The organism is Sphingopyxis granuli NBRC 100800 (genome assembly GCF_001591045.1).
Taxonomy (GTDB): domain Bacteria; phylum Pseudomonadota; class Alphaproteobacteria; order Sphingomonadales; family Sphingomonadaceae; genus Sphingopyxis; species Sphingopyxis granuli.
On sequence record NZ_BCUA01000007.1, the window covers coordinates 1 to 81,443 of the forward strand.

The 81,443-nt window shown below is 66.8% G+C and carries 74 protein-coding genes; 22 read left to right on the top strand and 52 right to left on the bottom strand.

Annotated features, from left to right (window positions below; all coding sequences use genetic code 11):
- Positions 1 to 101 precede the first annotated feature (101 nt).
- From murB to SGR02S_RS03165, 15 genes are all read right to left on the bottom strand, one after another.
- A complete protein-coding gene (gene murB, locus SGR02S_RS03095; RefSeq protein WP_082796922.1) occupies positions 102 to 1,094 on the bottom strand; it encodes a UDP-N-acetylmuramate dehydrogenase in 993 nt (330 codons plus the stop codon).
- Positions 1,091 to 2,524, bottom strand: a complete 1,434-nt coding sequence (gene murC, locus SGR02S_RS03100) for a UDP-N-acetylmuramate--L-alanine ligase (protein ID WP_067105562.1) — start codon at positions 2,522 to 2,524, stop codon at positions 1,091 to 1,093. The genes murB and murC overlap by 4 nt, the downstream gene beginning before the upstream one ends.
- Entirely contained in the window at positions 2,524 to 3,702 is a 1,179-nt protein-coding gene (murG, locus tag SGR02S_RS03105; RefSeq protein ID WP_067105564.1) for an undecaprenyldiphospho-muramoylpentapeptide beta-N-acetylglucosaminyltransferase, read from the bottom strand. Before murG ends, murC begins: the two co-directional genes overlap by 1 nt.
- 10 nt (positions 3,703 to 3,712) lie before the next feature.
- A complete protein-coding gene (locus SGR02S_RS03110) occupies positions 3,713 to 4,930 on the bottom strand; it encodes an FtsW/RodA/SpoVE family cell cycle protein (protein WP_156482950.1) in 1,218 nt (405 codons plus the stop codon).
- Between the two features lie 148 nt (positions 4,931 to 5,078).
- Positions 5,079 to 6,395: a UDP-N-acetylmuramoyl-L-alanine--D-glutamate ligase gene (gene murD / locus SGR02S_RS03115; protein ID WP_067105565.1), complete on the bottom strand. Its 1,317-nt coding sequence runs from the start codon at positions 6,393 to 6,395 to the stop codon at positions 5,079 to 5,081.
- Positions 6,392 to 7,462 (bottom strand): phospho-N-acetylmuramoyl-pentapeptide-transferase, encoded by a 1,071-nt coding sequence (gene mraY, locus SGR02S_RS03120; protein WP_067105567.1) that lies wholly within the window; start codon positions 7,460 to 7,462, stop codon positions 6,392 to 6,394. The genes murD and mraY overlap by 4 nt, the downstream gene beginning before the upstream one ends.
- Entirely contained in the window at positions 7,462 to 8,838 is a 1,377-nt protein-coding gene (locus SGR02S_RS03125) for a UDP-N-acetylmuramoyl-tripeptide--D-alanyl-D-alanine ligase (RefSeq protein WP_067105569.1), read from the bottom strand. The genes mraY and SGR02S_RS03125 overlap by 1 nt, the downstream gene beginning before the upstream one ends.
- Positions 8,835 to 10,274 (bottom strand): UDP-N-acetylmuramoyl-L-alanyl-D-glutamate--2,6-diaminopimelate ligase, encoded by a 1,440-nt coding sequence (locus tag SGR02S_RS03130; protein ID WP_067105571.1) that lies wholly within the window; start codon positions 10,272 to 10,274, stop codon positions 8,835 to 8,837. The genes SGR02S_RS03125 and SGR02S_RS03130 overlap by 4 nt, the downstream gene beginning before the upstream one ends.
- Positions 10,274 to 11,968 (bottom strand): peptidoglycan D,D-transpeptidase FtsI family protein, encoded by a 1,695-nt coding sequence (locus SGR02S_RS03135; protein ID WP_067105573.1) that lies wholly within the window; start codon positions 11,966 to 11,968, stop codon positions 10,274 to 10,276. Before SGR02S_RS03135 ends, SGR02S_RS03130 begins: the two co-directional genes overlap by 1 nt.
- The gene (locus SGR02S_RS03140) at positions 11,965 to 12,558 is read right to left on the bottom strand and encodes a hypothetical protein (RefSeq protein WP_067105575.1); all 594 of its coding nucleotides are present in this window, start codon (positions 12,556 to 12,558) and stop codon (positions 11,965 to 11,967) included. Before SGR02S_RS03140 ends, SGR02S_RS03135 begins: the two co-directional genes overlap by 4 nt.
- Positions 12,552 to 13,529, bottom strand: a complete 978-nt coding sequence (gene rsmH / locus SGR02S_RS03145; protein ID WP_067105578.1) for a 16S rRNA (cytosine(1402)-N(4))-methyltransferase RsmH — start codon at positions 13,527 to 13,529, stop codon at positions 12,552 to 12,554. The genes SGR02S_RS03140 and rsmH overlap by 7 nt, the downstream gene beginning before the upstream one ends.
- Positions 13,526 to 14,026 carry a division/cell wall cluster transcriptional repressor MraZ gene (locus tag SGR02S_RS03150; protein WP_067105580.1) on the bottom strand — a complete coding sequence of 167 codons (501 nt, stop codon included), beginning with the start codon at positions 14,024 to 14,026 and terminating at the stop codon, positions 13,526 to 13,528. Before SGR02S_RS03150 ends, rsmH begins: the two co-directional genes overlap by 4 nt.
- Before the next feature lie 382 nt (positions 14,027 to 14,408).
- Complete coding sequence (locus SGR02S_RS03155; protein WP_255211375.1) at positions 14,409 to 15,566, bottom strand: Gldg family protein; 1,158 nt, start codon at positions 15,564 to 15,566, stop codon at positions 14,409 to 14,411.
- Positions 15,563 to 15,955 (bottom strand): hypothetical protein, encoded by a 393-nt coding sequence (locus tag SGR02S_RS03160; RefSeq protein ID WP_067105583.1) that lies wholly within the window; start codon positions 15,953 to 15,955, stop codon positions 15,563 to 15,565. The genes SGR02S_RS03155 and SGR02S_RS03160 overlap by 4 nt, the downstream gene beginning before the upstream one ends.
- On the bottom strand, positions 15,952 to 16,932 hold the full coding sequence (locus SGR02S_RS03165; RefSeq protein WP_067105585.1) for a cysteine synthase A: 981 nt from the start codon (positions 16,930 to 16,932) through the stop codon (positions 15,952 to 15,954). The genes SGR02S_RS03160 and SGR02S_RS03165 overlap by 4 nt, the downstream gene beginning before the upstream one ends.
- A gap of 193 nt (positions 16,933 to 17,125) precedes the next feature.
- On the opposite strand from SGR02S_RS03165, the gene SGR02S_RS03170 reads away from it, so the two are divergent.
- Entirely contained in the window at positions 17,126 to 19,264 is a 2,139-nt protein-coding gene (locus SGR02S_RS03170; protein WP_067105587.1) for a TonB-dependent receptor, read from the top strand.
- 42 nt (positions 19,265 to 19,306) lie between these two features.
- Here the strand turns inward: SGR02S_RS03170 and SGR02S_RS03175 are convergent, their stop codons facing one another.
- Positions 19,307 to 20,725 carry an MFS transporter gene (locus SGR02S_RS03175; RefSeq protein ID WP_067105589.1) on the bottom strand — a complete coding sequence of 473 codons (1,419 nt, stop codon included), beginning with the start codon at positions 20,723 to 20,725 and terminating at the stop codon, positions 19,307 to 19,309.
- Between the two features lie 285 nt (positions 20,726 to 21,010).
- Here SGR02S_RS03175 and SGR02S_RS03180 point away from each other — a divergent pair, with 285 nt between their 5' ends.
- Entirely contained in the window at positions 21,011 to 22,486 is a 1,476-nt protein-coding gene (locus SGR02S_RS03180; protein WP_067105591.1) for a M81 family metallopeptidase, read from the top strand.
- A 58-nt stretch (positions 22,487 to 22,544) separates the two neighbouring features.
- Here SGR02S_RS03180 and SGR02S_RS03185 read toward each other — a convergent pair whose 3' ends face one another.
- The 3 genes from SGR02S_RS03185 to SGR02S_RS03195 are packed head-to-tail and all read right to left on the bottom strand — an operon-like array spanning position 22,545 to position 24,818.
- Entirely contained in the window at positions 22,545 to 23,063 is a 519-nt protein-coding gene (locus SGR02S_RS03185) for a MaoC family dehydratase (RefSeq protein ID WP_067105593.1), read from the bottom strand.
- A 13-nt stretch (positions 23,064 to 23,076) separates the two neighbouring features.
- Positions 23,077 to 23,619: a hotdog family protein gene (locus SGR02S_RS03190; protein ID WP_067105595.1), complete on the bottom strand. Its 543-nt coding sequence runs from the start codon at positions 23,617 to 23,619 to the stop codon at positions 23,077 to 23,079.
- A complete protein-coding gene (locus SGR02S_RS03195; protein WP_067105597.1) occupies positions 23,619 to 24,818 on the bottom strand; it encodes a CaiB/BaiF CoA transferase family protein in 1,200 nt (399 codons plus the stop codon). The genes SGR02S_RS03190 and SGR02S_RS03195 overlap by 1 nt, the downstream gene beginning before the upstream one ends.
- A 433-nt stretch (positions 24,819 to 25,251) precedes the next feature.
- On the opposite strand from SGR02S_RS03195, the gene SGR02S_RS03200 reads away from it, so the two are divergent.
- Positions 25,252 to 26,040: a GntR family transcriptional regulator gene (locus SGR02S_RS03200; RefSeq protein WP_067105599.1), complete on the top strand. Its 789-nt coding sequence runs from the start codon at positions 25,252 to 25,254 to the stop codon at positions 26,038 to 26,040.
- Here SGR02S_RS03200 and SGR02S_RS03205 read toward each other — a convergent pair.
- On the bottom strand, positions 26,023 to 26,895 hold the full coding sequence (locus SGR02S_RS03205) for an HpcH/HpaI aldolase/citrate lyase family protein (protein ID WP_337180328.1): 873 nt from the start codon (positions 26,893 to 26,895) through the stop codon (positions 26,023 to 26,025). The genes SGR02S_RS03200 and SGR02S_RS03205 overlap by 18 nt on opposite strands.
- Positions 26,892 to 28,349 (bottom strand): amidohydrolase, encoded by a 1,458-nt coding sequence (locus tag SGR02S_RS03210; RefSeq protein WP_067105696.1) that lies wholly within the window; start codon positions 28,347 to 28,349, stop codon positions 26,892 to 26,894. Before SGR02S_RS03210 ends, SGR02S_RS03205 begins: the two co-directional genes overlap by 4 nt.
- On the opposite strand from SGR02S_RS03210, the gene SGR02S_RS03215 reads away from it, so the two are divergent.
- Positions 28,318 to 30,822, top strand: coding sequence for a TonB-dependent receptor (locus tag SGR02S_RS03215; protein WP_082796925.1), 2,505 nt, complete (start codon positions 28,318 to 28,320; stop codon positions 30,820 to 30,822). The two genes, SGR02S_RS03210 and SGR02S_RS03215, sit on opposite strands and share 32 nt — an antisense overlap.
- A 103-nt stretch (positions 30,823 to 30,925) precedes the next feature.
- On the opposite strand, the gene fabG is transcribed toward SGR02S_RS03215, so the two are convergent.
- Genes fabG through SGR02S_RS03235 form a run of 4 tightly spaced genes read right to left on the bottom strand, consistent with a single transcriptional unit; the run spans position 30,926 to position 33,990 of the window.
- On the bottom strand, positions 30,926 to 31,669 hold the full coding sequence (gene fabG / locus SGR02S_RS03220; RefSeq protein ID WP_067105605.1) for a 3-oxoacyl-[acyl-carrier-protein] reductase: 744 nt from the start codon (positions 31,667 to 31,669) through the stop codon (positions 30,926 to 30,928).
- An 11-nt stretch (positions 31,670 to 31,680) separates the two neighbouring features.
- Complete coding sequence (locus tag SGR02S_RS03225; protein WP_067105607.1) at positions 31,681 to 32,133, bottom strand: GxxExxY protein; 453 nt, start codon at positions 32,131 to 32,133, stop codon at positions 31,681 to 31,683.
- Positions 32,134 to 32,167: 34 nt separating this feature from the next.
- A complete protein-coding gene (gene fabD / locus SGR02S_RS03230) occupies positions 32,168 to 33,118 on the bottom strand; it encodes an ACP S-malonyltransferase (RefSeq protein ID WP_067105609.1) in 951 nt (316 codons plus the stop codon).
- A 44-nt stretch (positions 33,119 to 33,162) separates the two neighbouring features.
- Complete coding sequence (locus SGR02S_RS03235) at positions 33,163 to 33,990, bottom strand: LD-carboxypeptidase (RefSeq protein WP_067105611.1); 828 nt, start codon at positions 33,988 to 33,990, stop codon at positions 33,163 to 33,165.
- 157 nt (positions 33,991 to 34,147) lie between these two features.
- Between SGR02S_RS03235 and SGR02S_RS03240 the strand changes: the two genes are divergently transcribed.
- The 4 genes from SGR02S_RS03240 (at position 34,148) to rplI (ending at position 37,249) form a co-directional block, all read left to right on the top strand.
- Positions 34,148 to 35,527, top strand: a complete 1,380-nt coding sequence (locus tag SGR02S_RS03240) for a Mur ligase family protein (protein ID WP_067105613.1) — start codon at positions 34,148 to 34,150, stop codon at positions 35,525 to 35,527.
- Between the two features lie 477 nt (positions 35,528 to 36,004).
- Positions 36,005 to 36,370, top strand: a complete 366-nt coding sequence (gene rpsF / locus SGR02S_RS03245; protein ID WP_067105615.1) for a 30S ribosomal protein S6 — start codon at positions 36,005 to 36,007, stop codon at positions 36,368 to 36,370.
- Positions 36,371 to 36,381: 11 nt separating this feature from the next.
- Positions 36,382 to 36,606 (top strand): 30S ribosomal protein S18, encoded by a 225-nt coding sequence (gene rpsR, locus SGR02S_RS03250; RefSeq protein ID WP_033073748.1) that lies wholly within the window; start codon positions 36,382 to 36,384, stop codon positions 36,604 to 36,606.
- Positions 36,607 to 36,619: 13 nt separating this feature from the next.
- On the top strand, positions 36,620 to 37,249 hold the full coding sequence (gene rplI / locus SGR02S_RS03255) for a 50S ribosomal protein L9 (protein WP_067105617.1): 630 nt from the start codon (positions 36,620 to 36,622) through the stop codon (positions 37,247 to 37,249).
- A gap of 141 nt (positions 37,250 to 37,390) precedes the next feature.
- Here the strand turns inward: rplI and folE are convergent, their stop codons facing one another.
- Positions 37,391 to 37,987 carry a GTP cyclohydrolase I FolE gene (folE, locus tag SGR02S_RS03260; protein ID WP_067105618.1) on the bottom strand — a complete coding sequence of 199 codons (597 nt, stop codon included), beginning with the start codon at positions 37,985 to 37,987 and terminating at the stop codon, positions 37,391 to 37,393.
- A gap of 434 nt (positions 37,988 to 38,421) precedes the next feature.
- Between folE and SGR02S_RS03265 the strand changes: the two genes are divergently transcribed.
- Positions 38,422 to 41,508, top strand: coding sequence for a TonB-dependent receptor (locus SGR02S_RS03265; RefSeq protein WP_156482952.1), 3,087 nt, complete (start codon positions 38,422 to 38,424; stop codon positions 41,506 to 41,508).
- 99 nt (positions 41,509 to 41,607) lie between these two features.
- Here SGR02S_RS03265 and SGR02S_RS03270 read toward each other — a convergent pair whose 3' ends face one another.
- The 6 genes from SGR02S_RS03270 to SGR02S_RS03295 all read right to left on the bottom strand — a co-directional run bounded on the left by SGR02S_RS03270 (position 41,608) and on the right by SGR02S_RS03295 (position 49,448).
- Complete coding sequence (locus SGR02S_RS03270; protein ID WP_067105620.1) at positions 41,608 to 44,121, bottom strand: TonB-dependent receptor; 2,514 nt, start codon at positions 44,119 to 44,121, stop codon at positions 41,608 to 41,610.
- A 170-nt stretch (positions 44,122 to 44,291) separates the two neighbouring features.
- Positions 44,292 to 44,894, bottom strand: coding sequence for a Yip1 family protein (locus SGR02S_RS03275; RefSeq protein ID WP_067105622.1), 603 nt, complete (start codon positions 44,892 to 44,894; stop codon positions 44,292 to 44,294).
- A gap of 111 nt (positions 44,895 to 45,005) precedes the next feature.
- The gene (locus tag SGR02S_RS03280; RefSeq protein WP_067105624.1) at positions 45,006 to 45,764 is read right to left on the bottom strand and encodes a crotonase/enoyl-CoA hydratase family protein; all 759 of its coding nucleotides are present in this window, start codon (positions 45,762 to 45,764) and stop codon (positions 45,006 to 45,008) included.
- On the bottom strand, positions 45,761 to 47,383 hold the full coding sequence (locus SGR02S_RS03285) for an acyl-CoA dehydrogenase family protein (protein ID WP_067105626.1): 1,623 nt from the start codon (positions 47,381 to 47,383) through the stop codon (positions 45,761 to 45,763). The genes SGR02S_RS03280 and SGR02S_RS03285 overlap by 4 nt, the downstream gene beginning before the upstream one ends.
- An 11-nt stretch (positions 47,384 to 47,394) precedes the next feature.
- Positions 47,395 to 48,261, bottom strand: a complete 867-nt coding sequence (locus SGR02S_RS03290; RefSeq protein ID WP_067105628.1) for a crotonase/enoyl-CoA hydratase family protein — start codon at positions 48,259 to 48,261, stop codon at positions 47,395 to 47,397.
- A gap of 2 nt (positions 48,262 to 48,263) precedes the next feature.
- On the bottom strand, positions 48,264 to 49,448 hold the full coding sequence (locus tag SGR02S_RS03295; protein ID WP_067105630.1) for a CaiB/BaiF CoA transferase family protein: 1,185 nt from the start codon (positions 49,446 to 49,448) through the stop codon (positions 48,264 to 48,266).
- 39 nt (positions 49,449 to 49,487) lie between these two features.
- Here SGR02S_RS03295 and SGR02S_RS03300 point away from each other — a divergent pair, with 39 nt between their 5' ends.
- Entirely contained in the window at positions 49,488 to 50,303 is an 816-nt protein-coding gene (locus tag SGR02S_RS03300) for a hypothetical protein (RefSeq protein ID WP_234002592.1), read from the top strand.
- 229 nt (positions 50,304 to 50,532) lie between these two features.
- On the opposite strand, the gene dmpG is transcribed toward SGR02S_RS03300, so the two are convergent.
- Genes dmpG through SGR02S_RS03315 form a run of 3 tightly spaced genes read right to left on the bottom strand, consistent with a single transcriptional unit; the run spans position 50,533 to position 53,280 of the window.
- On the bottom strand, positions 50,533 to 51,570 hold the full coding sequence (gene dmpG, locus SGR02S_RS03305) for a 4-hydroxy-2-oxovalerate aldolase (RefSeq protein ID WP_067105634.1): 1,038 nt from the start codon (positions 51,568 to 51,570) through the stop codon (positions 50,533 to 50,535).
- Positions 51,567 to 52,496, bottom strand: coding sequence for an acetaldehyde dehydrogenase (acetylating) (locus SGR02S_RS03310; protein WP_067105700.1), 930 nt, complete (start codon positions 52,494 to 52,496; stop codon positions 51,567 to 51,569). Before SGR02S_RS03310 ends, dmpG begins: the two co-directional genes overlap by 4 nt.
- A 4-nt stretch (positions 52,497 to 52,500) precedes the next feature.
- A complete protein-coding gene (locus tag SGR02S_RS03315) occupies positions 52,501 to 53,280 on the bottom strand; it encodes a 2-keto-4-pentenoate hydratase (protein ID WP_067105637.1) in 780 nt (259 codons plus the stop codon).
- 101 nt (positions 53,281 to 53,381) lie between these two features.
- Between SGR02S_RS03315 and SGR02S_RS03320 the strand changes: the two genes are divergently transcribed.
- Positions 53,382 to 54,176, top strand: coding sequence for an IclR family transcriptional regulator (locus SGR02S_RS03320; protein WP_067105639.1), 795 nt, complete (start codon positions 53,382 to 53,384; stop codon positions 54,174 to 54,176).
- Here the strand turns inward: SGR02S_RS03320 and SGR02S_RS03325 are convergent.
- From SGR02S_RS03325 to SGR02S_RS03335, 3 genes are all read right to left on the bottom strand, one after another.
- Positions 54,143 to 55,120 carry an acyl-CoA dehydrogenase family protein gene (locus SGR02S_RS03325; RefSeq protein ID WP_255211376.1) on the bottom strand — a complete coding sequence of 326 codons (978 nt, stop codon included), beginning with the start codon at positions 55,118 to 55,120 and terminating at the stop codon, positions 54,143 to 54,145. The genes SGR02S_RS03320 and SGR02S_RS03325 overlap by 34 nt on opposite strands.
- A complete protein-coding gene (locus SGR02S_RS03330) occupies positions 55,117 to 56,268 on the bottom strand; it encodes an acyl-CoA dehydrogenase family protein (RefSeq protein ID WP_067105643.1) in 1,152 nt (383 codons plus the stop codon). Before SGR02S_RS03330 ends, SGR02S_RS03325 begins: the two co-directional genes overlap by 4 nt.
- 106 nt (positions 56,269 to 56,374) lie before the next feature.
- On the bottom strand, positions 56,375 to 56,701 hold the full coding sequence (locus SGR02S_RS03335) for a DUF423 domain-containing protein (RefSeq protein WP_067105645.1): 327 nt from the start codon (positions 56,699 to 56,701) through the stop codon (positions 56,375 to 56,377).
- Between the two features lie 83 nt (positions 56,702 to 56,784).
- Between SGR02S_RS03335 and rimO the strand changes: the two genes are divergently transcribed.
- Positions 56,785 to 58,155 carry a 30S ribosomal protein S12 methylthiotransferase RimO gene (gene rimO / locus SGR02S_RS03340; protein WP_067105647.1) on the top strand — a complete coding sequence of 457 codons (1,371 nt, stop codon included), beginning with the start codon at positions 56,785 to 56,787 and terminating at the stop codon, positions 58,153 to 58,155.
- A gap of 74 nt (positions 58,156 to 58,229) precedes the next feature.
- A complete protein-coding gene (locus SGR02S_RS03345; RefSeq protein WP_067105649.1) occupies positions 58,230 to 59,711 on the top strand; it encodes a DUF4403 family protein in 1,482 nt (493 codons plus the stop codon).
- On the opposite strand, the gene SGR02S_RS03350 is transcribed toward SGR02S_RS03345, so the two are convergent.
- From SGR02S_RS03350 to SGR02S_RS03375, 6 genes are all read right to left on the bottom strand, one after another.
- Positions 59,712 to 59,993 carry a hypothetical protein gene (locus SGR02S_RS03350; protein WP_156482953.1) on the bottom strand — a complete coding sequence of 94 codons (282 nt, stop codon included), beginning with the start codon at positions 59,991 to 59,993 and terminating at the stop codon, positions 59,712 to 59,714.
- A gap of 83 nt (positions 59,994 to 60,076) precedes the next feature.
- A complete protein-coding gene (locus SGR02S_RS03355) occupies positions 60,077 to 60,547 on the bottom strand; it encodes a hypothetical protein (protein ID WP_067105653.1) in 471 nt (156 codons plus the stop codon).
- Entirely contained in the window at positions 60,544 to 61,167 is a 624-nt protein-coding gene (locus SGR02S_RS03360) for a hypothetical protein (protein WP_067105656.1), read from the bottom strand. The genes SGR02S_RS03355 and SGR02S_RS03360 overlap by 4 nt, the downstream gene beginning before the upstream one ends.
- 64 nt (positions 61,168 to 61,231) lie before the next feature.
- Positions 61,232 to 62,647: a hypothetical protein gene (locus SGR02S_RS03365; RefSeq protein ID WP_067105659.1), complete on the bottom strand. Its 1,416-nt coding sequence runs from the start codon at positions 62,645 to 62,647 to the stop codon at positions 61,232 to 61,234.
- A 313-nt stretch (positions 62,648 to 62,960) separates the two neighbouring features.
- Complete coding sequence (locus tag SGR02S_RS03370) at positions 62,961 to 64,070, bottom strand: CsgG/HfaB family protein (RefSeq protein WP_082796927.1); 1,110 nt, start codon at positions 64,068 to 64,070, stop codon at positions 62,961 to 62,963.
- A complete protein-coding gene (locus tag SGR02S_RS03375) occupies positions 64,067 to 64,528 on the bottom strand; it encodes a curli assembly protein CsgF (RefSeq protein ID WP_067105661.1) in 462 nt (153 codons plus the stop codon). Before SGR02S_RS03375 ends, SGR02S_RS03370 begins: the two co-directional genes overlap by 4 nt.
- A gap of 321 nt (positions 64,529 to 64,849) precedes the next feature.
- Here SGR02S_RS03375 and SGR02S_RS03380 point away from each other — a divergent pair, with 321 nt between their 5' ends.
- Positions 64,850 to 65,485, top strand: coding sequence for a response regulator transcription factor (locus tag SGR02S_RS03380; protein WP_067105663.1), 636 nt, complete (start codon positions 64,850 to 64,852; stop codon positions 65,483 to 65,485).
- 46 nt (positions 65,486 to 65,531) lie between these two features.
- Here SGR02S_RS03380 and SGR02S_RS03385 read toward each other — a convergent pair whose 3' ends face one another.
- Both SGR02S_RS03385 and SGR02S_RS03390 read right to left on the bottom strand, forming a co-directional pair.
- Positions 65,532 to 66,545, bottom strand: a complete 1,014-nt coding sequence (locus SGR02S_RS03385) for an inorganic phosphate transporter (protein ID WP_067105665.1) — start codon at positions 66,543 to 66,545, stop codon at positions 65,532 to 65,534.
- Positions 66,546 to 66,722: 177 nt separating this feature from the next.
- Positions 66,723 to 67,847 carry a DUF47 family protein gene (locus SGR02S_RS03390; protein WP_169799626.1) on the bottom strand — a complete coding sequence of 375 codons (1,125 nt, stop codon included), beginning with the start codon at positions 67,845 to 67,847 and terminating at the stop codon, positions 66,723 to 66,725.
- Between the two features lie 191 nt (positions 67,848 to 68,038).
- On the opposite strand from SGR02S_RS03390, the gene SGR02S_RS03395 reads away from it, so the two are divergent.
- On the top strand, positions 68,039 to 69,595 hold the full coding sequence (locus tag SGR02S_RS03395; protein ID WP_067105704.1) for a flavin-containing monooxygenase: 1,557 nt from the start codon (positions 68,039 to 68,041) through the stop codon (positions 69,593 to 69,595).
- Positions 69,596 to 69,608: 13 nt separating this feature from the next.
- Here SGR02S_RS03395 and SGR02S_RS03400 read toward each other — a convergent pair whose 3' ends face one another.
- Genes SGR02S_RS03400 through SGR02S_RS03410 form a run of 3 tightly spaced genes read right to left on the bottom strand, consistent with a single transcriptional unit; the run spans position 69,609 to position 71,615 of the window.
- Positions 69,609 to 69,791: a DUF3008 family protein gene (locus tag SGR02S_RS03400; protein ID WP_067105667.1), complete on the bottom strand. Its 183-nt coding sequence runs from the start codon at positions 69,789 to 69,791 to the stop codon at positions 69,609 to 69,611.
- A gap of 40 nt (positions 69,792 to 69,831) precedes the next feature.
- Complete coding sequence (locus tag SGR02S_RS03405) at positions 69,832 to 70,767, bottom strand: glucose 1-dehydrogenase (protein ID WP_082796928.1); 936 nt, start codon at positions 70,765 to 70,767, stop codon at positions 69,832 to 69,834.
- 5 nt (positions 70,768 to 70,772) lie between these two features.
- Complete coding sequence (locus SGR02S_RS03410) at positions 70,773 to 71,615, bottom strand: DUF4163 domain-containing protein (RefSeq protein ID WP_067105669.1); 843 nt, start codon at positions 71,613 to 71,615, stop codon at positions 70,773 to 70,775.
- 54 nt (positions 71,616 to 71,669) lie between these two features.
- On the opposite strand from SGR02S_RS03410, the gene SGR02S_RS03415 reads away from it, so the two are divergent.
- From SGR02S_RS03415 to argC, 3 genes are all read left to right on the top strand, one after another.
- Complete coding sequence (locus tag SGR02S_RS03415; protein ID WP_067105671.1) at positions 71,670 to 73,073, top strand: leucyl aminopeptidase family protein; 1,404 nt, start codon at positions 71,670 to 71,672, stop codon at positions 73,071 to 73,073.
- Positions 73,074 to 73,157: 84 nt separating this feature from the next.
- Positions 73,158 to 74,108, top strand: coding sequence for a C40 family peptidase (locus SGR02S_RS03420; RefSeq protein ID WP_255211377.1), 951 nt, complete (start codon positions 73,158 to 73,160; stop codon positions 74,106 to 74,108).
- A complete protein-coding gene (argC, locus tag SGR02S_RS03425; RefSeq protein ID WP_067105675.1) occupies positions 74,105 to 75,031 on the top strand; it encodes an N-acetyl-gamma-glutamyl-phosphate reductase in 927 nt (308 codons plus the stop codon). The genes SGR02S_RS03420 and argC overlap by 4 nt, the downstream gene beginning before the upstream one ends.
- Positions 75,032 to 75,044: 13 nt before the next feature.
- Here the strand turns inward: argC and SGR02S_RS03430 are convergent, their stop codons facing one another.
- Positions 75,045 to 75,260: a hypothetical protein gene (locus tag SGR02S_RS03430; protein WP_082796929.1), complete on the bottom strand. Its 216-nt coding sequence runs from the start codon at positions 75,258 to 75,260 to the stop codon at positions 75,045 to 75,047.
- Between the two features lie 159 nt (positions 75,261 to 75,419).
- Between SGR02S_RS03430 and SGR02S_RS03435 the strand changes: the two genes are divergently transcribed.
- Positions 75,420 to 76,760, top strand: a complete 1,341-nt coding sequence (locus tag SGR02S_RS03435; RefSeq protein ID WP_067105677.1) for a PQQ-dependent sugar dehydrogenase — start codon at positions 75,420 to 75,422, stop codon at positions 76,758 to 76,760.
- 267 nt (positions 76,761 to 77,027) lie between these two features.
- Here SGR02S_RS03435 and dnaN read toward each other — a convergent pair whose 3' ends face one another.
- The gene (dnaN, locus tag SGR02S_RS03440; RefSeq protein WP_067105679.1) at positions 77,028 to 78,143 is read right to left on the bottom strand and encodes a DNA polymerase III subunit beta; all 1,116 of its coding nucleotides are present in this window, start codon (positions 78,141 to 78,143) and stop codon (positions 77,028 to 77,030) included.
- Positions 78,144 to 78,305: 162 nt separating this feature from the next.
- Between dnaN and SGR02S_RS03445 the strand changes: the two genes are divergently transcribed.
- Positions 78,306 to 78,800 carry a hypothetical protein gene (locus SGR02S_RS03445; protein ID WP_067105681.1) on the top strand — a complete coding sequence of 165 codons (495 nt, stop codon included), beginning with the start codon at positions 78,306 to 78,308 and terminating at the stop codon, positions 78,798 to 78,800.
- Positions 78,801 to 78,819: 19 nt separating this feature from the next.
- Here the strand turns inward: SGR02S_RS03445 and SGR02S_RS03450 are convergent, their stop codons facing one another.
- Positions 78,820 to 79,503: a hypothetical protein gene (locus SGR02S_RS03450; RefSeq protein ID WP_067105683.1), complete on the bottom strand. Its 684-nt coding sequence runs from the start codon at positions 79,501 to 79,503 to the stop codon at positions 78,820 to 78,822.
- Between the two features lie 278 nt (positions 79,504 to 79,781).
- On the opposite strand from SGR02S_RS03450, the gene SGR02S_RS03455 reads away from it, so the two are divergent.
- Together SGR02S_RS03455 and rlmN are read left to right on the top strand one after the other, a co-directional pair.
- Positions 79,782 to 80,126 (top strand): hypothetical protein, encoded by a 345-nt coding sequence (locus SGR02S_RS03455; RefSeq protein ID WP_067105685.1) that lies wholly within the window; start codon positions 79,782 to 79,784, stop codon positions 80,124 to 80,126.
- Positions 80,127 to 80,187: 61 nt separating this feature from the next.
- Positions 80,188 to 81,420, top strand: a complete 1,233-nt coding sequence (rlmN, locus tag SGR02S_RS03460) for a dual-specificity RNA methyltransferase RlmN (RefSeq protein WP_174521636.1) — start codon at positions 80,188 to 80,190, stop codon at positions 81,418 to 81,420.
- The last annotated feature ends 23 nt before the right edge of the window (positions 81,421 to 81,443 follow it).

Below are 81,443 nucleotides of genomic sequence, written 5' to 3' on the forward strand. Positions count from 1 at the left end.
GGGGGCGATCGCGGCCCGCCGACGCTGTTTGAGGACGCCAGCCCCCTCCACCGCTTCGCGGTCCCCCTCCCCGCAAGCGGGGAGGATTTTGATTGCCACGCTCACGTCTCCACTCCCACGCGCTGAATCTCCCATTGCAGGTCTATGCCGCTGTTCGTCTTCACCCGGCGGCGCACCTCTTCGCCCAGCGCCTCGATGTCGGCGCTGGTCGCGGTGCCGGTGTTGATGAGGAAATTGGTGTGCTTCTCGCTGACCTGCGCGCCGCCGACCGTGAGCCCGCGGCAGCCGGCCGCGTCGACGAGCTGCCACGCCTTGTGCCCCTCGGGATTCTTGAAGGTCGAGCCGCCGGTGCGCGAACGCAGCGGCTGCGACGCCTCGCGGCTCGCCGATATGCGGTCCATCTCGGCCTGGATCGCCCGCGGGTCGCCGGGGCGGCCGCGAAAGATCGCGCCGATCACCACCGCGCCCGCGGGCAAGGCGCTGTGGCGATAGCTGTAGCCGAGGTCGGCAAGCGGCAGCGTGCGGCGCTCGCCCGAGCGCAGCACGACCTCGGCCTCGACCAATATGTCCTTGACCTCGCTGCCGTATGCGCCGCCGTTCATGCGCACGAAGCCGCCGACGGTGCCGGGGATCGAGCGCAGGAATTCGAGCCCCGCGATGCCGGCGTCGCGCGCGGTCGAGGAGACGAGGATGCCCGACGCGCCGCCGCCGCAGCGCAGCGTCGTCGCCTCGATGGCCGCGACCGTCGCGAACGCCTTGCCCAGCCGCACGACGACGCCGGGGAAGCCGCCGTCGCGGACGATCAGGTTCGAGCCGAGACCGAGCGCCATGACGGGGATCGCGGGGTCGAGATCCCGCAGGAAGGCGGACAGGTCGTCGGCATCCTTCGGCTCGAACAGCCAGCCGGCGGGACCGCCCGCCTTGAACCAGACGAGCGGCGCCAGCGGGGCATCGGGGGTGAGCTTGCCGCGGACATTCCCAAATGCCGTTTGCCCTGAGCCTGTCGAAGGGCCGATCTTCCCTTTTTCCTCCGCACGAGAAAAGGACTGTCCTTCGACAGGCTCAGGACGAACGGCTTTGGGATCGGACGTCATGCCTGCCCCTCCACCGCCGCCGCCAGTCCTGCCGCGATCTTCGTGATGTCGCCCGCGCCGAGGCAGATGATCCGGTCGCCGGCGCCGATCTGCCCCGCCGCGATCGCCCCGGCGACCGTCGCGGCGAGCGCCGCGGCGTCGGGGACGAAGGCGACGTCGCGGTGGCCGCGGTCGCGCAGCCCCTCGACGAGCGCCGCCGACGTCACCCCCTCGATCGGCGCTTCGCCCGCCGCGTAGACCGGCAGCGCATAGACGATGTCGGCGTCGTTGAACGCCTGCTGGAACTCGTCCATATGGTCGCGAAGACGTGTAAATCGGTGCGGCTGGACCACCGCGACGACGCGCCCCATCCCCACGCCCTCGCGCGCGGCGGCGAGCACGGCGCGGATCTCGACCGGGTGGTGGCCGTAATCGTCGATGACCGTCACGACACCTTCAGCCGCCGCGATCTCGCCGACCTTGGTGAAGCGGCGCTTGACCCCCGCGAACCCCTCGAAGCCCGACACGATGCGCGCGTCGGGCACGCCCATGTGCAGCGCCACCGCGACCGCCGCGAGCGCGTTCTGGACATTGTGGCGGCCCGCCATCGGCAGGTGGATGCCCTCGATCGTCCGGCTGCTCCCGTCGGCCAAGCGCACCACGACGTCGAAGCGGTTGCCGTCGGGTCCCGGCGTCACATTGGTGCCGCGCACGTCGGCCTGCGCGGAGAAGCCGTAGGTGACGATGCGCCGGTCGCGGATGCGCGGGATGATCGCCTGCACCTCCGGATGGTCGAGGCAGAGCATTGCGGCGCCGTAGAAGGGCACATTCTCGATGAACTCGACGAAGGCGGCCTTGATCGCGTCGAAGCTGCCGTAATGGTCGAGATGTTCGGGATCGATGTTGGTGACGACCGCGATCGTCCCGTCGAGGCGCAGGAAGCTGCCGTCGCTCTCGTCGGCCTCGACCACCATCCAGTCGGACGCGCCGAGCCGCGCGTTCGAACCATAGCTGTTGATGATGCCGCCGTTGATGACCGTCGGGTCGATCCCGCCCGCATCGAGCAGCGCGGCGACGAGGCTGGTCGTCGTCGTCTTGCCGTGCGTCCCGGCGATGGCGACGGTCGACTTGAGCCGCATCAGCTCGGCGAGCATTTCGGCGCGGCGGACGATCGGCACGCGCTGCGCGAGCGCCGCCTCGACCTCCGGATTGCCGCGCTGGACCGCGGTCGAGGTGACGACGACCGCGACGCCCTCGACATTTTCGGGGGCGTGGCCGATCGCCACCTTGATCCCGCGCCGACGCAATCCCTCGACGACATAGGATTCGGCGATGTCGCTGCCCTGCACCTGATAGCCGAGGTTGTGCATCACCTCGGCGATCCCCGACATGCCGATGCCGCCGATGCCGATGAAGTGGATGATGCCGATATCGGTCGCGACGCCGCGCATCAGTTCGCCTCCCGCGCCGCGGCGACGCCGCTTGCCGGCGCGCGCTGGGCGCTGGCGCCGACGCGGATCACATCCATCAGCGGCGGCGGCGCGAAGGATTCGACGAGGTCGGCCAGATCGCGCGTCGCTTGCGGTAGGCCGCAGCCCGCCGCATGCCCGGCCGCCGCCTCGAGCGCGCCGGGTTCGAGCGCCATGCGCTGGATATGCTTGGCGACCGCGGCGGGGGTGAAATCCGCCTGCGCGAAGGCGATGGCGCCCCCCGCCTCGACCAGGTCGACGACGTTCCAGCGCTGGTGATCGTCCATCGCGTGCGGATAGGGGACGAAGATCGCCGGGCGGCCCGCGCAGGCCAGTTCGGCGACGGTCGAGGCGCCGGCGCGGCCGATGAACAGATGCGCCCAGCGCAGCCGTTCGGGCAGGTCGGCGATATAGGGCGCGCATTCGGCCGCGACGCCGAGTTCGGCATAGCGGGCGCGCACGCCCTCGATATCCGCCTCGCGCGCCTGCTGCACGACCTGGAGCCGTTCGAGCAACGCGGGGGGCAGCATCGCGATCGCGGCGGGCACGACCTCGCTCAGCACCGTGGCGCCGAGGCTGCCGCCGACGACGAGCAGGCGGACGATGCCGTCCTCGGGCAGCGGCGGGAAGCCTTCCTCGCGGATCGCGACGATCTCCTCGCGTACCGGATTGCCGGTGAGGTGGCGCTTCATCGCCTGCTTTTCGGGGAAGCGGTGGATGTTGCGGTAGGCGACGGCCACCGCGTCGACGCGCGGCGCCATCAGCCGGTTGACGCGGCCGAGCACCGCATTCTGTTCGTGGATCACGCGCGGCCGCCGCGTCGCCCCCGCGGCGAGCAGGCTGGGCAGCGAGGGATAGCCGCCGAAGCCGACGACGACGGCCGGGTCGAATTCGCCGATCAGTTCGATCGCCTGCCGGCGCCCCTTGCGGATCGCCAGCGCCGCCTTGACCCAGCCGACGGGGCCGCCGTGGACGCGGCCGGCGGGCAGCACATGCGTTTCGAGTTCGGCGGGCGCGCCCGGAATCCTGAGGCCGCGGTCGTCGCTGACCAGCGCCACGCGGTGCCCGCGCGCGATCAGTTCGCCCGCCAGCGCATAGGCGGGCAGCATATGGCCGCCGGTGCCGCCGGCGGCGAGGAGGAAGTGGCGGGTCGCGGTCATCGGCGGGCGATCATTTCTTGTTCCAGTTGCGGGTCAGGGACACCCGCGCGGCATAGGGGTTCCGCCGGGTCAGCGACAAGAGCAAACCCATGCCGATCGACAGCGCGATGAAGGAGGAACCGCCATAGCTGATGAAGGGCAGCGTCATCCCCTTCGACGGGAAAAGCTGGGTGTTCACCGCCATGTTGATCGTCGCCTGCCCCCCGAACTGCGCGATCAGGCCGGCGACGGCGAGGATCAGGAAGCTGTCCTCTTCGTCGAGCAGGCGGACGAGGACGCGGACGATGATCGCGAGATAGAGGACGACGATGGCAAGGCACGCGATCAGCCCGAATTCCTCGCCGATCACCGAGAAGATATAGTCGGTGTGCGCCTCTGGCAGCTTGAACTTGGCGAGCCCGGCGCCGGGGCCGGTGCCGATCAGCCCGCCGGCGGTGATCGTCGCATGCGCCTTGTCCTCCTGAAAGCTGTCGCCTTCGCCGAACAGCCAGCTGTTGATGCGCTGGGTCGCGACCGAATAGGTGAAATAGGCGACGACCAGCCCTGCGAGCCCGCCGGTGGCGAGCAGCACGATGATCCGCATCGAAAGCCCCGCGACCATCACCAGCACCAGCCAGGTACCGATGAAGATGATCGTCTGCCCCAGGTCGGGCTGTCCCATCAGCAGCACCCCGATGATGCCGGTCAGGACGAAGGAGAGCGGCACGACCGGCAGGCTTTGGTCGTGGAGCCGCAGCGACAGGATCCACGCGAGCGACACCGCGAAGAAGGGCTTGAGGAATTCCGATGGTTGCAGCCGGAACATGCCGCTGCCGAGCCAGCGCTGCGCCCCGTTCACCGAGGCGCCGATCAGAGGCACCAGGAACAGCAGGATCAGGAAGGTCAGCGTGCCGTAGATGGCGAAGCGCCGCGCCTGCGGCTTGGGCAGCATCGACACCGCGAGCATCACCGGCACGCCGACGATCACCCACATCAGCTGGCGGTAGAAATAATAGAGCGGATCGAGGCTGGCGGTCGTCGTCGACAGTTTCTGCGCCGCGACCGGCGAAGCGGCGGCGACGGCGACCAGCCCGACCGCGACCAGCATCGAGACGAGGAGCAGCAGCACCCGGTCGATTTCCCAGAACCACAGGCCGAGCGGCGTGCGGTCGGCGCGGCTGAGCCGCGGCCCGCGGCGCTTCGCCGTCCGGGTCGTCGCCGCGATGATGGGTCGTTCGGTGGCGTTCATGCTGTCCGGCTCCCCACTCATGCCCTGGCCAACACCGGGCGGGCACCTGCCCCGTCCGTTCGCGTCGAGCGAAGTCGAGACGTCCATCGGCCGTGCACGACTTCGCGGCGTCTCGACTTCGCTCGACACGAACGGAGATGAAAGGCCGTCATTCGCCAAGCGCCAAAACGGCCGCGCGGAACGCGTCGCCGCGCTGCTCATAATCCCCGAACTGGTCGAAGGAGGCGCAGGCGGGCGACAGCAGCACGACGTCGCCCGGCCGGACGGCGGCGGCGGCCTGCGCGACGGCGGTCGCGAGGTCGCCCGACCGTTCGACCGCGATGGCGTCGCCGATCTCGACCGCGAACGGGTCCATCGCCTCACCGATCAGATAGGCGCGCCTGACGTTGCCAAACCACGGGCGGCAGGCGGCGAGCCCGTCGCCCTTCGCCCGCCCCCCGGCAATCCAGTGCAGACGCTGGTCCGGCGCCGGCGGAAAGGCCGCCAGCGCCGGTGCAGCGGAAGCCGCGTTGGTCGCCTTGCTGTCGTTGTACCAGCGGGCGCCACGGGCTTCGCCGACCCATTCCATGCGATGCGGGAGCGCGGTGTAGGTCGCGAGCCCACGCTCGATCTGTTCGTCGTTCAGCCCCAGCACGCGGCACACCGCGATCGCGCAGACGGCGTTCTGTGCGTTGTGCGGTCCCTGCAGCGCGGGCCAGCGCGCCTGGTCGGCGGGGTCGATATCCTTTGCCGACACGCGGTGGAGCCGATGCGCGACGCGCCCCGCGATCATCCGCGACGGATCGTCGTCGACCGCGATCACCGCGACCTGATCGGGGGTCTGGAGCGCGAAGAGGCGCGCCTTCGAGGCGGCATAGCTTTCGAAACCGTCGTAGCGGTCGAGATGGTCGGGCGTGATGTTGGACAGCACGGCCACGTCGCAGGCGAGGCTGCTCGTCAGGTCGATCTGATAGCTCGACAGTTCCAGCACATAGACGCCGACGCCGTTTTCATTTGGCGACAACGGATCGCGCGTCAGGATCGGCAGGCCGATGTTGCCGCCCATCAGCGCCGGGATCGCCGCCGTCTGGAGCATATGGGTAATCAGCGCGGTGACGGTCGACTTGCCGTTGGTGCCGGTGATGCCGACGACCTTGTGCGGGGGCAGATCGGCGCGCGCCTCCGCGAACAGTTCGACGTCGCCGATGACCGGCACGTGCGCCGCGCGCGCATGGTCGGCGATCGGATGGCGGTTGAGCGGCACCCCCGGCGAGACCACGACGCCCGCGAAACCGGCGAGGTCGATCGCCAGCGGATCGCCGATGTCGGCGCCGAGCGCCATCGCCGCGTCGCGCGCGTCGGCGCGGTCGTCCCACGCGGTGACGCCCGCGCCGCCGGCGATCAGCGCCTCGACCGTGGCGAGGCCCGAGCGCGCCAGCCCGAGCACCGCATAACGGCGGCCGGCGAAGGCGCGCGCGGCGATCATCGCAGCTTGAGCGTCGCGAGCCCCGCGAGCGCGAGGACGATCGAGACGATCCAGAAGCGGATGACCACGGTCGATTCGGGCCATCCCAATTGCTCGAAATGATGGTGAATCGGCGCCATGCGGAAGACGCGCCGCCCGGTGCGTTTGTACCAGAAGACCTGGATGATCACCGACAGCGCCTCGGCCACGAACAGCCCGCCGACGAGGACCAGCACCAGTTCGTGCTGCGCGGTGACGGCCATCGTCGCGAGCGCCCCGCCCAGCGCGAGGCTGCCGGTGTCACCCATAAACACCGCCGCCGGCGGCGCATTGAACCACAGGAAAGCCAGGCAAGCGCCGATGATGGCCGCGGCGAAGATCGCGAGCTCGCCCGCCCCCGGCACGTGCGGTATGCCGAGGTAGCCCGCGAACTTCGCATTGCCCGACAGATAGACGATGACGAGGAAGGTCAGGCTGGCGATCATCACCGGAAAGGTCGCGAGCCCATCGAGCCCGTCGGTCAGGTTCACCGCATTGCCGAAGCCGACGATCAGCACCATCGCGAAGACATAGAAGAAGGGCCCGAGCGGGATGGTGACGTCGCTGAAGAAGGGCAGATAGAGGTCGGTGCCGGTGCGCGACACGATCAGCAGCACCGCGACCGCGGCGATGCCGAATTCGATTGCCAGGCGCACACGCCCCGGAATGCCGCGATGGCTGGCCTTGGTCACCTTGTCGAGATCGTCGAGGAAGCCGACGAGCGCGAAGCCGCCGGTGACGAACAGGCAGGCCCAGACGAAGCGGTTCGACAGGTCCATCCACAGCAGCGCCGAAACCATCAGCGAAATCAGGATCATCAGCCCGCCCATCGTCGGCGTGCCGCGTTTCGCCAGATGGCTTTGCGGGCCGTCGTCGCGGATCGGCTGCCCCTTCCCCTGCCGCATGCGCAGCATCAGGATGAAGCGCGGCCCGATCCACAGCCCGATGATCAGCGCGGTCGCGACGGCGGCGCCCGAGCGGAAGCTCAGGTAGCGGATGAGGTTGAGAGCCCCGGGAAAGCCAAGCCATTCCGCCAGCCAGTATAACATCAATAGTCCCCGTTGGTCAGCGCCGTGACGACATGCGACAGGCCGACGCTGTTCGATCCCTTGACCAGCACGACGTCGCCGGCGCGGATCACGTCCTTCAGCCGCGCGGTCGCGTCCACGTGGGCGGGCACATGCTCGAAATCGACGCGCCCCTCAAGCGCTTTGGCGAGCGGCGCCATCTCTTCGCCGACGAGCAGGGCGAACTGCACTCCCGCCGCGACGAGCGGAGCGGCCAACCCTTCGTGGTAGGCGGCGCCATCGGGGCCGAGTTCCTTCATGCTCCCCAATATCGCCACCTTGCGCCCGGCGGATTCGTCGCCGAGCAGGCCGATGGTCGCCGCCATCGAAGTGGGGTTGGCGTTATAGCTTTCGTCGATGACCCGAATCTCGCCGCCGGGCACCGCGACGCGGTGGCGCGCGCCGCGTCCCGCGAGCCCGCCCATCTCGGCAAAGGCGAGCCCCGCCGCGGGCAGGTCGCCGCCGACCGCCTTGACCGCCGCGAGCACCGCCAGCGCGTTCGACACCCAATGCGCCCCCGCCTGCGCGATGGTGAAGCAGAGCAGCGCATCCTGCACCTGCGCCGTGACCAGCGAGCCGCCCTGTCCGTCGGGCAGCCAGTCGACCGCGCGCACGTCCGCGCCCTCGCCGAAACCGAAGCTGACGATGTGCGCGGCATGCTGCTCCGCCTTCGCGCGCAGCCGCGCATGATGCGGGCTGTCGAAGGGGATGATCGCGGTGCCGCCGGGTTCGAGCCCCTCGAAAATCTCGCCCTTGGCGTCGGCGATCGCCGCTTCGCTGCCGAAATATTCCATATGCGCCGGGGCGATGGTGGTGACGATCGCGACGTGCGGGCGGACCATGCGGGTCAGCGCCGCAAGTTCGCCTTCATGGTTCATGCCCATCTCGAAGATGCCGAAGTCGGCGGCCCCCGGCATGCGCGCGAGGCTGAGCGGCACGCCGACATGGTTGTTGTAGCTCTTGACCGAGCGATGCGCCTTGCCGGGGCGGAAGCGGTCGAGCGCCGCGAACAGCGCCTCCTTCGTCCCCGTCTTGCCCGCCGATCCGGTGACGCCGACGATCCGGGCATGGCTGCGCGCACGCGCCGCGATGCCCAGCGCATTCAGTGACGCCGCGCTGTCGGCGACGCGGACGTGCGGGTAATCGACGGAGGTTTCGCAGACGATACCCGCGGCGCCGGCGGCGATCGCCTTGTCGATGAACTTGTGGCCGTCGGTCGCCTCGCCCTTCATCGCGATGAACAGGTCGCCCTTCGCCACCTCGCGCGAATCGAAGGCGACGCCCTGCACGGTGAAGTCGGCGCTGGCGGTGCCGCCGGTGGCTGCGGCGATGGCGCGCGCGGTCCACAGCGGAGTCATGCCGCCGCCTCCCGCGCGACGGCGACGTCGTCGAAGGGGATGACGCGCGCCGCGGCGCCGCTGCCGACGATCTGCCCCTGCTCGTGCCCCTTGCCTGCGATGCAGACGATGTCGTCGGCGCGCGCCTCGGCGATCGCGGCGGCGATCGCGGCGCGGCGGTCGCCGATCACCCGCGCATCGGGCGCGCCCCCGGCAATCGCGGCGCGGATGGCGGCGGGGTCCTCGCCGCGCGGATTGTCGTCGGTGACGATCAGCACGTCGGCCCCGGCGGCCGCCACCCGGCCCATCTCGGGCCGCTTGTCGCGGTCGCGGTCGCCGCCGGCGCCGAAAACGAGGATCAGCCGCCCGCTCGCATGCGGGCGCAGCGCGTCGAGCGCCGCCGCGATCGCGTCGGGCGTGTGGGCATAATCGACATAGACCGGTGCGCCCGCGCGAGTGATCGCCGCGCGTTCGAGGCGGCCGCGCACCGGCTGGAGACGGGCGAGATTGGCCAGCGTCTGTTGGACGTCGCCGCCGGTCGCGATGACGAGCCCCGCCGCGACCAGCGCATTGGCGGCCTGATAGGCGCCGATCAGCGGCAGCGTGACCTTCTGCGCGAGCGGCCCCGCGGCGATCGTCAGCGACTGGCCGAGCTGGGTCGGCTCGCGCGCGACGAGCCGCAGCGTCTCGCCCTCGCGCCCGACCGTCAGAATCCGCAGGCCGCGCTGCTTCGCTTCATATTCGGCGGCCGCCGACCACAGATCGTCGGCCCAGATCACCGCGACGCCGTCCGGATCGACCACTTCGCGGAACAGCCGCATCTTCGCCGCCAGATAGGCGTCCATGTCGCCATGATAGTCGAGATGGTCGTGGCTGAGGTTGGTGAAGGCGGCCGCCTTCACCGGCACCCCTTCGGTGCGATACTGGTCGAGGCCGTGGCTCGACGCTTCGAATGCGGCGTGCGTCACGCCTTCCGCGGCGAGCCCCGCCATGTTCGACAGGAAGGTCACGATGTCGGGCGTCGTCAGCCCGGTCGACGCGCTGTCGTTCGAGGTGGTGATGCCCAGCGTGCCGATCGAGGCGGCGTGGAAGCCCGCCATGCGCCAGAGCTGGCGCGTCATCTCGACCGTCGAGGTCTTGCCGTTGGTGCCGGTGACCGCGACGCAGGTCGCCGGAAAGCGGTGGAAGAAGCGCGCCGCGATGTGCGCGAAGGCGCGCCTTGGGTTGGGGTCGGCGATGTGCACCGCGCCCGCCACCGTCGCCCCCGGCCGCGCGACCACGGCGATCGCGCCGGCCGCGATGGCGGCGGGGATGAAATCCTCACCGTTGAACCGTTCGCCGGCGAAGGCGCCGAAGATCGTGCCCGGCGCGACCTTGCGGTGGTCGATGGCGAGCCCGGTGACGACCGGGTCGGCACCCGAGGGGCCCGGCGGGTCGAGGAGCGCCAAGAGACGCATCAGTCCGCCTTCCCGCCCTTCCAGAGCAGCGGCGTCAGTTCGGACACGTCGACGTCGCGGCTTTCGTCGGGGAAGACGCCGAGCATCGGCCCCGCGCGCATCACCACTTTCCGGACCACCGGCGCGGCGGTCCAGCCGGCGGTGCGCTGCCCCGAGCTGAAGGCGTTGCCCTTCGGCTCGTCGATCATCGCGAGGACGACGTAGCGCGGATTGTCCATCGGGAAGGCGGCGGCGAAGGTCGAGACGAGCGAATGGCGGCGATACCCGCCCGCGCCCGGCTTTTCGGCGCTGCCCGTCTTGCCGCCGACGCGGAAGCCGGGCGCGTCGGCCTGGCGCCCGGTGCCGTCGGACACGATCAGGCGGAGAAGCTGGCGCATCCGTGCGCTGGTCGACGCCTTGAACACGCGGCGCCCCTGCGGCGGCGCCTTGTCGCCCAGCTTGAGGATTGTCGCCGGGCGCCAGATGCCACCGTTGACGAGCGCCGCATAGGCGCTGGCGAGGTGCAGCGGAGTCACCGCGATGCCGTGGCCGTAGCTGGTCGTCATCGTCGTCAGCCGGCCCCAGTCGCGCGGCCACAGCGGAAACGCCCGTTCCTTGATGTCGATCCCCGGCCGCTTGTCGAACTCGAGATTGCGGAACAGTTCCTCCATCTTCTCGCGGCCGAGCTGGTCGGCGATCTGCGCGGTGACGACGTTCGAGCTGTGGATCAGCGTTTCGGGCACGTTGAGCCAGCGGCCCATGCTGTGCGAATCGCGGATGCGGAATCCGGCGATCGCGAGCGGCCGGGTCGCGTCGTAGCGCTTCGCCATGCTGGTCACCACGCCATTGTCGATCGCCGCCCCGATCGACAGCGGCTTGAAGGTGGAACCGAGCTCGTAGAGGTTATAGGTCACCGCGTTGCGCCGCGCGCCGCCGTTGTCGGGCGCCAGCTTGTTCGGATTATAGGTGGGCAGCGAGGTCATGGCCAGCACTTCGCCCGTGTGGACGTCGAGGATCAGCCCGGCGCCGCCGATCGCCTCCAGATTGGCGACGGCGTTCGACAGCTCGCTTTCGAGTACGCCCTGCACGCGCGCGTCGATCGACAGCGCGAGCGGATCGCCGCGCGTCGCCTTGTCGGTCAGCCGTTCCTCGAACGCGCCCTCGACCCCGGTGACGCCCTGCCCGTCGGCGTTGGTGAAGCCCAGCACGTGCGCGGCGAGCGAAAGCTGCGGATAGAGCCGCTCCTTCTCGCGCGGGAAGTCGAACCCGACATCGCCGATCGCGTTGACCGCGGCGACCTGATCGGGCAGCGCGCGGCGGCGGATATAGGTGGGACGCGGCCCGTTCAGCTTTGCGAGCAGGTCCTCGCGCGGCATGTCTGGAAAGATCCGGTGCAGCTCGTCGGCCAGATAGGGCCGGCTGTTGAGCAGCTTCGACGGCACGACACGGATTGAATAGCCGTCGATCGTCCGCGCCAGCGGCACGCCGTTGCGGTCGACGATGTCGGCGCGCGCGGGCACGAAGGTCGCCGATCCGTTGCGGTGCCCGGCGGAAGTGTCGAACAGCGCGAAATAGACGAGCCGCACCGACACAAGGAAAAAGGCCGCCATGAACAGCAGCATCAGCATCATCAGACGCTGCTGCGCGGTCAGCAATATCTGCTGCCGCACCCCCGCGGTCCGTACCCGGGTCGGTCGGACGACCAGCGTGTTCATTGCGGCGTCTTGCCTCCCGCCGCTTCGCGGGCCGCCTGACGCTTGAGGTCGGCGAGCGTCGATTCGGTGAGGAGCTGGTCCTCGATCATCTTGAGCTGTTCACGCCGCCGCGTCGGCGCCATGTGTGGCAGCGCGTCGCTGCGCACCGCGCTGTCCGCCTGCGCGAGCACGACGGGCTTTTCGGCGGCGGGCCGCGCGGCGGCCGGCGGGGCGGGCGCGGCTTCGGGCGTGCCGACCGGGCTGACCATCGCCATCAGCACCGGCGCGACCTCGTTCGCGCCGCGCGCGCGCGGCAGGCGGTCGATCGAGGCGAGCTGCGTCTCGCTCGACAGATATTGCGACGCCGAGGGCGCCGAATAGCCGAAGGTGTCGGCGTTCCACTGTTCGAGCTGGCGCATCGACGCGCGCACCGCCAGTTCGGATTCGAGATAGCGGATATTGTCGCGCGTCCGGTCGATCTGCTTTTCGATGCGCGACAGTTCGCTGCGCGTCGCCGCGACCTTGAGCGACACGGGGTAGAGCATCATCGCGAAGACCAGCACCAGCAGGACCAGGCCGATCCCCTGAAGCTTGCGGGCCGCCATCAGCATGACATCGCCTCCTTCGTCATCGTCGCGGGCCAGGCGGGCGCCGCCGTCCGCACCGCGCTGCGCAGCGTCGCCGAACGCGCGCGCGGATTGCGCGCCTCTTCGGCCTTGCCCGGGCGCAGCTTGCGCGCGGGCGGGTGGAAAGTGGCGGCCCGCGCCGAAGGAAGAAGCGCGGGCCGGTGGCGCGAACCGCCGGCGTCGCCGCCGCTGCGTTCGCGCAGGAAATTCTTCACGATGCGATCCTCGGTGCTGTGAAAGCTGACCACCGCAAGACGGCCGCCGGGGCGCAGCACGCGTTCCGCCGCCTCCAGCCCCGCGACCAGTTCGTCGAGTTCGCCGTTGATGTGGATGCGGATCGCCTGAAAGCTTTTCGTCGCCGGGTCCTTCGGCGCGCCCGGCGGATGCCGCAGCGCCTTGCGGATCACCGCCGCGAGTTCGCCGGTGCGCGACAGCGGCCGCGCGGCGACGATCGCGCGCGCGACGCGGCGCGACTGGCGCTCGTCGCCATAATGATAGAGGACGTCGGCGATCTCGCTCTCGTCGGCGCGGTTCAGCCACTCGGCGGCGCTTTCGCCCTCCTGCGCCATGCGCATGTCGAGCGGGCCGTCGGCCTGAAAGGAAAAGCCGCGCGTTTCGCGGTCGAGCTGCATCGACGACACGCCGATGTCGAAGGCGATGCCGTCGATCGCATCGATCCCGCGCGCCGCGAGCAGGCGGTCGATCTCGCCGAAACGGCCGTGAATCAGCGTCAGCCGGCCGCCGGCCTCGTCGACCAGCGCCTGCCCCTCCGCGATCGCATCGGGGTCGCGGTCGCAGGCGATCACCTCCGCCCCCGCCGCGAGCATCGCGCGGGTATAGCCGCCGGCGCCGAAGGTCGCATCGACGTGCCGCTCGCCCGGACCGATGGCGAGCGCGGCGACGACCTCGTCGCGCAGCACCGGATCGTGGCGAGGATCGCGGGGAAGCCCGGTCACTTGCGCGCCCTCCCCTTCGTTTCGGCCCAGGCGGCCGCGAGCCGCTTGAGCACCGGATCGGCCTCGGCGCATTCGGCAAGCGTCGGCAGCCACCAGATTTCGAAGCGGCGACCCGATCCGACGAAGGCGGTCGCCCCCGCCTCTCCGACGCGGTCGCGCGCGGTGAAGTTGGGGAGGAAGCGCCCGCTGTCGTCGAGCGTATAGGCCTCGGTATAGCTGAAGCGCTTCTTGAACGCCTCGTCCTCGTCGAAGTCGAGATTGCGGGCGAGCGCGGTGTCGCGATCGCGCTCGATCTCGTCGGAGAGGCGGTCGTACTGGTCCTGCCCATAGGCGACCAGGCAGGGCAGCTTTTCATGGAAGCCGACCCAGAGCACGCGCTGACCGTCCGCATTGAGGGGCACATTGTTGCGGAACTGCGAAGGGACGGCGATCCGCCCCTTGCCATCGATCGCGGCGAAGTTGGTGCCCGAGTATCGTCCGGGCGTTACAACCGCCATCGCTGCAGCCCCTATTTCTCGCGCCTCCGGGCAAAACTTCCCTGATCCCGAAATCGCAAGGATTCCGGGTCGAATGACTCAGGCGGAGATTGCCCCTCTCCGATTCCTGCCTATCAAGAGTCGTTCGGGGTGGAAAGGGGTATTTTAGGGTGAAACCGGGTATTCACGCCCCAAATTGGCGATTCTGAGGTAAATCGAGCGCCAAAACGGGCGCGCGGACGCCCGAAAGCGCTTCCGGCGACAGATCATGGATCGAAACGGATTGGCCATTATCCCTGTTCGGCAGCCAATTGATCCCCGGCGAAAGCCCGGCCCACGCGGGGCAGCGCTTCGCAATCTGGACCCCGGCTTTCGCCGGGGAACCGTATCGGGATTCAACGCCCTAACCGGCCGCCGGCCGTATCCACAGCGGGCGGAGCCAGCCTTGCGCGTCGTCCCGTCCGGCAAGCCGCGCCGCGATCCATTCGATCGTGTCGGCCTTGCGCAGATGCGCGGCCCAGCGCGGGACCGGCTGCCACAGCGGCGCGAACAGCAGGTCGGCGTCGCCGACCAGCCATGCCTGCCCCCGTCCGATCGGACAGGCGGCGACGCGCGCGTCCGCAAAGCTGCGGCATCCGGGCGGCAGACGCGCGAAGCGCCCGGCGCTGAACAGGCGCAGTCGCGCGCCGTCGACATCGACCGGCCGCGCCGCGCGGTCGCCCGGCGGCGCAGCATCCAGCGTCACGCCCCAATGATCGAGCAGCGGCGTGAGCAGGCTCGTGACCGGCGGATTGCGCGGGTCGCCGAGCGGATGCGCGGGCGGCCATCCCGACAGCGCGTCGGCGAGCACGACCGCCCGGCCCCCGCCGCGCACGAAGGCGTCGATCGCCACCAGCTCGCGCGGCGCGAGCGCGCGCGGGTGCGCGAGCAGCAGCGCGCCGCCCGGCGGCGGCGGATGGTCGACAAGGCTGTCGACGAGGCGGACCGGCAGCGCCGCCTCGATCGCACGGAGCGCCGGATCGTCCTGCGACCCGTCGGCGATCATCGCCGCGATGCCGCCGCCACCGGCCCAGCGCAACGGCAGCCCGGTCAGCATCGTCGCGGGCGCTGCGGCGCGGAAGGCCGGGCGATAGAGCAGCGCAAGCGCGGCGTGGCCGGCGGCAAACCAGCCGACAGCGAGCAGGAGCAGCGCGGCGACCCGAAGGGCGGCACGCCGGCGCCAGCGAACGATTGCGTCGCACAGCCACGCGGTGGCGGCGCCCGCGACGGCGACCAGCGCGACCCCTCCCCCATCGAGCGCGTGCGCCAGCAGAAGGGTGAGCAGACACTGGATCGCCGCAAGCGACAGCAGCGCGATCAGAAAGGCTCGCCATCGCGCGGGGGCCGCATCGTCACGGCGCCACCAAGCCAGCAGCGCCAGCGGCGGCACGAGCAGCGGCAGGGCAAGCGCGGGGTCGATCCGGCCGAGCATGGCCTGCCCGCCGGCGAACCAGGCGAGCGCCGCGGCAAGCGCCGCGACCGCGAGCGCCGGCCACAGCGACCCGCGGGCCGATGCCGTCACCGCTTCGACTGGCGGGCGCGGGCGAGTTCGGGATCGGGTTCGAGGTCGGGCACGGTCGCCACCGACGGCGGTGCCTGCGGCACCTTGATCGCGGCCCCCGCATTATCCTCCTTCGACACCGGCTGGACCCCCAGGTCCTCGAGCGGCGCACTGCCGCTGCCAGCCTCCGCGCCGGGCAGGCGGACCGCGGTGGCGGTCGCGACGTCCTTGGCCGCATTCTCGCGTGCCCGGTCGCCGATCACGCCCGCCAGCCCGACGAGCAGCAGCACGGTGACGACCCCCGCGATCCCGATCTGCAGCCGGCGCATCGTGTCATGGACCGGCACCGCGTCGGCGGGCGCCGACGCCTGTCCGCCAACGGTCGAGGACCGGATTTCGGGCCGGGTCACGCCGCCGCCTCCGCGAGCCCTTTGCTCGCGAGCCATTCGGGGTTGTAGAGCGTCGAGAGATAGCGAAAGCCGCTGTCGCACAGGATCGTCGCGATCCGCTTGCCGGGGCCCAGTTCGCGCGCCAGCGCCATCGCGCCCGCGACGTTGATCCCCGACGAAAGGCCGAGGCACAGCCCCTCTTCGGCGAGCAGGCGGCGCACCACCGCCAGCCCCTCCGCATCGGAAATGCGGAACTGCGTGTCGATCGGCGCGCCGTCGAGGTTGCCGGTGATGCGGTTCTGGCCGATCCCTTCGGCGACGCTCGACCCCTCGGGCTTCAGTTCGCCGCACTTGTAGTAATTATAGAGTCCGGCGCCGTGCGGATCGGTCAGCGCGATGGTGATCGCCGCGTCCTTGGCCTTCAGTCCCAACCCCGTTCCGGCGATCGTCCCGCCGGTCCCCGCGGCGCAGGTGAAGCCGTCGACGCGGCCGTCCATCTGCCGCCAGATCTCCTCCGCCGTGCCGAAGATATGCGCCTTGCGGTTGGCGATATTGTCGAACTGGTTGGCCCAGATCGCATTGTCGGTCTCTTCGGCGATGCGGCGCGAGGTGTGGACGAAATGGCCGGGATTGGCGAAGGGCGCGGGCGGCACGAGCACCAGTTCGGCGCCGAGCGCGCGGATCGTCGCCATCTTCTCGGCGCTCTGGTTGTCGGGCATGACGATGATCGTCTTGTAGCCGAGCGCGTTGCCGACGAGCGCGAGGCCGATGCCGGTGTTGCCCGCGGTTCCCTCGACGATCGTGCCGCCGGGCTTCAGGCTGCCGTTCGCCTCGGCGTCGCGGATGATATAGAGCGCCGCGCGGTCCTTCACCGATCCGCCGGGGTTCGCATATTCGCACTTGCCCCAGATTTCGCAGCCCGTTTCCTCGCTGGGCCCCTTCAGCAGCACCAGCGGGGTGTTGCCGATCAGGTCCAGGCTATTTTCAGCGATGGTCATGTCCCCGATCTAGGACGACGGCCCATGCGCCGCAAGACAGCTTCGCTTGGCCGGCCCATCGGCTGGCTTTGTCGACCAACGGGGCATCGGGTCCGACCAACGACAGTGCGCAGCCGTCCGAAGACTTGCCTTGGTGATATTATATCATTACTGCGACGACGCTATCGCTTCGAAACAGCAACGGGAATCCTCCATGCGTCTGTCATCCTCCGCCGCCGGCCTCACCCTCGCGCTCGTCCTTTCGGCTCCGGCCTTCGCGCAGGACCGCACCGCGAGAGGCGTTGGCGACGACCTGCACACCGACCAGCCGATCGTCGTGACCGCCCCCTATGTCCGCAGCCTCGACATCCTCGGCAACGTCTCGGTGCTCGAAGGCGACGAGCTGGCCCGCGACATCCGCGGGCAGATCGGCGACAGCCTGACCCGCCAGCCCGGGGTGTCGGCCACCAGCTTCTCCCCCGGCGCCTCGCGGCCGGTGCTGCGCGGCTTTTCGGGCGAGCGCGTGCGCGTGCTGACCGACGGCATCGGCTCGATCGACGTGTCGAACACCTCGGCCGACCATGCGGTGACGATCGACCCGCTGACCGTCGAGCGCATCGAGATATTGCGCGGCCCCGCGGTGCTGCTGTTCGGCAGCCAGGCGATCGGCGGTGCGGTCAACCTGTTCGACCGCCGCATCCCGCGCAAGGTTCCGGCGGACCATGTCCATATCGACGCGATCGGCGGCTATGCGACCGCGGCCGACGACCGCAACCTCGGCGGCTCAATCGACGTCGCGCTGAGCCCGCAGGTCGTCGCGCACTTCGACGGAAGCTGGCGCAAGACCGACGACATGCGCGTCGGCGGCTATGTCAACGCGCCCGGGCTGCGCGGCCAGCTGCTCCACCTCGCCGAGCATGCGGTCGAGGACGGCCACGCCGACGAGGCGGCGGAGCTGACCGCACAGGCGAACCGGCGCGGACGGATCGCCAACACCGCGAGCGAGACGTGGACGGCGGCGGGCGGCCTGTCGCTGATCAACGACGGCGGGCAGCTCGGCATCTCGGTCAGCTATTTCGACACCGGCTATGGCGTCCCCGAACGGCCCGATACCGCGCACGACCACGGGAACCACGACGACCACGATCATGACGACGACGATCACGGGCACGAACATGGCGAAGGCCCGGTGACGATCGGCATGAAGCAATGGCGCGCCGACCTGCGCGGCGAGGTCGAGCTGGGCGACGGCTTCTTCGACAAGCTGCGCCTGCGCGGCGGCTATGCCGATTACCAGCATACCGAATATGAAGGCGACGAGGTCGGCACGGTCTTTTACAACAAGGGGGTCGAGGGACGGCTCGAACTGGCGCAGAACGACCGCGGCGGATGGCGCGGAGCGAGCGGGGTGCAGTTCAGCCACCGCGATTTCGACGCGGTGGGCGCCGAAGCCTTCGTCCCGCGCAACCTGACCGACCAATATGCGCTGTTCACGCTTCAGGAATGGACGGCGGGGCCGCTCGGCCTCGAGGCCGCAGCGCGCTTCGAAAGCACCAGCGTCCGCGCGCCGGCGCTGGGCATCACGCGCGCCTTCGACACCTTCTCGGGCGCGCTCGGCGCCAATTACGACCTGACCGAGGCGGTGAAGCTGGGCGTGTCGGTGGCCCGCGCGGTGCGCGCGCCGTCGGCGGAAGAGCTGTTCTCGAACGGTCCGCACATCGCCACCCAGTCGTTCGAGCTCGGCGACGTCAACCTCAAGCGCGAGGCGAGCTGGGGCGCCGAAGCCTCGCTCAAGCTGCGCAGCGACCCGGTGAATTTCAGCCTTTCGGTCTATTCGAACTGGTTCGACGATTTCATCTATTCGGATGCGACCGGCGCCGAGGAGGATGGCCTTCCCGTTTTCCGCTATTTCCAGCGCGACGCGCGCGTCTGGGGTTTCGAGGCGGAGGCGAGCGCGCGACTGGCGCAGATCAGCGGCTTCGCCATCGTCGGCGACGTCACCGCCGACATGACGCGCGCGAAGATCAAGGGCGGCCCATATGTGCCGCGCATCCCGCCGCTGCGCATCCTGGGCGGGATCGAGGCGCAGGGCGACCGCGTCGATGCGCGCGCCGAGGTCGAATGGACCGACGACCAGACCCGCATCGCGGCCTTCGAGACGCCGACCAAGGGCTTCACGCTGGTCAACGCGTCGATCAGCTGGCGCCCGCTCCCCGAGGCGCGGCATCTGACGCTGTCGTTGGCGGCGAACAATATCTTCGACGTCGACGCGCGGCGCCACGCGAGCTTCACCAAGGATTTCGTGCCCCTCGCCGGCCGCGACATCCGCCTCACCGCACGGGCGAGTTTCTAGGGCTCGCTTCGATCCCATCGAAACGGAGCCCGGGAACGGAGCCTAGGAGGAAATATCCTCGATCGACCGGTCCTGCGTTTCCGGCCCGAACCACCAGACGAGCAGGGCCGCGGCGGAGAAGCACAGGGCGCAAGCGATGAAAGCGCCGGTATAGTCCCATTTCAGGATCAGGGCCGAGATGAGCAAGGGGCCCGAAACGGCCGCGATGCGCCCCACGGTCGAGGCGGTTCCCAGCCCGGTGGAGCGCGCGCGGGTCGGAAACAGTTCGGGCGTATAGGCGTAGATCGCCGTGGCGACCGAAACGAGGAAGAAGTGCATCGCCGCTCCGGCCGCGACGACGAGGACATATGTGGACGCCTGTCCATAGAGGAACGCGGCCACCGCGACGCACAACAGCGCGATGATGATGACGATCTTGCGCCCGAACCGCTCCATCGCCTGTCCCGTTATCCAGCCCGCCGGTATGCCCGCCATCGTGATGAGAACTCCTGTCCCGATGGATGCGGTAATGCTCATCCCGCGGTCGACGAGGAATTTTCCGACCCAGACGCTGATCCCATAATAGGCCAGCAGGAACAGGAACCAGAGCGACCAGGCAAACAAGGTTCGTTGCGCATAGCCGGGCGCGAACAGGGTGCGGAATCCGCCGTGTCCGGTTGTGGCACTCGCGACTTTTCCGTCCGATTTCGGCGATGGAAGCGGCTTTCCATATGCATCCGCAACGGCAGCTTCGAAGCGCCGCATGGCGTGCTCCGCCTCGTCGTGGCGGCCCGAAGCCTCGTACCAGCGCGGGGATTCCGGCAGGTTCCGGCGGATATACAGCGCGGCCAGCGCGACGACGAACATGACGACGAACATCGCCCGCCACCCCAGCGAAGTGCCGATGAGCGAAATCACGCCAAATGATGCCAGCGTGAAGAGAACGACCGAACTTTGCGACGCGACGTGCATCCATCCGCTGATGCTGGCGCGACGATTGGCGGGCATGATCTCGGCGACCAGCGCGAACACCGCGGGCAGTTCGGCGCCGAGCCCCAGACCCGTGACGAACCGGAAAAAGCTGAAGGACCAGATATCCCAGGAAAAGGCTGTCAGCAGGCTCGCCGTCCCCCAGATCAACATGCTGTGGATCAGGATTTTCCTGCGCCCGAAACGGTCGGACAGATATCCGGCGGCCGTGGCGCCGACGCCGACGCCTGCGAAAACCGACCCGCCGGCAATGCCCGCCTGCTGGACCGTCAGACCAAGATCGAGCGTGATAGCCGAGAGCAGGTAGGACAGCATGACGAGATCGACGGCGTCGGCGGCAAAGCATGTCGCGAGAATGACCGCGAGCCACCGTTGATAGCCGGTAAATGGCAGGCGCTCGAAACGCTCCGACAGCGAATATGCAGTCGGCCGGTCGGGCCGGGCAAGATGGCCGACGCCATGATGATCGGGGTTCTCATGCTTGTTTTTCATATGGCTGCCACTCCCATGTGGGCCGCGATCCTGAGGGCGTACCCGTTTGATTTGCTTGTTCGAGGCGTCGAATTGACGAAAATCCCGGGTTCATCCGGACACGGCGAGCCGCTTCGCTGCGCCGCAAGGCCGCGCGGACCGGGTTTGCAGCCGTTCGGTATCAGTGCGGGATTCGACCGGCTTCGCTCCCCTTTGGTTGAAGCATGAAAATTTTATAGATACGGTTTTATTTCTGTCAAGTTCGGTTTATCCGGACAGCATCGACAATCTGGACGGGGACGGCGCATGCCACGAATCGCCATCGGAGGCTTTGGTCACGAAACGAACAGCTTCGTTTCGCATCGCGCGGACTATGCGTATTTCGCGGACCATCGCGACCGTCCCCCGCTGGTCCGGGGCAGCGCCATCTTCGACTGGCTGCGCGATGGCGTGTTCCCCATCACCGCCTTCATCGAGGCCATGCGCGACGAGCATGTCCTGATACCGCTCGCATGGGCGCATGGCGGCGCGGGGGGACCGGTCACCGATGACGCGTTCGAACGCATCGCCGGCGAACTGGTCGGGCGCCTCTCCGAAGCCATGCCGATCGATGCCGTCTATCTCGACCTCCATGGCGCCATGGCATCCATTCCCTTCGAGGATGCCGAAGGGGAATTATTGCGGCGCGTTCGGACCGTCGTCGGCGACAGACCGATCGTCGTCAGCCTCGACTACCACGCCAATATCACGCCGGAGATGGTCGAGCATTGCGACGGCATGGTCGTGTTCCTGACCTATCCGCACGTCGATCGCCGGGAAACGGGGGAGCGCGCGGCAAAACTGCTTTCGAGCCTGCTGGGCAAGCCGCGTCCGGCGGGGCGCGCCGTCCGGCATATACCGTTTCTCATTCCAACGACCTCGCAATGCACGCTGGTCGAACCCTCGCGCAGTATTGTCGCGGAATCGCGATTGCTCGACGGCGATGTGCTGAGCCTTTGCTATGCCGCCGGATTTCCGCCTTCGGACCTGTTCTGGTGCGGCCCGACCGTGGTGGCCTATGCTGACAGCCAGACCGAAGCCGATCGCGTTGCCGACGCCCTGACGGAACTGATCGTGTCGCGCGAGGCGGATTTCGATGCGACATTGCTGACGCCCGCCGAAGGCGTGGCGCGTGCGATCGCGATATCCCGGACGGCCTCCCGACCCGTTGTACTGGCCGACGTGCAGGACAATCCGGGAGGCGGAGGCAGCGCCGACACGACGGGAATTCTTCGTGCGCTGCTAGAGGCCGGGGCGAGCAACGCGGTGGTCGGAATCCTCTGTGACGCCGACGCCGCAGCGGCGGCGCATGCGGCCGGAGAGGGATGCGAGATCGAAACAGGGCTTGGCGGGTGTGTCACGGTAGACGACGTGGAACCGGTTTACGCCCGCTACAAGGTGAAAACCTTGGGCACCGGCCGGTTTCGCACCAGTGGTGCCGTGGCTGGCGGGCTCGATGTCGATCTGGGACCGATGGCCCTGCTGACGGTCGGCGGTACGGAGATCGTAGTCTCGTCGAAGCGGATGCAGGCGATGGACCTCGAACCGTTTCGCCATCTGGGGGTCGAGCCGGCCGAACGGGATATCGTCGTGGTGAAGAGCGCGGTCCATTTCCGGGCGGAGTTCGGCCCGATCGCCGAACAGGTGCTCCTCATCAAGGCACCGGGCGCCTTTGCCGACGATCCTGAAGATTATCCCTACGAACGCCTGCGCAAGACGGTGCGCCTGCGTCCGTGCGGGTGACGTCGAACGCTATCAGTGCCTGCGGCCAAGCTGATGAAAGGCGATGCGGCCTGGCTGGTCAGTATCCCGCCGCGCGATAGGGGCCGTGGCCCTTGCGATAGACCAGAAACTTGCGCTCGAAGCGGCAGACCTCGTCGCCGTGCTGGTTGTGGGCGCGGGTCCGGACATGCAGGATTCCCTGGTCCGGGCGCGATGCCGATTCGCGCTTGCCCAGAATTTCGGATTCCAGAAGGATCGTATCCCCGGCATAGACCGGCTGGAGTACGACATCGGTCAGGCTCAGATTGGCGACGACCTTGCCGAAGGTCTTGGTCGTCATCGCCATCATGCTCAGCAGGTAGGTTTCGGCGACCTGCATTTTTTCCCCGCGCACCGCGCGGGCATAGTTGCGATCGACGAGGTGCGGGGTAAGGTCCAGCGATTGCAGCGCATGCTTGTGGCAATCGCCCTCTTCGAATGTCCGGCCCGGCCGATGTTCGAAAACCTGGCCGACATCGAAATCCTCGAAGTCAACGCCGTAGCATTCAATATATGTATCCTCGGCCTGTCGGCGCAGGAAATTGAATGATTCCTTCATCCTGTCCAACTTTCTAATAGTTGTTTTCCGAAAACGGGAGAGATTCCTTCCTGTATATCAGGCTATCATATTGCATTTCACAGAAGACAATGTCCTTCTGATTGATCCCATATGTCATGATGGTGACTTTTCCGCATTGGGCATCGTCACATTGCGAAGTGTCCATGATCCGACTTTCGCTGTACAAGGTATCACCGGCGAAGATCGGCGCTTTCATCGTGATATGGTCCCAGCGGATGATCGCCTTGCGCCTGTTGAAAGTTTTCCACGTCATCCCGATCAACCGCTGGATCATGGCCGTCGTGACCATCAGCGGCGAAGAAAACTCGGTTTGCGCGGCATATCGCGCGTCATAATGCAGCATGGCCTGGTTCAACGTATCCATGCAGTCGTCGATATTGTCCTGCTGGGTAATCGTATAACCCGGACGATGCCGAAAATGCTGGCCTGCCCGGAAGTCTTCGAAATCAAGGCCGAAGCGTTCCCGGTACCGATCTTTTCCGACAGGAACATAGGCCGGGAACATCATGTCCCCCGTCTCGCTTTCTCTCGTCATCAGATCACCCCCGACAGTTCGAGGTCGCGTATGGCGTTCTCGTCAAAGCCGATGTCGCGAAGAAGGCTGCTGGTATGCTCTCCCAGCGCCGGCGACATTTTCAGGTCGAGGCGGTCGGCCCCGAAATTCATCGGGCTGTCCAGGACCTTGAAATCCCTCCCCCCGTCTCGAGCTATGGTCCGTATCCGGCCGGTTTCGGTGACGAAGGGATTCTCCATCGCCTGCCTTACGTCGTAAACGGGTGCGACCGGGACCTTTCCATCAAAAACGGATATCCATTCGAATGTCGTTTTCCGGCTGAAGACGTCGTCCAGAACAGCAGTCAGCTCGTCCCGAACGTCATATCGTTTCGAGAATGTCTCGTAACGCGGATCGTCCGCAAGATCGCCTCGCCCGATCTTCTCGCACAATATCCTCCAGAATTTCTCCTTGTTGCACATGACATAGATCCATCCGTCCTTCGTCCTGTACAATTGGCAGGGCGTCAGCGAGGCATGGGCCGACCGCGGCAATCGCTGTTGATTGTGGCCGGAATTCAATTGCCAATGCGCGATGTAGTTGAGGTTGTAGAGCGCCACGTCGAACAGGTTGATGTCGACGTCGCGGCCCCTTCCCGTCTGCCTGGCTTCCAGCAGGGCGGCCACCGTGGCGCAGGCGAGTGCCAGTCCCGACATGAAATCGACGATCGAGAGCCCGAACCGCGTCGGCGGCGTATCCGGCTCTCCCGTCAGCGAGAAGAAGCCGGCCTCGGCCTGCATCATATAGTCGTATCCGGGCCAGCCCGCCCGCTCGCCGGTGCGGCCGTAGGCGCTGATATGCCCGCAGACCAGCTTGGGATTGAAAGCCTTCAGATGATCGTAGGTAAGGCCGAGTTTCTCCGGAACGTCGCCGCGCAGATTGCCGACGATCGCGTCCGCATTCTCGACCAGGCGGTGCAGAATCTGCCTGCCGCGATCCTGCGTCAGGTCGATGGTCATGCTCTTCTTGTTGTGATTGAGACCCTGATAGAAAATGCTTGCCGAGCATTCCGGCATGTCGTCCAGAAAGAAGGGGCCGACCGAGCGCGAAATATCTCCGCCATCGCGCGGATTCTCGATCTTGATGACTTCCGCGCCCATGTCGACGAGATACTGGGTGCCGATCGGCCCGGCGCCATATTGCTCTACGGCCAGAATGCGGACGCCGTTTAACGGAAGCATGATGAGATTCTCCAGGAATGAGCGTGAGATACCGGGGGCCTCATGGGGCGGGCAGACGGGACGATGGCGCCCGCGTCATGAACCGGGAGGACGACGAGCGACGCTTTCATGAGCAGACGCGGCGATCATCCGCTTCCCGTTGCAACAAGGCCGAATGGAACCACGCATAAACCCTCGCCAAAGCATCCTGACACACCGCGCGCAGAGGCGATCTTCTTTGGCTTGTGATGGGTAAGCCTTTGAAAATCACCGGGGTTGGGCCCTTTACCATGCCGACCCCTTATCATGTTTTCAATTAAATCCGGTTCTATTAATTGTCAAGCACCAAGAGCAGCGTCCATAGGCCGCCGCATAGGCGCTCAACTTCGGGTAAATCCTGTGATATGGGGCGGTCGCAACGGGGCGGAAGCGCCCCTCAAAACCTTGGAAAATCATGGCTCAGAAACCGAACCAGCGAATTGCACAGAAGGGCGTGCCACTTTACCAGCAGATCGCATCATGGCTGCGCGAAGATATCGACAGCGAGCTGTATCCGGTCGGGTCGCTCCTGCCGCCGGTTCCCGAACTCGCGAAAGCGTTCGGCGTCGGCAAGCATACCGTCGGCAAGGCATTGGAGCAGTTGAAGAACGGAGGCGTGATATCGATCCGCCGCCGTGGCGGCACGCGAGTGGAAGCGACCCTGGCGACGACCAGTCCCTATGTCGTCCAGGCGTTCGATTCCATCACGCAATACTCCAACATGGCAAAGCTGAAGATCACCGACAAGAATCTGATCGTGGCGCGAAAGGATGTGGCGGAGATGCTGCAGTGTCCATCCGCGCAGGAGTGGCTGCATATCGAAGGATATCGGTCGAGCAACACGTCGGAAGAAGTCGTCGGCTATACCCAGGTTTTCATCAACCGCGCCTTTCCCAAGATTTACGAGCGCGTTAATAAAAACACGCTCATCATCTTCAAAATGTTTCAGGAAATATACGACGAGAGCATCGTCGAAGTTCGTCAGGAGATGCGCGCCATCGTCATTCGCGATAAGGCGGCGAAGGTTCTGAAGGTTCCCGAAGGCACGATCGGCATGCGCTACATAACGCGCTTCTACAGCGCAAAGGGCGAGCAGCTGGAAGTGACGGTCAACATCCACCCGCTGGATAAGCTGAACTTCGCGCAGCATATCGTCTATCCGCGCCCCATCAACGACGCTTCCGGATCACCCGACGCCGGGTGATGCGCGCGCCAACAAGCGTCGGGCCCATGCGATGACCGGGCGGTCGACCATGTGGCCATCGACGCTGACGGCCGCCCCGCCCTGACCTTCCGCGGCAAGGACGATTTTCCTCGCGCGTTCGACATCGCGGTCGTCGGGGCGGAAGGCTTCGTGAACGGCAGCGACCTGAGATGGGTGGATGACGACCCTGCCGTCGAACCCCATCCCCGGGAGCCGGCGGCTTTCCTCGGCGAGGCCGTCCATGTCCGCGATGGCGAGCCACGCGCCATCGAGTGCGAGGATGCCTGCGCGCGCGGCGGCCTGAACGATCCGGCCGCGGGCATAATGCAGGGCGTCCCAGTGCATTCCGCTGCCCGTTTCGGCGGAATAGTCGGCCGATCCGAAGCAGATCGCAGCAACATGCGGCGCCATGGCGATTTCGGATGCGTTTTCCAGGCCTTCCGCCGTCTCGACAATCGCGATGATCGGACAGTGCAGGTCGATCTCGTCCATCACTGCGGCGAGTGCGCGGATGTCGCCGGAACAGCATGCCTTGGGCAACAGGATGGCATCGGGCCGGATGGCGCAGGTTTCGAGGTGGAGCAGGTCCTTCAGTCCATCGAGGGTCGAAAGGCTGTTGATCCGCAAGGCGCGACGGACCTCCGGCTTGGCGGCGATGGTGAAAAACCCTGCGACTGCGTCGCGCGCCGCCGCCTTGTTCACGCATGCGACGGCGTCTTCCAGATCCACGCAAACGATGTCGGCACCGCTGCCGAGGGCTTTTGCATAGCGATCCGGGCGATCGGCGGGCACGAACAGCGTCGTTCGCGCGACCGGAAGGGTCGGGCTTTCCACGGACCGATTCCCTTCGTTCACTTCATATAGTCGAGCGGCGGATTGCGATCCCCGACAAGCGAGACATATCGATATCCGGCCCCACGGCGTTCGACGAACTCGGCCTTCACTTCGGCCACAAGTTCGGGGGACAGCATCAGGTCGACCATCGTCAGCGCCATAGCCTTGGCGGCGACATGCATGCCCTTCAACCCAATCGACATGTTGCTGGCGGCCGTGGCCTGCCACGAATGACCCGACGTGCCGGGCACATAAGTCGCGGTCCTGATCCAGTTGGTCGGCACCGTCCACGAGACATCGCCGACATCCGACGATCCCGTCCAGATGTCGGTGGGATTCAACTCGACGGGCTGGATCTCCCGCGCCCGATCGATCTTCGGTATAGGCTGCTGGAAACTCTGGATCAGCGTTTGGGCAAAAGCCATTTCCTGCGCATCATAGATCACACCGCCCACCCGTTTCAGATTGTCATGAGAAATCTGCGACAGCCTGGTGTTGGGCAGATAGCCGTAATGACCCGTCAGCACTTCGTGGTCTACGGTCGTGCCGGTGCCGAGGGCGGCGCCCTCCGACGCCTTGACGATGCGATCCCAAAGCCTTTGGGCTTCCTGCGCGTCGGGGTCGCGCACGAAATAATAGACCTCTGCGAAATCGGGCACGATATTCGGGGCCGGGTTCGTCCCGGTTATCGCATAGTGGATGCGCGACTTTTCACCGATATGTTCGCGCATCATATTGGCCATCACATTCATCACCTCGACCCCATCGAGCGCCGACCGCCCCTTGTCCGGCGCGGCAGAGGCGTGCGTGGCGTAACCGTGGAAGCGGAATTTGCCGGTGATCATCGCGAGGTTCGATTTGGTGACGGCGGCATTGTAGCTGTCGGGATGCCAGTTCATCATCACATCCACGTCGTCCAGCAGACCATCGCGAACCAGATATGTCTTGCCGCCGCCGCCCTCTTCGGCAGGCGTCCCGTAAACGCGGATCGTACCCCGCCCCTTGTGCGCCGCCAGCCAGTTCCGAACGGCGACAGCGGCCAGGACCGAGCCGGCCCCCAGTAGATTGTGTCCACAACCATGGCCGGCGTCGTGCCCGTCCATTGCCTGTTTGACGGGAACACCCGCCTGGGACAGTCCGGGCAAGGCATCGAATTCGGCGAGAATGCCGATGACGGGCTTACCTTCACCATATGAAGCCACAAAGGCCGTCGGCATCCCCGCGATCGGCGTGGTGACCTTGAAGCCGGCCTTCGCCAAGCGCTCCTGAAGAAGCGCGGAGCTTTTGTGCTCCTGATATCCAAGCTCTGCCCAGCGCCCGATCTGCAAAGCGTTCGCGTCGTCGACGGATTGCATATTCTCGATGTCGGCTAACAGAGCACCGTGCCAATCGGAGCGCTCCTGAGCGGCGGTGGGCGCATGACCGCCCAACAAGGCGATCGCTATGAAGCCTGCTTGCCATCCCCGCCATTGCATCATTCGCTCCCCCAAAAACTTCGGCTTCTGCAATTTGATATTATATCCGGAAATATTAGTCAATTACGATTGCCAAGCACCGAACCACCCCATCGGCGTATCGGGAAAGAGGTTAGCGCGATACCGCATCAAAGCAGCCATATCCGGCGAATTATTCGTACAATCGAACATGCACCCGCTTCTACCATATGGAATAAATCCGGTATTAATTGTTGACGGAGAAAGCGGCTGTCACTATCCACGGCGTGGAAGAGGCCGTGGAATGGCCTCCAAAAGGGAGGAAGCGATGCGGTTGAATTATAAGGTGGGACTGTCGGCCCTGGCCCTGCAGGCGACTCTGTTGGCCGCATCCGGCGCGCAGGCGGCGGAGCAGGAAGCCGCGAGGGATGGCGGGATCGACGATATCGTCGTCACCGCGCAGAAGCGCAGCGAAAACCTGCAGAGCGTCCCGATTTCCATCTATGCGCTGAGCGGCGATTCCATCGCCAAGGCCGGCCTGAACGACGTCTATGACCTGGCGTCCTATGCCCCCAGTTTCAAAAGCGACAATGTGGGTCCGGCGGATCCGACGTTCACGATGCGCGGCATCGGGTCGAACGAGCGCGGGGCGGGGAGCGACCGGTCGGTGGTCGTGTTCCTCGACGACATCTATATCGGCCGCAGCTCAGGCACCGTTTTCGAACTGTACGATATCGAGCGCATCGAAATGCTGCGCGGACCGCAAGGCACGCTGAGCGGCCGCAACGTCGTCGGCGGCGCGATCAACATCGTCACCAAGAAACCGACCGAGCGATTCTCGGCAGCGGCCGAGGTGACCCTCGGCAACTATGATCTGCGACAGGCGAAAGCCCGCGTGAACGGAAAGCTTGCCGAAGGCGTCGCTGCCAGCCTCTCCTTCACGACACGCTCGCGCGACGGATTCTACACCTATGCTCCGACCGGCAAGGATACCGACGGGATAAATTCCACCAACCTGCGCTCCAAGATCGCGATCACGGCCAGCGACAATCTGGAAATCCTGCTGTCGGGCGATGTCTCACGCTTTCGTCAGGACGGCGTTTCGGCGAAACCGTTCGGAGTCGGGAACTACACCAGGAATACACTCGGCTACACACCGCTTCCCGATCCGTGGACAATCGAAACGTCGCGCCGGGGCTATGCGGAGGTTGATCTGTGGGGCCTGTCGGCACGCGCCGATTTGACGACGGACGTGGGCATTCTGACGTCGATCACCGGCTATCGCCACGTGCTGTCGGACAGCGCGCAGGATTCGATCGGTCTGCCGGCGGGCTATTTCCTTTCCTATCTGTCGGCGCGGGAAAAATCGGATTTCTTCTCGCAGGAACTCCGCATGGCCTCGCTTCCCGACAGCGGGCCCCTGACGTGGGTCGTGGGCCTCTATTTCCTCAGGGACGATGTCCACCGGCTCGAAGGCTATGATCGCGATTTCAAGGGGCAGACATCGCGGCCGCTATGGAATCAGGATGCAAGGACCACGAGCATTTCCGGCTTTGCGCAAGGCACGTACAAGCTCACCGACCGGTTGAACCTGACGGCGGGCGTTCGCTACACGCACGACGACAAGCGGCTGCACAATATCCTGACCGACGAGTCGGGCGGGACCGCGACCAACGGCCTCACGCCCGGAATTTCGGCGTTCGACGTTTCGGTGCAGAAGAACTTCAATGCCTTTACGCCGAAGGTCACGATCGATTTCTCGCCAAGCGAGGACGCCCTGATCTACGCAACCGTGTCGAAGGGGTTCAAGTCGGGGGGCTTCCAAGGGCTGGCCCCCACCGCGGCCGCGGCCACGCGCGCTTTTTTTCCGGAAATCGCCTGGAACTATGAAATCGGCACCAAGACGCGATGGTTCGACAACCGCCTGCAGATCAATCTTGCGGGCTTCTATATGGACTATCAGGATCTCCAGGTCAGCAATCGCATCCTGACCATTCCCGGCGACCAGTCTTCGGCGCTTCGTATCCTGACCAATGCTTCGGACGCCGTCGTCAAGGGCATCGAACTCGAGGTGCTGGCCAAGCCGGTCCCTGGGCTGACGCTGTCAGGGAATTACGCGTATCTCGATACGGAGGTGAAGAAATTCATCATCGGAACCGACGGGACGGACCTGTCCGGAAACCGGCTCGGCAAGGCGCCGAAGAACGCATTCACGATCTCCGGTTCCTATGTCAAAAGCGTCGGCGAGAATTCGGAAATCTCCTTCAACGCCGACTATGTTTATCAAAGCTCGATGTTCTTCTTCATCGAGAACACCCCGACCGCGGAAGAGCCAGCCTACGGCATCTTGAACGGGCGCATCACCTATACGCTCAACAACTGGTCCTTTACGCTGTTCGGCCGCAATATCACCGACAAGCTCTACAGGACGAAGACCGTTCCCGTCGGGGACGGGGCATTCTCGGGCTTCGGGGATCCGGCCACCTATGGCGTAACCGTCGGCTATAAATTCTAGGGCCGCGATTCATCGACTGAAGGACCGAACGACGAGGGCGACGAGAGCGATCGCCAACATGCCGTGACATGCCGCCCCTGCAAAGGCAGGGGCGGCAAATGCATCAGGACAGCATCGCCATGCCGCCGTTGACGTGGATCGTCTGGCCGGTGACGTAGCCGGCCTCGCGCGACGCGAGGTAGACGACTGCAGCGGCGATGTCGCTTCCTTCCCCCATCCGGCCCGCCGGGATGCGCTGGTTGAGCGCTTCCTTCTGCGCATCGGGCAGGCCGTCGGTCATCGCGGTGGCGATGAAGCCCGGCGCGACGCAGTTCACGGTGACGCCGCGGCTCGCCAGTTCCTGCGCCAGCGCCTTGGTCATGCCGGTGACGCCCGCCTTCGACGCGGCATAATTGGCCTGCCCCGGATTGCCGGTCGCGCCGACGACGCTGGTGATCGAGACGATGCGGCCGAAACGCGCCTTCATCATCGGCTTGGCGGCGGCGCGGCACAGGCGGAAATTCGCCTCGAGGTTGATGCGGATGACGTCCGACCATTCCTCGTCCTTCATGCGCAGGATCAGATTGTCGCGCGTGACGCCGGCATTGTTGACGAGAATATCGAGCGTCCCGCCCAGCGCCTCGACCGCCGAAGGCACGAGCGCGTCCACCGCGGCGGCATCGCCGAGATTGCACGGCAAGGCGACCGCATCGCCGCCAAGGCTGTCGCGGAAGCCATTCAGCTTGTCGGCATTGGAACCCGAAACCGCAAGCCGCGCGCCCTGCGCGGCAAGCGCCTGCGCGATCGCGGAGCCGATGCCCCCCGAAGCGCCGGTAACGAGAGCGGTCATGCCGGTGAGATTGAACATCGTGTCATTCCTTATGTTTGAGTCCGGTCGTCGGACATTGGTCCATGGTAATTTTCGCGCAGAGGCGCAGAGTGCGCAGAGTCCTTATGGTCATTGACGAGGCGGCGGATACCTTCCTTCAAGGTAGGCTGACCGAAATTGATCAGCAGTCCCACAGGCAGATGGAGCAGCTTCAAATAAGTGAGAACCTGCTTTGAATGGACGGGATGCGCGCCATCGGTCGACTTGACCTCGACCACTAATCGCTCATCAATCAGCAGATCGACACGCGCGACTTCGGTAAACTCCATGCCATCGAAAATGATGTTGATCGGCCATTGCCGATCAACCTTATATCCCATCGCGCCAAGACGCCCGACCAGAAGCTTCTCATAGACGCTTTCCAGAAAACCCGGCCCGATTTCGCGATGCAGACGCATCGCGACGCCGATCACATCATGCGAAATCTGATCGATGGACACCATGTCTCTGCGATCTCTGCGCCTCTGCGCGAATCTTTCAAAGAGCTTTGAGCAAAGCCTCGATATCGTCCATCGACATCACGCTCACCGTCTCGACCTCGCCGCCGGCGCTTCGCTTGACCATCGGCGACAGCACTTTGCCGCCGATTTCGACGAAGCGGTCGACGCCGATGTCCTCCATCGCGCGGACGCTCTCGCGCCAGCGGACGCGGCCCGTCACCTGGCTGACGAGAAGGTCGCGGATCGTGTCGGCATCGCTGACCGGCGCCGCGGTGACGTTGGCGACCACCGGGACCAGCGGCGCGGCGGGCGGATTCGCGCCGAGCGCCTCGGCCATCGCATCGGCCGCGGGCTGCATCAGCGGGCAGTGAAAGGGAGCCGAGACGGGCAGCAGCACGCCGCGTTTGATGCCCCAGGATTGTCCGGCTTCCTTGACCAGCGCGACCGCGCGCTCGACCGCACCCTTATGGCCCGAGATCACGACCTGCGACGGGTCGTTGTCGTTGGCGACGGTGCAGACCTCGCCCTCGGCCGCCGCGTCGGCGAGCTTCTGCGCGGTGTCGATGTCGGCGCCGAGCAGCGCCGCCATCGCGCCGACGCCGACCGGTACCGCCGCCTGCATCGCCTGCCCGCGCGTCTTCAGCAGCCGCGCCGCGGTCGCGAGGTCGAACGCTCCCGCCGCGCACAGCGCCGTATATTCGCCGAGACTGTGGCCCGCAACATAGTCCGCGATCGCCGTCAGCGTCACGCCGCCTTCCTTTTCAAGCACGCGCAGCGTCGCGATCGCGTTCGCCATGATCGCCGGCTGCGCGTTTTCGGTCAGCGTCAGCTCGTCTTCCGGTCCCTCGCTCATCAGCTGGAACAGATGCTGGCCGAGCGCCTCGTCCACCTCCTGAAACACCTCGCGCGCGTGGCTCGATGCATCGGCGAGCGCCCTGCCCATGCCGACCGACTGGCTGCCCTGACCCGGAAAGATGAATGCGCGCATCTGGCGTCCCCTTGGTGTGATGTGTCGCACCCGCGCCTATTGCCTCACCCGGCGCGATGCAAGCCGAAGGGAACGACCTTGTTCGCCGCGTCGTGCCCGATGTCGGCGCGGCCGAGCCAGGCGATGCCGGTGCGCGCACACCAGTCCCGCGCGATCGCCTCCGCCTCCATCCCGAACGGCCGGTCGTTCACGGGCACGTCGCTGACGCGGCCGAGGCGCAGCCCGGCCAGCTCGCGCGGCGCCAGGCAACTTGCGACATGGAAGAAGGCGCGGTCGAAGGCATAGAGATATTCGCTCACCTCCTCGACGAGCAGCACATGACCGCCGAGATCGGGTTCAAGCGGGGTTCCGAGCAGCATCGACAGCGTCATCAGGTTGAAGGCGGCATGGCGCGCACCGTGGGCGAGGCCCGGCTCGCATGCGGCGGGATCGCGCGCGACCAGCCAGTCGAGCGCACGCGCCACCGCCGCCTCGCCGTCCGCGCGGCGGACATCGGCGACCATCGGGCCGTGCGCGACATGGTCGAACCCCTCGCGATAGAGGCAGGCGAGCAGATTGCCCTGATCCGAATAGCCGAGGAACGCCTTGTGCCGCGCGCCCTCCCCCATCGCGGCGACGGCGTCCCCGGCGATCCGGCATGCGCCATAGCCGCCACGCGCGAACCAGATCGCGTCGATGTCGGGCCGGTTCGCCATCGCGACCAGCGCCTCGCGCCGCACCGCGTCGGCGCCCGCGAAATGACCATGGCTGACGAAGCATTGCGGGTCGAAGACCAGCTCGACCTCGGGATAGCCGAGCGCCGCGATCGCGCGCACCGCCTCTGCATCGTCGGGCAATATGGGGGTCGAGGGGGCGACGATTCCGATGCGCATGACTAGAAGCACCTCCCAAATCCGTTCGCATCGAGCGAAGTCGAGATGCCCCTCGGCTCTGCGCTGTCCCGATGGGTGTCTCGACTTCGCTCGACACGAACGGATTTCGCGCTGAGTGCCGGTTGCAAAGCCTTCGCCAAGGCCATAACGCGCGGGCATGGCCGAAAACAAATCCTATTTCTTCTGCGGCATCGGCGGATCGGGGATGCTGCCGCTGGCGATGATCGTCGCGGCGCGCGGAGCCGCGGTTTCGGGGTCGGACCGCAGCCGCGACCAGGGGCGCACGCCCGACAAGTTCGAGTGGATCGCCGGCCGCGGCGTCGCGCTGTTTCCGCAGGACGGCAGCGGCGTCGCGGCGGGCCAGACGCTCGTCGCCTCCGCCGCGATAGAGGACGGCGTGCCCGACGTCGCGGCCGCGCGCGCGCTCGGCCTGCCGCGGCTGACGCGCGCCGACCTCAACGCCGCGCTGTTCAACGCCGCCGACACGGCGGTCGGCGTCGGCGGGACGAGCGGCAAATCGACCGTCACCGGGATGATCGGCTGGATCCTGGAGCGCGCGGGGCGCCGCCCGACCGTGATGAATGGCGCGGTGATGCGCAATTTCGCCGGCGCCGACACCCCCTTCGCCAGCGCGCTGGTCGGCGATCCGGCGACCTATGTCAGCGAGGTCGACGAAAGCGACGGGTCGATCGCGCTCTATCGCCCCGACGTCGCGGTCGTCACCAACATCAGCCTCGACCACAAGAGCCTCGACGAACTGCACCGGCTGTTCGGTGATTTCGCCGCGAAGGCGCGCGTCGCGGTGATCAACGCCGACGACGCCGAATCGGCGCCGCTGCTCGCCGGCGGCAACGTCCTGCGCTTCGGCTTTTCCGACGCGGCGGCGGTGCGCGGCAGCGATTTCGAGCCGCTGCCCGACGGATGCCGCTTCACCGTGCATTTCGCGGGCGACAGTCACGCCGCCCGCCTGCGGATGCCGGGACGCCACAATGCCGCCAACGCCCTCGCTGCGATCGCGGCGGCGCGCGCGCTCAATATCCCGGTGGCGCAGTCAGTCGCGGCGTTGGCCGATTTCGTGGGCCTCGCGCGCCGCTACGAGGTGCTGGGCCAGGCGGGCGGCGTCACCGTCATCGACGATTTCGCGCACAATCCGGACAAGGTGGCCGCGACGCTGGCGGCGGTCGCCGAATTGCCGGGCCGCGCGCTGCTCTTCTTCCAGCCGCACGGCTATGGTCCGCTCCGCCAGATGGGCCAGGAGCTGGCGGCGAGCTTTGCGGGCGGGATGCGCGACGGCGACCGGCTGTTCGTCTGCGATCCGGTCTATTTCGGCGGCACCGTCGACCGCAGCATCGGCAGCGAGGCGCTGGTCGCCGACATCGTCGCCGGCGGCAGCGACGCGGTCCACCTGACGACGCGCGCGGCGTGCGGCGCGGCGATGCTCGACGCGGCGAAGCCCGGCGACCGCATCCTGATCCTCGGCGCGCGCGACGACACGCTGACCGAATTCGGGTACGAAATACTTGCGAAGTTGACCTGACCTCCGCGCAAATGGGCAAGGGACAAAGGCCGACCTCGGCTTGAATTTTGGCGCTGCAGCCTTTATGTCAACCTTGTATACCGGGCGGCAAAGCAGCAGATGTGGCTATGACGGGTGCATGGATCGCGATAATCATCGGCGTCATTACGGCATTGGTCCTTGCATTTTCCTCTCGCTCGCAAGAACCCGACGCCTGATCCATAAGACGCTCCGCATGCCCGCCACGACTGGCGCGTGCCCCCGGAACGCATGATCCCTGCAAGAAGCGGGGCGGGGGGACATTCGAACCGATGCGCTACCGGACAATGCGATCCCTTGCTTATCCCGCCGAAATCTGTATAGGCGCCCGCATTCGGGGCGAGGCCTTGTGCCTGTCGCCCCGTTTGCTTTGCACGAACAGGCAAAGCCGGACGACAGCCGGAGGGGTTTCGCGATCGGCGCGAAATCAGCGATCGGCCAAATGAAGGAAGCGCAACCATGCCGTTCTACGAGCATGTATTCATCGCGCGTCAGGACCTGAGCCAGGCTCAGGTCGACGCGCTGGCGGAAAATGTCGCCACGATCGTCACCGACCACAAGGGCACGATCCACAAGACCGAAACCTGGGGCCTGAAGCAGCTCGCCTACAAGATCGCGAAGAACCGCAAGGGTCACTACGCGATGGTGTCGGTCGAAGCGCCGGGCGAAGCCGTCGCCGAGATCGAGCGCCAGGCGGCGATCAACGAAGATATCATCCGCTGGATGACGATTCGCGTCGACGAGCTCGAAAAGGGTCCGTCGGTGATGATGCGCAAGCAGGAACGCCGCGGCGGCCGTGGCCGTGACCGCGACGGCGAAGAATAAGGAGAAGCATCATGGCACGACCCTTTTTCCGTCGCCGCAAGACCTGCCCCTTCAGCCAGAAGGACGCACCGGTCATCGATTACAAGGACGTCCGCCTGCTCCAGGGTTACCTGTCGGAGCGCGGCAAGATCGTCCCGTCGCGGATCACCGCGGTGTCCACCAAGAAGCAGCGTGAGTTGGCCCGCGCGATCAAGCGCGCCCGCCACATCGGCCTGCTTCCCTACATCGTGAAGTAAGGAGGGCGGACCGATGGAAATCATCCTGCTCGAACGTATCGAGAAACTGGGCGGTATCGGCGACGTCGTCACCGTCAAGAACGGCTTTGCGCGCAACTATCTGCTGCCCAACCACAAGGCGCTGCGCGCGAACGACGCCAACCGCAAGCTGTTCGAAGCGAACCGCTCGAAGATCGAGGCCGACAACGCCGAACGCCGCAGCGCCGCCGAAGGCCGCGCCAAGGATGTCGACGGCAAGCAGGTCGTGCTGATCCGCCAGGCGTCGAACACCGGCCAGCTCTACGGCTCGGTGTCGGTGCGCGACATCGTCGACGCGCTGGTCGAGGACGGCGTGACCAACATCACCAAGGCGATGGTCGAGCTCGAACGCCCGATCAAGTCGCTCGGCCTGTTCGACGTCAAGGTCCGGCTGCACCCCGAGGTGAGCGTTACCGTCGGCGTCAACGTCGCCCGCTCGCCCGACGAGGCCGAAATGCAGAGCCAGGGCATCGACGTGATCGCGGCCATGTTCGAGGAAGAACATGCCGAAGCGGTCGCCGCGGCGCTGGAACCCGACAGCGAGGACGAGTTCGAGGACGCGACCCCGCCGTCGGAAGCGGTTGCGGAAGACGCACCTGCGGCCGACGAGGGCGAAGAGGCGTAAGCCTTTCTTCCTCTCGCAAGAGGCAAAAAGGCTCCGAAACCGCATGGTTTCGGAGCCTTTTTGTCATCGTCTCGCCAGGGCTTCCATATCGCCGCCCTATCCCCTGCCGTCGCCCCGACGAAAGCTGGGGCGAGGTTTCGATCAATACCCCATCAGGCTCAGCACTTCCTTGCGGCTGCGTTCGTCGTCGAGGAAGCAGCCGAGCAGGCGGCTTGTCACCATGCCCACGCCCGGCGTGCGCACGCCGCGGCCGGTCATGCAGCCGTGCTGCGCATCGATGACCACCGCGACGCCGTGCGGCTGGAGATGGTCCCAGATGCACCGCGCGACCTCGGCCGTCAGCCGCTCCTGCACCTGGAGCCGGCGGGCATAGCCGTTCAGGACCCGCGCCAGTTTCGAGATGCCGACGACGCGATCCTTCGGCAGATAGGCGATCGACGCCTTGCCGGTGATCGGCGCCATATGATGCTCGCAGTGCGACTGAAACGGAATGTCGCGCAGCAGCACGATCTCGTCATAGCCGCCGACCTCTTCGAAAGTGCGCGACAGGTGGAGGCCCGGGTCCTCGGCATAGCCCTGGCAATATTCCTTCCACGCGCGCGCGACGCGCTTCGGCGTGTCGAGCAAACCCTCGCGCGACGGGTCGTCGCCCGCCCATTCGATCAGCGTGCGGATCGCGTCCTGCACGGGACCGGGCACGAGAATCTTGCCGTCCGGCCCCAGTTCCACCTCGGTCATCGCCCCTCTTTCACTGTTGCTATCATGTCGCACATGTCGCCCCCCAAATGGCTTTGCGCAAGCCCATGGCGCGAAGAAATTCCCACCCCGGGACAAGTTTACGTTGGGGAATCGTGGCTTTTCGGAAGGAGCCGAGGAGCGCGCTTTCCCGCGATTTTTTCTCCGGCACAAGTGGCTTGACGCTTTCGTCAACTAAGCGCACCTTTGGACCATTACAGAGTTCGCTTGAGCGGACCGTAATCCGGAGAGGCCGGCGTTTTCCCCGACGCCGGTGGGAGAGGACGATGACCAGCATCGCTGGCGAGCAGCAACTGCTCTGGCGTCGGATCGGACGGGTCCGGTGCCCGTTCGTATGCCTGATCGGCGTCCCTTCCCCAACCACAAATCAGATTTGGGCGACCCGCAACCGCGGGATCGAAAATGGGAGGATATAAATGAAGTTCAACGCACTGATCGGAACGTCCATCCTGGCCATGACGGTGGCGACACCGGCCTATGCGCAGAGCGGTTCCACGACCGACGCGTTCGGCGGCGAGATCGTCGTCACCGCGCAGCGCCAGTCCGAACGCCTGCAGGACGTGCCGATCGCGGTCAGCGCCTTCTCGTCGGAAGCGCTCGAGGCGCAGCAGATCAAGACGCCGTCGGACCTTCAACTCACGCTGCCGAACGTCACCTTCACCAAGACAAACTTCACCGGCGCAAGCTTCACCATCCGCGGCATCGGCGACCTGTGCGTCGGCACGACCTGCGACAGCGCGACCGCGATCCATTTGAACGGCGACCCGCTGTTTTCGACCCGCCTGTTCGAAACCGAATTCTTCGACCTCGAACGCGTCGAGGTGCTGCGCGGGCCGCAGGGCACGCTGTTCGGCCGCAACGCGACCTCGGGCGTGGTCAACGTGATCACCGCCAAGCCGAAGCTCGGCGTGTTCCAGGCGTCGGCCGAAGCCGAATATGGCAATTATGACTCGATCAAGGGCAAGGCGATGGTCAACATCCCCCTTGGCGACACCGCGGGCATCCGCGTCGCGGGCATCTACCTCAACCGCGACGGCTACACCAAGAACACCTTCCTCAATACCCGCATCGACGACCGCGACCTCTACTCGGTCCGCGGCTCGCTGCGCTGGGAGCCGTCGTCCGACACCACGATCGACCTGATGGGGTCGTATTTCCACGAACGCGACCAGCGCACGCGCATCCAGAAACAGCTTTGCCAATATGACCCGACAGGCATCCTCGGCTGTCTGAACAACCGGCTCGACGCGTCGCCGTTCAACGGCAATGCGACCTTCACCGCCGCACTGACGTCAAAGGAATTCCTGGCAACGCAGGGCATTCCGGCCGCCTTCGCGCTTGGCAGCATTTACGGCCCCAACGTCTATGGCAATACGTCGATTTCGAGCGACCCGCGCGAGGTAAAGACGGCCTTCACGCCGTCCTATTTCACCAGCGAACTGATCCTCCAGGGCCAGATCGAACATAATTTCGGCCCGGTCGCCTTGCAGGTGTCCGGCCAGTATCAGAAGGTCAAGCTCGAGGCGCAGCAGGATTACAACAGCAATATCGGCGACCGCTCACTCTATGCGGGGGCCTTGAACACGTTGGCTTTCTTTGCCGCCAACGGTATTCCGACCGGCCTGCCGGCGCCTGCTCCGGCGTTTGTTCCTGGCTCTGCAGCCTATTTCGCGCCCGTAGCCGCAGCCCTGATTCCGAACGGTCCAAACGGCGTTCTTTGCACTTCGCAGTCCGACGATACGGGACGCGGCGTGTTTGGCGGCAACGGCATCTGCAGCGATCAGTCGCTGCAATTCGATCGATCGAACCAGTATAACAGCAGTTGGTCGGGGGAAGCCATCCTGTCCAGCGACCTTGATGGTCCGTTCAACTTCCTGCTCGGCGGCATCTATGCCGATTATCACCTGACCGAGAACAGCTATTATGTGAACGCCTTCCCGATCGATTATCTCGCGGGTGTGCTGGGAGCGTTCTCGTCCTTTAAGGCGGGATTGCCGCCGTCGGTGCTGGGTCAGCCCTTCTTCCGCAACAACACGGATGATTTGAAGATCAAATCCTACGGTCTTTTCGGGGAAGCCTATGTCGAGTTCAGCGATCGGCTGAAACTGACCCTCGGCCTGCGCTACAACAACGACAAGAAGAGCGTCCGCACACGGTCGCTGCTCGCCAGTTCGAACGGCAATATCTTCGCACCCCACAGCTTTGCCGGCGATCTGTTCGACACACCCTATGGCGCCCTTTTCGATGGCGACAGCGCGACGCCCTGTACCCAGACGTTGCCCGATGGCAGCACGGCTTTCATGGATGGCACCCCCGCTACTCCGGTGGGCGCGGTCGGATCGAAACCGGGATGCGAAGCCTATCAGAGCCGCAGCGTCTCCTATAACAAGCTGACTGGCCGCGCGGTGATCGACTTCAAGATCACCGAGGACAATCTGATCTATGCCTCCTATTCGCGGGGCTATAAATCGGGCGGCATCAACCCGCCGCTGCAGCCGGTCTTCGCGGTGCCCGAATCGTTCAAGCCCGAACAGGTCGACGCGTTCGAAATCGGGTCGAAGAACAGCTTCGGCAACGGCGCACTGCAGCTCAACGCGACGGCCTTCTACTACAAGTACAAGGATCTCCAGCTCAGCAAGATCGTCGCCCGTACCGCGGTCAACGACAACGTCAGCGCCGACATCTACGGCTTCGAAATCGAAGGCATGGTGCGGCCCGACCCGAACTGGCTGATCAACCTCGGCTTCAGCTACCTGCATACGAAGGTGACCGAAGACAAGCTCACCAGCAACCCGCGCGATTTCGGCGGCGGCCGAGCCGATGCCGTCATCATCAAGGACATCACCAACGGTGCGAACTGCGCGGTTTCGTCGACTTCGGGCAACGTCACCGGTGTCAACGCCTTCGTCAACACGGTGAACAACGTCATCAACGCCGGCCTCGTCCCCGGCCTCGCCGCCGGCGCTGGCTTGCAGGGAACGACGACCTTCCCGGCAGACGGAGGCATCGCTTCGACCGGTGCTTTCGGCATTTGCGGCGTGCTTGGCGCCGCTGCCAGCGGCGCCTTCGCGGGGGCCGGTCTCGACCCGGCGGCGTTCGGCGGGATCGAATATCATTCGGCCGGCGTCAATGTGAACCTGAAGGGCAACAAGCTGCCGCAGGCGCCGAACTATAAGTTCAGCGCTGGCGTGCAATATACCGCGCACCTCGGCGACAGCGACATGACGCTCGTCCCGCGCTTCGACCTCGCCTACACCGGCGACAGCTATGGCAGCATCTTCAACGGCAACGTCAACAAGATCAAAGGCTATGCCCAGGTCAACGCGCAGCTTCAGCTGAACGGAGCCGAGGACAAATGGTTCGTGAAGGGGTTCATCCAGAACGTCTTCGACGTGAATAGCGTCACCGGTCTCTACATCACCGACCAGTCGTCGGGTAACTACACCAACATCTTCACCCTCGAACCGCGGCGCTACGGCATCGCGGCGGGCGTGCGGTTCTAACCAGCCCAAATAGGCAAAAAAAGCCCCGGCCTCTCGAACGAGAGGCCGGGGTTTCTTTTGTCCATCGTCGAAGGACGGGCGCGGACGCCCGCCTTCCGATCAGAATTTGAAGCGCGCGGTCACACCGTAGGTCCGCGGCTGGCTGGGATAGCCCGAGACGCTGCCCGACTGCGCGACGGCGTTGAAGATCGTCGTCAGATAGCGCGCATTGGTCAGATTGCGGCCCCACACGCCGAGTTCGAGGCCGTTGGTCAGCGCGACGGTGAAGGACGCGTTGAGCTGGTTGACCTCGCGCTTCAGATTCTGCGCGACGCTCGCCGGCAGGGCGGCGAGGCCGTCGACGATCTGCGTCGGGCTTTCATACTGATAGTCGACATGCGCGATCGCCCGCGTCCCGCCCGCGAATTCGTGGGTGTAGGTGCCGCCCGCCGACACCGACAGGTCGGGGATGCCCGCGGGCTTCATGCCCGACAGGTCGCCGAACGCCGAGGCGACGAAGCTGTCGTATTTGGCGTCGAGATAGGTGACGGCGAGGTTCAGGTTGAGTCCGCGAACCGGCCGCACCGATCCGTCGAACTCGATCCCGAAGGTCGACTGCTTGCCGGCGTTGGCGAGCGCGAAGCCGGTGCCGGTGAAGACGTTCGACTGGAACCCCTTGATCGACTGCTTGAACACCGCGAGGTTCAGCGCCGCGACCGACCAGTTGGCCTTCAGCCCCGCCTCATAGACTTCCGATTCCTCGGGCGCCGCGAAGCGCGTGCCCGCCACCAGGTTCGGTGTCGCGAGGCCGCCCGCGACGATCGCGGGCAGGTCCGCCGCCAGTGGGCGGCTGTCGCGCGACAGGTTGACCGAGGCGGCCTTGAAGCCGGTCGCATAGGTCGCATAGACGTTGACCGTGTCGGTCAGTTCATAGGACAGACGCGCGCTCCACGAAAAATCACCATCGCTGACCCGGCCCGGCTCGACGCTGTTCGGAACGTCGAGGAAAGGCGGCAGGAACTGAAAATCCTTGAGGCCGGCGAGGGGGTTCGCGCTACTGCCATCGGGCAGGATCAGCGTCGGATTCGCCGCGAGGAAAGCGGCGGTCGCCGGATCCACCCCACTGCTGACAAGCACGAATTCACGGAACGGCGTATAGGCGGCCGCGTCGAGGTCGATCCCCGAAAAGACGTCGGTGCTGGTGACGTTGGTCGTGAAGCGCTTCTTGTCCTTCGTATAGTTGCCGCCGAGCGTCAGCGTCAGCCGGTCGCTGATCCCGAAATCGAGCGTGCCGAAGATCGACCAGGCGGTGTTCTTCATCCGGTAACGTTCATCCATGCCGTCGCCGGCGTGGAAGAAGGAATCGTTCGGCGCACCCAGCGCGGCCTCGAGCGTCGGAACGTCCAGCAGCCCGCCGCTGGCCGCCTGGATCAGCGCGTTGCCATAGGGACGGAAGTCGTCGCCGAAATAGATCTGACTGTGCTGCCGAATCTTCTCGTGGAAATAATAGCCGCCGATCAGAAAGTTGACCGGCCCGTCGAAGTCCGACGTCAGCCGCAGTTCCTGAGTGAACGTGTTGATCGCGGTATCGTCCGATTTCTGCCCGATCAGGTCGGCGCCCGAGAAATCCGAATCCTGATTGGTGTCGGCGCGCACCTCGCGATAGGCGGTGATCGAGGTCAGCGCGAGCGCGCCGAGATCATAGTCGATCTGCGCCGATCCGCCGTAATTCTCGATCTCGTTCGACGACAGGAAATTATTGTAGACGTGATAGGAAAAGGGATTGGCGGCATCGACGCTCGTCCCGCCCGCCAGCAGGTCGGTGATCGCGACCGTCGGCCCGGCGATGACGTTCGCCGCAATGCAGCAATTCTCGTCGATCTTGTCGTAATCGCCGATCAGGCGGATCGACAGCGCTTCGGTCGGTTCGAACAGCAACTGCCCGCGCACACCCCAGCGGTTGCGGTCGTTGACGTCCTTGCCCAGCCGCAAATCCTGCGCATAGCCGTCGCGGCGGTTGAAATTGCCGCCGAGCGAGAAAGCGACATTTTCACCGATCGGGCCGGTGACATTGCCCTTCACCGTGATCGCGTCGTAATTGCCGTAGGTCGCCTCGACCGAGCCGCCGAAATCATATTGCGGCTTTTGCGTGACGATGCTGATGACGCCCGCCGAGGCGTTCTTGCCGAACAGCGTCGATTGCGGACCGCGCAGCACCTCAACGCGTTCGAGGTTGGGCAGGTCGCCGATCTGCGCCGCCGAACGCGAGCGATAGACACCGTCGATGAAGACGCCGACCGACGGCTCGATGCCGGGGTTGTTGGCACCGTTGCCGAAACCGCGGATGATGAAATTGGTATTGGCGCTCGACTGAAGCTGCGCCACGCGCAGGCTGGGCACCGCCGATTGCAGGTCGATGAGGTCGCGGATCTGCGAATTTTCGATGTCGGCCGCCGAGGCCACCGACACGGCGATCGGCGTATCCTGCAGCGTCTGCGACCGCTTGCTCGCGGTGACGATGATCTCGTTGCCGTAATCATTATCGCCGGCACCCGTGTTCTGGGCAGCGGCGATGGCGGGGGTCGCGGCGGCGCACAGCATCGTGGCGCCCAGCAGCATGTTGCGCAAGGTCATGATTCTCTCTCCGACCCGCGAAGCGCAGCCCACAGGGGCCTGAGGAGGGGATGCTCCGGGGGTGCCAGTGGCCCTAGCGCGCCGCCGGACACCGTCAACGCGGAGAAAGAAAAACCTTGGCTTTTCCGTCCGATAGTGGCCGAAAAGCAACAGTCCCCGTGCGAGACCCCCTACAGCCGTCCGCTGAACAGGCCGGAAACCGGCGCCATGATGAGGCTGAGCAGCAGCGCGACCACGATCGCGGCGATGATGACGACGGCGGTATAGCCCAGCGCCTTCGCTTCCGGCGCCCGCATCAGCTTTGGCAGCCCGAGGTAGAGCAGATACAGGCTGTAGAGGCCGAGCAGCATCAGCACGGCGAGCGCCGGGACGAGGCCGAAGATTCCGGCCACCCAACTCGCGGTTGCCGAATAGGCGGCGACCTTGAACGCCTGCACGCGATTGGGCGTCGCGTCGAAGGTCGGCGCGAGGGCGTCGATGATCAGCGCCAGCACAAACACGCCGACCAGCGCCGCGCCATATTGGACGAGCGCGGTGCCGAGCGCCGCGCCGACTGACGGCCGAAATGTGAAGCCCATCGCCGAATAGCCGAAGACGGTCGACCCGATGAAGTGGGCGACGGCGGGAATCGCCGCGAGCGGCAAGACATGGCGGCGATAGATGTCGCCGATCGTGTCCGCCTCCGTATCGATCTTCGCCCATTCCTCCGCCGGACGCAGAAGAATGCCCCTCACGCGCGCGACGAGCGCCGGCTTGCCATCATTCGCTGTCATCTTCCTCTCCCCATTTCGCGGCTTTCGACGGAGCCATATGCGGGATTCCGGCCCGTCGCCGCTGTGCTCCATAGCACAGGGACGGCGGAAACGGGAAAGACGCGTCCGGGGCTACTCGAACCGGCCGCCGCGCCCGGCACCATCGGCGAAGCGGCCGGCGCCGGCCTTCGCCTCGGCGCGCAGCGGCTTTTCGCCCTCGCGTCCCTCGAACCGCAGCGCCTCGGCCAGGTCGAAGTCCCATTGGCGATAGGCCGACGCCCGGTCGGTGCGCATGCACAGCGCCGGAAAGCGCGCGATCTCCGCCGCCAGCGCCTGCGCGGCCGACAGCGCGGCACCGTCCGGCACGACGCGGCTGGCCAGTCCCATCGCCAATGCCTCGTCCGCCGCGACCGACCGCCCGGTCAGGATCATGTCGAGCGCCCGCCCCTGACCGACGACGCGCGGCAGGCGCACCGTGCCGCCGTCGATCAGCGGCACGCCCCAGCGGCGGCAGAAGACGCCGAAGGTCGCGCTTTCGGCGGCGACGCGCAGATCGCACCACAGCGCGAGTTCGAGCCCGCCCGCGACCGCATAGCCCTCGACCGCGGCAATCACCGGCTTCGACAGCAGCATCCGCGTCGGCCCCATCGGCCCGTCGCCCTCGGGCTCGTAGCGGCGTTCGCCCTGCCCCACCGCCTTCAGGTCGAAACCGGCGCAGAAATGGCCGCCCGCCCCGGTCAGCACCGCGACCGCGCTGCCGTCGTCGGCCTCGAAATCGGCGAATGCGGCGCGCAACGCGTCGGCGGTCGCCGGGTCGACCGCGTTGCGGCACGCGGGCCGGTCGATGGTGACGGTGCGCACCGCGCCGTCGTTCGTGACGCGGACCGTCATGCCGCGGGCATCGCGCGGTCGACGATCATACGCGTGTCGATCGCGGCATCGAAGGCGCCATAGGCGCTGCCACGCGGGATCAGCCGCAGGCGGCAGAAAGCCTCCGCGAGCGGGTTGCCCTGGCCGATCAGCACCGCCGCCTGCGCCGCGAGCGCGAGCCGCTCGATCAGCAGCCGCGCGGTGCCTTCGTGCGCGGCGCGCAGGTCGATCGCGTCGATCCAGCGATCATAGGCGCCGTCGTGCCCGCGCTGCGCCGCCAGAAAGGCGTGCAATGCCTCGACCCCGTCGGGTTCGCGCGCGATGGCGCGCAGCAGGTCGAGCGCGATGACGTTGCCCGACCCTTCCCAGATCGCGTTGAGCGGCGACTGGCGGAACAGGCGCGGCATCGGCCCCGCCTCGATATAGCCGGCACCGCCATGCGCCTCCATCGCTTCATAGACGAGGCCGGGCGCGCGCTTGCACACCCAATATTTGGCGACGGGGGTCAGCAGCCGCGCGAGGGGATCGTCCGCATCGAACGCCTGCGCCAGCCGGAAGCCGAGCGCCGTCGCCGCCTCGCTTTCGACCGCAAGGTCGGCGAGCACCGCCGCCATCGCCGGCTGGTCGATCAGGCGGCGCTGGAAGGCTGAGCGGTTCGCGGTGTGCCACAACGCCTGCGCGAGCGCGCCGCGCATCTGCTGCGCCGATCCGACGACGCAGTCGAGCCGCGTGTGCTGGACCATCTGGATGATCGTCGCCACCCCGCGCCCTTCGGGCCCCAGCCGCTGCGCCAGCGCGCCATGATATTCGATTTCGGACGAGGCGTTCGACCGGTCGCCCATCTTGTCCTTGAGCCGCATGACGCGAAAGCCCGCGTTGCGCGTCCCGTCGGGCAGCCACCGCGGCACGAGGAAGCAGGTCAGCCCGCCCCCCGCATAGGCGAGCGTCAGGAAGGCGTCGCACATCGGCGCCGAACAGAACCATTTGTGCCCCGTGAGGCTGTACCAGCCCTCCTCGCCCGTCGGCTCGGCGCGCGTCGTGTTGGCGCGCACGTCGCTGCCGCCCTGCTTCTCGGTCATCGTCATGCCGATCGTCACCCCCGCCTTTTCGGCGGCGGGGCGGACCGCCGGGTCATAGCGGCCGGCGGCGATGCGCGGCACCCACATATCGGCGACCGCCGGCTCGGCACGCAGCGCAGGCACTGCGGCATAGGTCATCGTCATCGGACAGCTCGTCCCCGAATCGGCCTGCCCGGTCAGGAAGAGGATCGCCGAATGCAGCGCATGTCCGTGCGCGCTGCCGTCCCACGCGGCCGACGCGAAGCCGCTGTCGAGCCCCAGCCGCATCAGTTCGTGATAGGCGGGATGGAAACGCACTTCATCGACGCGGTGACCGTAGCGGTCGAACGTTTCGAGCACCGGCACCTGCCGGTTCGCCTCGACGCCCCATTCGATCACCTTGGCCGAGCCGCAGCGCTGCCCCAGCGCCGCCAGCCGTTCGGCATGGCCCGCCGCCCCCGCCTGCGTCACCGCATCGACCAGCGCGCGGTCGCCGGTGAACAGGTTCGTGTTTTCGAGCGGCGGCGGCTGGTTGAACACCTCATGCGTGTCGAGCCGGTCGATCGGGCGGATGGCGGTCATCGTCTGTCTCCTCAATCTTCGGCCGGCAGGCGCTTCGACACCTGGCTCGCGATCGGATCGCCGCTGTCGCGCTCGGCCACCGCCTGCTTGAAGCCGACCTCCTGCGCGCGCTCGCGGAACCATATACCCTCTGGCGAATGGCGCGAAACGCCGTCGAACAGCGTCGCGAACATCTGCGTGTTATTGAGGCCCATATTGTCATAGGCCTGATTGACGACGGTCTTCGTCATCATCAACTGGTTGCGGGGCACGCCGCGCAGCCGCCCCGCCAGCCGCTCGACCGCATCGTCGAGTTCCGCCTCGGGCACCGCCTCCAGCGCCAGGCCGATGCGCGCCGCCTCGCGTCCGTCGATCAGGTCGCCGGTCATCATCATCCGCTTCGCCATCTGCGGCCCCAGCCGATAGACCCACATCGCCGGCGTCGGCACGCCCCAGACGCGCGCGGGCGGATAGCCGATGCGTGCATCCTCCGCCATGATCAGGAAGTCGCAGCACAGCGCGATGTCCGATCCGCCCGCGACCGCAGCGCCGTGGACGCGCGCGATCGTCGGCTTGGTCGCGCGCCACAGCGCCATGAAATCCTGCGTGTTGCGCCACATCATCTGGAAATCGAGCGTCGGGTCCCACGGCATGTCCTGCGACCCGCTGATCTCTCCCTTGCGCTCGGCATAATGCTTGAGGTCATAGCCGCCGCAAAAGCCCGGCCCCGCGCCGCGCACGACGATGACATGAACGTCGGGGTCGGCCTCCGCCTTCTCGACCGCGGCGCGGATCTCGCGCGGCATGCCGTGCGCGATCGCGTTGAAATATTCGGGCCGGTCGAGCGTGATCGTCGCGACCCGGTTGTCGGTCGTATAGGACAGGGTTTCGAAACGCATGGTCAAATCTCCTCGGGGAGGTGGACCGCGCCCATGGCGAGCGCGGCGGCGATTTCAGCGGCGTCGAGGCCGGCGGCGGCGAGGATGGCGCGGCCATGTTCGCCGACCCGCGGCGCATGGGCATCGGTCGCCGCCCGCGCGCCGTCGAAGCGTGCGACCGCGCGGGCGCGGCGCACCGGTCCCGCCTGCGGATGGTCGGTCAGCGCGACGAAATCGTCGTGGGCGAGCTGCGCATGCCCCGGCAGCGCCGCCGAGCGGTTGGCGACGCCGCACGGCACCCCCGCCTCGGCCAACCGCTCGACCGCCTCGGCCGTCGTCATCGCCGCGACGCGCGGGGCCGAAAAGGCGCGCAGATCGTCCCAGTTGAGGAAACGCGTCGCCATGTCGGCATAGCGCGGATCGGACAGCAGCTCGGGTGCGCCGATCGCCCGCGCCCAGCCTTCGAACTCCGATTGCGACAGCATGACGACGACGATCCATCCGTCCGCCGTCGCCCAGGGACGATAGACCGCGGCGATGTTCGGCATCCGCGACGGCGCGTCGGGAAAGACTTCGGCCCCGTGCAGGTCGATCCAGCCATAAGCGACCGCCGCTTCGAGCATCGAGATATCGACCACCGTCCCCTCGCCGCTGCGCCCGCGCGCGACGAGCGCCGCGGTCGCAGCTTGCGCGGCATAGAGACCCGCCGTCTTGTCGCAGATCCACTGCGGCGCCAGCGTCGGCTCGCCGCTGTCGTCCCAGCTCACCATCCCCGATTCGGCCTGGATGATCGGGTCATAGGCGCGGGTGCCGCACATCGGCCCATCTTGCCCGAAACCGCTGATCCGCGCGATCACCAGATCGGGGCGGAGCGCGTGCAGTGCCGCGATGCCCAGCCCCAGCCGTTCCATCACCCCCGGCCGGAAATTGTGTATCAGCAGGTCGGCATGCGGAACGAGGCGGCAGAGCAGAGCGCGGCCCTCGGTGCGGGCAAGGTCGAGCGCGATCGATTGTTTTCCTGCGTTGAGCGCGACGTGCGCCGAACTGAACCCCGGCGCCGCGATCGCGCCCAGCAGGCGCGCCCGGTCGCCCTCGGGCGGTTCGATCTTCCACACGCGCGCACCCTGCTGCGCCATGATCTGCGTCGCGAGCGGTCCCGCGACAACGCTGGTCAGATCGATTACCGTGATGCCTTCGAGGGGCAGCATCTTCCTCTCCTCCATTATTTATTGCACAATAAGTCGGATATGGACGCAGAACGCAACATAATAATCGCTGGCGGCGGCACGATGAGCGCACGGATGCTGATCCTCGACCTGCTCGACACCGGCGAGCCGCCGGCCTTCTCGGTCGGCGAACTGGTGCGGGCGGGTGCCGCCTTCGGCATCGAGGCCCCGGGAATCCGCACCGCGCTGACGCGCCTCAAGACCGAGGACCGGGTGCGCGCGATCGCGCGGGGCCGTTACACGATCGGTTCGGGCGGCGCACCGCTCCAGCAGCTCATCCTGGGCTGGCGGACGCGGCTCGACCTGCGGCGGGCGTGGGGCGGCGGCTGGCTGCTGGCGATCGCGGGGCCGCTGGAACGCGCCGACCGGACGGCGTGGCGCCGCACGCTGCGCGCGCTGGACCTCGAAGGCTTTGCCGAGGCCGAAACGAACGTCTGGGCGCGCCCCGACAATCTGGAAGGCGGCGCCGAGGGGGCGCGGCAAAGGCTGGCGACGCTCGACGCGGCCGCATCGCTGTGCGTCGTCGAGGCGGCGGGGCTCGACGCGGGGCGCGCGGAACGCTTCCCGACGCTGTGGCCCGCCGACGCCCGGCGCGCGGCCTATCTGGAACTGGCCGGGGCGCTCGACCGCAGCGGCGCGCGCATCGACGCCATGCCGCTACACGCCGCGGCGGCGGAGACGCTGCTGCTCGGACGGCAGGCGATCCGCGCCATCATGCGCGATCCGCTGCTTCCCGACGCGTTCGGCCCGGCCGACGGCCTGTCGCGCCTGATCGAGGCGATGAACCGCTACGACCGCGTCGGCAAGGCGATCTGGCAAGCCTATTTGCGAGGATAAAGCGCGGCGCCTTTAGCCGCGCCTTTATCTGCATCGTCTCAAATCCGTTGGGACGGTAATTTGGATACTAATGCATGATTGTCTTGGCTCGCAAAGCCGCGTGCTCCCGCGAATGCGGAAGTCCAGAGCTTCGAAGAGCCAAGGGCGGCGCCACATCGCTCTGGGTCCCCGCCTGCGCGGGGACACGACATGGTTCATCCAAACATGATCACGCTCCAAACTCGACACATCAGCCCGCGACCTCGCGGCGGCGCACCATGTCGAGCGCGACGTCGACGATCATGTCCTCCTGACCGCCGACCATCTTGCGGCGGCCGAGTTCGACGAGGATCGCGCGCGTGTCGAGTCCGTGGTCGGCGGCGGCCTTTTCGGCGTGACGCAGGAAGGAGGAATAGACCCCGGCATAGCCGAGGGTCAGCGTCTCGCGATCGACGCGCACCGGGCGGTCCTGCAACGGGCGCACCAGTTCCTCAGCGGCGTCCATCAGCGCGAACAGGTCGCAGCCATGGTTCCAGCCATAGACGTCGGCGGCGGCGATGAAGACCTCCAGCGGCGCATTGCCCGCCCCCGCGCCCATGCCGGCAAGGCTGGCGTCGACGCGGATCGCACCGTTCTGCACCGCGACGATGCTGTTCGCGACGCCGAGGCTGAGATTGTGGTGCGCGTGGACGCCGCGCTGCGTCTCGGGCTTCAGCACGCGGTCATAGGCGGCGAGCCGCGCCGCATAGCCGTCCATCGTCAGCGCACCGCCCGAATCGGTGACATAGACGCAATGCGCGCCATAGCTTTCCATCAGCTTCGCCTGGCCCGCCAGCGCTTCGGGCTCGGACATATGGCTCATCATCAGAAAGCCCGCGACGTCCATACCGATGCCGCGCGCGAACCCGATATGCTGCTTTGCGACGTCGGCCTCGGTGCAATGCGTCGCGATGCGGACCGATCGCACGCCCATTTCATAGGCGTGCTTCAGATCGTGGATCGTCCCGATGCCGGGGAGAAGCAAGGTCGTGAGCACGCTATGCTCCAGCACCTCGGCCACTGCGCCGATCCAGTCCCAGTCGGTATGCGCGCCGAAGCCATAGTTGAAGCTCGATCCTTGCAGGCCATCGCCGTGCGACACCTCGATCGCGTCGACCTTCGCAGCGTCGAGCGCCCGCGCGATCGCGCGCACATGGTCGAGGCCGTACTGGTGGCGGATCGCATGCATCCCGTCGCGCAGCGTCACGTCCTGGATATAGAGCTTTGTGGTGATGGGGTCGAAGCTCATGCCGCCATCCTTTCGGCGATCTTCTCGGCGGTCTTCAGCGCCGCCGAGGTCATGATGTCGAGATTGCCCGCGTAAGCCGGCAGATAATGCGCCGCCCCCTCGACCTCCAGAAAGACGCTGACCTTCAAGCCCGTGAAGCTGCCGCCCATTTCCGGAATGGTCAGCGGCGCGTTGCCGCCGATGCTTTCGAACTGCACCGCCTGCTTCAGCCGGTATCCGGGGACATAGCTCTGCACCTCGGCCACCATGGCCTCGACCGACCGGCGGATCGCGTCGCGGTCGCCGTCGTCGCACAGGCAATAGACGGTGTCACGCATGATCAGCGGCGGTTCGGCGGGGTTGAGGACGATGATCGCCTTGCCGCGCGCCGCACCGCCGACCTCGACGATCGCCTGGCTCGTCGTCTCGGTGAACTCGTCGATATTGGCGCGGGTGCCGGGGCCGGCGCTCTTCGACGCGATGGACGCCACGATTTCTCCATAATGCACCTTCGCCACCCGATTCACCGCCGCGACGATCGGGATCGTCGCCTGCCCACCGCACGTCACCATGTTGACGTTCGGCGCATCCAGATGCGCATCGCCGTTCACCGGCGGGATCGTGTACGGCCCGACCGCCGCCGGCGTCAGGTCGATCACCCGCTTGCCGTGGGCGACCAGCACCTCGCTATGCCGCTGGTGCGCACCTGCGGAGGTCGCATCGAAGACGATGCCGATGTCGGCAAAGCCCGGCATCGCGACGAGCCCGTCGAGTCCCTCGGCAGTAATCGGCACGCCGAGCCGCTCGGCGCGTTTCAGGCCGTCGGATTCGGGATCGATGCCGACGAACGCCCCCATTTCCAGTCCCTTCGACAGGCGCATGATCTTGATCATCAGGTCGGTGCCGATATTGCCCGACCCGATGATCGCCACTTTGGTTTTCGCCATCATCTCAGTTCCCGTAGGTGAAGCGGCATTCGCCGATGCCCGCGACGCGCGCGATCACCGCGTCGCCGGGCGTCAGCGCGACCATCGGCCCCAGCGCGCCGGCGAGCAGGATGTCGCCCGCCTTCAGCGGCTCGCCGCGCGCCGCCAGCGTCCGCGCCAGCCATGCGGCGGCGTTGAGCGGATTGCCGAGCGCCGCGGCGCCGACCCCGGTCGAGGCGACCGCGCCATTGACGGTCATTTCCATCGCCGCGCCTTCGAGGTCGAGCCCGGCGAGCGGCCGCCCAGCGTCGGCGAGCAGGAAGAAGGCCGACGATCCATTGTCGGCGACCGTGTCGGCAAAGCTGATCTTCCAGTCGGCGATGCGGCTGTCGACGATCTCGATCGCCGCATGGACGCGTGCGACTGCCGCCGCCGCCTGTTCCGCCGTCGTCGCCGGGTCGGGCAGGTCGGCGCCGAGGATGAAGGCGATCTCCGCCTCCGCCTTCGGCTGGATCGCCCGCGCCGGGTCGAGTCGGCCGCCGTCGGCGATGCGCATGTCGTCGAACAGCACCCCGAAATCGGGCTGGTCGACGCCGAGTTGCTGCTGCACCGCCTTCGCCGTCAATCCCGCCTTGCGCCCGACGATGCGCCGCCCCTGCGTTTCCCAGAAGCGCGTGTTGATCGTCTGCACCGCATAGGCGCCGTCGGCATCGGTCGGGTCCAGCCCGTCGCGAAGCGGGGGCACGGTTCCGCCCGTATAGGCGTCGCGCAGCCGCCGCGCGAGGTCTTCGAATGTCGCTGTCATCTCGGTCTCCCTGCGCGCCTGCTATCAGGGATCGCGCCGGGCGCCACCGCGCGATTGCGATTATCTCTTAATATTCGAGAGCAAGCCTGCCAAAAGGTGACATGAATTCGCCCTCGCCCCCCGCTTACACATCGCAGACGCTGATCAAGGGACTGCGGCTGCTCGAAGCGCTGGTTCGCGACGGCGGGCGCTCGACCCTGTCGGCGGTGGCGGCGCGGCTGGCGCTGCCGCCGCAGACGGCGCACCGCCTTGCGCTGACGCTCGAGGCCGAAGGCTATCTGGTCCGCACCGCGAAGGGCGTCTATCGCGCAGCGCCGCGCCTCGCCGCCCTCGCGCAGCCCAGCGAGCCGCGCGCCGCGCTCGCCGCCGGCCTGCGCCGCCCGCTCGCGCGGCTGGCGGCGCAGTTCGGCGCCTATGCCCATGCCGGCATCCTCGAGGATTCGATGGTCACCTACATCGTCAAGGAGCGCGGCGACGCCGCCGAGCTGTTCACCGCCGAACGGATGCAGCTCGAAGCCTATTGCTCGGCGATCGGCAAGATATTGCTCGCCGCGCTGCCCGAGCCCGCGCTGGCCGCCTATCTCGCCGGCGGCCCGCTGATCGCGCTAACCCCAAACACGATCACCGATGCGGCGGTGCTGCGAGACGAGCTGGCGACGATCCGCCGGACCGGCATCGCCTATGACCGCCATGAAATCCGCAACGACCTGTTCTGCATCGCGGTGCCGCTGCCGCCGGAGGACGGGCGCATCGAGGGCGCGATTTCGCTATCCTTCCTTGGGCGCACACCCGATCCGGCGGTGCGGCGCAAGACGATCGCGCGTCTGCGCGCGGTGGCCCGCCGCCTCGCCGGAGAGGCCGGTCAGGCGGGCGCCGCCAGTTCCGCCCGCACATAGTCGACCGACCCGGCGCCGCTTGTCAGCCGCTGGGCGCCGAGCTGCCGGTTCCACCAGCTTTCAGACCCATCGGCAAGCCGCCATTCGTGCAGACGGCGGGTGAAGAGGTGAAGGTCGTGCTCGACGCTGATCCCGATCGCGCCGTGCACCGCGTGCGCGGTTGCGGCGACGCGCGTCGCGGCCCTGCTCGCCACCGATTTGGCGGTCGCAGCGGCGGCCAGCGAAGGCGGCCAGGCCCCGGCGCAGCCGAGTTGCGACGCGATGCGCGCCGCGACCGCCTCTTCGGCCATCACCGCCAGATTCTGTTGGAGTGCCTGCTGGCGGCCGATCGGCTTGCCGAACTGGGCGCGCTCGTTGGCATAGGCGGCGGTCATCGCGACGAGCCGATCCGCCGCGCCGGCGATCAGCGCCGCGCGCAGCACCGCCGCAAGCGCGCGCAATCCCCCCGCCGGCGCCGGCAGCATCCCGTCGAGCCGGTCCCATCGCATCCGCGCCGCGAGGCTGCGGGCAACCCCTGTCGCTTCGGCCCCGTCCGCCGCGACGAGGGCGAGCCGCCCGTCCTGTTCGACCAGCACATGGCGCGCGACGAGCCCCAGCGGCACCACCACCGTCTGTCCCGGCGCCGCCACGGCGAGCGCGACCGGTCCGTCGGGCAGCGGCGCACCGGCGTCCGCCAGTAACGCCCGCGCGATCATCGTCTCGCCGACCGGCAGCGGCACCGCGTGGCGCCCCAGCGCCTGCCATAGCGGCTGCACCGCCGCGACCGGCAGGCCGAAGCCGCCCGCCGCCTCGGCAACCAGCGCGTCGAGAAACCCCGATCCGGCCACCGCGTCCCACATCGCATCGGTATCGCCGCCCGCCTCGACCGCGCGCACCGCGGCGGGCGCGGCGACGGTTTCGAGCATCCGCTCGAAGGGCGAAAGAAGCGCATCGTGATCCATCATCGCAGTCCCATTCCGCGCGCGATGATCCCGCGCAATATTTCCCGCGTGCCGCCGCGCAGCGAAAAGCTCGGCGCCACATGCGTCACATAGAGCAAGGTGCGATACAGCTCCGCATCGACCGGCTCGTCCGGATGCGCGGCGAGGTCGTCGCCGATCGCGATCGGCAGTTCCTGTTCGAAGCTGGTGCCGAGGTCCTTGACCAGCGACGCCTCGACCACCGGGCTCTCGCCGAGCGCGAGCCGCGCGGTGCAGGCGATCGACATCGCCCGCAGCGTCCCCAGCCGCGCGGTGAAATCGCCGACCAGCGCCACCGTCGCCGAATCCTCGCGCCCCATCGCCTGCAGATGCCGCACCCAGGCGTCGAGCAGCACGACGCTCGAATAGATGCGCTCGGGCCCGCTGCGTTCGAAGGCGAGTTCGGCCGTGACCTGCTTCCAGCCCTCGCCCTCATGCCCGATCAGCGCGTCGGCGGGCAGGTCGACATCTTCGAAGAACACCTCGGCGAAATGCGCGTCGCCCGCCAGGTCGGCGATCGGCCGCACCGTCACGCCCGGCGCCTTGAGGTCGATGATGAGCTGCGACAGGCCGCCGTGCCTATCCTCGCTGGTGCCCGAGGTGCGGAGCAGCGCGATCATGTAGTCGCTGTGCATCGCGTTGCTCGTCCAGATCTTCTGGCCGTTGACGCGCCAGCCGCTTTCGGTGCGCTCGGCGCGGGTGCGCACGCTGGCAAGGTCGGACCCCGACCCCGGCTCGCTCATCCCGATGCAGAAGAAAATCTCGCCGCGGCAGATGCGCGGAAGATAGTCATCGCGCTGTGCCTCGGTGCCGAAACGCAGGATCAGCGGCGCGCTCTGGCGGTCGGCGATCCAGTGCGCCGCGACCGGCGTACCCACCGCGAGCAATTCCTCGACGACCACGAAGCGCGCGAACGGCCCGCGTTCGCCGCCGCCATAGCGCCTGGGCAGCGTCAGGCCGAGGAAGCCCGCTTCGCCCAGCCTGCGGCTGAACGCCGCGTCAAACCCCGCCCACGACCGGGCGCGGGCCGCATCGCCGCGCGCCGCGACGGCTTCGGCTGCAAGCGCGCGGATCGCCGGGCGCAGCGCTTCGTCTTCGGCGGGCAGCGCCGCGAGGGTCAATGTGTCGAACACCCGTCTTCCCTCCTATGTGGCCGGCCGCACCGCGGCAGATGCCGCATGCCCCATCGCGACCACGGCAGCAATAGATATGCAGCCTCCTTCCCGAAGGCCGATTCGGTCACCCTCGCGGCATCGCCCACGCCGCCCACAGCCAGCCGGCGATCATCAGGGCGCCGCCGATCGGCGTCACCGCGCCCAGCCACCGCGGCGCGCCCAGCGCCATCGCATAGAGGGTGGCGGCGAACAGGATCGAACCGGCCAGCAGCATCGCCGCCGGCCCACGCGCGACGCCCATCACGGCGAGCGCCCCGACCGCGTGGATCAACTGATAGAGGCCGCCGGTCCGCAGCCATTCGGCCTCTTGCTGCCCCGCCGCGCCATGGGCGCCGAACGCGCCCGCCGCTACCGCGACGGCCGCGGAAATCGCCGCAAACAATCCGATCATCGTCCTTTTCCTTCCTTCGCGCGGCCGCCCGATAGCGCCGCGCGTGACAAAGCCACAAAAATCGCATAAGGGCGCCGCCAATCATGCCAGTCAAGACCCTCCCCGCCCAGCCGAAAGTCGGCATGGTTTCGCTCGGCTGCCCGAAGGCGCTGGTCGACAGCGAACGCATCCTGACGAAATTGCGCGCCGACGGCTATGGCCTGTCGCCCGATTATGCCGGGGCCGACGTGGTGCTCGTCAACACCTGCGGCTTCCTCGACAGCGCGAAGGAGGAAAGCCTCGAGGCGATCGGCGAGGCGATGGCGGAGAACGGCCGCGTCATCGTCACCGGCTGCATGGGCAGCGAGGCCGACCTGATCCGCGCGCGCTTCCCGAAGGTGCTCGCGGTCACCGGCGCGCATCAATATGAGCAGGTGGTCGATGCGGTCCACGACGCCGCGCCGCCGACGCAGGGACCCTTCGTCGATCTGGTGCCGGAGGGCGGGCTCAAGCTGACCCCGCGCCACTACAGCTATCTGAAGATCAGCGAGGGCTGCAACCATAGCTGCGCTTTCTGCATCATCCCCGACCTGCGCGGCCGGCTGGTCAGTCGCCGCATCGACGCGGTGCTGCGCGAGGCGGAGAAGCTCGTCGCGGCGGGGACCAAGGAACTACTGGTGATCAGCCAGGACACCTCGGCCTATGGCGTCGATATCCGCCATGATCCGCGCGAGTGGAAGGGGCGCGAGGTGCGCGCGCACATGACCGATCTCGCGCGCGAACTCGGCCAGCTTCGGACGAGCGAAGGCCGCGCGCCGTGGGTGCGGCTGCACTATGTCTATCCCTATCCGCACGTCGATGCGGTGATCCCGCTGATGGCGGAAGGGCTGCTCACCCCCTATCTCGACATTCCCTTCCAGCATGCGAGTCCGAAGGTGCTGAAGGCGATGAAGCGCCCCGCGAACGAAGCGAAGGTGCTCGAACGGCTCGCGGCGTGGCGCGCGATCGCGCCCGACATCGCGGTGCGGTCGAGCTTCGTCGTCGGCTTCCCCGGCGAGACCGAGGAGGATTTCCGCTATCTGCTCGACTGGCTCGACGAGGCGCAGCTCGATCGCGTCGGTGCTTTCCGTTTCGAGCCGGTCGCGGGCGCGCAGGCGAATGCCCTGCCCGATCCGGTGCCGGACGCGGTCAAGGAAGAGCGCTACCAGCGGATCATGGAAAAGACCGCCGCGATCAGCGCCGCGAAGCTCGCGGCGAAGGTCGGCCGCACCCTTCCCGTCATTATCGACGAGGTGGGCGAAGCCGACGAGGATGGCAGCATCGGCGCCACTGGCCGCAGCCAGGCCGACGCGCCGGAGATCGACGGCCATGTCTACCTTCGCGACGTCGCCGCAGGGCTGAAGGCAGGCGACATCGTCGACGTGCTGGTCGAAGACGCCGACGAGCATGACCTGTTCGGGGTCGTGACCGCCTGATTTCCGGGCGACATTTTTACGGGAACGCTTCGGCCCGGTCGGTGGTAGAACAGATATCGACCGGGGGCCGACACATGCGGATAGCACAGCGACTGCCATATCTGATCGTCATCGCGACGGCGCTTGCCGGCTGCAAGGCGCAGACGGTCGCGGACATGGCGCCGCCCCGCGCCACCGACACCGCGCCGACACCGAAGCAGACCTCGCTGGTCGCGGTGCCGATTGACGCCGACGCCGCGGCGCTGCGCACCGCGCTCGAACGCGCGGTGCCGCGCACGCTGTGGACGATCGACCGGCGCGAACCGAAGTGCGTGCCGCCGCAGGGCGTCAAGGTTTTCGGCAAGAAGGTGAAGGTCACGCCGCCGATCGCCTGCACCATCGTCGGGCAGGTGACGCGCGGCCCCCTGCGGCTGCGCGGCGAAGGGCAGGAGATCGTGGTCGACGTGCCGCTGAACGCGCGGGTCAGCGCGCGCGACGTCGGCGGCGTCCTGAAAGGGGAGACTGCGACCGGATCGGCGATAGCGCACGCGCGCATCCGCGTCGAACTGACCCCCGACTGGCGGCTGCAGGGCAAGGCGCGCATCGCCTATGGCTGGACGAAACCACCGGGGATCGACTTCCTCGGCCGGCGCATCACCTTCACCGACCAGGCCGACGCGAAGCTGAAGCTCGTCGTGCGCGACGTCGAGCGCGAGGTGAACCGGGAGATCGCCCGGGTCGACGTGAAGCGGCAGGCGGCCGACATCTGGCGGCGCAGCTTCACCACCCTCGAACTCAATCGCGAAAATCCGCCGGTGTGGATGCGCCTGACGCCGCAGCGCCTCCTCTATGGCGGCTACCGCGTCGACGGACAGCGCATCAAGCTGAACCTTGCGCTAGAGGCGATGACCGAAAGCTTCGTCGGCGATCGCCCCGCCGACCCCGCGCCGACGGCGCTGCCGCGGCTGGTGCACGAAACGCCGCGCCCGCACCTCGACGTGTTCGTGCCCGTCGTCGCCGATTATGCGGAACTGGAACCGGTGATCCTGCGCGCGCTGGTCCAGCGGTCGGCACGGTCGTTCGAGGTTCCGAAGGTCGGGCCTGTGATGGCGAAGTTCGACAAGGTGACGGTCTATGGCGCGCCGGGCGGCCGCGTCGCGGTGGGTGTCTCGGTCACAGCGCAGCCGCAGCGCATCCCGCAGGGGCCGACGCACGGCCGCATCTGGGCCACCGCGGTCCCGGTGAACGATCCGGGATCGGCCGAGGTCCGCTTTGCCGATCTGACAATTCTGGGCGACACCGACGGGATCGGGGGCGATCTGCTGCTGAAGCTTGGGCAAAGCCCCGGCTTCTCGACCCTGATCGCGTCCGCGCTGACGCAGAATTTCACCCGCGACGTGGAGGAACTGGAAGGCAAGATCCGCCGCGCGGTCGATCAGCGGCGCGAGGGCGATTTCGAGATTCGCACGACCGTTTCCGGCTTCGAGACCGGCGAGATCAAGGCCTATGGCGCGGGCCTCTATCTGCCGGTCCGGATGAGCGGATCGGCCAGCATCGCCTATCGACCCGCCCGATAGTCAGCCGGCCACCGTCTCTTTGTGGAGAATGCGGCCCGCGCCATCCGCGATCGTGAAGGTGACGCGCCACGGCACCTCGTCGGGGAAGCGCGTCCGGCCGAGGACATGGGGCTTCGCGCCGGCGATATAGCTCGCCGAATTGCGCGAGCGCGACTTGCCCGTCACCTCGACCGTATAGACATAGCGCTCGCCATGCCCCGGCCGGCCTTCGAGGGTCAGTTCGACATATCCCGCATGCCGTTCGGTCTGCAGCAGAATCGGTGAGGCGTCGCGAGATGTCATGGCGGTCGATCCCGAAGCGAGAAAAGCGGCAAGCGGTGCCGCCAACAGAAATTGCGCCGCCCGCACCCAGGCGCTCCACGGTTTCACCGGCGATTGCCCGGCTTGGGTTGCTGGACCGGCGGATCGGGCGGCCCGATCGGCAGCTGGTCGGAATCGGCGCCGAATATCCCTTCGGACCCCGGAAACTGGTTCAGGAACCGCGCCAGCATGTCGGGGCCGATCTCGCGCGCGATTAATTCAGGCGTGGGCTGCTGGCCCCGGCGGCGTATCATTTCCCAGGCCGTCGCGACCTCCCGGTACAGTTCCGCGCGCGGATGCTCCACCGTCAGCTTTTCCAGGCTGCCTTCGGGACCGCTATCGTCGCGCGGCAGGTCGATCGTGTCCGGCAGTTGCTCGACGGCAACGCTCGTGGATTTGCGGGCGTCGACCTGTTCGACCTGATCGCCGCCCTTTTCGCGGGGCGGGCCGATCTGGCTCACCGTGGTCGCCTCGCCCCCGCTCGGCGGCGGTTCCGCGGTCGGCGCGGCCAGAAGCAAGGCGAAGGCGACGATCAACGGCTTCCCGTCTGGGTGATGCCGATCGAGGCACCGCCCTCCTGAAGGATCTGCAGGATCAGGCCCGTGCCGATCTGATCGATGGCGGCCAGATTGTCGTTCCCCTGCTGGGTGACGTCGAGCGCGTTCCCCGCGCCGGTCTGCGTCAGCATGGCGATATTGCCGATCCCGTCCTGAAGCAGGCCGATATGGTTGGCCGCGCCGGCGTCCGCCTGCTGGGTCACCAGCGCGCTGTTCGCCTGGCCGGATTGCCATATGCTCGCGATATTGCTGCCCCCCGGCGCACCCGACTGGCGGACGCCGACGGTGCCGTCGCTCCCTTCCATCGCCAGCGTGACGGCGGCCAGCGCATCGCCCTGCTGGACGATGTCGGCCCGAAGCGCGTCGCCGGTCAGCGTGATGTCGACGGCCGCATGAGGGGCGTCCTGCGCCACGTCGACGCCGCCGGCGGAGCCGATCTGTTCGATCGTCACGCTCTGGCCGGGATGCTGGCCCTGCGCGACCGCGGCCGAAAGCCCGGTCCCCGATTGGTCGATCGTCGCGGTGGACTGGGCCATGGCGACGCCCGGTCCGGCCGACAAGGCCCCGGCGGCGAGAAGCCATAGATCACGGCGTTTCATCGGACTTCTCCCTGCAATAAAAAGTCCCCGGAGGGCGCCCTGGGGCGTCCTCCGGGGCGCGGGGTCACTGTGCGACGTTCGCCACGTTGAACGATCCCGACTGAAGAACGGTCGAGACGTTTCCGTTGGTGAGCTGCGTCACATTCGCGGTGTTGTTGTTGCCGCTCTGATCGACCGACGAAGTGTTGCCCGAACCAAATTGCAGGACGAGCGCATATTGCGAGTTGCCTGCCTGGGTCACGGTCGAGCTGTTGTTGTCGGCATACTGGCCGACACCGGCATAGCTGCCGCTGCCGGTCTGGACGATCGACGAGCTGTCGAAATTGCCCGTCTGCTCGTTGACCGCGACATGGTTGTCGCCATCCTGGTCGATCGACGACGTGCCGTCATTGCCATATTGGTAGATCGCCGCAGAGAAATTCTCCGTCGGCGGGCTATCCTCGCGCTGGATGATGCTGCCCGTATTGCGGTTGCCGACCTGATAGACCAGGGCGTCGCTGTCCTCGGACCGCTGGACGATCGATGCGTCATTGTCGTCGCCGGCAAGCTGCCAGACATAGGCGACCGAACGGTTGCCGTGGTTCAGCACGCTCGACACGCTGTTCGTGCCCCACTGCAGGACCTCCGCATAGCCGTCGTTGGCCCGCTGGAAGACTTCGGAGTCGTTGCCGTCCCCGGACTGGTCGACATAGACCGACGAATTGATCGGCCGGATGCCGCCCGGCGACGTCTGGTCGACAAGGCTGCTGTTGCCGTTGCCCGACTGGTCGACGGTCGCCAGCACCGATTCGCCGTCCTGGACGATGTCGGAACTGTTGCCGTCGCCGCTCTGGTTGACGTCGGCGTCGTCGTCGGTTCCGGTCTGCAGGACGGTCGAGAAATTGTCGGCCCCGCTCTGCACGACATAGGCCTCGCCGACGTCGCCGATCTGATCGACCGTGCTGTCGTTTCGCAGCCCGGTCTGCGTCACCTCGGCGATCTGGCTGCCGGTGCCGCCCTGGTTGATCATGCTGTTGTTGCCGTAGCTGTCGTCGGTCAACGCCGCCGTCGCATCGCCCTGAACCACCGTCGCGCTGTTGCCGTCGCTGGCCTGGTTGATCGTCGAGGACTGCCAGTCGTCGACCTGCGTCACGTCGGCATTATTGTTGTTGCCTGACTGATTAACGAACGATTCGGTCTGGATCGCGATGGTCGACGTGTCCTGCGATACCGTGGCGACATTATTGTCGCCGGACTGATCGACCTCCGACACGTTGATCGGGGTCGAACCCGATCCGTCGTCGGCCTGGGTGACGTTGGCGAGGTTGTTGGCGCCGCTCTGGGTGACCAGCGAATCGCCGCCGTCCAGCGAACCCGTCTGGTCGACATTGGCGGTATTGCCGGTGTTCGACTGGTTGACGGTGCTGACCGATTGGGCGAGCGCCGGTCCGGCGATTGCTAGCGCGAGAACCGAAGCCGCGCTCATCATCATCTTCTTCATCTTCCTGCTCCTTGGCTTTTGCGGCAGGCGATGCGCCGCCGCAATACAAAGGCCGGATCCGTTGCGTCATCCAGCGCCGGCCCCGCTGGCTGCCGACGGGAAGAGAGAACGCGGTCGGTGCGGCGGCCACGGGGGGGATCGGCGCCGCCGCACCTTGCGATTCCGCCGCGGCTGCGATATGAAGCCGGACGGACGCTCGCGTCTGGCGAGGTTTCCCGTAAACCTTGCCAAGTCCGGTCTCGTCGACATCGCGATGCCAATCAGAGTGTCGACGGGACCGCCTTTCGTGCCCGGATGATCCGGGCGATTCCTTCTATTCCCCTCCCTTGTTCGGCTGGGTCGTGACGTTCGTCGTATCCAGCGTGTTGAGCGTCGGCATGGGCGGCGCGGGTTGCGCCGGCCCGGTCGGGCGTGCCGCCGGCTGCGCGGGCCGCGCCGAAAGCTGCGGTGCGTCGCCGCGGTGCGCCGGCGCCGCGGGCGCACGCGCCTGGACATAGCCGGGCGTGCATGCGCCGGTGATCGTGCTGCCGTCGGTGCGGCGCACCAGTTCGACCGCCTCGGGCTCGATATTGTCGCGGCGCGCATAATATTGGCGGAGCAGCTTTTCGCTGAACTCCGGCTGCGTCGACATGCACCACAGATCGCGCCCCGCGCCTTCGATGATCAGGCCGTAGACCGCGGATTCGATCGCCTGCTGCAGCGCGAGGGCGTCGGGCTCGTTGGTCGCGACGCCGCCTTCCAGTTCGAGCAGGTCCTTGAACGCGACATAGCGGAAGGCATTGGCGTCGAGCCCGATCGACGCGATCGACTTGCGTACGCTGACGGTCAGCAGCACCTCGCCCGTCTTTACGCTGACGGCACGGAGATAGACGGTCACCGTATCCTCGCGATATTTGGTGCTGCCGCCGATGCCCAGGAACCGCGCGCCGATACCGCCCGACTTGGTGTTGGTATCGTATCCGATGATGCCGCCTTCCAGGATGACGCCCGCGAAAAGCAGCGGGGGAAGCGCCTGGCGATTGAGTTTCGTCTCGCCCAGGTAGGACGCCCGCATCTCGCGGATCACGGCGCGCTCGCGCAGCAGATTGTCGAGGCGCTCGCGCTCGATGACAGTGAACCAGCGCCCGCGCCCCGATTCCTGCAGTGCCTTGACCAGAATCGAGGTCGCACCCTGCGTGACCGCGCGCGACAGCGTCTGGACCCCTTCGGTGGGTTTGAACTGGCCCGTCTGATCGGCGAAATTATAGACCGCGACCGAGATATTATCGCCGGGTGCCGGCAGGCTCTGCAAGGTGTGGGTCGCGGGGGTCGGCAGCACCGGCTGCGGCGCCGACCAGCTCGCCCCGTCGTTCACGGCGCACGCGCAGAGCAGCGTCGTGGCCGCCGCTACGACGGCGGTGCGAAGGCGCAGGGGAGAGGTCATTCGCCCGGTCCCGTCAGGCCGCCGTCATCGCTGCCTTGCAGCAGCGGGATGACGATCTCGGTCACGCTGCCGTCGGCGTTGTTGGTGATCGTCAACGTGACCGAATCAAGGCCGCGGACGAAGGAAATCTCCTGGTCCCCGAACTGGATCAGGCCGCTGTCCTGCGCGTTCTCGCCAAAGATGATGTCGGTGATCTGGGTGGCCAGAGACGACAGCAGGCGGCTTTGCAGCGTGCGCAGGAACTGCTGCGCCGGATCGGTCGAGGTGACGGCGTTCGGGTCCTTATATTTGTTCTGCGCGGAGGCGATGCCCAGAAGGTGGGCGGAATTGAAGGGGTTGCCGCCGAACGAGGGATTGACGGGCGTGTAGACGATGTCCTGCGCGTGCCCCCCCGCCGGCATCAGCACGGCACACGCCCCCAGCGCCGCTGGCGCGGCCCATTTCGCCCGGAAAATCATGGCACGTCCTCCGCCTGCTATCCCCGCCGCAAATTCGCGACCCGCCTGCCGGTCGCCCGGAAAGCGTTTGAGGCTCGGGGTGCTTCGACCAACCGCCCGTTATCGCGACGTGGAGAGCCGAAACATTTGTCGCGGCAGCCGATTGGCAACCGCCGAAGTGGATGACGCTATGCCAGGATGGGCGAGTCGCCTACCCGTACCACTACGGATGGTGGCTTTACGGGTAGATGGCTAAGGGAGTAATAGGCCAAAGACGTCATACGAGGTCGCCCGACGAAGTTTCGAAAGCAAATCATCGAACAACGGTTGGGAGTTAGGGAGATGAAACACGACCTGGTCCATGTCGTTGACGACGACGAGGCCGTTCGCAACACGCTCTCCCTCCTGCTTCACGCCAATGGCTACCGGGTACGGCCATGGTCCAGCGGCGAGGCGATGCTGGCGAACGATTTCGACAGCGAGCCGGCCTGTGTGCTGATCGACCTGCGCGCGCCGACCGCGGCGGACCTCGACCTTCTGGAAGCGATCAACCGGCGCGGCACGATGGTCGCGACGATCATACTTTCGGAGCAGGCGGATGTTCGAACCGCCGTCGCCGCCCTGCAACGCGGCGCCGCCAATTTCATTGCGATGCCCGCCGAAAGCGAATTGCTGCTGAACGGCATCCGCGACGTTCTCGGCTCGCTGCACAATCGGCAGGCGGCGGAGGCGCGGCGCCGCGACGCAATCGCCCAGCTCGGCAAGCTGTCGCCCAGAGAGCTCGAGGTGCTGTATGGCGTCGCCAGCGGCAAGCAGAACAAGGTCATCGCGCTCGAACTGGGGATCAGCCCCCGTACGGTGGAGGTCTATCGCGCGAACATCATGGAAAAGATGAACTGCAGGACCCTCGCCGGAATATTGAGAATCGCATTCATTGCCGGACTGCTGGAGGACAACGTCATCGCGGGCGCCGCCTGATCGTGGCGGCACGGGTCGTGCGAGACCGGCGATAGCGGCTCCGCGATCAGAACAGCCGCGTCAACGAATAGAAGATCGCTGCGACCACTGCGCTCGCGGGAATGGTGATGAACCAGGCGACGACGACGTTGCTCGCGACGCCCCAGCGCACCGCGCTCGCGCGGCGGGCGACGCCCGCGCCGATGACGCTGCCGGTGATGGTGTGCGTCGTCGACACCGGAATGCCGAACCAGCTTGCCGCGAACACCATGATCGACCCGCCGGTCGACGCGGCGAAGCCCTGGTGGTGCGACAGCTTGGTGATGCGCCCGCCCATCGTCTCGATGATCTTCCACCCGCCCGACAGCGTGCCGAGCGCGATCGCGACATAGCAGCTGATCGCGACCCAGTGCGGCACATGGAACTCCCCGTCCAGATAGCCGGTCGAATAGAGCAGCACCGCGATGATCCCCATCGTCTTCTGTGCGTCGTTGAGCCCATGGCTGATCGAATAGGCGGCCGAGGAGAAGAGGTGGAGGCGGCGAAAGCTCTTTTCGGCGAATTTCGCGGTCGCGCGGCGCAGCGCCCAGCTGCTCGCGAGCATGACCAGCATCGCCAGCAGCATGCCGAGCATCGGCGACAGGAAGATGGCGATCACCGTCTTGTTGAGCCCCGACCACTGGATGCCTTCGAAACCCGCATGCGCGACGCCCGCCCCGACGATGCCGCCGACCAGCGCGTGGCTCGACGAGGAAGGAATGCCTTTGATCCAGGTGACGATGTTCCAGAACATCGCACCGACCAGCGCGCCGAACACGACCGCGGGCGTCACCAGATTCTTGTCGATCAACCCGGCCCCGATCGTCTCCGCGACCCGGTGCAGTTCGGGGAAGCTGATCGACAGGAAATAGGCCGCGAAGTTGAAGAAGGCAGCGAACATCACCGCCTGCACCGGCCGCAGCAGGCGCGTTGCGACGACCGTCGCGATGCTATTCGCGGCGTCGTGCAGCCCGTTCAGGAAATCGAACGCCAAAGCGAGCAGGATCAGCCCGGCGAGAAGGGGAAAGGCCAGTTCGTGCATGGGCCTATCCGTCCAGTGCCAGAGAGCCGTTCGTGTCGAGCGAAGGCGGGACACCCCCCGATCTTGCGCGGCCCCGATGGGCCTCTCGACGCCGTTTATCCTGAGCGCCTGCGAGGCAGCCGAAGGGCTCGATGCGAACGGGACTTTTCATGCCGGGCATGTCTTGCGTCCGTCCGCTCACGCGTGGTCGATGACCAGGCCGTCGATCTCGTTCGCGACGTCCTCGAAGCGGTCGACGACGCGTTCGAGATGGCTGTAAAGCTCGCGCGCGATCATGAAATGAATGGTGTTCGTCGCGCCATGTTCCTTGAACAGGCGGCGGAGGCCCGCGTCGTGGATCTCGTCGGCATGCCCCTCCATGCGGACGAGCCGCTCGGTCAGTTCGTGCAGGCGCGCGCCGTTGGCGGCGACGTTGCGCAGCAGCGGCAGCGCCTCGACAGTCAGCCGCGCCGCATCGACGATGATCGCGGCGATGTCGCACATCTCGGGCTCGAACGTCTTGACGTCGTAGAGGTCGATGGCGCCGGCGGTCTTCTGCATCTCGTCGATCGCATCGTCCATCGAGGCGATCAGGTCGGTGATCGCGCTGCGGTCGAAGGGGGTCAGGAAGGTGCGGCGCACCGTCTGCAGGACCTCGCGCGTGATCTCGTCGGCGTCATGCTCGCGCTCGACGATCTCCTGGACGTGATCGGCCATCCCCTCGCCGCCCTGCAGCAGCCGCGCCAGCGCCTCGGCGCCCGCCGCCAATGTCGCCGCATGCGCCTCGAACAGGTCGAAGAAATTGCCCTGCCTCGGCAGCAGGCGCTGGAACCAGGCAAACATGCGATTGACCCCTGTCTTTTCGGCCACGTGGAACATGAACCCCGACCGCTGCGCCGCGGCGCGAAAGCCGCTGTCCCCGAACGACCGGATCAGCGCCTGAAGGTCGGGCTCGTCGACCGACGCCGCCGCCGCGTCGAAGGGGAACCAGCGCCGTTCGCGCTCGTCCATTTCCTTCCATTCGTCGAGTTCGCGCGTCACCGCGAGCGGAAACACTTCGACATCGTACATGATCGCCGCGCCGTTCGGGCGGCGCTTGCGGTATTGGAAGCTGCCGATCGGCGTCGGACAGACTGCGCCGACCACCCCGGCCTCCTCCTCCGCCTCGACCGCGGCGGAGGCGTGCCGTTCCATGCCGTTCAGCGGATTGCCCTTCGGGATCACCCAGCGCCCGGTCCCTCGCGAGGTGATCAGCAGAATCTCGGTCGGGCCGTCCATGCCTGGCCCGCCGAATCGATAGGGAAGGACAGCGATCTGCCGCATGTCGTCGGCGTTTACCCCTTGCGGTCCGCGCAAGCGAACCCGTGATTGCGAATTGGTGACGCCCCTATGACAATATTGTGACAGCGGCAATGGCGCATGGCGTCGAGCGCGGTTTCCGTGCCCGTCAATTCGATTGCAAAATGCAACGCTGTGCGTAAGCTGTTTGCCAAAGACGAACGGGAGACGACATGATGGCTGGCAGCGCGACCCTCGATCGCAGCGAACGGACGGCGGCCGCCCCCGTCGATCAGGATGTGCTGATCGTCGGCGCGGGCATCTCCGGCATCGGCATGGCCGTGCATCTTCAGATGAACTGTCCCGACCGCAGCTTCGCGCTCGTCGAGCGGCGCGCGAATCTGGGCGGCACCTGGGATCTGTTCCGCTATCCCGGCATCCGCTCGGACAGCGACATGCACACGCTGGGGTTCATCTTCGAACCGTGGAAGCATGAAAAGTCGATCGCCGATGGCCCGTCGATCCTCGCCTATCTGAACCGCATCGTCGACGAGCGCCATATCCGCGAGCATATCCGCTTCAACCGCAAGGTGGTCGGCGCCGACTGGAGCAGCGCCGAGGGGCGCTGGACCGTAACGCTGGAGGATGACGCGGGAGCGACCACGACGACGACCGCGCGCTGGCTCTATCTCGGCTCCGGCTATTACGACTATGACGAGCCCTATGACGCGCATTTCCCGGGGCGCGAGGATTTCGCGGGCCAGATCGTCCATCCGCAATTCTGGCCGAAGGATTTCGACTATGCGGGCAAGAAGGTGGTGGTGATCGGGTCGGGCGCGACCGCCGTGACCATTGTTCCGTCGATGACCGAAAGAGGCGACGGCAAGGGCGCGGCACATGTGACGATGCTCCAGCGCACGCCGACCTGGTACGCGATCCGTCCGGCGAAGGACGGGATCGCCAATTTCCTGCGCAAGATCCTGCCCGAAAAGCTCGCCTACAGCATCACGCGCTTCAAGAATATCCGCCTGCAGGACATCGTGTTCCGCCGCGCGCGCGAAAAGCCCGAGAAGGTCGCCGATTTCCTGACCAAGAAGCTTAAGCAGGCGCTCGGCGACAAATATGATCCGGTCGCTTTCACCCCGCCCTACAATCCATGGGACCAGCGCCTGTGCCTCGTCCCCGACGCCGATTTCTTCGAGGCGATGAAGGCCGGACAGGCATCGGTCGTCACCGATCATATCGAGCGCTTCGACCGGACCGGCATCCAGCTCAAATCGGGCGGGCACCTCGACGCCGACATCATCATCACCGCGACGGGCCTCAAGCTCGCGGTCGCGGGCAAGATTCCGGTGCGCGTCGATGGCGAGACCGTCGATTGGAGCCAGCATTTCTACTACAAGGCGTGCATGTTCTCGAACGTGCCGAACTTTGCGGCGGTGTTCGGCTATCTCAACGCGAGCTGGACGCTGCGCGCCGACCTCGTTTCCGAATATGTCTGCCGCGTCCTCAACCATATGCGCGATACCGACACCACGGTCGCGACGCCGGTGCTCGAAGACCCGTCGACGCTGGTCGAGGACGACATCTTCGACTTCTCGTCGGGCTATATCCAGCGCGCGCTACACATCATGCCGAAAAGCGCGGTCGACATGCCTTGGCGGCTCAGCCAGAATTATGTGCGCGACCGCGTCGACATGCGTACGGGCACGATCGCCGACGGCATCCTGACCTTCGGCCACGCGCGCAAGGCGGCGGCATCGCCGCCGGCGGAACTGGAGGCGGCCGAGTAATAGGCCACCGCCGTCAATCGATGTGCTCGGGCTTGCCCTTGCGCGCGCCCTTGGCAAGCTCTTCGAGCTGCTTTTCGCTCATGCTGTCGACCATCTCGCGCGAAGCGCCCTTCAGGTCGGACTTAGGGGTGTCGCCGCGCTTGGCGCTGAGCGCGGCGCCGGCGGCTTTCTGCTGAGCCTTGGATCTGGCTGGCATGACCTGTCTCCTATCTGCCCCCGCTATCCGTTAGCGCCCCCTATCCGTTAACGATCGTCCCACCGTTGGGATGCAACACCTGGCCCGACATATAGCTGCTGTCGTCGCAGGCAAGGAACAGGAAGCAGGGCGCCACCTCATTGGGTTCGCCCGGCCGCTGCATCGGCGTGCTCTCCCCAAAATGCGCGACCTTGTCGGCGGGGGCGCCGCCGCGCGGGTTCAGCGGGGTCCAGATCGGCCCCGGCGCCACCGCGTTGACTCGAATTCCCTTCGCCACCAGATTCTCGCTCAACGACCGCGTGAAGGCGGTGATCGCCCCCTTGGTCGCGCTGTAGTCCAGCAAGCCCGGCGAACCCTGGTACATCGTCACGCTGGTGCAATTGACGATCGCCGCGCCCTTGCGCAGATGCGGCAGCGCCGCCTGCACGAGGTAGAACATGCCGAAGATGTTGGTCGCAAAGGTGCGCTGAAGCTGGTCGGGGTCAATGTCGCGGATGTCCTCCGCCGGATGCTGTTCCCCCGCATTGTTGACGAGTATGTCGAGCCGCCCGAAGCGCTCGATCGTCCGCTCGACGATCTTCGCGCCCGCCGCGGGCTTGCCGACATCGGCCTTGACCGCGATCGCGCGGCGCCCCTCGCCCTCGACGATCGCGACGCTGTCCGCGGCGTCCGCCTTGTTGTCCTTGTAGACGATCGCGATGTCAGCGCCCTCGCGCGCGAAAAGCGCACAGACCGCGCGGCCGATGCCGCTGTCGCCGCCGGTGACGATGGCGACCTTGCCGTCGAGCCGGCCCGATCCCGGATAGCGCGGTTCCCACCGGGGCGGGCGGTCGAGGTCGGATTCGCGGTCGCTGGGCGGATCGGCGATCGTCTTCGCCTTACCGACCGCCTTTTCGAGCTTCGCCGCCGCGCGCTTCTTGCCGCGCTTCTCGGTGGGGATTTCGCCGACCTTGCCGGCCTTGGGCTGCTTGGCCATCGTCGCTATCCTCGTGTCGCCGGGCGGAAATCGCCGCGATATTCGGGCTTGAGCGCGTGGATCAGCGCCGCCGACATCGGCAGGTCGATCCTGTAGCTGCCCTCGACATAGGGACCTACTTCATAGGGACCGATCCCGATCGTCAGCCGGTCAAGCTTCTTCCCGTCGGACGAGCCGAGCCAGATCGTCTGCGCCGACGCCACCGGGCATTTTCCGAAAACGCTGTCGGTATCGCGGTTCCATTCGACGCCGCGCGCGGCCTTGGCGCGCTCGACGCCGGCGCACAGGTCGTCGTTCGCCGCCTTGTCGAACGCCGCGCCGCTCGTGAACATGTCGAGCGGCTTCAGCCGCGTCGCCTTGTTACGGTCCCACACCAGCGTGTCGAAGCTCTGCATCCCGTGCGCGCCGCCCATATAGGTCCCGATCTCGGCCGACAGGCTCAGGAAGCGCGGCGTATCGGTGACGCGCTGCCAGCTCTGGAGGTGGCTGTGCGCGTGATAGGGAAACCCCTCCTTGGCCGCCGCCGCCCGGTCGCGCTCGGCCGCCGCGACCAGCGCCGCGCGCTGGACCGCGCGGTCGTTGTCGAGCCATGCCGCAAGCCCCGCAATGCGCGCCGCCTCGACCGGATAGCTGTACGCGAATTCGATGAGGTCGGTCTTTTCCTCGACCTTGGAGGCTGTCGCTTCCTTCGCCGCGACATCGGCGGCACCGTTCAGCGGCGCGCCCGGGACCGACGCCGCGGCCTCCTTTTCGGCGCGGGTCGGCGCGGCCTTTTCCGAACAGCCGGCGACAAGCAGCGCGCCCATGCACAGGAGCGCCGCGGAGCGATGGGGGAATATCCTCGTCATGCGCCAACAACGCCGGGAATCGACAAAGTTTCCCTATCGGCCTAGCACGACCGCATGTTCGATTATTCCGATCTGATCCAGCCCGACAAGGAGCAGGACGCCCGCACCATCCATCTGGTCGACAAGACAAGTTATGACGATTGGCTGAAGGGGCGCAACGCCCGCGAACGCACTGCCCTCGCCGCCGCCGGCTACAAACCCGACGGCTACGCCCACGCCATTCTGCCCGGCGACGATGCCGAAAGCTGGTCGGTGGTGACCGCGGTCGCCAATGTCGACAGCCTGTCGGCCTGGTGCCTCGCCAAGCTGGCGCAAACGCTGCCCGAAGGCCGCTACCGCGTCGAAGGCCGCCAGCCCGGCAAGGCGCTGTTCGGCTGGCTGAGCGGACAATATCGCTTCGACACCTATCGTTCGAAGGCCGAAGCACGCGGGGGCCGCGTGCTGCTGACCACCGACGTCGCGGCGATCGCGCCGGTCGTCGCCGAGATGCGCGGCGTCGCGCTGGTCCGCGATCTCGTCAACACCCCCGCCGCCGACATGGGTCCCGCCGCGCTCGAAGCGGCGGCCGAGCGCATCGCCAGGGCGCATGGCGGAACGCTCACGGTGACGAAGGGCGAAGCGCTCGAACAGGGCTATCCGATGATCCACGCGGTCGGCCGCGCCGCCGCGCGCCACCATGCGCCGCGCCTGATCGAGATCGTCTGGGGCAAGGAAGATCATCCGCGCATCGCGCTGGTCGGCAAGGGGATCGCCTTCGACAGCGGCGGGCTCGACATCAAGCCCGCGGCGGGGATGCGGCTGATGAAGAAGGACATGGGCGGTGCCGCGCACGTTCTCGCGCTCGCCGAGCTCGTCATGGCGACCGGCCTCCCCGTCCGCCTGCATTGCCTCGTCGCGGCGGCGGAGAACGCCATATCGGCCGACGCCTTTCGCCCCGGCGATGTGCTGCGCAGCCGCAAGGGGCTGACGATCGAGATCGGCAACACCGATGCCGAGGGGCGGCTCGTGCTCGCCGATGCGCTGGCGAAAGCGGGCGAGGACACTCCCGAACTGGTCGTCGACTTCGCGACGCTGACCGGCGCCGCGCGCGTCGCGCTCGGTCCCGATCTTCCGGCGCTCTATGCGAATGACGACGTGCTTGCCGACGAACTGCTGAAGGGCGGCGTCGAGCGCGACGATCCGCTGTGGCGGATGCCGCTGTGGGACGGCTATGCCGACCTTCTCGAAACCGACATCGCCGACCTCGGCAATGCCGGGACGTCGGCGTTCGCGGGGTCGATCACCGCCGCGCTGTTCCTCAAGCGCTTCGTTCCCGAAGGCGCGGCCTGGGCGCATTTCGACACCTTCGCGTGGCGCCCGTCGGCGAAGCCCGGACGGCCGAAGGGCGGCGCGGCGCTGGGGCTGCGCGCGGCCTGGGCGATGTTGCAGGGCCGCTACGACCGACGCGGCAGGGCCTGAACAACCTTGATAAAGCGCGTCCCGCTGGTCTAATGGCGCGCGATTGTCCGCTCCGGCGGACCTCATCCATTTTCAGGACGGCTAGTGAAAGCAGAGATTGGCGATAAATCCGCGGCGAGCCGGGTACGCATGGGGCGCCCCGGCGCGGCCGGTGCGGGCCGCGACCGCTTCGCCCTCGCCGGAACGTCGCAGCCGTTCGACCCCCGCGTCGTCGCGATCCGCCCCGACCTCGCCGACATCGCGGTCGCCGGCCACTATTTCGCCCCGCACTATGCCGCGCCGATGATGCGGAGCTGCGTGCTTCCGGCGACGGCGCTGCGCGCCGACCCGGCGCCCGACGCCCGGCAGACGAGCGAGTTGCTGTTCGGCGAGGCCTTCGCGCTGCTCGACCTCACCGGCGGCTGGGCGTGGGGCTACAGCCTTGCCGATCATTATGTCGGCTATCTCGCCGCCGAAGCGCTCGGCGCGCCGATCGCCCCGACCCACCGCGTCACGGCCGCCGAGGCGATCCTGCACAGCGCGCCCGACGCCGCCAGCGGCGGATCGGCCATCCTGCCGCGCGGCGCGCTGGTCATGGGCGAGGAGCAGGGCGAATGGCTCGCGACGCCGCACGGCTTTCTGCCCCGCGCCGCGCTGGTCGAAGCGGACGACCGCGACGACGATCCAGCCGGCATAGCCGAAGCGCTGGTCGGCGCACCCTATCTGTGGGGCGGCCGCACCGCAAAGGGCATCGACTGCTCAGGGCTCGTCCAGCTGGCCTGGAGCGCGGCGGGCGTTCCGCTTCCGCGTGACAGCGACCTGCAGTTCGCAGCGCTCGGCCCCGACAGGATGGTCGATCCGGCCGCTCTCGCGCGCGGCGACCTCGTCTTCTTTCCCGGCCATGTCGGCATCATGACGGACCCCGAAACGATCGTCCATGCAAGCCGGCATTGGGGCGCGGTCAAGGCCGAGCCGCTCGCCGATCTGGTCGCGCGCGTCGCGGCCGAAGGCAAGGATCCGCCGATCATCGGCGCCCGGCGGCCGGGGCAGGCATGACACACACGGTCTTCATCGACGGCGCCGCCGGAACCACCGGCCTCGAGATCGCCGAGCGGCTCGCGGGGCGGGCCGAATTCACCCTGCTCACGCTCAACGATGCGCGGCGCAAGGACGCAGCGGCACGGCGCGAGGCGCTGAACGCCGCCGATTTCGTCATCCTCTGCCTGCCCGATGACGCGGCGCGGCAGGCGGTGGCGATGATCGACAACGACCGCACGCGGGTGATCGACGCCTCGACCGCGCATCGCGTCGCCCCCGGCTGGATCTACGGCTTTCCGGAGGTCCGCGGCCATGACGCGGTCGCGCAGGCCGCGCGCGTCTCCAACCCCGGCTGCTATTCGACCGGCTTCATCGCGCTCGTCGCGCCGCTCGTCCGCGCGGGTCTGCTGCCCGCCGACTGGCCCTATATCTGTCATGCGGTCAGCGGCTATTCGGGCGGCGGCAAGGCACTGATCGAACGCTTCGAGGCCGACCCCGACATCGCCTGGCGTGGTTATGCGCTGGCGCTCGGCCACAAGCATGTGCCGGAAATGCAGGCGCGCTGCGGTCTGGCGGTCGCCCCGCTCTTCTCGCCCGCCGTCGTCCCCGCACACCGCGGCATGGTGGTCGAGGTGCCGCTGCCGCTCGCGGCGATGCCCGGCGCCGCCTCGCCCGACGCGCTGCGCGCCGCGCTCGCCGATCATTATGCGGGCAGCACGGTCGTCGCGATGGGCACAGCGCCCGAAAGCGGAGAAATGCTGCTGCGCGCCTCCGACGGCGGCAGCGACCGGCTCGACCTGTTCCTGTTCGCCAGTGCCGATGCCAGCCAGGTCCGGCTCGTCGCGCGCCTCGACAATCTGGGCAAGGGCGCCAGCGGCGCCTGCATCCAGAACCTCAACATCATGGCGGGTTTGCCCGAAACCGCGGGGCTGCGCCTGTAAAGCGCCGCCGCGCTCAGTGAACGGTATCGAGCGGAGCCTCGATCGACAGATAGGTGATCAGCCGCTCGATCTGCCGCCAGCGCGCGAAATGGACGTGGTTGCCCAGCACGCGATATTGCTCGGCGCGCGCCGCCGCGGCGAAGCCCGCTTCCTCGCCATGATCGCGGATCAGCGCATCGGCTTCGTCGACCGCCGTGCGGTCGGCCAGGAAAGGTGCGGGCAGCTGCATGGAAACCCCGATCCGTTGCATCGAACCCGCCGTCTAGCGCGGCCGCATCACCGCGCCGTTCCCAACCGTGATGAACGATCCAGTAAGGTTAACGGGCACGTTCCGTCCCGCCCGCGTTTCGCGCTTTGCCGCGGCGAAGCGCCGGTGTAGACAGGCGCCATGCGCAAGATCGTCAAATATGCCGCCCTCGTCCTGCTGTTGATCCTGATCGCCGGCGGCATCGTCCTCTACATCCTGTCGCGCCCCGACGTGGCGCGCTTCTCGACCGCCGAACTCAGCGGCCGGGTGCCGGTGATGGCCTCGCAGCATCCCGAGAGCTTTCCGACGATGAACGTCCCCGAGGCGACGAGCTGGCCGGCCGGCGAAGCACCGCGGGCTGCCGAAGGTCTGACCGTCGCGCGCTTCGCCGACGGGCTCGACCACCCGCGCGCGATGCTGGTGCTGCCCAATGGCGACGTGCTGGTCGCCGAGGCGCAGAGCCCGCCGCGCGAGGACGGCGGGATCGAAGGCAAGGTGATGAAATCGCTGATGGGCAAGGCGGGTGCCGGCGGCGTGTCGGCAAACCGCATCACGCTGCTGCGCGACGCCGACGGTGACGGCAAGGCGGAAGTGCGCAGCGCCTATATCACCGGCCTCAACTCGCCTTACGGCATGGCGCTGGTGAAGGATACGCTCTACGTCGCCAACACCGACGCCATTCTCGCCTTCCCCTATGTCGAGGGCGCGACCAAGATGGCGGTCCAGGCGAAGAAGATCGCCGACCTGCCCGCAAAGGGCACCAACCGCCACTGGACGAAAAGCCTCGCCGCGGCGCCCAATGGCTGGCTCTATGTCGGCGTCGGCGCCGACAGCAACATCGGCGAAAAGGGCATGGCGAACGAGGTGAAGCGTGCCTCGGTGCTCGAGGTGCGGCCGGAGAACGGCTATGTGCGGACGTTCGCCGCGGGCATCCGCAATCCCGTCGGCCTCGCCTTCTATCCTGGCAGCGACCAGCTCTGGACCGTGGTCAACGAACGCGACATGCTGGGCAGCGACCTCGTTCCCGACTATCTGGCCGAGATCGACGAAGGCGATTTCTATGGCTGGCCCTGGTATTATTGGGGCGGCTACATCGATCCGCGCGTTGCGCCGCCCGAGGAGGATCAGCGCCAATATACCAAGCGCCCCGCCTATGGCCTCGGCGCGCATGTCGCGCCGCTGGGGATGACCTTCACCCAGGGACTCGACCTTGGCGAGCGCTGGGCGAACGGCGTGCTGGTCGCGCGCCACGGATCGTGGAACCGCGAACCCGCGACGGGCTATGACGTCGTCTTCGTCCGGTTCGGCACCAACAAGCGCCCCGCCGACGCGCTGCCGATCGTGCTCCTCGACCGCTTCCTCGCCGCCGACGGCAAGACGACGCGCGGCCGCCCCGCCGACGTCAAGGTCGCGAAAGACGGCAGCGCGCTGGTTGCCGACGACACCGGCGGCGTGATCTGGCGGGTCGCGAAGGCGGGATGACGACAAGTCCTACGTCACTCACTGTGTTCAGCGGTAACGACGAAGCCATCCATGACGCGATGACTTGGACGGACTTCCATGTCCGTTCGTGTCGAGCGTAGTCGAGACACCCATCAACCTGGTGCAATGCTTACGGGTGTCTCGACTACGCTCGACACGAACGGGACGATGGATCGAATTCGGCCGATACCATGGATCAGCGCCAACATCATCGCCGCCATGCTCCTGCGGCCGAAGCTCAAGGCAGCGTTTTCACGCCCCGCGGCATCACACCCGCATCGGCATCAGCACATAGAGCGCCGGGCTTTTCTCGCTTTCGCGGATCAGCGTCGGCGCATTGGCATCGGCGAGATGCAGTTCGACCGTGTCGCCATCGACCTGCCCCAATATGTCGCTGAGGTAGCGGGCGTTGAAGCCGATCTCCAGCGGCTCGCTGTCGTATCCGGCGGGCAGCTCCTCGGCCGCGGTGCCGTTTTCGGGGCTGGTCACCGACAGGGTGATACGATCCTTGTCGAGCCCGACCTTCACCGCGCGCGTCTTTTCGCTCGCGATCGTCGACACGCGGTCGACGCCCTGGAACAGGCTTTTCGGATCGACCTTCAGCAGCTTGTCGTTCGCGGTCGGGATGACGCGGCTATAGTCGGGGAAAGTGCCGTCGATCAGCTTCGACGTCAGCACCGCATGGCCGAGCTGGAAGCGGATCTTGGTCGCCGACAGGCTGACCTCGACATTGCCCTCAGCCTCGTCGAGCAGCTTGCGGATCTCGCCGACGCATTTGCGCGGCACGATCACGTCGGGCATCGCGCTCGCACCGTCGGGCCGCGTCACCGTATAGCGCGCGAGGCGGTGGCCGTCGGTGGCCGCGGCCTTCAGCACCGGCCCGCTCGCATCCTCCGCGACGTGCAGGAAGATGCCGTTGAGATAATAGCGCGTTTCCTCGGTCGAGATGGCGAAGCGCGTCTTGTCGATGATCTGGATCAGCTCGGCGACGGGCAGTTCGAAGCTGGTCGGCAGGTCGCCCTCGGCGATCACCGGGAAATCATCGCGCGGCAGCGTCGGCAGGTTGAAGTTCGAGCGGCCCGCCTTGACCTGCATCTTGCCATCGGCGGCGGCGAGGCTGACCTCAGCCCCCTCGGGCAGCTTGCGTGCGATCTCGAACAGCGTGTGCGCCGACACGGTCGTCGTGCCGGGCGTTTCGACCTTCGCGGCGACGGTCTCGACGACCTGAAGATCGAGGTCGGTCGCCATCAGTTTCAACTGCCCGCTGGCATCGGCTTCGATCAGGACGTTCGACAGGATCGGAATGGTATTGCGCCGTTCGACCACCGACTGGACGTGGCCGAGGCTCTTCAGAAGCACTGCGCGTTCGATCGTCGCTTTCATTCTTGTCCGCCATCCTGTGTCTTGCGGGAGAAGTCCCTGCGGGGGGCGGGCGATTCGGCGCCCCGATTCCCTGCCCCCGAAAATGCCAACCTTCCTTACCGAACGCATCGCGCCGCGCAACCCAATGCTTGCAAAGCCGAGCGTTTCGCGCAATCGGACCGGATGCGCCCGGCGCTTTTCCTCCTCCTGCTCGCGGCGCTGCCGGCCGCCGCCTGGGCGTCCCCGCGCACCGCGCTCGGCGTCTTCGACGGCTGGGGCGCCTTCCGCGAGGCCGCTACACCGCGCTGCTACGCCATCGCCGCGCCCGCGGCGACGATCGGCACGCCCCGCACAAAGGCCTATGCCAGCGTCGGCTATTGGCCCAAGGCGCGCATCCGCGGCCAATTCTATGTCCGCCTGTCGAAACCGCGCGGCGCCAACCGCGAATTGCGGCTGACCGTCGGCAGCCGCCGCTTCATCCTCACCGGCAACGGCCTCCATGGCTGGGCAAGCGACGCCCGCATGGACGCCGCGATCATTGCCGCGATGCGTTCGGCCCCGAGCATGAGCGTCGAGAGCAGCACCGAAAGCGGCGGCGCGATCGCCGACACCTATCGCCTGCGCGGCGCGGCGACCGCGATCGACGCGGCGGCACTGGGATGCGCGCGGGCGGGATAGCGCCGTCGCTGCGCCGTGCCTACTTCCGCGCCGCCTTCGCCTCCGGCGCCAGCGTTTCGACGACCTCGCCCGCCGCGTTGAGGAATTCGATCGCGCCATAGCCTTCGGGGGTCACCGTCAGCCGAACCCGCGCCCGGTCCTCCGCATCGGCGAGCGCCACTGATGGCGTGCCGTCCGCCGCGACGTCCAGCTTGATCCGGGTCGATGTCGCCACGCCGGGAACCAGACGATTTCCCAGCGCCGGCTCGCGAAGCAGCGGCGGTGCCTGGTTGATCGAGAAGCTCACCGCGCCGTCGGGCGCGACACGCCAGCCGATGGCATCCTGCGCCGGATGGTCGAGCGCCAGCACTGCCATGCTGCCGTTCGGCAGGTCGGCGACGCCGAACCCGCCGCGCTCGCTGCCCCGGGCATCGTAGAGGATCAGTCCCGACACGTCGAACGCCCGCTTATACTGGATGCCGTCGATGATCGGCGCCGGCGTGTCGGCGGCCAGGGTCATGCGGATCGTTCCGTCGTCTCCGACGATGTCGATTCGCTTGGCGGTAATGCGCTCGTGATCGACCGATTCGACGCGCAGGGCGGGATCGCGATCGGCGATGATCTTCTCGAGCGTCTCGATCGAAGGCGCCGCCGGCCGGGCGATCGCGGGCGCCGCGGCCAGGGATCCGACGAGCAGCAAGGGAAGGGCATATCGCGGGGGCATGATGGTATCTCGCAGAAAAGAGGGGAGGAACCGATGGAAACGACCCGATCGGCGGGCCCGCATCCTTGCCCGGTGGCGGCCGGAACCGTCAAGCATTCGCTCCCTTTTCTTCCGAGCGGATGGATCGTTACGCCGACCGACACGGATTCGACAGATTGTTGCGATGACGCTTGCCCCCACCCGCTTCTTTGCGCATGATCGCGGATGACTGCCGGGGACGCGTCCAGCAGAAAGGCGCGCCCTGCCCGGTCGAACGATTGGGATGAGGAGACAGCAGGATGAACGCGCCCGTGCGCTGTGACGGTACCGCCCGCGAGCGGCACAAGACGCTCGATTTCATCGGTTTGCGCGCCCATGCGACGACCGTCGGGCTGATCCAGCTTTGCGAGGAGCTGATGAACGCCGGCGTGCTGAGCGCAGAGGGATTGCAGCGGATCAAGGATGCGATCCGCATGGAACTGACCGTGTGCAATGTCCGGATTTCAGGGCAGTCGAACTTCGACGACACCTTGCGCCGCCGCCTCGACGCGATCTTTCCGCAGGCGCCCGGCCGCCCGCCCGAGGAGCCGGTCGGCCCGCTCACCGATTTCGAGGAAGCGATCGAGGAAGGCCTGCCGCACTGAGATGAAGGCGGGCGATGCGCGATTGCGCAAGCCCCCCTTCCCTCCTATATCGCCGCGCATCATGCAGATTCCCGGCCATATCGACCCGGTCACGACCGGCACCGTGCCGTTGCGCGGCGGCAACCGCATCGACCTGGTCGGGTTGACGCGCGAAGGGATTCGCGCCGCGCTGCAGGAAGCCGGGCTCGACGCCAAGGCGGCCAAGCTGCGCGCCAAGCAGATCTGGCACTGGATCTATCACCGCGGCGTCACCGAATTCGATGCGATGACCGACATCGCCAAAACGATGCGTCCGTGGCTGACCGAGCGGTTCATCGTCGGCCGCCCCACCGTCGTCACCGCGCAGGTGTCGAACGACGGCACCCGCAAATGGCTGCTCGCCGCCGCCGACGGCCAGGAATATGAGATGGTGTTCATCCCCGACGCGGATCGGGGAACGCTGTGCGTGTCGAGCCAGGTCGGCTGTACCCTCAACTGCCGCTTCTGCCACACCGGCACCATGCGCCTCGTCCGCAATCTGGGGGCCGGCGAGATCGTCGGACAGGTACTGCTCGCGCGCGACGCACTCGGCGAATGGCCGAAAGGAACGATGGCAGGCGGCGCGGAAGACGAGGAAGACGACGCCGGCCACTACACCGCCGATGGCCGCATGCTCACCAACATCGTGATGATGGGGATGGGCGAGCCGCTCTACAATTTCGACGAGGTCAAAGGCGCGCTGAAGATCGTCATGGACGGCGACGGGCTGGCGCTGTCCAAACGCCGCATCACCCTGTCGACGAGCGGTGTCGTGCCGATGATGGCGCGCGCGGGCGAGGAGATCGGTGTCAACCTCGCGGTATCGCTCCACGCGGTCAGCAAGGAAATCCGCGACGAGATCGTGCCGCTCAATCGCAAATACGGCATCGAGGAACTGCTCGCTGCCTGCGCCGCCTATCCGGGTGCGAACAATGCGCGGCGCATCACCTTCGAATATGTGATGCTGAAGGACAAGAACGACAGCGACGCCGACGCGCGCGAACTGGTGCGACTGCTCAAGCAGTATCGGCTGCCCGCGAAGGTCAACCTGATTCCGTTCAACCCGTGGCCCGGCGCGCCCTATGAATGCTCGCCGCCCGAGCGGGTGCGCGCGTTCAGCAACCTGATTTTCGAGGCGGGGATTTCGGCGCCGATCCGTACTCCGCGCGGGCGCGACATCATGGCCGCCTGCGGCCAGCTCAAGAGCGCGGCGACCAAGCCCACCCGCGCCGAACTCGACCGCATCGCCGAGGAAAAGCAGGCCGCGCTGGGCTAAAGCATGATGACTTTGGAAGGACT

What these genes read in the sequence shown, in the direction of transcription:
- murB (WP_082796922.1), bottom strand. Translation starts at nt 1,094, where the DNA reads ATGACGTCCGATCCCAAAGCCGTTCGTCCTGAGCCTGTCGAAGGACAG.
- murC (WP_067105562.1), bottom strand. Translation starts at nt 2,524, where the DNA reads ATGCGCGGCGTCGCGACCGATATCGGCATCATCCACTTCATCGGCATC.
- murG (WP_067105564.1), bottom strand. Translation starts at nt 3,702, where the DNA reads ATGACCGCGACCCGCCACTTCCTCCTCGCCGCCGGCGGCACCGGCGGC.
- SGR02S_RS03110 (WP_156482950.1), bottom strand. Translation starts at nt 4,930, where the DNA reads ATGAACGCCACCGAACGACCCATCATCGCGGCGACGACCCGGACGGCG.
- murD (WP_067105565.1), bottom strand. Translation starts at nt 6,395, where the DNA reads ATGATCGCCGCGCGCGCCTTCGCCGGCCGCCGTTATGCGGTGCTCGGG.
- mraY (WP_067105567.1), bottom strand. Translation starts at nt 7,462, where the DNA reads ATGTTATACTGGCTGGCGGAATGGCTTGGCTTTCCCGGGGCTCTCAAC.
- SGR02S_RS03125 (WP_067105569.1), bottom strand. Translation starts at nt 8,838, where the DNA reads ATGACTCCGCTGTGGACCGCGCGCGCCATCGCCGCAGCCACCGGCGGC.
- SGR02S_RS03130 (WP_067105571.1), bottom strand. Translation starts at nt 10,274, where the DNA reads ATGCGTCTCTTGGCGCTCCTCGACCCGCCGGGCCCCTCGGGTGCCGAC.
- SGR02S_RS03135 (WP_067105573.1), bottom strand. Translation starts at nt 11,968, where the DNA reads ATGAACACGCTGGTCGTCCGACCGACCCGGGTACGGACCGCGGGGGTG.
- SGR02S_RS03140 (WP_067105575.1), bottom strand. Translation starts at nt 12,558, where the DNA reads ATGCTGATGGCGGCCCGCAAGCTTCAGGGGATCGGCCTGGTCCTGCTG.
- SGR02S_RS03150 (WP_067105580.1), bottom strand. Translation starts at nt 14,026, where the DNA reads ATGGCGGTTGTAACGCCCGGACGATACTCGGGCACCAACTTCGCCGCG.
- SGR02S_RS03165 (WP_067105585.1), bottom strand. Translation starts at nt 16,932, where the DNA reads ATGACCATCGCTGAAAATAGCCTGGACCTGATCGGCAACACCCCGCTG.
- SGR02S_RS03170 (WP_067105587.1), top strand. Translation starts at nt 17,126, where the DNA reads ATGCGTCTGTCATCCTCCGCCGCCGGCCTCACCCTCGCGCTCGTCCTT.
- SGR02S_RS03175 (WP_067105589.1), bottom strand. Translation starts at nt 20,725, where the DNA reads ATGAAAAACAAGCATGAGAACCCCGATCATCATGGCGTCGGCCATCTT.
- SGR02S_RS03180 (WP_067105591.1), top strand. Translation starts at nt 21,011, where the DNA reads ATGCCACGAATCGCCATCGGAGGCTTTGGTCACGAAACGAACAGCTTC.
- SGR02S_RS03185 (WP_067105593.1), bottom strand. Translation starts at nt 23,063, where the DNA reads ATGAAGGAATCATTCAATTTCCTGCGCCGACAGGCCGAGGATACATAT.
- SGR02S_RS03190 (WP_067105595.1), bottom strand. Translation starts at nt 23,619, where the DNA reads ATGACGAGAGAAAGCGAGACGGGGGACATGATGTTCCCGGCCTATGTT.
- SGR02S_RS03195 (WP_067105597.1), bottom strand. Translation starts at nt 24,818, where the DNA reads ATGCTTCCGTTAAACGGCGTCCGCATTCTGGCCGTAGAGCAATATGGC.
- SGR02S_RS03200 (WP_067105599.1), top strand. Translation starts at nt 25,252, where the DNA reads ATGGCTCAGAAACCGAACCAGCGAATTGCACAGAAGGGCGTGCCACTT.
- SGR02S_RS03215 (WP_082796925.1), top strand. Translation starts at nt 28,318, where the DNA reads ATGAAGCCTGCTTGCCATCCCCGCCATTGCATCATTCGCTCCCCCAAA.
- SGR02S_RS03210 (WP_067105696.1), bottom strand. Translation starts at nt 28,349, where the DNA reads ATGCAATGGCGGGGATGGCAAGCAGGCTTCATAGCGATCGCCTTGTTG.
- fabG (WP_067105605.1), bottom strand. Translation starts at nt 31,669, where the DNA reads ATGTTCAATCTCACCGGCATGACCGCTCTCGTTACCGGCGCTTCGGGG.
- SGR02S_RS03225 (WP_067105607.1), bottom strand. Translation starts at nt 32,133, where the DNA reads ATGGTGTCCATCGATCAGATTTCGCATGATGTGATCGGCGTCGCGATG.
- fabD (WP_067105609.1), bottom strand. Translation starts at nt 33,118, where the DNA reads ATGCGCGCATTCATCTTTCCGGGTCAGGGCAGCCAGTCGGTCGGCATG.
- SGR02S_RS03235 (WP_067105611.1), bottom strand. Translation starts at nt 33,990, where the DNA reads ATGCGCATCGGAATCGTCGCCCCCTCGACCCCCATATTGCCCGACGAT.
- SGR02S_RS03240 (WP_067105613.1), top strand. Translation starts at nt 34,148, where the DNA reads ATGGCCGAAAACAAATCCTATTTCTTCTGCGGCATCGGCGGATCGGGG.
- rpsF (WP_067105615.1), top strand. Translation starts at nt 36,005, where the DNA reads ATGCCGTTCTACGAGCATGTATTCATCGCGCGTCAGGACCTGAGCCAG.
- rpsR (WP_033073748.1), top strand. Translation starts at nt 36,382, where the DNA reads ATGGCACGACCCTTTTTCCGTCGCCGCAAGACCTGCCCCTTCAGCCAG.
- rplI (WP_067105617.1), top strand. Translation starts at nt 36,620, where the DNA reads ATGGAAATCATCCTGCTCGAACGTATCGAGAAACTGGGCGGTATCGGC.
- folE (WP_067105618.1), bottom strand. Translation starts at nt 37,987, where the DNA reads ATGACCGAGGTGGAACTGGGGCCGGACGGCAAGATTCTCGTGCCCGGT.
- SGR02S_RS03265 (WP_156482952.1), top strand. Translation starts at nt 38,422, where the DNA reads ATGAAGTTCAACGCACTGATCGGAACGTCCATCCTGGCCATGACGGTG.
- SGR02S_RS03270 (WP_067105620.1), bottom strand. Translation starts at nt 44,121, where the DNA reads ATGACCTTGCGCAACATGCTGCTGGGCGCCACGATGCTGTGCGCCGCC.
- SGR02S_RS03275 (WP_067105622.1), bottom strand. Translation starts at nt 44,894, where the DNA reads ATGACAGCGAATGATGGCAAGCCGGCGCTCGTCGCGCGCGTGAGGGGC.
- SGR02S_RS03280 (WP_067105624.1), bottom strand. Translation starts at nt 45,764, where the DNA reads ATGACGGTCCGCGTCACGAACGACGGCGCGGTGCGCACCGTCACCATC.
- SGR02S_RS03285 (WP_067105626.1), bottom strand. Translation starts at nt 47,383, where the DNA reads ATGACCGCCATCCGCCCGATCGACCGGCTCGACACGCATGAGGTGTTC.
- SGR02S_RS03290 (WP_067105628.1), bottom strand. Translation starts at nt 48,261, where the DNA reads ATGCGTTTCGAAACCCTGTCCTATACGACCGACAACCGGGTCGCGACG.
- SGR02S_RS03295 (WP_067105630.1), bottom strand. Translation starts at nt 49,448, where the DNA reads ATGCTGCCCCTCGAAGGCATCACGGTAATCGATCTGACCAGCGTTGTC.
- SGR02S_RS03300 (WP_234002592.1), top strand. Translation starts at nt 49,488, where the DNA reads ATGGACGCAGAACGCAACATAATAATCGCTGGCGGCGGCACGATGAGC.
- dmpG (WP_067105634.1), bottom strand. Translation starts at nt 51,570, where the DNA reads ATGAGCTTCGACCCCATCACCACAAAGCTCTATATCCAGGACGTGACG.
- SGR02S_RS03310 (WP_067105700.1), bottom strand. Translation starts at nt 52,496, where the DNA reads ATGGCGAAAACCAAAGTGGCGATCATCGGGTCGGGCAATATCGGCACC.
- SGR02S_RS03315 (WP_067105637.1), bottom strand. Translation starts at nt 53,280, where the DNA reads ATGACAGCGACATTCGAAGACCTCGCGCGGCGGCTGCGCGACGCCTAT.
- SGR02S_RS03320 (WP_067105639.1), top strand. Translation starts at nt 53,382, where the DNA reads ATGAATTCGCCCTCGCCCCCCGCTTACACATCGCAGACGCTGATCAAG.
- SGR02S_RS03325 (WP_255211376.1), bottom strand. Translation starts at nt 55,120, where the DNA reads ATGATGGATCACGATGCGCTTCTTTCGCCCTTCGAGCGGATGCTCGAA.
- SGR02S_RS03335 (WP_067105645.1), bottom strand. Translation starts at nt 56,701, where the DNA reads ATGATCGGATTGTTTGCGGCGATTTCCGCGGCCGTCGCGGTAGCGGCG.
- rimO (WP_067105647.1), top strand. Translation starts at nt 56,785, where the DNA reads ATGCCAGTCAAGACCCTCCCCGCCCAGCCGAAAGTCGGCATGGTTTCG.
- SGR02S_RS03345 (WP_067105649.1), top strand. Translation starts at nt 58,230, where the DNA reads ATGCGGATAGCACAGCGACTGCCATATCTGATCGTCATCGCGACGGCG.
- SGR02S_RS03350 (WP_156482953.1), bottom strand. Translation starts at nt 59,993, where the DNA reads ATGACATCTCGCGACGCCTCACCGATTCTGCTGCAGACCGAACGGCAT.
- SGR02S_RS03360 (WP_067105656.1), bottom strand. Translation starts at nt 61,167, where the DNA reads ATGAAACGCCGTGATCTATGGCTTCTCGCCGCCGGGGCCTTGTCGGCC.
- SGR02S_RS03365 (WP_067105659.1), bottom strand. Translation starts at nt 62,647, where the DNA reads ATGAAGAAGATGATGATGAGCGCGGCTTCGGTTCTCGCGCTAGCAATC.
- SGR02S_RS03370 (WP_082796927.1), bottom strand. Translation starts at nt 64,070, where the DNA reads ATGACCTCTCCCCTGCGCCTTCGCACCGCCGTCGTAGCGGCGGCCACG.
- SGR02S_RS03375 (WP_067105661.1), bottom strand. Translation starts at nt 64,528, where the DNA reads ATGATTTTCCGGGCGAAATGGGCCGCGCCAGCGGCGCTGGGGGCGTGT.
- SGR02S_RS03380 (WP_067105663.1), top strand. Translation starts at nt 64,850, where the DNA reads ATGAAACACGACCTGGTCCATGTCGTTGACGACGACGAGGCCGTTCGC.
- SGR02S_RS03385 (WP_067105665.1), bottom strand. Translation starts at nt 66,545, where the DNA reads ATGCACGAACTGGCCTTTCCCCTTCTCGCCGGGCTGATCCTGCTCGCT.
- SGR02S_RS03390 (WP_169799626.1), bottom strand. Translation starts at nt 67,847, where the DNA reads ATGCGGCAGATCGCTGTCCTTCCCTATCGATTCGGCGGGCCAGGCATG.
- SGR02S_RS03395 (WP_067105704.1), top strand. Translation starts at nt 68,039, where the DNA reads ATGGCTGGCAGCGCGACCCTCGATCGCAGCGAACGGACGGCGGCCGCC.
- SGR02S_RS03400 (WP_067105667.1), bottom strand. Translation starts at nt 69,791, where the DNA reads ATGCCAGCCAGATCCAAGGCTCAGCAGAAAGCCGCCGGCGCCGCGCTC.
- SGR02S_RS03405 (WP_082796928.1), bottom strand. Translation starts at nt 70,767, where the DNA reads ATGGCCAAGCAGCCCAAGGCCGGCAAGGTCGGCGAAATCCCCACCGAG.
- SGR02S_RS03410 (WP_067105669.1), bottom strand. Translation starts at nt 71,615, where the DNA reads ATGACGAGGATATTCCCCCATCGCTCCGCGGCGCTCCTGTGCATGGGC.
- SGR02S_RS03415 (WP_067105671.1), top strand. Translation starts at nt 71,670, where the DNA reads ATGTTCGATTATTCCGATCTGATCCAGCCCGACAAGGAGCAGGACGCC.
- argC (WP_067105675.1), top strand. Translation starts at nt 74,105, where the DNA reads ATGACACACACGGTCTTCATCGACGGCGCCGCCGGAACCACCGGCCTC.
- SGR02S_RS03430 (WP_082796929.1), bottom strand. Translation starts at nt 75,260, where the DNA reads ATGCAGCTGCCCGCACCTTTCCTGGCCGACCGCACGGCGGTCGACGAA.
- SGR02S_RS03435 (WP_067105677.1), top strand. Translation starts at nt 75,420, where the DNA reads ATGCGCAAGATCGTCAAATATGCCGCCCTCGTCCTGCTGTTGATCCTG.
- dnaN (WP_067105679.1), bottom strand. Translation starts at nt 78,143, where the DNA reads ATGAAAGCGACGATCGAACGCGCAGTGCTTCTGAAGAGCCTCGGCCAC.
- SGR02S_RS03445 (WP_067105681.1), top strand. Translation starts at nt 78,306, where the DNA reads ATGCGCCCGGCGCTTTTCCTCCTCCTGCTCGCGGCGCTGCCGGCCGCC.
- SGR02S_RS03450 (WP_067105683.1), bottom strand. Translation starts at nt 79,503, where the DNA reads ATGCCCCCGCGATATGCCCTTCCCTTGCTGCTCGTCGGATCCCTGGCC.
- SGR02S_RS03455 (WP_067105685.1), top strand. Translation starts at nt 79,782, where the DNA reads ATGAACGCGCCCGTGCGCTGTGACGGTACCGCCCGCGAGCGGCACAAG.
- rlmN (WP_174521636.1), top strand. Translation starts at nt 80,188, where the DNA reads ATGCAGATTCCCGGCCATATCGACCCGGTCACGACCGGCACCGTGCCG.